The sequence below is a fragment of the Mesorhizobium sp. CA4 genome, assembly GCF_020165075.1.
Classification (GTDB): domain Bacteria; phylum Pseudomonadota; class Alphaproteobacteria; order Rhizobiales; family Rhizobiaceae; genus Mesorhizobium.
Window position 1 is genome coordinate 115,344 of the sequence record NZ_JAIUHK010000005.1, and the last position, 106,310, is coordinate 221,653.

125 protein-coding genes and 4 pseudogenes (2 of these 129 cut by a window edge) are annotated in these 106,310 nt (G+C 63.5%); 64 read left to right on the forward strand and 65 right to left on the reverse strand.

What is annotated here, in order from left to right; all coding sequences use genetic code 11:
- Positions 1-53: the 5' portion of a 16S rRNA (guanine(966)-N(2))-methyltransferase RsmD gene (gene rsmD / locus LB528_RS06070; RefSeq protein WP_224714190.1), read on the reverse strand. Its footprint begins 502 nt before the window's first position; 53 of the gene's 555 nt are visible here — the first part of the coding sequence; the start codon lies at positions 51-53; the stop codon falls past the left edge of the window.
- Complete coding sequence (locus LB528_RS06075) at positions 34-2,013, reverse strand: pseudouridine synthase (RefSeq protein WP_224714191.1); 1,980 nt, start codon at positions 2,011-2,013, stop codon at positions 34-36. Before LB528_RS06075 ends, rsmD begins: the two co-directional genes overlap by 20 nt.
- A gap of 181 nt (positions 2,014-2,194) precedes the next feature.
- Between LB528_RS06075 and LB528_RS06080 the strand changes: the two genes are divergently transcribed.
- Positions 2,195-2,650, forward strand: coding sequence for a nucleoside deaminase (locus LB528_RS06080; protein ID WP_224714192.1), 456 nt, complete (start codon positions 2,195-2,197; stop codon positions 2,648-2,650).
- Between the two features lie 47 nt (positions 2,651-2,697).
- Here the strand turns inward: LB528_RS06080 and LB528_RS06085 are convergent, their stop codons facing one another.
- The 6 genes from LB528_RS06085 to LB528_RS06110 form a co-directional block, all read right to left on the reverse strand.
- Positions 2,698-3,339, reverse strand: coding sequence for a hypothetical protein (locus tag LB528_RS06085; RefSeq protein ID WP_411962115.1), 642 nt, complete (start codon positions 3,337-3,339; stop codon positions 2,698-2,700).
- 282 nt (positions 3,340-3,621) lie between these two features.
- Positions 3,622-6,585, reverse strand: a complete 2,964-nt coding sequence (ileS, locus tag LB528_RS06090; RefSeq protein WP_224714193.1) for an isoleucine--tRNA ligase — start codon at positions 6,583-6,585, stop codon at positions 3,622-3,624.
- A gap of 301 nt (positions 6,586-6,886) precedes the next feature.
- Positions 6,887-7,684, reverse strand: a complete 798-nt coding sequence (locus LB528_RS06095; RefSeq protein WP_224714194.1) for a MipA/OmpV family protein — start codon at positions 7,682-7,684, stop codon at positions 6,887-6,889.
- 131 nt (positions 7,685-7,815) lie between these two features.
- A complete protein-coding gene (locus tag LB528_RS06100; RefSeq protein WP_224714195.1) occupies positions 7,816-8,028 on the reverse strand; it encodes a hypothetical protein in 213 nt (70 codons plus the stop codon).
- Positions 8,029-8,051: 23 nt separating this feature from the next.
- A complete protein-coding gene (locus LB528_RS06105; protein ID WP_411962105.1) occupies positions 8,052-9,602 on the reverse strand; it encodes an acid phosphatase in 1,551 nt (516 codons plus the stop codon).
- A 231-nt stretch (positions 9,603-9,833) separates the two neighbouring features.
- On the reverse strand, positions 9,834-10,952 hold the full coding sequence (locus LB528_RS06110; RefSeq protein WP_411962106.1) for a glycosyltransferase family 4 protein: 1,119 nt from the start codon (positions 10,950-10,952) through the stop codon (positions 9,834-9,836).
- A 154-nt stretch (positions 10,953-11,106) separates the two neighbouring features.
- Here LB528_RS06110 and LB528_RS06115 point away from each other — a divergent pair, with 154 nt between their 5' ends.
- The 4 genes from LB528_RS06115 to LB528_RS06130 all read left to right on the forward strand — a co-directional run bounded on the left by LB528_RS06115 (position 11,107) and on the right by LB528_RS06130 (position 15,298).
- A complete protein-coding gene (locus LB528_RS06115) occupies positions 11,107-12,108 on the forward strand; it encodes a hypothetical protein (protein WP_224714198.1) in 1,002 nt (333 codons plus the stop codon).
- Between the two features lie 125 nt (positions 12,109-12,233).
- Entirely contained in the window at positions 12,234-13,184 is a 951-nt protein-coding gene (locus LB528_RS06120; protein WP_224714199.1) for a glycosyltransferase, read from the forward strand.
- Positions 13,185-13,197: 13 nt separating this feature from the next.
- A complete protein-coding gene (locus LB528_RS06125; RefSeq protein ID WP_224714200.1) occupies positions 13,198-14,619 on the forward strand; it encodes a glycosyltransferase family 4 protein in 1,422 nt (473 codons plus the stop codon).
- Positions 14,620-14,743: 124 nt separating this feature from the next.
- Positions 14,744-15,298 (forward strand): HdeD family acid-resistance protein, encoded by a 555-nt coding sequence (locus LB528_RS06130; RefSeq protein ID WP_224714201.1) that lies wholly within the window; start codon positions 14,744-14,746, stop codon positions 15,296-15,298.
- Positions 15,299-15,313: 15 nt separating this feature from the next.
- On the opposite strand, the gene LB528_RS06135 is transcribed toward LB528_RS06130, so the two are convergent.
- Together LB528_RS06135 and LB528_RS06140 are read right to left on the reverse strand one after the other, a co-directional pair.
- Positions 15,314-16,297 (reverse strand): bifunctional riboflavin kinase/FAD synthetase, encoded by a 984-nt coding sequence (locus LB528_RS06135; protein ID WP_224714202.1) that lies wholly within the window; start codon positions 16,295-16,297, stop codon positions 15,314-15,316.
- A gap of 32 nt (positions 16,298-16,329) precedes the next feature.
- Positions 16,330-17,190 carry a TIGR01459 family HAD-type hydrolase gene (locus LB528_RS06140; RefSeq protein ID WP_224516504.1) on the reverse strand — a complete coding sequence of 287 codons (861 nt, stop codon included), beginning with the start codon at positions 17,188-17,190 and terminating at the stop codon, positions 16,330-16,332.
- Between the two features lie 280 nt (positions 17,191-17,470).
- On the opposite strand from LB528_RS06140, the gene LB528_RS06145 reads away from it, so the two are divergent.
- From LB528_RS06145 to LB528_RS06155, 3 genes are all read left to right on the forward strand, one after another.
- Positions 17,471-19,369 carry a pilus assembly protein TadG-related protein gene (locus tag LB528_RS06145; RefSeq protein ID WP_224714203.1) on the forward strand — a complete coding sequence of 633 codons (1,899 nt, stop codon included), beginning with the start codon at positions 17,471-17,473 and terminating at the stop codon, positions 19,367-19,369.
- Positions 19,370-19,523: 154 nt separating this feature from the next.
- The gene (locus LB528_RS06150) at positions 19,524-21,497 is read left to right on the forward strand and encodes a TadE/TadG family type IV pilus assembly protein (protein WP_224714204.1); all 1,974 of its coding nucleotides are present in this window, start codon (positions 19,524-19,526) and stop codon (positions 21,495-21,497) included.
- Between the two features lie 307 nt (positions 21,498-21,804).
- Positions 21,805-22,437 (forward strand): LysE family translocator, encoded by a 633-nt coding sequence (locus tag LB528_RS06155; protein ID WP_224714205.1) that lies wholly within the window; start codon positions 21,805-21,807, stop codon positions 22,435-22,437.
- Positions 22,438-22,440: 3 nt separating this feature from the next.
- Here the strand turns inward: LB528_RS06155 and LB528_RS06160 are convergent, their stop codons facing one another.
- Complete coding sequence (locus tag LB528_RS06160) at positions 22,441-23,265, reverse strand: DUF2189 domain-containing protein (protein ID WP_224714206.1); 825 nt, start codon at positions 23,263-23,265, stop codon at positions 22,441-22,443.
- Positions 23,266-23,501: 236 nt separating this feature from the next.
- Between LB528_RS06160 and LB528_RS06165 the strand changes: the two genes are divergently transcribed.
- Positions 23,502-24,008, forward strand: a complete 507-nt coding sequence (locus LB528_RS06165) for a CAP domain-containing protein (protein ID WP_224516499.1) — start codon at positions 23,502-23,504, stop codon at positions 24,006-24,008.
- 27 nt (positions 24,009-24,035) lie between these two features.
- On the opposite strand, the gene LB528_RS06170 is transcribed toward LB528_RS06165, so the two are convergent.
- Entirely contained in the window at positions 24,036-25,568 is a 1,533-nt protein-coding gene (locus LB528_RS06170) for a DHA2 family efflux MFS transporter permease subunit (protein WP_224714207.1), read from the reverse strand.
- Here LB528_RS06170 and LB528_RS06175 point away from each other — a divergent pair.
- A complete protein-coding gene (locus LB528_RS06175) occupies positions 25,567-25,722 on the forward strand; it encodes a hypothetical protein (RefSeq protein WP_224714208.1) in 156 nt (51 codons plus the stop codon). The two genes, LB528_RS06170 and LB528_RS06175, sit on opposite strands and share 2 nt — an antisense overlap.
- 255 nt (positions 25,723-25,977) lie before the next feature.
- Here LB528_RS06175 and LB528_RS06180 read toward each other — a convergent pair whose 3' ends face one another.
- From LB528_RS06180 to LB528_RS06190, 3 genes and pseudogenes are all read right to left on the reverse strand, one after another.
- On the reverse strand, positions 25,978-27,168 hold the full coding sequence (locus LB528_RS06180; protein WP_224714209.1) for an HlyD family secretion protein: 1,191 nt from the start codon (positions 27,166-27,168) through the stop codon (positions 25,978-25,980).
- Entirely contained in the window at positions 27,165-27,644 is a 480-nt protein-coding gene (locus LB528_RS06185) for a MarR family winged helix-turn-helix transcriptional regulator (RefSeq protein ID WP_059186480.1), read from the reverse strand. Before LB528_RS06185 ends, LB528_RS06180 begins: the two co-directional genes overlap by 4 nt.
- 142 nt (positions 27,645-27,786) lie before the next feature.
- A pseudogene (locus LB528_RS06190) lies at positions 27,787-27,894 on the reverse strand (iron ABC transporter permease); the annotation flags it as partial.
- A gap of 163 nt (positions 27,895-28,057) precedes the next feature.
- Here LB528_RS06190 and LB528_RS06195 point away from each other — a divergent pair.
- The 8 genes from LB528_RS06195 to LB528_RS06230 all read left to right on the forward strand — a co-directional run bounded on the left by LB528_RS06195 (position 28,058) and on the right by LB528_RS06230 (position 34,853).
- Positions 28,058-28,666: a CDP-alcohol phosphatidyltransferase family protein gene (locus LB528_RS06195; protein WP_224714210.1), complete on the forward strand. Its 609-nt coding sequence runs from the start codon at positions 28,058-28,060 to the stop codon at positions 28,664-28,666.
- Positions 28,667-28,703: 37 nt separating this feature from the next.
- Positions 28,704-30,509, forward strand: coding sequence for a bifunctional alpha/beta hydrolase/class I SAM-dependent methyltransferase (locus tag LB528_RS06200; protein ID WP_224714211.1), 1,806 nt, complete (start codon positions 28,704-28,706; stop codon positions 30,507-30,509).
- 13 nt (positions 30,510-30,522) lie between these two features.
- Positions 30,523-31,854, forward strand: a complete 1,332-nt coding sequence (locus tag LB528_RS06205) for a phosphatase PAP2/dual specificity phosphatase family protein (protein ID WP_224714212.1) — start codon at positions 30,523-30,525, stop codon at positions 31,852-31,854.
- Positions 31,851-32,090 carry a hypothetical protein gene (locus LB528_RS06210; protein WP_224714213.1) on the forward strand — a complete coding sequence of 80 codons (240 nt, stop codon included), beginning with the start codon at positions 31,851-31,853 and terminating at the stop codon, positions 32,088-32,090. The genes LB528_RS06205 and LB528_RS06210 overlap by 4 nt, the downstream gene beginning before the upstream one ends.
- Positions 32,090-32,293, forward strand: coding sequence for a hypothetical protein (locus tag LB528_RS06215; protein ID WP_224714214.1), 204 nt, complete (start codon positions 32,090-32,092; stop codon positions 32,291-32,293). The genes LB528_RS06210 and LB528_RS06215 overlap by 1 nt, the downstream gene beginning before the upstream one ends.
- Positions 32,290-32,949, forward strand: a complete 660-nt coding sequence (locus LB528_RS06220) for a lysophospholipid acyltransferase family protein (protein WP_224714215.1) — start codon at positions 32,290-32,292, stop codon at positions 32,947-32,949. Before LB528_RS06215 ends, LB528_RS06220 begins: the two co-directional genes overlap by 4 nt.
- Complete coding sequence (locus LB528_RS06225; RefSeq protein ID WP_224714216.1) at positions 32,949-33,884, forward strand: phosphatidate cytidylyltransferase; 936 nt, start codon at positions 32,949-32,951, stop codon at positions 33,882-33,884. The genes LB528_RS06220 and LB528_RS06225 overlap by 1 nt, the downstream gene beginning before the upstream one ends.
- 135 nt (positions 33,885-34,019) lie before the next feature.
- On the forward strand, positions 34,020-34,853 hold the full coding sequence (locus LB528_RS06230) for an AraC family transcriptional regulator (RefSeq protein ID WP_224714217.1): 834 nt from the start codon (positions 34,020-34,022) through the stop codon (positions 34,851-34,853).
- A gap of 29 nt (positions 34,854-34,882) precedes the next feature.
- On the opposite strand, the gene LB528_RS06235 is transcribed toward LB528_RS06230, so the two are convergent.
- The 4 genes from LB528_RS06235 to LB528_RS06250 all read right to left on the reverse strand — a co-directional run bounded on the left by LB528_RS06235 (position 34,883) and on the right by LB528_RS06250 (position 39,590).
- A complete protein-coding gene (locus LB528_RS06235) occupies positions 34,883-35,818 on the reverse strand; it encodes a helix-turn-helix domain-containing GNAT family N-acetyltransferase (protein ID WP_224714218.1) in 936 nt (311 codons plus the stop codon).
- Positions 35,819-35,976: 158 nt separating this feature from the next.
- Positions 35,977-37,113: an alanine racemase gene (locus LB528_RS06240; protein WP_224714219.1), complete on the reverse strand. Its 1,137-nt coding sequence runs from the start codon at positions 37,111-37,113 to the stop codon at positions 35,977-35,979.
- A complete protein-coding gene (locus LB528_RS06245) occupies positions 37,110-38,390 on the reverse strand; it encodes a D-arabinono-1,4-lactone oxidase (protein ID WP_224714220.1) in 1,281 nt (426 codons plus the stop codon). Before LB528_RS06245 ends, LB528_RS06240 begins: the two co-directional genes overlap by 4 nt.
- Before the next feature lie 15 nt (positions 38,391-38,405).
- The gene (locus LB528_RS06250; RefSeq protein WP_224714221.1) at positions 38,406-39,590 is read right to left on the reverse strand and encodes an MFS transporter; all 1,185 of its coding nucleotides are present in this window, start codon (positions 39,588-39,590) and stop codon (positions 38,406-38,408) included.
- A gap of 120 nt (positions 39,591-39,710) precedes the next feature.
- Between LB528_RS06250 and LB528_RS06255 the strand changes: the two genes are divergently transcribed.
- Positions 39,711-40,337 (forward strand): TetR/AcrR family transcriptional regulator, encoded by a 627-nt coding sequence (locus LB528_RS06255; RefSeq protein WP_224714222.1) that lies wholly within the window; start codon positions 39,711-39,713, stop codon positions 40,335-40,337.
- A gap of 6 nt (positions 40,338-40,343) precedes the next feature.
- On the opposite strand, the gene LB528_RS06260 is transcribed toward LB528_RS06255, so the two are convergent.
- Complete coding sequence (locus LB528_RS06260) at positions 40,344-41,240, reverse strand: LysR family transcriptional regulator (RefSeq protein ID WP_224714223.1); 897 nt, start codon at positions 41,238-41,240, stop codon at positions 40,344-40,346.
- 106 nt (positions 41,241-41,346) lie between these two features.
- Here LB528_RS06260 and LB528_RS06265 point away from each other — a divergent pair, with 106 nt between their 5' ends.
- From LB528_RS06265 to groL, 3 genes are all read left to right on the forward strand, one after another.
- The gene (locus LB528_RS06265) at positions 41,347-42,108 is read left to right on the forward strand and encodes an SDR family NAD(P)-dependent oxidoreductase (protein WP_224714224.1); all 762 of its coding nucleotides are present in this window, start codon (positions 41,347-41,349) and stop codon (positions 42,106-42,108) included.
- Between the two features lie 360 nt (positions 42,109-42,468).
- Complete coding sequence (groES, locus tag LB528_RS06270; protein WP_010915433.1) at positions 42,469-42,765, forward strand: co-chaperone GroES; 297 nt, start codon at positions 42,469-42,471, stop codon at positions 42,763-42,765.
- 63 nt (positions 42,766-42,828) lie between these two features.
- Complete coding sequence (gene groL, locus LB528_RS06275; protein WP_095768453.1) at positions 42,829-44,484, forward strand: chaperonin GroEL; 1,656 nt, start codon at positions 42,829-42,831, stop codon at positions 44,482-44,484.
- A 77-nt stretch (positions 44,485-44,561) separates the two neighbouring features.
- Here groL and LB528_RS06280 read toward each other — a convergent pair whose 3' ends face one another.
- On the reverse strand, positions 44,562-45,170 hold the full coding sequence (locus tag LB528_RS06280; RefSeq protein WP_224714225.1) for a TetR/AcrR family transcriptional regulator: 609 nt from the start codon (positions 45,168-45,170) through the stop codon (positions 44,562-44,564).
- A 113-nt stretch (positions 45,171-45,283) separates the two neighbouring features.
- Here LB528_RS06280 and LB528_RS06285 point away from each other — a divergent pair, with 113 nt between their 5' ends.
- The 3 genes from LB528_RS06285 to LB528_RS06295 are packed head-to-tail and all read left to right on the forward strand — an operon-like array spanning position 45,284 to position 47,173.
- Complete coding sequence (locus LB528_RS06285) at positions 45,284-46,294, forward strand: zinc-dependent alcohol dehydrogenase family protein (protein ID WP_224714226.1); 1,011 nt, start codon at positions 45,284-45,286, stop codon at positions 46,292-46,294.
- Positions 46,295-46,331: 37 nt separating this feature from the next.
- The gene (locus tag LB528_RS06290) at positions 46,332-46,766 is read left to right on the forward strand and encodes an OsmC family protein (protein WP_224714227.1); all 435 of its coding nucleotides are present in this window, start codon (positions 46,332-46,334) and stop codon (positions 46,764-46,766) included.
- A gap of 20 nt (positions 46,767-46,786) precedes the next feature.
- Positions 46,787-47,173: a nuclear transport factor 2 family protein gene (locus LB528_RS06295; protein WP_224714228.1), complete on the forward strand. Its 387-nt coding sequence runs from the start codon at positions 46,787-46,789 to the stop codon at positions 47,171-47,173.
- Positions 47,174-47,182: 9 nt separating this feature from the next.
- Here the strand turns inward: LB528_RS06295 and LB528_RS06300 are convergent, their stop codons facing one another.
- From LB528_RS06300 to LB528_RS06340, 9 genes are all read right to left on the reverse strand, one after another.
- Positions 47,183-47,794, reverse strand: a complete 612-nt coding sequence (locus tag LB528_RS06300; RefSeq protein ID WP_224714229.1) for a LysE family translocator — start codon at positions 47,792-47,794, stop codon at positions 47,183-47,185.
- A gap of 217 nt (positions 47,795-48,011) precedes the next feature.
- The gene (locus LB528_RS06305) at positions 48,012-48,377 is read right to left on the reverse strand and encodes a YkgJ family cysteine cluster protein (RefSeq protein WP_411962110.1); all 366 of its coding nucleotides are present in this window, start codon (positions 48,375-48,377) and stop codon (positions 48,012-48,014) included.
- A gap of 4 nt (positions 48,378-48,381) precedes the next feature.
- Positions 48,382-48,552, reverse strand: a complete 171-nt coding sequence (locus tag LB528_RS06310) for a hypothetical protein (RefSeq protein ID WP_224714230.1) — start codon at positions 48,550-48,552, stop codon at positions 48,382-48,384.
- Position 48,553: 1 nt separating this feature from the next.
- Positions 48,554-48,961 (reverse strand): hypothetical protein, encoded by a 408-nt coding sequence (locus LB528_RS06315; protein ID WP_224714231.1) that lies wholly within the window; start codon positions 48,959-48,961, stop codon positions 48,554-48,556.
- Positions 48,961-49,203: a hypothetical protein gene (locus tag LB528_RS06320; RefSeq protein WP_411962111.1), complete on the reverse strand. Its 243-nt coding sequence runs from the start codon at positions 49,201-49,203 to the stop codon at positions 48,961-48,963. The genes LB528_RS06315 and LB528_RS06320 overlap by 1 nt, the downstream gene beginning before the upstream one ends.
- A 266-nt stretch (positions 49,204-49,469) precedes the next feature.
- The gene (locus LB528_RS06325) at positions 49,470-50,249 is read right to left on the reverse strand and encodes an SRPBCC domain-containing protein (protein ID WP_224714233.1); all 780 of its coding nucleotides are present in this window, start codon (positions 50,247-50,249) and stop codon (positions 49,470-49,472) included.
- Complete coding sequence (locus LB528_RS06330; RefSeq protein WP_224516156.1) at positions 50,249-50,569, reverse strand: ArsR/SmtB family transcription factor; 321 nt, start codon at positions 50,567-50,569, stop codon at positions 50,249-50,251. The genes LB528_RS06325 and LB528_RS06330 overlap by 1 nt, the downstream gene beginning before the upstream one ends.
- A gap of 46 nt (positions 50,570-50,615) precedes the next feature.
- Positions 50,616-50,756 carry a hypothetical protein gene (locus tag LB528_RS06335; RefSeq protein ID WP_224714234.1) on the reverse strand — a complete coding sequence of 47 codons (141 nt, stop codon included), beginning with the start codon at positions 50,754-50,756 and terminating at the stop codon, positions 50,616-50,618.
- A gap of 105 nt (positions 50,757-50,861) precedes the next feature.
- Complete coding sequence (locus tag LB528_RS06340; protein ID WP_224714235.1) at positions 50,862-51,536, reverse strand: glutathione S-transferase family protein; 675 nt, start codon at positions 51,534-51,536, stop codon at positions 50,862-50,864.
- 152 nt (positions 51,537-51,688) lie between these two features.
- Between LB528_RS06340 and LB528_RS30390 the strand changes: the two are divergent.
- Positions 51,689-51,864 (forward strand): annotated as a pseudogene (locus tag LB528_RS30390) (CsbD family protein); the annotation flags it as partial.
- 37 nt (positions 51,865-51,901) lie between these two features.
- Here LB528_RS30390 and LB528_RS06345 read toward each other — a convergent pair.
- Positions 51,902-53,032 (reverse strand): metallophosphoesterase, encoded by a 1,131-nt coding sequence (locus LB528_RS06345; RefSeq protein WP_224714236.1) that lies wholly within the window; start codon positions 53,030-53,032, stop codon positions 51,902-51,904.
- Between the two features lie 66 nt (positions 53,033-53,098).
- Here LB528_RS06345 and LB528_RS06350 point away from each other — a divergent pair, with 66 nt between their 5' ends.
- On the forward strand, positions 53,099-53,770 hold the full coding sequence (locus LB528_RS06350; protein WP_224714237.1) for a hypothetical protein: 672 nt from the start codon (positions 53,099-53,101) through the stop codon (positions 53,768-53,770).
- A 53-nt stretch (positions 53,771-53,823) separates the two neighbouring features.
- On the opposite strand, the gene LB528_RS06355 is transcribed toward LB528_RS06350, so the two are convergent.
- Positions 53,824-54,444, reverse strand: coding sequence for a TetR/AcrR family transcriptional regulator (locus LB528_RS06355; RefSeq protein ID WP_224516165.1), 621 nt, complete (start codon positions 54,442-54,444; stop codon positions 53,824-53,826).
- Positions 54,445-54,724: 280 nt separating this feature from the next.
- Between LB528_RS06355 and LB528_RS06360 the strand changes: the two genes are divergently transcribed.
- On the forward strand, positions 54,725-55,483 hold the full coding sequence (locus tag LB528_RS06360) for an NIPSNAP family protein (RefSeq protein ID WP_224714238.1): 759 nt from the start codon (positions 54,725-54,727) through the stop codon (positions 55,481-55,483).
- Here LB528_RS06360 and LB528_RS06365 read toward each other — a convergent pair whose 3' ends face one another.
- Together LB528_RS06365 and choX are read right to left on the reverse strand one after the other, a co-directional pair.
- Complete coding sequence (locus LB528_RS06365) at positions 55,484-56,305, reverse strand: alpha/beta fold hydrolase (protein WP_224714239.1); 822 nt, start codon at positions 56,303-56,305, stop codon at positions 55,484-55,486.
- Between the two features lie 11 nt (positions 56,306-56,316).
- Complete coding sequence (gene choX, locus LB528_RS06370) at positions 56,317-57,255, reverse strand: choline ABC transporter substrate-binding protein (protein ID WP_224516150.1); 939 nt, start codon at positions 57,253-57,255, stop codon at positions 56,317-56,319.
- Positions 57,256-57,330: 75 nt separating this feature from the next.
- Here choX and betI point away from each other — a divergent pair, with 75 nt between their 5' ends.
- Positions 57,331-57,981, forward strand: a complete 651-nt coding sequence (gene betI / locus LB528_RS06375; protein ID WP_224714240.1) for a choline-responsive transcriptional repressor BetI — start codon at positions 57,331-57,333, stop codon at positions 57,979-57,981.
- Positions 57,982-58,054: 73 nt separating this feature from the next.
- Here the strand turns inward: betI and LB528_RS06380 are convergent, their stop codons facing one another.
- On the reverse strand, positions 58,055-59,026 hold the full coding sequence (locus tag LB528_RS06380) for a LysR family transcriptional regulator (RefSeq protein WP_224714241.1): 972 nt from the start codon (positions 59,024-59,026) through the stop codon (positions 58,055-58,057).
- 83 nt (positions 59,027-59,109) lie between these two features.
- On the opposite strand from LB528_RS06380, the gene LB528_RS06385 reads away from it, so the two are divergent.
- From LB528_RS06385 to LB528_RS06400, 4 genes are all read left to right on the forward strand, one after another.
- Positions 59,110-59,589 carry a cupin domain-containing protein gene (locus LB528_RS06385; protein WP_224714242.1) on the forward strand — a complete coding sequence of 160 codons (480 nt, stop codon included), beginning with the start codon at positions 59,110-59,112 and terminating at the stop codon, positions 59,587-59,589.
- Between the two features lie 106 nt (positions 59,590-59,695).
- Positions 59,696-61,093 (forward strand): class II fumarate hydratase, encoded by a 1,398-nt coding sequence (gene fumC, locus LB528_RS06390; RefSeq protein ID WP_224714243.1) that lies wholly within the window; start codon positions 59,696-59,698, stop codon positions 61,091-61,093.
- Positions 61,094-61,304: 211 nt separating this feature from the next.
- The gene (locus LB528_RS06395) at positions 61,305-61,724 is read left to right on the forward strand and encodes a DoxX family protein (protein ID WP_224714244.1); all 420 of its coding nucleotides are present in this window, start codon (positions 61,305-61,307) and stop codon (positions 61,722-61,724) included.
- A 140-nt stretch (positions 61,725-61,864) separates the two neighbouring features.
- Positions 61,865-62,287, forward strand: a complete 423-nt coding sequence (locus LB528_RS06400; RefSeq protein ID WP_224714245.1) for a DoxX family protein — start codon at positions 61,865-61,867, stop codon at positions 62,285-62,287.
- Positions 62,288-62,294: 7 nt separating this feature from the next.
- Here LB528_RS06400 and ppx read toward each other — a convergent pair whose 3' ends face one another.
- Together ppx and LB528_RS06410 are read right to left on the reverse strand one after the other, a co-directional pair.
- Positions 62,295-63,830 (reverse strand): exopolyphosphatase, encoded by a 1,536-nt coding sequence (ppx, locus tag LB528_RS06405; protein ID WP_224714246.1) that lies wholly within the window; start codon positions 63,828-63,830, stop codon positions 62,295-62,297.
- On the reverse strand, positions 63,827-66,022 hold the full coding sequence (locus LB528_RS06410) for an RNA degradosome polyphosphate kinase (RefSeq protein WP_224714247.1): 2,196 nt from the start codon (positions 66,020-66,022) through the stop codon (positions 63,827-63,829). The genes ppx and LB528_RS06410 overlap by 4 nt, the downstream gene beginning before the upstream one ends.
- A gap of 251 nt (positions 66,023-66,273) precedes the next feature.
- On the opposite strand from LB528_RS06410, the gene LB528_RS06415 reads away from it, so the two are divergent.
- Positions 66,274-66,519, forward strand: a complete 246-nt coding sequence (locus LB528_RS06415) for a zinc-finger domain-containing protein (protein ID WP_224516141.1) — start codon at positions 66,274-66,276, stop codon at positions 66,517-66,519.
- Positions 66,520-66,534: 15 nt separating this feature from the next.
- On the forward strand, positions 66,535-67,767 hold the full coding sequence (locus LB528_RS06420) for an FAD-dependent monooxygenase (RefSeq protein ID WP_224714248.1): 1,233 nt from the start codon (positions 66,535-66,537) through the stop codon (positions 67,765-67,767).
- 58 nt (positions 67,768-67,825) lie between these two features.
- Here LB528_RS06420 and LB528_RS06425 read toward each other — a convergent pair whose 3' ends face one another.
- The 5 genes from LB528_RS06425 to LB528_RS06445 all read right to left on the reverse strand — a co-directional run bounded on the left by LB528_RS06425 (position 67,826) and on the right by LB528_RS06445 (position 72,979).
- Complete coding sequence (locus LB528_RS06425) at positions 67,826-68,494, reverse strand: TIGR02117 family protein (protein ID WP_224516139.1); 669 nt, start codon at positions 68,492-68,494, stop codon at positions 67,826-67,828.
- A gap of 173 nt (positions 68,495-68,667) precedes the next feature.
- Positions 68,668-69,417 carry an amino acid ABC transporter ATP-binding protein gene (locus LB528_RS06430; RefSeq protein WP_176477089.1) on the reverse strand — a complete coding sequence of 250 codons (750 nt, stop codon included), beginning with the start codon at positions 69,415-69,417 and terminating at the stop codon, positions 68,668-68,670.
- A 127-nt stretch (positions 69,418-69,544) separates the two neighbouring features.
- A complete protein-coding gene (locus LB528_RS06435; RefSeq protein ID WP_224516138.1) occupies positions 69,545-70,702 on the reverse strand; it encodes an amino acid ABC transporter permease in 1,158 nt (385 codons plus the stop codon).
- A 4-nt stretch (positions 70,703-70,706) separates the two neighbouring features.
- Complete coding sequence (locus LB528_RS06440) at positions 70,707-71,888, reverse strand: amino acid ABC transporter permease (protein ID WP_224714249.1); 1,182 nt, start codon at positions 71,886-71,888, stop codon at positions 70,707-70,709.
- A gap of 62 nt (positions 71,889-71,950) precedes the next feature.
- Positions 71,951-72,979 (reverse strand): amino acid ABC transporter substrate-binding protein, encoded by a 1,029-nt coding sequence (locus LB528_RS06445; protein WP_224714250.1) that lies wholly within the window; start codon positions 72,977-72,979, stop codon positions 71,951-71,953.
- 463 nt (positions 72,980-73,442) lie between these two features.
- On the opposite strand from LB528_RS06445, the gene LB528_RS06450 reads away from it, so the two are divergent.
- From LB528_RS06450 to LB528_RS06470, 5 genes are all read left to right on the forward strand, one after another.
- Positions 73,443-74,615, forward strand: a complete 1,173-nt coding sequence (locus LB528_RS06450; RefSeq protein ID WP_224714251.1) for a cystathionine beta-lyase — start codon at positions 73,443-73,445, stop codon at positions 74,613-74,615.
- Between the two features lie 137 nt (positions 74,616-74,752).
- A complete protein-coding gene (locus tag LB528_RS06455) occupies positions 74,753-75,451 on the forward strand; it encodes an RNA polymerase sigma factor (RefSeq protein WP_224714252.1) in 699 nt (232 codons plus the stop codon).
- 109 nt (positions 75,452-75,560) lie between these two features.
- The gene (locus tag LB528_RS06460) at positions 75,561-76,085 is read left to right on the forward strand and encodes a DUF4142 domain-containing protein (RefSeq protein ID WP_224589230.1); all 525 of its coding nucleotides are present in this window, start codon (positions 75,561-75,563) and stop codon (positions 76,083-76,085) included.
- The gene (locus tag LB528_RS06465; protein WP_224516132.1) at positions 76,082-76,390 is read left to right on the forward strand and encodes a cupredoxin family copper-binding protein; all 309 of its coding nucleotides are present in this window, start codon (positions 76,082-76,084) and stop codon (positions 76,388-76,390) included. The genes LB528_RS06460 and LB528_RS06465 overlap by 4 nt, the downstream gene beginning before the upstream one ends.
- Positions 76,391-76,712: 322 nt before the next feature.
- Positions 76,713-77,792, forward strand: coding sequence for an HPP family protein (locus LB528_RS06470; protein ID WP_224516131.1), 1,080 nt, complete (start codon positions 76,713-76,715; stop codon positions 77,790-77,792).
- Positions 77,793-78,006: 214 nt separating this feature from the next.
- Here the strand turns inward: LB528_RS06470 and LB528_RS06475 are convergent, their stop codons facing one another.
- Together LB528_RS06475 and LB528_RS06480 are read right to left on the reverse strand one after the other, a co-directional pair.
- On the reverse strand, positions 78,007-79,230 hold the full coding sequence (locus tag LB528_RS06475) for an anion transporter (protein ID WP_224714253.1): 1,224 nt from the start codon (positions 79,228-79,230) through the stop codon (positions 78,007-78,009).
- A 527-nt stretch (positions 79,231-79,757) separates the two neighbouring features.
- Complete coding sequence (locus tag LB528_RS06480) at positions 79,758-79,922, reverse strand: DUF3309 family protein (protein ID WP_095768421.1); 165 nt, start codon at positions 79,920-79,922, stop codon at positions 79,758-79,760.
- 205 nt (positions 79,923-80,127) lie between these two features.
- Between LB528_RS06480 and LB528_RS06485 the strand changes: the two genes are divergently transcribed.
- The 3 genes from LB528_RS06485 to LB528_RS06495 all read left to right on the forward strand — a co-directional run bounded on the left by LB528_RS06485 (position 80,128) and on the right by LB528_RS06495 (position 81,204).
- Positions 80,128-80,295, forward strand: a complete 168-nt coding sequence (locus tag LB528_RS06485; RefSeq protein WP_095819989.1) for a Thivi_2564 family membrane protein — start codon at positions 80,128-80,130, stop codon at positions 80,293-80,295.
- 147 nt (positions 80,296-80,442) lie between these two features.
- Positions 80,443-80,646, forward strand: coding sequence for a hypothetical protein (locus tag LB528_RS06490; RefSeq protein ID WP_318012277.1), 204 nt, complete (start codon positions 80,443-80,445; stop codon positions 80,644-80,646).
- Between the two features lie 117 nt (positions 80,647-80,763).
- A complete protein-coding gene (locus LB528_RS06495; RefSeq protein WP_224714255.1) occupies positions 80,764-81,204 on the forward strand; it encodes a GFA family protein in 441 nt (146 codons plus the stop codon).
- A 242-nt stretch (positions 81,205-81,446) separates the two neighbouring features.
- On the opposite strand, the gene LB528_RS06500 is transcribed toward LB528_RS06495, so the two are convergent.
- A complete protein-coding gene (locus tag LB528_RS06500) occupies positions 81,447-81,632 on the reverse strand; it encodes a hypothetical protein (protein ID WP_224714256.1) in 186 nt (61 codons plus the stop codon).
- Positions 81,633-81,753: 121 nt separating this feature from the next.
- Between LB528_RS06500 and LB528_RS06505 the strand changes: the two genes are divergently transcribed.
- Positions 81,754-81,951 carry a hypothetical protein gene (locus LB528_RS06505; protein WP_224714257.1) on the forward strand — a complete coding sequence of 66 codons (198 nt, stop codon included), beginning with the start codon at positions 81,754-81,756 and terminating at the stop codon, positions 81,949-81,951.
- 130 nt (positions 81,952-82,081) lie between these two features.
- Here the strand turns inward: LB528_RS06505 and LB528_RS06510 are convergent, their stop codons facing one another.
- Entirely contained in the window at positions 82,082-82,300 is a 219-nt protein-coding gene (locus tag LB528_RS06510; protein ID WP_224516125.1) for a hypothetical protein, read from the reverse strand.
- Between the two features lie 228 nt (positions 82,301-82,528).
- Here LB528_RS06510 and LB528_RS06515 point away from each other — a divergent pair, with 228 nt between their 5' ends.
- Complete coding sequence (locus LB528_RS06515; protein ID WP_224714258.1) at positions 82,529-82,705, forward strand: hypothetical protein; 177 nt, start codon at positions 82,529-82,531, stop codon at positions 82,703-82,705.
- A gap of 104 nt (positions 82,706-82,809) precedes the next feature.
- On the opposite strand, the gene msrA is transcribed toward LB528_RS06515, so the two are convergent.
- From msrA to LB528_RS06530, 3 genes are all read right to left on the reverse strand, one after another.
- Positions 82,810-83,331, reverse strand: a complete 522-nt coding sequence (msrA, locus tag LB528_RS06520) for a peptide-methionine (S)-S-oxide reductase MsrA (protein ID WP_224714259.1) — start codon at positions 83,329-83,331, stop codon at positions 82,810-82,812.
- Positions 83,332-83,491: 160 nt separating this feature from the next.
- Entirely contained in the window at positions 83,492-83,848 is a 357-nt protein-coding gene (locus LB528_RS06525; protein WP_224714260.1) for a hypothetical protein, read from the reverse strand.
- Positions 83,841-84,209 carry a hypothetical protein gene (locus LB528_RS06530; protein WP_224516121.1) on the reverse strand — a complete coding sequence of 123 codons (369 nt, stop codon included), beginning with the start codon at positions 84,207-84,209 and terminating at the stop codon, positions 83,841-83,843. The genes LB528_RS06525 and LB528_RS06530 overlap by 8 nt, the downstream gene beginning before the upstream one ends.
- Positions 84,210-84,597: 388 nt before the next feature.
- On the opposite strand from LB528_RS06530, the gene LB528_RS06535 reads away from it, so the two are divergent.
- The 4 genes from LB528_RS06535 (at position 84,598) to LB528_RS06550 (ending at position 86,509) form a co-directional block, all read left to right on the forward strand.
- Positions 84,598-84,909, forward strand: coding sequence for a hypothetical protein (locus LB528_RS06535; protein ID WP_224516120.1), 312 nt, complete (start codon positions 84,598-84,600; stop codon positions 84,907-84,909).
- A gap of 157 nt (positions 84,910-85,066) precedes the next feature.
- The gene (locus LB528_RS06540; RefSeq protein ID WP_224516119.1) at positions 85,067-85,624 is read left to right on the forward strand and encodes a hypothetical protein; all 558 of its coding nucleotides are present in this window, start codon (positions 85,067-85,069) and stop codon (positions 85,622-85,624) included.
- A gap of 235 nt (positions 85,625-85,859) precedes the next feature.
- Complete coding sequence (locus tag LB528_RS06545; protein WP_224516118.1) at positions 85,860-86,129, forward strand: hypothetical protein; 270 nt, start codon at positions 85,860-85,862, stop codon at positions 86,127-86,129.
- 74 nt (positions 86,130-86,203) lie between these two features.
- Positions 86,204-86,509, forward strand: a complete 306-nt coding sequence (locus tag LB528_RS06550; RefSeq protein WP_224516117.1) for a hypothetical protein — start codon at positions 86,204-86,206, stop codon at positions 86,507-86,509.
- 80 nt (positions 86,510-86,589) lie between these two features.
- On the opposite strand, the gene LB528_RS06555 is transcribed toward LB528_RS06550, so the two are convergent.
- Together LB528_RS06555 and LB528_RS06560 are read right to left on the reverse strand one after the other, a co-directional pair.
- Complete coding sequence (locus LB528_RS06555) at positions 86,590-87,012, reverse strand: DoxX family protein (RefSeq protein WP_224516116.1); 423 nt, start codon at positions 87,010-87,012, stop codon at positions 86,590-86,592.
- Positions 87,013-87,142: 130 nt separating this feature from the next.
- Entirely contained in the window at positions 87,143-87,898 is a 756-nt protein-coding gene (locus tag LB528_RS06560; protein WP_224714261.1) for a tryptophan 2,3-dioxygenase family protein, read from the reverse strand.
- Between the two features lie 137 nt (positions 87,899-88,035).
- Between LB528_RS06560 and LB528_RS06565 the strand changes: the two genes are divergently transcribed.
- Together LB528_RS06565 and LB528_RS06570 are read left to right on the forward strand one after the other, a co-directional pair.
- Complete coding sequence (locus LB528_RS06565; RefSeq protein ID WP_224714262.1) at positions 88,036-88,509, forward strand: Lrp/AsnC family transcriptional regulator; 474 nt, start codon at positions 88,036-88,038, stop codon at positions 88,507-88,509.
- A 58-nt stretch (positions 88,510-88,567) separates the two neighbouring features.
- On the forward strand, positions 88,568-88,741 hold the full coding sequence (locus LB528_RS06570; protein ID WP_224516113.1) for a hypothetical protein: 174 nt from the start codon (positions 88,568-88,570) through the stop codon (positions 88,739-88,741).
- 196 nt (positions 88,742-88,937) lie between these two features.
- On the opposite strand, the gene LB528_RS06575 is transcribed toward LB528_RS06570, so the two are convergent.
- The 3 genes from LB528_RS06575 to LB528_RS06585 form a co-directional block, all read right to left on the reverse strand.
- The gene (locus LB528_RS06575; RefSeq protein ID WP_224516112.1) at positions 88,938-89,291 is read right to left on the reverse strand and encodes an SPW repeat protein; all 354 of its coding nucleotides are present in this window, start codon (positions 89,289-89,291) and stop codon (positions 88,938-88,940) included.
- Between the two features lie 120 nt (positions 89,292-89,411).
- Complete coding sequence (locus LB528_RS06580) at positions 89,412-90,485, reverse strand: sensor histidine kinase (RefSeq protein WP_224714263.1); 1,074 nt, start codon at positions 90,483-90,485, stop codon at positions 89,412-89,414.
- A gap of 51 nt (positions 90,486-90,536) precedes the next feature.
- A complete protein-coding gene (locus LB528_RS06585; protein WP_224714264.1) occupies positions 90,537-90,779 on the reverse strand; it encodes a hypothetical protein in 243 nt (80 codons plus the stop codon).
- Positions 90,780-91,046: 267 nt separating this feature from the next.
- Here LB528_RS06585 and LB528_RS06590 point away from each other — a divergent pair, with 267 nt between their 5' ends.
- On the forward strand, positions 91,047-91,385 hold the full coding sequence (locus LB528_RS06590) for a hypothetical protein (protein WP_224516109.1): 339 nt from the start codon (positions 91,047-91,049) through the stop codon (positions 91,383-91,385).
- 34 nt (positions 91,386-91,419) lie between these two features.
- On the opposite strand, the gene LB528_RS06595 is transcribed toward LB528_RS06590, so the two are convergent.
- The 3 genes from LB528_RS06595 to LB528_RS30520 all read right to left on the reverse strand — a co-directional run bounded on the left by LB528_RS06595 (position 91,420) and on the right by LB528_RS30520 (position 92,902).
- Positions 91,420-91,641 carry a hypothetical protein gene (locus LB528_RS06595; RefSeq protein ID WP_224516108.1) on the reverse strand — a complete coding sequence of 74 codons (222 nt, stop codon included), beginning with the start codon at positions 91,639-91,641 and terminating at the stop codon, positions 91,420-91,422.
- Between the two features lie 105 nt (positions 91,642-91,746).
- Complete coding sequence (locus LB528_RS06600) at positions 91,747-91,956, reverse strand: cold-shock protein (RefSeq protein ID WP_140752028.1); 210 nt, start codon at positions 91,954-91,956, stop codon at positions 91,747-91,749.
- A gap of 238 nt (positions 91,957-92,194) precedes the next feature.
- Positions 92,195-92,902, reverse strand: coding sequence for an HD domain-containing protein (locus tag LB528_RS30520; RefSeq protein WP_411962112.1), 708 nt, complete (start codon positions 92,900-92,902; stop codon positions 92,195-92,197).
- A 15-nt stretch (positions 92,903-92,917) separates the two neighbouring features.
- Here LB528_RS30520 and LB528_RS06610 point away from each other — a divergent pair, with 15 nt between their 5' ends.
- Positions 92,918-93,121: a CsbD family protein gene (locus tag LB528_RS06610; RefSeq protein ID WP_224714265.1), complete on the forward strand. Its 204-nt coding sequence runs from the start codon at positions 92,918-92,920 to the stop codon at positions 93,119-93,121.
- A 61-nt stretch (positions 93,122-93,182) separates the two neighbouring features.
- Here the strand turns inward: LB528_RS06610 and LB528_RS06615 are convergent, their stop codons facing one another.
- On the reverse strand, positions 93,183-94,433 hold the full coding sequence (locus LB528_RS06615; RefSeq protein ID WP_224714266.1) for a trimethylamine methyltransferase family protein: 1,251 nt from the start codon (positions 94,431-94,433) through the stop codon (positions 93,183-93,185).
- Between the two features lie 374 nt (positions 94,434-94,807).
- On the opposite strand from LB528_RS06615, the gene LB528_RS06620 reads away from it, so the two are divergent.
- From LB528_RS06620 to LB528_RS06630, 3 genes are all read left to right on the forward strand, one after another.
- Positions 94,808-95,005 (forward strand): hypothetical protein, encoded by a 198-nt coding sequence (locus tag LB528_RS06620; RefSeq protein ID WP_224516104.1) that lies wholly within the window; start codon positions 94,808-94,810, stop codon positions 95,003-95,005.
- A 731-nt stretch (positions 95,006-95,736) separates the two neighbouring features.
- Positions 95,737-97,047, forward strand: coding sequence for an NRAMP family divalent metal transporter (locus LB528_RS06625; protein ID WP_224714267.1), 1,311 nt, complete (start codon positions 95,737-95,739; stop codon positions 97,045-97,047).
- A 107-nt stretch (positions 97,048-97,154) separates the two neighbouring features.
- A complete protein-coding gene (locus tag LB528_RS06630) occupies positions 97,155-97,385 on the forward strand; it encodes a hypothetical protein (RefSeq protein ID WP_224714268.1) in 231 nt (76 codons plus the stop codon).
- A 129-nt stretch (positions 97,386-97,514) separates the two neighbouring features.
- On the opposite strand, the gene LB528_RS06635 is transcribed toward LB528_RS06630, so the two are convergent.
- Together LB528_RS06635 and LB528_RS06640 are read right to left on the reverse strand one after the other, a co-directional pair.
- Positions 97,515-98,423 (reverse strand): hypothetical protein, encoded by a 909-nt coding sequence (locus LB528_RS06635; protein WP_224714269.1) that lies wholly within the window; start codon positions 98,421-98,423, stop codon positions 97,515-97,517.
- 229 nt (positions 98,424-98,652) lie between these two features.
- Positions 98,653-99,780, reverse strand: coding sequence for a YihY/virulence factor BrkB family protein (locus LB528_RS06640; RefSeq protein ID WP_411962113.1), 1,128 nt, complete (start codon positions 99,778-99,780; stop codon positions 98,653-98,655).
- 275 nt (positions 99,781-100,055) lie between these two features.
- Between LB528_RS06640 and LB528_RS06645 the strand changes: the two genes are divergently transcribed.
- The gene (locus LB528_RS06645; protein ID WP_224714270.1) at positions 100,056-100,241 is read left to right on the forward strand and encodes a hypothetical protein; all 186 of its coding nucleotides are present in this window, start codon (positions 100,056-100,058) and stop codon (positions 100,239-100,241) included.
- Positions 100,242-100,274: 33 nt separating this feature from the next.
- On the opposite strand, the gene LB528_RS06650 is transcribed toward LB528_RS06645, so the two are convergent.
- Entirely contained in the window at positions 100,275-100,592 is a 318-nt protein-coding gene (locus LB528_RS06650) for a hypothetical protein (protein WP_224714271.1), read from the reverse strand.
- Positions 100,593-100,620: 28 nt separating this feature from the next.
- On the reverse strand, positions 100,621-101,640 hold the full coding sequence (locus tag LB528_RS06655; protein ID WP_224714272.1) for an SDR family oxidoreductase: 1,020 nt from the start codon (positions 101,638-101,640) through the stop codon (positions 100,621-100,623).
- A gap of 505 nt (positions 101,641-102,145) precedes the next feature.
- Between LB528_RS06655 and LB528_RS06660 the strand changes: the two genes are divergently transcribed.
- Entirely contained in the window at positions 102,146-102,445 is a 300-nt protein-coding gene (locus LB528_RS06660; protein ID WP_224516097.1) for a DUF982 domain-containing protein, read from the forward strand.
- A 4-nt stretch (positions 102,446-102,449) separates the two neighbouring features.
- On the opposite strand, the gene LB528_RS06665 is transcribed toward LB528_RS06660, so the two are convergent.
- A complete protein-coding gene (locus LB528_RS06665) occupies positions 102,450-103,169 on the reverse strand; it encodes a Crp/Fnr family transcriptional regulator (RefSeq protein ID WP_224516096.1) in 720 nt (239 codons plus the stop codon).
- A gap of 250 nt (positions 103,170-103,419) precedes the next feature.
- Here LB528_RS06665 and LB528_RS06670 point away from each other — a divergent pair, with 250 nt between their 5' ends.
- Together LB528_RS06670 and LB528_RS06675 are read left to right on the forward strand one after the other, a co-directional pair.
- Entirely contained in the window at positions 103,420-103,563 is a 144-nt protein-coding gene (locus tag LB528_RS06670; protein ID WP_224714273.1) for a DUF6894 family protein, read from the forward strand.
- A gap of 38 nt (positions 103,564-103,601) precedes the next feature.
- Positions 103,602-104,491: pseudogene (locus tag LB528_RS06675) on the forward strand (alpha/beta fold hydrolase).
- 71 nt (positions 104,492-104,562) lie between these two features.
- Here LB528_RS06675 and LB528_RS06680 read toward each other — a convergent pair.
- Entirely contained in the window at positions 104,563-104,787 is a 225-nt protein-coding gene (locus LB528_RS06680) for a hypothetical protein (protein ID WP_224714274.1), read from the reverse strand.
- Between the two features lie 288 nt (positions 104,788-105,075).
- Positions 105,076-105,255 carry a hypothetical protein gene (locus LB528_RS06685; RefSeq protein WP_224714284.1) on the reverse strand — a complete coding sequence of 60 codons (180 nt, stop codon included), beginning with the start codon at positions 105,253-105,255 and terminating at the stop codon, positions 105,076-105,078.
- Here LB528_RS06685 and LB528_RS06690 point away from each other — a divergent pair.
- The 4 genes and pseudogenes from LB528_RS06690 to LB528_RS06705 all read left to right on the forward strand — a co-directional run.
- A pseudogene (locus LB528_RS06690) lies at positions 105,229-105,324 on the forward strand (KGG domain-containing protein); the annotation flags it as partial. The gene LB528_RS06685 and the pseudogene LB528_RS06690 overlap by 27 nt on opposite strands.
- A 153-nt stretch (positions 105,325-105,477) precedes the next feature.
- Positions 105,478-105,972, forward strand: a complete 495-nt coding sequence (locus tag LB528_RS06695; protein ID WP_224714275.1) for a hypothetical protein — start codon at positions 105,478-105,480, stop codon at positions 105,970-105,972.
- A gap of 27 nt (positions 105,973-105,999) precedes the next feature.
- Positions 106,000-106,218 carry a hypothetical protein gene (locus LB528_RS06700; protein ID WP_224516167.1) on the forward strand — a complete coding sequence of 73 codons (219 nt, stop codon included), beginning with the start codon at positions 106,000-106,002 and terminating at the stop codon, positions 106,216-106,218.
- 50 nt (positions 106,219-106,268) lie between these two features.
- Positions 106,269-106,310: the 5' portion of a hypothetical protein gene (locus LB528_RS06705; protein WP_224516092.1), read on the forward strand. It continues 156 nt past the right edge of the window; only the first 42 of its 198 coding nucleotides appear in the window; the start codon lies at positions 106,269-106,271; its stop codon lies off the right edge, out of view.

Genomic DNA, 106,310 nt, shown 5'->3' on the forward strand with positions numbered 1-106,310 from the left:
CTTTTCGGCGTCGCCAGCGGACGCCCGCGAAACTCACCGCCGACGATCCGCATCGCCGCCCCTCTTCGGACCGCGCGGCCTGTCGCCGCCGTCGCCTGCAGGGCGCTCGCCGCGGGGCTTGCCGAACGGCTTTGCGCCTGGCTTACCCTTGCCGCCCGGTTTGAACGACGCCTTGCGCGCCTTGGCCTCGGCGGCCTTGGCGGCATCGGCTTCTGCCCTGCCCTTGCCGATCGGCCTGGCGCCCGGCGCCATCCAGACATTGGCCTTGCGCTGGCCCGGCGGCTCGATGGGCCGCTGCTCGCGCTCGGATTTCTTGCCCCCAAACCGCGGCTTGTCGCCGAAGCCGCCACGCGGCTTGTCGCCGAAACCGCCGCGGTCGGATTTCGGGCCGCGCTCGCCGAACGCCCTGTCCGGCCCAAATGCCCTGTTTGGCTTTGTCGAGAGCTTGCTCAGCGCCTCGTCGCGGCTGCCTTCGCGGCGCTTGCGCGCCTTGATCAGCCCGCCCTCGCCAATCGGCCGGCGGTCGCCGTCGCGCGTGAATTTCGGCCGGTCGGTCTCTTCACGGCGAGGCCCGCCGCCGCGCACCGGCTTGTTGGAAAACGGCTTTTGGATCTCGGCATCGAAATTGGCACCGGATTCCTCGATCAGCCGTTCGCCGAGCTGTTCGCGCAGCACGCGGCCCTTGATCTCGAGCACATGGCCCTCGGGAAGATCCTCGAGCTGGAACGGCCCGTAGGAGATGCGGATCAGCCGCGTCACATCGAGGCCGAGCGCGCCGAGGATGTTCTTCACCTCGCGGTTCTTGCCTTCGCGGAGCCCAATGGTCAGCCAGGCATTGGTGCCCTGCTCGCGGTCGAGCGAGGCTTCGATTGAGCCGTAGAAGACGCCGTCGACGGCGATGCCTTCGCGCAGGCCGACGAGCGCGCTCTCCTCGACCTTGCCGTGGACGCGCACGCGATAGCGCCGCAGCCAGCCGGTGGCCGGCAATTCGAGCACGCGCGACAGCCCGCCGTCATTGGTGAGCAGCAAAAGGCCCTCGGTGTTGATGTCGAGCCGGCCGATCGTCATCAGCCGCGGCAGGTCGGACGGCAGCACGTCGAAGACGGTCTTGCGGCCTTCCGGATCGCGGTTGGTGGTGACGACGCCCGCCGGCTTGTGGAACAGGAAGAGGCGCGTGCGCTCGATCGGCGGGATCTCGGTGCCGTCGAGATGGATGACGTCGTTGGCGCCGACATTGAAGGCCGGCGAGTCCAGCACCTTGCCGTTGACCTTGACGCGCCCGGCCGCGATCAATTCCTCGGCGTCGCGGCGCGAGGCGATGCCGGCGCGCGCCAGCCGCTTGGCGATGCGCTCGCCGCTCTCCGGCGCCGCTTCCGAGGGACGCGGCCGCGGCTTGAAGCCGCCTTCCGGATTCCTTGCGGTGCCGTCGCGCGGCGGGCGATCGCCGAATTCGCGCTTGGGACGGTCAAAACGTCTTTCTCCCCGCTCGCCGTCGGCGGCCATCGGCCGCTCGCCACGCGGTGTGTAAGGCTTGCGGCTCTTCTCGAAGGGCTTGCCGTCGCGCGGCGGACCTTTGCGGAACGGCCTGTCGCCACGCTCCCCGCCTTCACCCATTTCACGCGGCTTGTGGCTGCGCTTGAAATCCCGGGCTGGGCGCTCGCCGTCGGCAGCCGCCGGCCGGTCGCCGCGCGATGCGTATGGCTTGCGGCCCTCGCGTTTCTCGAACGGCTTGCCTTCCGGGCGCGGGCCTTGGCGGAAAGGCCTTTCGCCGCGCCCAGCGCCCTCGCCCGCTTCGCGTGGCTTATAGCTGCGCTTGACGTCGCGGCGTCCGCCGTCGACATCGCGGCGTTGGTTGTCGGCATCGCGGCGCTCGCCTTCGGCGGCCATAGGCCGCTCGCGCTTCACGAACGGTTTCTTGGGACCGAAGCCCGGCTTGCCGTCGCGGCCTCGCTGGCCCGCCGGTTTCGAGCCGGCTTTGCGCGGCCCGCGTGGAGATTTCCTGTCGTCGTTCATTATTTTGCTCGTCTTCGCCTGCTACGACGCCGCGCGCCCTTGCGGACGCCCAACGCAGGCAGTGTCATTCTTGAGTTTGCGCATCCAGCCGCGCGGCAAAAACCGATTCCGGTTTTCAGGGTCTCGCGCTAGATAACAGGATCACTCTCGGGTGGCGAGAAGTAATCGGAATGGAGACCGCGTGAAACGACCGGATTTCATGGCTCTGGCGCTTGAAGAGGCCGTGGCGGCCTCCGGCCGCGGCGAAGTCCCGGTGGGCGCCGTGATCGCCAATGGCGGCACGGTGATCGCGAAGGCCGGCAACCGCACGCGCGAACTCTCGGACCCGACCGCGCATGCCGAGATGCTGGCGATCCGCGAGGCCTGCCGGAAGCTCGCCAGCGAACGCCTCACAGGCCATGATCTCTATGTGACGCTGGAGCCCTGCGCGATGTGCGCCGGCGCGATCTCCTTCGCCCGCCTGCGGCGGCTCTATTTCGGCGCCGCCGACGAGAAAGGCGGTGCGGTGATCAACGGCGTGCGCTTCTTCGCTTCGCCCACCTGCCACCACACGCCGGACATCTATCCGGGAATGGGCGAGAGCGACGCCGCCCTCATCCTCAAGGATTTCTTCCGCGAGAAACGGAATGACGGGTGAAGTGAGTAGTGAAGCAGGTGACTAACTGACTACCGACTACTGACTATTCACAGGCCGAGCCAGTCGAACCAGCCGCCCTTTTTGCCTTCGGCCTGCGCCTTGAGACGGCGCTCCTTCTTGTACTCGTCTTCGCCGAGCTCGTTTTGCGGCGCGGTGGCTGCCGCCTGGCGATAAGCAAGCGGCGGCTCGCTCAGATATTTGCGAGTGGTCGGATCGCCCTGCTTCTGTTCGGCCAGCCGGCGCTGAACCTCGGCGCGGCGCGTGGCGCTGGAGTCATCCGGCGACCAGCGCGGCGGATGGCTGGAACCCGACTCCGCCATCGCCTTCTTCACCGCTTCGGGATCAGTCTGCACGTCCTCGGCCGCTTCAGGCTGGTAATTCGGATCGTTCTGATGCGCGGTTGCGTCGGCGCGGATGCGGGCGCGGCGCGCCTCCGGCGATTCGGGCCAGTCGGCGCTCGCCGTCTGGATGCTCTGCTGCGGCGCCGGCAGGCTTTCCTTCTGCCCCGGAGCGGGCTTCACCAGTTCAGGACGCGGCTTGTAGTCGATCGGATCGCGACGCTTCGGCGTGATCGCGGCAGCGCCGGAAACATCGTCGAACAGCTGCGCGGCCGCGGTCTTGCCGGTCCCGTAGGTGGGCGAGCTCACGCAGCCGGACATTGCGATGGCCGATACCACAAGCGGCGCCATCAGCGCGGCGCGCGCAAACGTTCTGTCGGTCATGCCAAAAAGTCCCACTCTAACAGCCTTTCGGTCGCCACCGGCCAACGGCACGGTCCCCTTGTTCCCCGCACTTGCGACGGAAATCCGGCGACAATTTGTCTGCCGGATTGTCGCGTGTTTACCTCAACCACTTATTAAGGGCAACGCGCGGGCGGCGATTGGCCGCCCGGCGTGGTACTTTTGCACTGGATCCCAAAACCGCTGCGCACGCTCGGGACAAGCCCGAGCGCATGCTTTGGGCGACATGCGCTAAACCCGCCCAAGCGCCTTCAGCTCGTGCAGCACGGCCGCATCGCGGGCCGAAACGTCCGGGAATTCCGGGTCCTGGCCGACATCGGCGGTGTAGCGCCAGGAGCGCGCGCATTTGACCAGACCGCGATCCTCGGCTTTCTCCACCACCACCGCCACGCCCTTGACCTCGTCGAGCGTGAAGGCGCCTTCCGGCGCCTTGCCGCGGCTGATGACGAGGTCGCTGGTGATCGCCATCTCGGCCATGTCGACATCGGCGATCGCCGCCTCCAACGCGGCGTCGTCGATGGTGACCACCGGCACGGCCTCGAGCGAAGAACCGATCAGCTTCTCGGCGCGCGCGATCTCCAGCGCGCCGGTGACGACGCGGCGCACCTGTCTCACCTTGCGCCATTTCTCGGCCAGCGCCTCGTCGCGCCAGTTCTGCGGGATCACCGGGAACTGATCGAGATGCACCGAGGCGGCTTCCGGATGGCGGTCAAGCCAGGCTTCCTCGGTGGTGAAGGGCAGCATCGGCGCGAGCCATTTCACCAGGCATTCGAAGAGGTGGCGCACCACCTGCACGGCCGCCCTGCGGCGCAGGCTCGACGGTCCGTCGCAGTAAAGCGCGTCCTTGCGGATGTCGAAATAGAATGCCGAAAGCTCCACCACCATGAAGTCGAGCAGCGTGCGGGTGATGCGCTTGAACTCGAACGCGTCGTAACCCTGGCGCACCACCTCGTCCAGCTCCGACAGCCGGTGCAGCATCAGCCGCTCCAGTTCCGGCATGGCCTCGACCGGCACATCCTGGCCGTCGTCATGGGCAAGCGTGCCCAGCATCCAGCGGATCGTGTTCCTGAGCTTGCGGTAGGCGTCGATATTGGTCTGCAGCACGTTCTTGCCGAGGCGCTGGTCCTCCCAATAGTCGGTCGTCACCACCCAGAGCCGCAGAATATCGGCGCCGGACTGCTTGATGACATCCTGCGGCACGACGGTGTTGCCGAGCGACTTCGACATCTTGCGGCCTTCCTCGTCCATGGTGAAGCCATGGGTGATGACCGTGTCGTAAGGCGCCCTGCCCCTGGTGCCGCAGCTTTCGAGCAGCGAGGAATGGAACCAGCCGCGATGCTGGTCCGAGCCTTCGAGATAGACGTCGGCCGGCCATTTGAGGTCCGGACGGTCTTCCAGCGTGAAGACATGCGTCGAGCCAGAATCGAACCAGACGTCGAGGATGTCCATCACCTGGTGCCATTTCGAGGCATCGTGATTGCCGAGGAAGCGCGCCTTGGCGCCCTCGGCGAACCAGGCGTCGGCGCCTTCCTTCTCGAAAGCGTCCATGATGCGCCGGTTGACGGCCTCGTCCTTGAGCACATTGCCGTCCTCGTCGGCGAAGACGGCGATCGGCACGCCCCAGGCGCGCTGGCGCGACAGCACCCAGTCTGGGCGCTCCTCGATCATGGCGCGGATGCGGTTCTGGCCCGCCGCCGGCACGAAGCGCGTGTCGTCGATTGCCTTCAGCGCGCGGCTGCGCAGCGTCGTGCCGTCGCCCAGGTCCTTGTCCATATAGACGAACCATTGCGGCGTGTTGCGGAAGATGACCGGCTTCTTGGAGCGCCAGGAGTGCGGATAACTGTGCTTCAGCCGGCCGCGCGCGAAGAGCGCGTTGCGCTTGATCAACTCGTCGATGACCGCCTGGTTGGCGTTGCCCTTCTTGCCGTTGTCGTCGATGACGCGCGCCGCACCGCCCTCGCGCCCAGGGCCGAAGCCCGGCGCGTCCTTAGTGAAGAAGCCGGCATCGTCCACCGTGAAGGGGATGGCGGTGTCGACGCCGCGCGCCCGAAGGTCAGCGGCCGCCTCCATCCAGGCATCGAAGTCCTCGCGGCCATGGCCGGGCGCGGTGTGCACGAAGCCGGTGCCGGCATCGTCGGTGACATGCTCGCCCGCAACCATCGGCACCGGGAATTCATAACCGCCGCCGAGCCCCTTGAAAGGATGCGAAAGCGTAAGCTTCCCAAGCTGTTCGGCCGAGACGCTGTGAAGCCGGTTCAGTGCGACCTTGGCCTTGGCGGCGCATTCCTCGGCCAAGGCGTCGGCAAAGATCAGCTTCTCGCCGGGCTGCGGGCCGAAGGCGTTCTCGGCCGCCGTCACCTCATAAACGCCATAGGCGATGCGCGGCGAATAGCTCACGGCGCGGTTGCCGGGGATGGTCCAGGGCGTGGTCGTCCAGATGACGACATGCGCCTCGACCAGATCGAGCGCGGTTCCATCCAGCGCCGGCGCGGCGCCGGCGACCGGCTGGGCGAGGCTCGCGACCGGAAACTTCACCCAGACCGTGTCGCTCTCATAGTCCTGATATTCGACCTCGGCCTCGGCGAGCGCGGTGCGCTCGACCACGCTCCACATCACCGGCTTCGAACCGCGGTAGAGCTGGCCGGACATGGCGAATTTCAACAGCTCGCCGGCGATGCGCGACTCGGCATGGTAAGCCATGGTCGTATAGGGATTGTCGAAATCGCCGATGACGCCGAGGCGCTGGAACTCGCCGCCCTGGACCTTGATCCAATGAGCCGCGAAGTCGCGGCATTCCTTGCGGAACTCGTTGACCGGCACCTCGTCCTTGTTCTTGCCCTTGGCGCGGTACTGCTCCTCGATCTTCCATTCGATCGGCAGGCCGTGACAGTCCCAGCCCGGTACGTAGTTGGCGTCGTAGCCGCGCATCTGGAAGGAGCGGTTGATGACGTCCTTGAGGATCTTGTTCAGCGCATGGCCGATATGGATGTTGCCGTTGGCGTAGGGCGGACCGTCATGCAGCACGAATTTCTGTCGGCCGGCGGCCTCCTCGCGCAGCTTTTTGTAAAGATCCATGTCCTGCCAGCGCTTGACCAGGCCTGGTTCCTTCTCGGGCAGCCCGGCGCGCATGGGGAAATCCGTCTGCGGCAAATAGAGCGTTTTGGAATAGTCGATCGTTTCAACGGTGTCGGTCATTGATCTGCCATCTCAGGGTCCCGACGACAAAAGCCGGGCGTCAAGTCTTGCTTTGACGCATATCGTTTTCCCGAAACCGAAGCCACCTTCGGGCGATATGCGTTGATGTTCATGAAAAAACGCGAGGGGCGCGCGAAAACTCCCGGCGGCTCCAGCGGCGCTCAGGCCGCCCGGAACACCGGGCCCGTAATTCGTATCGCGATCGCGAAAAGGCGCGAAAAGCTCGTCATGGCGTGGCTTTTAGCGGATGGCGCGGCAGGAATAAAGCGCGGATTTGAAGGCATGAGGCCGCTTTCGCGACCTACATCGTGAAATTGAAGCGGTAAGAGGTCGAGACACCGAAGGTCCACTGGTTGCGGTCGCCCCGTTCCTTGACCAGGCTGGAATCGGCAGCCGGCCCCATCAGGCGCGAATATTCGGTGAAGACGCTCGCCGTCATCGGCTCGGTCACCTTCCAGGTGATCGTGCCGCCGAGGCCTGTCGACTTCACGCCGCCGCCCGGATGATACTCGCTCAAGCCCGAAGCTGCCGCTTCCTTGGCGTTGACGCCGTAATAAGCATCGAAATAGTCGGACGAGGCGAAGGAGACGCGCGGGCCGCCGGAAATGCGGATGGTCGGCGTGACGTCGTAGAAGGCGTCGGCCGCGATGTCCGCGACGAAACCGTTATGGGCGCGAATGCCGTGCCGCAGCTCCGCCCGTGCCCTCACCCAATCCAGCGGATAGAATTCGAAGAACCCACCCGCCTCGCCGCCCCAGCGCACCGGATCGAGGCCTTTCAGTTCGTCGTCGCTCTCGCGCGCGAATAGGAACTTACCGGTCAAGCCGGCGCGAACGGAACCGTCATCGATCAGCGCCAGCGAGATGTTGTCGTTGCGCGAGGCAAAGCGCGCCTCGGGGCCGACCTTTCCGAGCGAGATGATCGGCTGGGCGCTGAGCATGTATTTCTTGCCGCCCTCGAAGTTCGGCGCGACGAGCCCCGTGGCGCCGAGTGTGAGATACCAGTCGCCGGATATCCAGCCGCCTTCGCCCGCCTGAGCGACAGTCGCGGTGAGCAGGCTCATGGCGACGGCCAGAGGAATCTTCCCGACAATACGCATCGTCACCCCTTACGCGGAACGCGCCGGCAGCACCACTCGCCAGCGCTCAAGCCATGCCGTGCGTTCGGTAAAATTTGACTTAAAATCCGCAACGTGGACGGCAGCTGCGAGATATGAGAACGGCTACCGGATCAGGTGCTGCGCGGCGCGACCGGAAGGTCCAGCAGCCCCGCCACGGCCTTGGTGCCTTTTCCGCCAATACGCGCATTGCCGTCGTCGCCCACCTCCACCGTGGCACCGTTGGCGAAGCTCAGTAACCAGCCGTCGTTCCTGACGTTGCGCCGGCGGTCGGTGAGTTCGATGCCGCCGGCGGTGACCAGCGCGACAATCCTGTCAGCGTCCATCCTCGACCTCCGGATGCGGGCCATCAATTCAGCTCGAGCCCGCCGGTAAGGTCGCCGAGCGTTGGCTCGCCATGCGCCGCAACGGCTCGGTCGCGAACCACTATGCCGTGCAGCACGGGCAATTCGAAGCGCTCGGTAATGAAGCGAAGGATCGAGGTCGTGTCATAGGGCGTATGATCGACATAGCCGTGTTTGGCGAAGGGCGAAACGATGATTGCCGGGATGCGCGTGCCCGGGCCCCAGCGATCGCCCTTGGGCGGCGCGACATGGTCCCAGATGCCGCCATTCTCGTCATACGTGACGACGACCAGCATATGCGGCCATTGCGGGCTCTTCTCCAGATGCGCGATGACATCGGCGATATGGCGGTCGCCGGCCTGGATGTCGGCATAGCCGGAATGCTCGTTGAGATTGCCCTGGGGCTTGTAGAAAGAAACCTGCGGCAGGACGCCATCGTCGATCGCCTGGATGAAGCTCACGCCGCCCAGTCCGGCATCGCGCAGATGTTCACGCCTGGCTTCAGTGCCCGGCGCGAAGTTGGCGTAATAGTTGAACGGCTGGTGGTGGTACTGAAAATTCGGGATCGGCGTGTGGTTGCCGTGTTCAAGCGTGTATTGCCAGGCACCCGAATACCAGGCCCAGCTGACGTGCTTGAGGCTCAGCATGTCGCCGATGGTCGGCTCGGTCTGCGGTGGCAGGGTCGTCGGCTTGGCCGGATCCGCCAGGCGCGGATCGCCGCCCGGCGCCGGATCGTTGCCGCTGGGCTGGTAAGGCGGCTGCATCGTGTTCACCGCGTAGAAATCCGGCGTCAGATTGCCATCGGAAACGAATTTCGGGATGCCGTCGCGCGCCGATTTCGGTGAATTGTCGGCGAGCTTCAGCGCCGTGCCGCTATCGTCCGTCACCGCGATCGATGGCTTGGCCGTGCTTTTGTCGGCATTTGCGTAGTAAGGCGCGCAGGCGCAGATCAGCCACTGATGGTTGAAAAAAGAGCCGCCGAAGCCACCCATGAAGAAATGATCGGCCAGAACGTACTTCTGCGCAACGGCCCACATATCCCCCTTGGAGATGTCCCAATTGCTCATCGGCATGGCGCCTGAATCGCCCCAGGCGACGAACATGTCATTCTTGCCGCCGTTGATCTGCATCTGGTTCTGGTAATAGCGGTGCCAGAGATCGTGCGTTGTGGCGTTGAGCGGGACGTTGAAACCTTTCGCGTCGTTCACGGTGAACGGCGCGTTCGGAAGGTGCTCCGTCATCGCCTGCGTCACCGGCGGCGTGACGCCCTTGGCAGTCAGCCCGTCCCATACCGGCGGAAGCTCGGAGAGCACCGAACCGTCACGGTCACGCTGCTCAAGACTTTCCTTGCTAGCCTTGTCGATGCCCTCGGCACCGGGAAAATGGCCGTAAAGATTGTCGAAGGCGCGGTTCTCCGCGAAGATGACAACCACCGTTTCTATTTTTGGCATGCCGTCCGGGGGATCGCCGGGCTGGGCTGCGGAAGCGGACGCTGAAGCGGCAGCGCACAGAACGAAAGTTGAGGAAAACAGGGCAATCCCAGAGGAGCGCGTCATCACCGTACCTCACAGTCGTGCAAAACAGGATGACACCAGCTTCGGCGTATCTTTGCAATAGCAGCGAAGGATCGCGGTGCCATTTGGGGTACCTTCGGAACGACAGGATGCGCCGGCCACATGTGGAGAGAAGTCCGACACGGCGGGGCCATGACGGGCGGCGATCGTCCTTACGTGATGATGCTCTTCAGCGGCAGGGCCTTTGGCAAACGGTAACCGCTTGCCTAGATTTCATGCTACGGCGCGCCGGTTGTGGCGCGACGTCTCTATCAGGTCGCAGGCCGTTTCCAGTCCGCCGGTAAGCGGGTTTGACGCGCCGTAGGCAATGGCCGCCTCGCGCCATTGCGCGCGGACCGCCGGATCGCCGGCTTTCCGGATCGCCTGCTGCCAGATTTCGGGATCGTCGCGATTGGCCACGACCAGTCCCGCCCCGCTGGCCTCGACATATTTTGCATATCCGCAAGCGTCCGAGGCAATGACTGGCAGGCCATTCGCGAGCGCCTCGAGGATCACCGTGCCGGTATTTTCCAAGCGAGCCGCATGGAGCATGAAATCGCTCACAACCACGATCGCCGGAATATCTTCCTGGATACCCAAGAGCGTAACCCGTTCCGACATGCCGGATTTGGCAATCAGGCCGCGAAGCCGCGTCTCTTCCTCGCTGTTCTTTCGAAGGCCGGCAATCAGCCAATGGATGCCCGGAAACGGCTGAAGAGCCTTTGCCGCCCGGTCGAGACCCTTCACCTTCAATCGATTGGCGATGGTCAAGGCGATGACCGCCTTGCGGGGAAGCCCGAAACGATCGCGGATCTCATTGCGGTCGACAGTCAGCAGGTCCGGCCTGCGGCGTTTCGGATCGAGCGTCGGCCCAACGACGTGAACGCGCGATTCCTCGGTTCGCCAGAAGCCGCGGTAAAGCGCTGCCTGCTGTTCGCTGAGCGCTATGATCTGCGCGGCCTTGCCGGGGGCAAAGATCATTGATTCCAGGTTCTGCTGGCGAATGAAGCGGGGGGAAAACGGCCGCCACCATCCGAGCTTCGACGCAAAATAAGGCGGGTCGCCGGCATAGTAGATATCCAAGCCGGCCATTTTGTTGAAACCGACCACGCAGTCGAAGTCGCGCCTGGCCGCCAACACGGTCCTTCCCAGCGCATATTCGGTGCCGGGGTTTGAGAGAACCCGTACCGCATGGACTTTTATGGTCGCCGAACTCTCGACATGACCGACCTGGCGTGTCGTCAGGATCGTCACGCTATGGCCGCGCTCCACCAGTCGGTCACTGATATTCAGACAATCTCTCTGCAGACCCCCGTTCATAAAGAGGGCAGAGATTGCACAACAGATTCTCATCACATTTTCCGGAGCGCCGCCTTACCCCCAAGATCGACCGAGAGAGACTCCGGGTGCGCCCCAGACTTCTCCATTCAAACAAACACGGCCGGCGCTCAAATGTTGGTCGTGTTGAAATCACGAATATGCTGTATATAGCCGGTTATCAAGAGACTTGGATGCTTTCGGGTTCAAGCTTTTTCCCAAAAGAACCCTGCTGGAGCGCGCCCATGAAAATTCCACAGGGCGATCGCGGCTGCCAAGCCGGCCCCGACGGAAAGCCGCGATAGCCGTGCCGAAGGCCCTACGCGAATATGACTGGCGGCAGTGGCTGAGGCTGCAGCCGCTGCTGCATGCCATCAAAACTGCCCGTTACCGGAGAATCGACCGGAGCTTTGTGCGTCAACCGGCCAAGGGTGGCGACATCCATGATATCCGTGCCGCCGCCCGGGGCCGCCTTGTCCTGCTGACCGTCGCCTTCGGCGATGCCCAGTGCCTGGATTTGCAATTGCGGCTGACGGGAGAACTTGTTCGCCACGATCTCCACATCGTCGCCGACAACAGCATCAGCGATGCTTCCGCAGACGACAACAGGCGGGTTTGCGCGGACCATGGCGCCGCCTATGTTAGGCTGCCAGCCAATCCGTGGACTGTGAAAAACCCGAGCCGGTCGCACAGCGCGGCGCTCAACTGGATGTGGCACAATGTCCTGAAGCCTGCCGCACCGGCCGCGTTCGGATTCCTGGACCAGGATCTTTTCCCAACGCAGGCATGCGACCCCTTCGAACCTCTTGAAGCCACGGCTTTTTACGGCGATCTGCGCTGGGCAGGCGCGCGATGGTATTTGTGGGCCGGCTATTGCTTCTTTCGATTTGACGCCGTCGGCCACGAGCCGCTCGACTTCGGGCTCGACTGGTTCGCCGGCCTCGACACCGGCGGAGCCAATTGGGAGGTGCTCTATCGAGATGCGGACCCGAACACGGTGCCGCAACGGCCGATAACCGCATTCGCCCCCTTGCCGGGGATTGAGCTCAGACGGGCCTATTGCGAATGGCGGGGTAGCTGGCTTCATGAAGTCGGCCTCGACGGCGACCGGTCATTGAAGGCGAAAAAGCGTGAAGCTGTCCTGCGGCTGCTCGTCTCCGTCCTTGAGGTCTCGCCCAGACAAAGAAATTGACAGTCGACAGATCAAGGGAACTTTGGAATTGGAATTTTGAGATCGGGCTGCCGACATTCGGCAATTTAACAGCCATCCGATCCCGGCCGGTTATCGCAAGGACCATTCTATTGCCGACAGTAAGCGTGATCATTCCGGTGCGAGACGGCGCACAATATGTCGGCGAGGCCCTGCAAAGCATCCTGGAGCAGGACCTGGCTGATATTGAGATCATCGTCGTTGACGATGGATCTTGCGATGACAGCGCCGCGATCGCGACGTCGATCGGCGACCGTGATGGCCGCGTGAAAGTTGTCGCCAACCGCGGCAAAGGGATCGTCGATGCGCTGAACATGGGGATTTCGCTCGCACGGGCCCCTCTTGTGGCGCGCATGGATTGCGACGACGTCTCGCTGCCCGACAGGTTGCGCCTGCAGGTGGCGTGTTTCGAGGCGGATCCCGATTTGCAGTTGCTCGGTACGGCGGGACTGCAGATCGACCGGGACGGAAAGCTGCTGAGGCCGATCGACGTCCCCACCGGCAAGGGCCCGTTGCGGGACGCGCTTGCCAGGTATAATCCCATGCTTCATCCGACGGTGATGTTCCGGACCGAGGCGGTCCGGCGCGCGGGAGGCTACCGTCACGCCTTCACCTATGCCGAAGACTACGATCTATGGCTGCGGCTTTCCGAGACGGGAAAACTGGCCAATATGGAAGTGCCGCTGGTGAAGCTGAGATCGCATCCGGGACAAGTATCGCGCATGAAGCAGGACCAGCAAAAGGCGGCCGCGGCACTGGCCAGGCAGTCGGCGCTGTTGCGTCGCCATCGTTCCGAGCCGTTCGACGCGAACGGCCAGCCCGCGCAGGCCATTGCAGGTTTTCTGGCATGGCGGGCCGCCACGGGGGTCGGCGTCTCCAGCCTGGAAAGACGCGACATCGAGTTGCTGTTGCGAACCGCGGGCATACCCATGGCCGTCACGTGCAAGCTGCTGTTCCTCGCGGCTGTCGGCGCCCCCTCTTTCAGGACGCTCGCACTCGGACCTCGACTGGCCTGGCGCAGGATGATCGCGCGCCCTGCAAAGATGCGGCCGAACTGATGCGGCCCGGCTGATGCGGCTTGTCGTCGATCTCACGAGCATGGCGCGCTGGCTCGGCCCTCCGGTCGGCCTGGTCCGCGTGCAGCGGCACTACACCGCGGCCGCGTTCAAGGCCGCCGAGGTGGCGTTCACCGTGTTCGACCCGATCGAGCGGGTCCTCAGGCAGGTTTCGCCGCAGATGGCGGCAGAAATCATCGCCGGCGACATCTCGTGCGACATGAGTTTCTATCCCGACCCGGCGCGCATCAAGATGCGGTTTTACGATCGCTGGCCGAACTGGGCGCGGCGATTGCTGATGGCGATCATAAAACCGCGCCGTGTCCTGATAACGGAAATCGGCGCGTTCGGCCGGCGCAATCCCGGCAGCCCTTTTCTTGGTTTCCTTAAGAGGATCGAAAACCGGCTGATGAAGGAAAACGAGCGGCGGCAAGTCGCTCGCGAGGACGGTTCGCGCACCCGGATCGTCCCACTCCAGACGGTGGCCGGCGACAAATACAATCTTTCGCCCGGCGACCATCTGCTCCTGATGAACAGCGACTGGGTGCATACCGATGTCGCAGTCATATCGCGCGAGGCGCGCTCCGCCGGGGCAAAGCTCATCGTGCTCTTGAACGACATCATTCCGATCCAGTTTCCCGAATGGTACAAGCCGCACGACGTCAAGAGATTCACGGACTATGTGAAGCTGGCGATCAGGCTGGCAGACCGCTTCATCCTGACTTCGAGGCGCGTCACTACCGATGTCGAGGAATATGCCGCCAAGCTCGGCATCCACCTGCCGGAACTGAGACTTGTCCCTCTCGGCTGCGACAGCGCCCGCAAGTCGAAGGCGGACGGCCGCCTGCCGGACGGGCTCGAGACGGATCGCTATATCCTCTTTGTTTCCACCATCGAACCGCGCAAGAACCATTCGCTGCTCATGGATGTCTGGCGGCGCCTGGTCCTTGACGGAACGGTTGCGCGCAGCGGCATGAAGCTGGCTTTCGTCGGCCGCAGCGGCTGGATGGTCGATGAGGTCCTGGCGAAGCTTCACGGCCATCCCGACTACGGCAGTAGCCTTGTCCATCTCGACAATGTCGATGACGCAACATTGTCCCTTCTATACCGCAACAGCGCGTTCTGCGTGTACCCCTCGTTCTATGAAGGATACGGGCTGCCGCCCGTCGAGGCGCTGGCCTTCGGAAAGGCGCTGATCGCCTCTACGGGCGGAGCCATCGCCGAAGTCGTCGGCTCGTCGGGTCTCTGTCTTGATCCGTTCGACGTCGAAGGATGGGAAAACGCCATGCGGGGATGGATCATCTCGCCCGCGGCCCGTGCTCCGTACGAGGCGAAGGCCGCAGAGTTCGTGGCGCGAAGCTGGGAGCAGGCCGGCCGGGAGACGCTGGAGGCAACGCTTGCGCCATTCGCAGACGAAGCCCGGCCGCCGCGAGAATGACTGCCTTGCGGTCGGGGACGGCCGGCCGCCCGCGGTTCGGCTCGTGTTGCTGGACGGACAATACCATTGGGTTTAGCTTCCTCTCGCCGCACAACCGGTGGTGAATTTCGAGGGAGATGAAACCATGACTCTGCCAAGCGATGCACTCAGAGACGCGATCGGCCAGACGCGGGACAAATGGGGATGGTTCGTGGCGCTCGGCGTGCTGCTGCTCATCTTCGGCGGCATCGCCTTCGGCAATCTGTTCATCGCTACCGTCGCTTCGGTCTACGTGGTCGGCTGGCTGATGCTGATGGCCGGCATCATTGAGATCATCCATGCCTTCGGGGTCAAGACCTGGGGACGTTTCTTCTACTGGCTGCTGAGCGGGCTGCTCTACGCCGTCGCCGGCTTTTTCGCCTTCGACAATCCGTTGCTCGCCTCGGCGGTGCTGACGCTGCTACTGGCCATCGCGCTCGTCGCTTCGGGGCTTCTGCGGTCCTGGGTGGCCTTCAGTCACCGGCCGCATCAAGGCTGGGGATGGCTGCTCGCGGCCGGCATCATCACCATTCTGCTCGGCCTGATGATCGCCATGGGCTGGCCGGTAAACAGCCTCTGGGTGCTGGGCCTATTCCTGGCGATCGACCTGGTGTTCCAGGGCTGGAGCTTCATCGCCATCGGCCTCGCCTTGAAGCGCTAGAAGCAACAGTGCGATCTAGAAAGCGATTTCGGCGTCGAGTTGCGAGAGCGGGCGCACGCCCTTGAGCAGCGCCCTCGCCTCCGCCTCGTCGTTTTTCATCTGCGCCACCAGCGCGTCGAGGCCATCGAATTTGAGCTCCGGCCGCAGGAAGCCGAAGAACGAGACCTGGCAGGTCTGGCCATAGAGATCGCCGGAAAAATCGAAGACGTATGTTTCGAGCAGCGGTGCGCCATTGTCATCGACGGTGGGCCGCCGGCCGAAGCTGGCGACACCGTCATGAAGCGTTCCATCGGCGCGGCGGAAGCGGACGGCATAAATCCCTTCCTTCAAGGCCGCTTCCGGCGAAAGCCGCATATTGGCGGTCGGGAAGCCGAGGGTTCGACCAAGCCGCTGGCCGCCGATCACCTCCCCCTCGACGGTGAAACGGTAGCCGAGCAGGCCGGCGGCTTCCTCCACCTTGCCCTCGGCGAGCAGTTCGCGGATGCGGCTCGACGAAACCACCTCCGCGCCTTCGTCGCGGAAGGCGTCGACCAGCGTCACGCCGAAGCCGTGCCGTTCTCCGGCCGCCATCAGAAAGGCCGGACCGCCCTGGCGGTCCTTGCCGAAATGAAAGTCGAAACCGGTGACGGCGTGGCGGATGCCGAGGTTCTTCTCCAGCACATCGGTCACGAAAGCCTCGGGCGAGAGCGAGGCAAAATCGCGTGTGAACGGCTGCTCGACCAAAGCGGCAAAGCCAAGTCCGGCGAGCAGCCGCGCCTTCATCGGCGGCGGCGTCAGCACGAAGAGCGGCGCCTGTGGCCGGAACACCTTGCGCGGATGCGGCTCGAAGGTGAGCACCAAAGCGGGCGCGCCGTTGCGGCGGGCTTCGCTCAGCGCGCGCTCCAGGACGGATTGGTGGCCGCGATGGACACCGTCGAAATTACCGATCGCCACGACGCCGCCGCGCAGATGCGCGGGCAATGGCGAGACCGCCGAAAGATGTTCGAAGGCTTGCTTCATGTCGAGGCGTCCGTCATGGCCAGACCACCAACCTATTGCAGACGCGCAATGACGGCGACCGGCCGGTATCCGTGCTTTTCAAGGAAGCCAGCCAGCCTTTCCGGATCGGGCCGCAGCGGATCGCCATAGTCGCGAGCGTGAATGCCGCCGGAGACATAGAGCACGTCGAAGCCGTTGTCGGCCGCGCCCTTGACGTCGGTCATCATGCCGTCGCCGATGGCGAGAACCTCGCTCCGCTCGACGGCGCGGCCAAGAAGGCCGGCGACTTCCTTCATGGCGACATCGTAGATCGGCGCAAATGGCTTGCCGGCAATCAACGTGCGGCCGCCCAGTTGCGCATAGTCTCGCGCGAGCGCGCCGGCGCACCAGATGGTGCGCTCGCCGCGCTCCACCAATATATCCGGATTGGCGCAAATGAACGGCAGATTGCGGGCACGCAGCCGCTGCAGCAGCTCGGCATAGTCGGCGGGCTTCTCGACCTCGTCATCATAGAGGCCGGTACAGACGATGCCAGAGGCCTCGAATTCCTCGACGATGTCGATATCAAGTCCGTCATAGAGCGTGAAATCCCGCTCGGGACCGATATGGAAGATCTTCCTGGGTCCTTCGACGATCAGGTCGCGGGTCACATCGCCGGACGTTACGACCCGGTCGCAGGCATCGGCGGGAACCCCGATGATCTTCATCTGGGCGACGACGTCGGCGCTGCGACGCGGCGAATTGGTGATGAGCACGACAGGCATCTTGGCCGCGCGCGCCCTTGCAAGCGCCGCGGCGGCGGCTGGAAAATGCCATTCGCCATTGTGCACGACGCCCCAAACGTCGCACAAGATGGCGGCGTAGCGCCCCGCAAGATCGTCGAGCGAAGCGATGATGTCAGGCGAATCCGCCATGCCGTGTCCCTGATTTTTGATCCGTGGCAAGGCCGCGACAGCCGAGCCGCCGCGGCCGGTCCCGCATAACGGAAGCGCTTCATCCTGTCACGAGCTTTCCCCGTCGCCACCCCTAGGCGATGCCCAAAGCCCGCGAGCACAGGGTTAACGCGCCGTCAAAAAGGTGATGCGTGGTTGATTGTTTCGCGCAAGCTGAAATTTAACGATTTTTGACCATGGTATCACACCGACTACGACCATGGTCGTATTCCAATATGGGGTCCTTGGCGGGGGTAGCACAATGATTCGCGATTTTTTTCGCGACAGGCGGGGAAACTACGCCTTAATGACGGCCATCACCATGATACCGCTGATGGGCGGCGTGGCGTTGGCGGTTGACTATACCGAACTGGTGCGGGAGCGCCAGGAGACGCTTAACGCGCTGGATGCCGCCGGCATCGCGACGGCACAGCAGATCGTCGCCGGCGCCAGCGACACCGAAGCCAAGGCCTATGCCAAAACCTTCTTCGAGGCCAATCTCAGGCACGTCCTTCCGGCGAACACGACGCTGACGGTAACCCTGCCGAACAACAATGCGGGCGGCGGCACGCTGGTGCTCGAAGCCGCCCTGAAGTACCAGCCCTATTTCCTGCCGGCAGCGGTCGCGCTGCTCGGCGGAACACCCGGCCAGACCACTATCAACTTCTCGGCGCGGTCCGAAATCCGCCTCAAGAACACGCTGGAAGTGGCGCTGGTGCTCGACAATTCGGGCTCGATGAGCCTGAACGGCTCAGGCACCGGCCAACAACGAATCGAACTCCTCAAGACCGCCGCTACCGAATTGGTGACCATGCTGGCCGGACAGGCCGATTTGATGCGGCAGGTCAGTAAGCCCGTGCAATTCTCGCTGGTCCCGTTCTCTGCCTCGGTCAATGTCGGGCCATCCAACAAAGACCAGGATTGGCTGGACCAGGATGGCGTTTCGCCCATCCATCATGAAGATTTCGATTGGTCACAGATGTACAAGAACGCGCCCGGCTATGATCCAAACAAGTACATCGAGAAAGTCGGCGATGCCTATTACAAGCGTGGCGCCAGCTGGGGCGCAAGCCAAAACACGAAGGCGACCCGCTTCAGTCTGTACGACGATATCATGGCCACCACCCGAACCTGCTCCAAGAAGTACAGTAACGGCTCATGCCAGACCTATACTTATACGACAGCCCCGTATGAGGCTTGGCGAGGCTGCGTAGAGGCACGGCCCTACCCCTACAATGTCGACGACACGACCCCGACGTCAGGCACTCCCGCTACGCTGTTCGTTCCCATGTTCGCGCCCGACGAGGCGGGTAATCTGTGGACCGACAGCACGCGGACCAGCACGAGCTCATGGGGTTACAGCAACAATTGGTGGATAGATTCTAGCGACGCTCTAACGGTGACCAAACGCCAAGCGGACATGCGGAAATATTTTCTGGTCAAGCCGTACAACGCTGCGACCGTGTCCGCAGACGATGGCCCCAATGCCGGTTGCACGACGAGCCCGATCACGCCGTTGCAGGATGTAGCGACGACCGCCGGTAAGCAGACAATCCTCAACGCCATAAATGCGATGACGCCTACCGGCAACACCAACGTGCCAGAGGGACTCGCATGGGGCTGGAGGACTCTCTCCAGTAATGAGCCTTTCACCGAGGGCCGCGACAATAACGAAAGAGGCAACGATAAGGTTGTCATCGTGCTCACCGATGGCGCCAACACCTATAGTTCCGTCAACGACGGCAATTACGCCAAGAATAGATCAACCTATGCCGCTTATGGATATACAGGACTGGCATATCCCGGTTCGGGCTCGGTGACCCGCCTGTTCATGAGCACCAGTTCAGCCGTCGGCAAAAGCACCTATACGGACGCCAACTATACCGCCGCTCTCGACGAGCAGATGCAAACGCTGTGCGCTAACGCCAAGGCCAACAATATTATCGTCATGACGGTTTCCCTTGATCTCAGCAATCAGAAAACTGCCGAGAAGAAGGCGATCTCGGCGCTTACGGCCTGCGCATCGGACTCGCGCTTCCGCAAAGATCCGATCGATCCGAGCAAGCCGGCGAAGCTGTTCTGGAATTCGACCGGCGCCACTTTGTCGGACGACTTCAAGGCGATCGGCAGCGAATTGTCGAACCTGCGCATCGTCAGTTGAGCGGCACAACAAACCATCGGCGCCCGCCTCTCGCGGGCGTTTTTTGAGCACGACATGGTGCAGCCAGTTGGTTTGGTTTGCCAAACCGGTCTTTCAGCGTTTTGTGGAAGTGTGGCTCGACAAGAAATCCGCGGGCCGGGGGGCCGCTCTAGCAATGCGCAAATTCTGGCGTCACTTCTGCCGTGACCGCCGCGGCAACTATGCGCTCATGACAGCGATCGCCATGGTGCCGCTGATGGGAGCGGTGGCGATGGCCGTCGATTTCAGCGAGCTCAACCGCCAGAAGCAGATGGTGCTGAACGCGCTCGACGCCGCCAATTTCGCCGCCGCGCGGCGGCTTGCCGAAGGCGCCACGGACGACCAGATCAGAGCCTACGCAGTCGACTTCTTCAACGCCAACCTCAACAACATCGACCCTGCCAACATCTCCCTCAACATCGCGCTGCCGACCAACCAAGCCGGTGGCGGCCTGCTTAAAATGAGCGCGACGCTGAACTACCATCCTTACTTCTATCCATCCTCCTCGCTGCTCGTCGGCGCATCCACGGTCGATGCGAACAAATCGATCAACCTCGCCATGGACTCCCAGGTGCGGCTAAAGAACACGCTGGAAGTGGCGATGGTGCTCGACAATTCGGGCTCGATGACAACGCCCGGCACAGGCTCGGGACAGAAGCGCATCGACCTGCTCAAGCAGGCCGCCAAGCAACTTGTCGATACGCTGGCGCAGCAGGCAGCGCAGATCAAGCAGATCGACAAGCCGGTCCAGTTCAGCCTCGTGCCGTTCGCGGCTTCGGTCAATGTCGGGCCGAACAACGACAACGCCTCCTGGATGGACACCTACGGGCTGTCGCCAATCGCCAACGAGAATTTCGGTTGGTCGACGCTGAATGCTCCCACCAAATACGCTCAGAAAATCAATGGTATCTGGTATAAAAAAGGTACCGGTTGGGGCGCGGAGGAAGGGCAGATACTGACCCGTTTCGAGCTTTATCGGGATATGAAGGTCGTTACCAGCCACGAACGCGTCGCCGGCAGCAAACGCGTCGTCTGTGACGAATATCGCGACAACCACACTTGCAAGCGCAGCCACGACGAATACGACTATATCGACACCTACGGCCCGTTCGCCAGTTGGCAGGGTTGCGTGGAAGTGCGGCCCTATCCCTACAATGTCGACGACACGCCGGCTTCCGGCGGGCCCAACAACACGGGCATCGGAGTCGGCGATCCGGCGACCATGTTCGTGCCGATGTTCGCCCCGGACGAACCGGGGAATCACTGGTACGTGACCCAGGACCCGGACGAGCCGAGGCCGGTGACCTACGGCGCCGCCAACAGTTGGTGGAACGACGATCCGTCGAGCACCACCGGCAAGACCAGGCAGTCCAATATGGCCAAATACTTCATGCCACGGCCGATCAATGCTCCGGTATTGAGCTCGGGCGCCGGGCCGAATTACAGCTGCACCACCACACCGATCACGCCGCTCACCGACGTCACCCAAACGGATGGGCTTGCGGCCATCAAGGCGGCGATCGACCTGATGCAGCCCAACGGCAACACCAATGTGCCCGAAGGCATGGCCTGGGGCTGGCGCACCGTGTCGAGCAGCCCGCCCTTCACCGAGGGGCGGCCGGAAACGGAACGCGGCAACGACAAGGTCGTCATCGTGCTCACCGACGGCGAGAACACCTATTCGACGGTCAATTCCGATCCGGCCGGCAACAAGTCGACCTATGCGGCCTATGGCTATACCGGCGTCGGCTACAACGGCACCTCGGTCACCCGCCTGTTCGGCGGCACGTCGAGCGCCGTCGGCCAGTTCAACTATTCGTCGAGCAACTACACCGCGGCGATGAACGAGCAGATGGCGAAGCTGTGCGACAACGCCAAGGCCGCCAACATCATGGTGATGACGGTGGCGCTGGACATGTCGTCTACCAGTTCAAGCGACCAGAAGGCGATGGCCGCACTGAAGGCCTGCTCTTCCGATTCCCGCTTCCGCAAGGATCCGACCGACCCCAGCAAACCGGCCAAGCTGTTCTGGAACGCCACTGGGGCCACGCTCTCCGACAACTTCAAGGAGATTGCCAACGAGTTGTCGAATTTGCGCGTGGTCGGGTAGCGGGAGCCAGCGCTGAAGCTGCCAATCTCTCCCCTTGCGGGGGAGATGCCTGGCAAGGCAGAGGGGGGTGCTGTCCCGCCGGCCTCTCCAGCCAGCCTATACATCGTCTATGCCTTGGCCCAGTTGGCAAGGGGTAGGCGTTCCTTCGCACCCCCCTCTGTCCTGCCGGACATCTCCCCCGCAAGGGGGGAGATCAGCAGCTGCGGCGCTTTCGCCGATTTTCGAGCACTGGCGCAAAAGCCCGGGCGATCATGCTCTTGCCGTTGGCGGACGTCGGTGGTCAGTGTCTTCGCTCTTGGAGACTCCGATGCCCGACGCCGCCAATCACCTCACCTTTGCGCTGATCTGCCTCGGCATGGTGCTCACGCCAGGCCCGAACATGATCTACCTGATCTCGCGCTCGCTGTCGCAAGGGCCGAAAGCCGGGCTGATCTCGCTCGGCGGCGTGGCGCTGGGCTTCCTGTTCTATGTGGTGTCGGCAGCCCTCGGCATCACCGCGCTCATCTTCGCCGTGCCTTACGCCTATGATGCGCTTCGCTTCGCCGGCGCGCTCTATCTGTTGTGGCTCGCCTGGCAGGCGCTGAAGCCCGGCGGGCGCTCACCCTTCCAGGTCCGCGAGTTGCCAAGAGACCGACCATACAAGCTTTTCGTCATGGGCCTGATGACCAACCTGCTCAATCCGAAAGTGGCCGTGCTCTACCTGTCGCTCTTGCCGCAATTCATCAATCCGGCCAAGGGCCATGTTCTTTCGCAGCTTCTGGTGCTCGGCGTGACGCAGATTTCGATCAGCCTCACCGTCAACGCGATCATTGCGGTGACAGCCGGTTCGATCGCGAATTTCCTCGCCGGACGGCCGTTCTGGCTGGTCGTGCAGCGCTGGATGATGGGCACGGTGCTGACGGCTCTCGCCTTAAAAATGGCGACAGAGGCGCAGCGCTGACGCCTACCTCGGCCGACGTACAGGCCGGATCTGCTCCGGCTCGACTACCTTGCGATAGAGATGCCAGGTTGCATGGCCAAGGATCGGCATGACGACGGCGAGGCCGGCAAACAGCGGGATCGAGCCGATCACCAGCAACACGGCGACCGTCAAACCCCAGAGCGCCATCGTCAGCGGATTTGCCATCACCGCGCGGGCCGAGGTTTCGATCGCCGAGACGGCGCCGACGTCGCGGTCAAGCAGCAGCGGGAACGCAATGACCGTGGTGGCCAAAACGACGGCCGCGAAAACGAAGCCGACGGCGTTGCCGACGAGGATCAGCGTCCAGCCCTTGCCGGTCGTCAGCACGTCACGCAAAAAACCGCCGACGGAAGCGGGTGGCTCGGCGCCGAACAGGCTGGTGTAGAGCGACTGCGCGGCGAACAACCACAAAAGGAACAGCGCGAAGAGCAGGATGCCGATGACCGCAATCGACGGCAGCGCCGGCGAATGGCGCACGTCGAGCGCATGATGCCAGCGGCTGCTCATGCCGAGCTCGCGCCGGCGGCTGATCTCATAGAGGCCGATGGCCGCGAAGGGTCCGATCAGCGCGAAGCCCGACATCAGCGGATAGACGAGCTGGATGGCGTTGGAGCCGGAGCTCCACCGCGTCAGGATCAGGCCGACGATCGGATAGATCAGGCACAGGAACACATAATGCGACGGCTTGGCCCAGAAATCCTCAGCGCCGAGCCTCAACGCATCCCAGAGATCCGACGTGGTGATGTGGCGCAACGCGGGCTGCACATGCATCCCGTGCGCGTCCGTCATGACATGAAAACCGGCCATAACCGTCCTCCGTTTGTCAACGTATGAGCCCGAGAACCGGAAGGTTCTCGTCAAGCAATCATGCGCCAGATCAACGCGGGTCGGTCACCGCCTGCGGTGGCCGCCCGTGGCTGCCACTTCAAGAACGGCCGCATCATAACCGATATTCCGGGGAAAGTCGCCGCTTCACGCGATTTTCATCCCTAGCCTTTCATCCCTGCCCGGCAAAAGCCACGATCGGCGGTATCAGAGGCCGGATGAGCATCTCGATCACAGCCCTCCCCGATCTCAACCGCCGCACGCTGCTCAAGGCCGCCGGCCTTACAGCGCTTGCCGGCATCGCCGCCTGCAGCACCGTCTCCGTGCCGACCGGCGAAGGCGCCGGCGTCTCCTCCTCCGCCACGGCGACCCTGGCCGGTATCCGCAGCTCCGCCGGTCTGCCCACGCTGACGCCGGACGCGCAGCTCGAACAGGCGGCGCTGCAGCAGGCCGGCTACATGGCCTCGCGCGAGCGCATGAGCCACACCACCGGCTGGGGCAAGGATTTTGCCTCGCGTATGAAGGACAATGACGTGCGGGGTGCGGCGGCCGAAAACATCGCCGAGGGCCGCTTCGACCTCGAGAAACTGTTCGACATCTGGATGCATTCGGACGGACACCGCCGCAACATGCTCGATCCGGATTTCAGCCGCTTTGGCCTGGCCTATGTGCGCGACGGCCGCGATCCGGCGCTGCGCTATTGGGCGCTGGTGCTGGGCCGTTGAAAAGGCGGTCGGCTGAGTCAGCGACTATCAATCCATATGCGCCGCTGGCGCCCCGCCTACGGGCGCGGCCCTGGGCTTGCGCAGCAGAACGACGAACGGGATCGCGGCCAACGTCATCACCATCAGGATTTTGAAGTCGTTGATGTAGGAAATCATCATCGCCTGGGCATTCACCGCGCGGTCGACCTGCGAAAGTGCTAGGGGATTGCCGGCGGCGGCCGCCGGAGAAGCGGCCCACAGATTCGGGTTGTACGGATTGATGAAGGCCGATAGCTCGGTGTGGTTGATCTGGGTGTTGCGCACCATCAGCGCCGCGACCACCGATACGCCGATGGAGGAGCCCAGATTGCGCACCAGGCTGAACAGCGAGGTGGCGTCGGTGCGGTAGCGCGCGTCCAGCGTGGCGAAGGCGACCGTCGACAGCGGCACGAACACCATGCCCATGCCGAGGCCCTGGATGACGCCCGAGGAGATGATCAGCCAATTGTCCATCTGCGGCGTGAAGCTCGCCATCGTATAGAGCGACTGCGCGGTGAGCAGGAAGCCGATGGCGACGAGGATCCTGGCATCGATCCTGTGCATGATGCGGCCGACGACGAGCATGGAAATCATCGTGCCGATGCCGCGCGGCCCCAGCACGACGCCGATCGTCACGGTCGGATAGCCGAAGATGTTGGCAAGCATCGGCGGCAGCAGCGACATCGAGGCCAGGATCAGCACGCCCATGACGAAGATGAACCCCAGCCCGGTCACGAAATTGCGGTCGAGGAATATCTTCGGATCGATGAAGGAGTGCTCGGCCGTCACCGTGTGGATGATGAACACCCAGAAGCCGGTGAGCGACAGGGCGAGTTCGATCCAGATCTCGGCCGAGTTGAACCAGTCGACCTCGCCGCCGCGATCGAGCAGAAGCTGCAGCGCGCCGACGCCGAGCGAGAGCATGGCGAAGCCGAAAAAGTCGAAGCCGCGCACGCGCTTGGCGATGACGGGGAGATAGGCGGCCATGCCGAGGAAGGCGAGGATGCCGACCGGCAGGTTGATGAAGAACACCCAGCGCCAGTTGAAGTTTTCCGTCAGCCAGCCGCCGAGCGTCGGGCCAAGGATCGGCCCCAGCATGATGCCGGCGCCCCAGATGGCCATCGCCTGGCCATGGCGCTCCTTCGGGTTGATGTCGAGCAGGAAGGTCTGCGACAGCGGCACGATGGCCGCGCCGAACACGCCCTGCAGCAGGCGGAAGAGCACTATGGTCTCGAGGCTCCAGGCGAGACCGCAGAGCATCGAAAAGATGGTGAAGCCGACGACGGCGGTGAGGAACAGCTCCTTGCGGCCGAGCCTGTCGGCCAGCCAGCCGGTAACCGGCGTCATGATTGCCGCGGCCACGATATAGGAGGTCAGCACCCAGTTGATGTTGTCGGGCGACGCGCCCAGGTCGCCGGTCATGGTCGGCAGCGCGACATTGGCGATCGTGGTGTCGAGCGCCTGCATGATCGTCGCCAGCATCAGCGCGACCGTGATCAGTCCGCGGTGCGGCACTTCCTTGAAGGCTTCGGGCGTGCTCATGATGCTGAACTTCCAGCAGGTAACAAAAACATGTACGTTAGAGCATGATGCCAAAAACTATGAAGCGGCTTTCGGGCGCCATCATGCTCTTCTCTTTGATTTAGACGCGGATTCAGATTTCAGCTCGAACAAGCCTGAAATCATCCGGCTCTAGGTTTCCGGGCGGCAAAGCCTTCCGTTGAGAGACTTTCATCGCGGTGGGACGCGACGATCGATGTGGGGGTTACATCGACCGAAAGTCTCTGTTGGAGCGGATGCCTGCCGCCCGGAAACCTGAGGACCGACGGGTCCGTGGCCAGGCCTCAGCTTTCGAACGAGCCGCCATGCGGCTTGCCTTGCTGGTCCTTGCCACGTCTCCACCAGACCAATCCCCTCAATGCCCGCCGGATCGCGACGGGCTTCGCTGTCTTTACTGCGCCTGCTCCCCTGCCGTGGCGTGACCGAAGATCGACGGCAGGCCGCGCGCCACACCGGTATCGACCGTGACGGTCGCGCTCATGCCGGTGCGCAGCGCCATCTTGACGTCGGGATCGGTTATTTCCAGGCGCACGGGAATGCGCTGCGTGACCTTGACCCAGTTGCCGGTAGCGTTTTGCGCGGGCAGCAACGAGAACTCCGCGCCCGTTCCGGCGCCGATCGCCTTGACGGTTGCCTCGAAGGTGCGGCCCGGATAGGTGTCGACGACGATCTCGGCCTTTTGGCCCGGCTTCATATTGGTGAGCTGGGTCTCCTTGAAATTGGCGTCGATCCAGGTGTCGCCGGTCTCGACGAGCGCGAACAGCGGTGTGCCGACCGAAACGTACTGGCCGACCTTGAACGAGGCGGCCTGGTAGACGACGCCGTCCGCCGGCGCCTTGACCGTCGTCTGCGCCAGATCGTAGGCGGCCTTGTCGCGCGCGGCGAGCGCCGCCATCACGGTCGGATGCTTGTCGGTCTCGATGTCCGGATTGCCGCCGAGTGCTGCCTTGGCGCTGACGATGCCCTGCTGGGCGACGGCCAACTGCTGCTTGGCCTTGTCCAGATCGTTGCGGGCCTCGTCGAGCGAGGACTTGGCGTTGATGCCTTTCTGCGCAAGATCGGCAGCGCGGTCATATTGCGACTGCGCATAATCGACCTCGCTGCTCGCCGATCTTTCCTGCGCCATCGCCTGGCTGTAGGCGGCGCGCAGCTGCTCGACATTGAGGCGCGCGGCGGCGACCGCCGCGTCGGCCTGGGCGAGCGCGATCTTGTAAGGCTCGGGATCTATGACGAAGAGAAGGTCGCCCTGCTTGACCAGCTGGTTATCGGCGATGCCGACCTGGACGATACGGCCGGCCGTGTCGGAGGCGACCGAAATCCTGGCCTGCTGCAGGTTGGCGTTCTCGGTTTCCTGGTAGCGGCCACCCGTCACCCAGACATAGGAGCCGCCGGCAAGCAGGGCCAGCGGCAGGGCAACCATCAGCAGGAAGCGGCCGAGGCGGCGCTTCTTCTTCGGCGCCGGCTGCGGCTCGGGAACCGCCGCGACCGGAGCGGCCGCCGGCTGCGCCGGGGCTTCTGCAACCGGCTGCGCCGGCGCAAGCTTGGTGACGTTGTCGTCTTCTATCTTGGCTGCCGCATTCATGCTGCTGCCCCTTCCGTATTCTTGATCTTTTCCAGGGACGACGTCTCGCCATCCGTCAGATTCTGCACGATGGTATCCAGCACGCGGATCAGGACGCGGCGCTCTTCCGCCGACACGCCGGTCAGCGATTCCTCATAGACCTCGCCGGCCAGGCTCTTGACGTCGGCATAGGCCGCGTTCGCCTTCTCGGTCGGGAAGATCATGCGCACGCGCCGGTCAGTCGCGTCCTGGCGACGCTCGATCCAGCCGCCCTCCTCCATGCGGTCGACAAGGCGGGAGACGCTGATCGGCTCGATTTCGAGGAGCTCGGCAAGCCGCGCCTGCGCGACGCCCGCCTCCTTGGCAACGCGCACGAGCAGGCGCCACTGCGCCGAGGAAAGACCCAACCCACTGGCGCGCGCCTCGAAACGCTTGCGCATCAGGCGCTGCACGTCGTGGATCAAAAATCCCAGTCTGTCGATACCATCTGAAACCATGAGCGATACATATAATAAGCGTGCTCACTATTCAAGAGGCAGCTTTGTTCCAGAAGCTGGCAAATCGACATGGTAGCAGACAAAGCCCGTTACGGTTAGCGATCGATGAAAGTGCGGTGCGAGGTGCCATGCGGCCAAGAGATCATCGCCGTTGGCGCATCAGCATGGTGACGACGAAGAAGGCGCCAAGCGAGCTCGTGATGATGCCGATCGGCAGTTCCTGCGGCGGCAAAAGCGTGCGGGCAACTCGTTTCGACTTCGCTCGAAGCGCAATTTCGATCAAACTGGCCGGCGGCACAGGGCCTGGTGTCCCCCGCCAAACTGCGAGGAGCCATGAACCCGGGTTCTGCGCACGCTAGCGCCTTTCGGCTCGCTCATGGTAAAGGTTGCGCCGTGGATCGGGGGATCACGCAATGCCGACGCTCTATGCGCTTAAGCCGGCCTTCCAGGACAGGCTGCGGCCGCTTGTCGACCGGCTGGCGGCAATGGGCGTGACCGCCAATTCCATCACCATGCTGGCAGCCGCCCTCTCGATCGCGGCCGGCATGGCGATCGCGGTGGCGCCCGGCTCGCGCCTTCTTCTGCTGCTCGTACCCCTGGTGCTGTTCATGCGCATGGCGCTCAACGCCATGGACGGCATGCTGGCGCGTGAGCATGGCCAGGCCTCGACGCTTGGCATGTATCTCAACGAAATCTGCGATGTCGTGTCCGACCTCGCGCTGATCCTGCCGTTTGCGGCTTTCCCGCAGTTTGGCGCCTGGGCCGTCGTTGCCTTTGCCGTTGCAGCGATGCTCGCCGAATTCGCCGGCGTGCTCGGCGTCGCTGCCGGGACGGGGCGCAACTATGCCGGGCCGTTCGGCAAGAGCGACAGGGCGCTGGGGCTCGGCGCGGTCGCAGCTTTGTGCGCCATAGGTTTCTGGCCGGCCTCGATCGCGCCTTTTGTGTTTCCGGCCATGGCTACGCTTTCGCTGCTGACCGCCATCAATCGGATACGCACCAGCCTTACTGGCAACACCGCCTAAGCATCAAGGGCTCGCCATGCCATCCGGGGGAAACGCCATGCTTCACGAAGAGATTGCAGCCGCGCCCGCGGAAGAACTTGCGCGGCAGGCGCAGGAACGCAGCTTCCGCAGCCATGACGGCACGGAGATCTTTTACCGTTACTGGCCGCCTGTATCGCCCCGGACAGAAGTATCGACCGAGGCAAAGGGCGCGGTCGTGCTCTTCCATCGTGGCCATGAGCATGGCGGCCGCATGGCGCATCTGGTCGACGAATTGCGCATGCCGGACCACGCCTTCTATGCCTGGGATGCGCGCGGCAACGGGCGCTCTGCCGGCGAGCGCGGCTACGCGCCGTCTTTCGCGGCGCTTGTGCGCGATATCGACTGTTTCATGCGCGAGATAGCCGCCAAAGACAGTTTTGGCACACAGGACATCGCGCTCATCGCGCAGTCGTTCGGCGCTGTGCTCGCCGCCGCCTGGGTGCACGACTATGCGCCGAAACTGCGCGCCATGGTGCTCGCGTCGCCCGCCTTCTCGGTCAAACTCTACGTGCCCTTCGCCAAGGAAGGCATCGCACTCTGGCAAAAGATCAAGGGACGCTTCTTCGTCAATTCTTACGTCAAGGCGAGCCTGCTCACCCATGACCCGGCGCGCATCGCCTCCTTCGAGAACGATCCGCTGATCACCAGGCCGATCGCCTCCAACATCCTGGTCGAGCTCTACCAGCATGCGGCGCGCATCGTCGTCGACGCCCGGGCCATCACCGTACCGACGCAGCTTCTTTTGTCGGGCAGCGACTGGGTGGTGCGGCACGGTCCTCAGCACGAATTCTTCGTCAATCTCGGCAGCCGCGTCAAAGAGCGGCATGTGCTGCCGGGCTTCTTCCACGACACGCTGGGCGAGCGCGACCGCGCCAAGGCGCTCGACCTGATCCGGCCTTTCCTCAAAGGGCAGTTCGCTTCGCCGGCCGAAGCTGTCGACCTGAAGCAGGCGGATCTCGCCGGTTATACGCGCGACGAGGCCGACTGGCTTGCCTCGCCGCTCGATCTCCTCTCGCCCAAGGGCCTCTACTGGGGCTTGAGCCGCGCCTTCATTCGTATCGGCAGCTGGTTTTCGCGCGGCATGAAGATCGGCGTCAGCACGGGCTTCGATTCCGGCTCGACGCTGGACTATGTCTACGAGAATGAAGCGCGCGGCATCGGGCCGATCGGCCGCATGGTCGACAGGACTTTCCTCGATGCCATCGGCTGGCGCGGCATCCGCCAGCGCAAGCTCCACCTCGAAGAGCTGATCGGCCAGGCGCTGGCAACGCTGAAGGCGTCCGGACGGCCAGGCCACATCCTCGACATCGCCGCCGGTCACGGCCGCTATGTGCTCGATGCGATCAGCAAGAGCTCGGAGCAGCCGGCCAGCGTGCGCCTGCAGGACTATTCCGACATCAATGTCGAGCTCGGCCGCAAACTGATCACCGAACGGCATATGCCGGCAGATGTCTCGTTCCGGCGTGCCGACGCGTTCGACGGCGACGGGCTGGCAGCGCTCGATCCGGCGCCGGATCTTGCGATCGTCTCCGGCCTCTACGAGCTCTTCTCGGACAATGCTCTGGTTACCCGCTCGCTGGGAGGCCTCGCCCGCGCCATGCGACCCGGCAGTCTGCTCATCTACACCAACCAGCCGTGGCATCCGCAGCTTGAAATGATCGCGCGCAGCCTGACCTCGCATCGCGGCGGCCAGGCCTGGGTGATGCGGCGGCGCACACAAGGCGAGATGGACCAGTTGGTGGAAGCAGCCGGCTTCGAGAAGCTCGACCGGCGCATCGACCAGTGGGGCATCTTCACCGTCTCGCTGGCAAGGCGGCTCTAGGAACCGTCCACGCATGCCCGCCAGCGCCGTGCCCCCGCCACTTTCAGCCATCGCCGAGCCCTATGGACCTGTCGTCCTGCGGGCAGCGCTTTGGCTCGCGTTTCTCGCGCCATTCTTCTATTCGACCTACGGCTTCGCCAACTGGCTGGCCTCGAAGCGCTTATACGTTGGCAGCATCGTTTTCCCCTGGGAGCACTACGTTCCGTTCATTGCCTGGACGATCGTGCCCTACTGGTCGATCAACCTGTTCTACGGTCTGTCGCTTCTGCTCAATGACACCCGGCAGGGCGTCGATCGGCTGGCCGGCCGCTACCTCACCGCCCAGGTCGTCGCCGTCTCCTGCTTCATCCTGTTTCCGCTGACCGCCACTTTCGTGCGGCCGGCAACGACCGGCCTGCCCGGCTTCCTGTTTGCCGTGCTCGGCGGATTCGACAAGCCGTTCAACCAGGCTCCTTCCCTGCATATCGCGCTTCTGGTGATCATCTGGGATCACTGGCGCCAACGCCTTTCCGGTCCCGTGCTCGCGCTCTGGCATTTTTGGTCCTTCCTGATCGGCGCCTCGGTGCTGACGACCTGGCAACACCATTTCATCGACATCCCGACCGGTGCGTTGCTCGGCTTCCTTGCGCTGTGGCTCTTTCCGGCTGAAGGAGAATTGCCCTTCACCGGTTTCCGCCTGACCGCCGACGTCAAGGCGCGGAGGCTTGCGCTCTCCTACGCGCTGGGCGCCGCTCTGGCGCTTGCCGGTGCAGTTGCCGGCGCCTTCTTCTCGGCTATAGCGCTTGTGCTTTTGTGGCCTTCGCTGGCACTGGCCATCGTCGCCTTTGGCTATGCCGGGGCCGGGCCAAAAGTGTTCCAAAAGACGGCTAACGGCCGTGTCTCGCTGGCAAGCCGCGTCCTGCTCTGGCCGTATCGGTTGGGCGCCAGGGCCAATGTCTGGGCCTGGACCCGCAAACTGCCGCCGGTCGTTGCTGTCGCCGACGGCGTCTTCCTCGGGCGTTTTCCCGATGCTGCCGAAGCCGATAGCTTCGGCACGGTGATCGACCTTGCAGCCGAGCTGGAGCGGCCGCGCGATGCTATGGGACGATGGACGAGCTTGGCCATGCTCGATCTCCTTTCGCCCCCCGCCGATACACTCGACAAAGCGGTAGCGGCGATCGAGCCGGCGCGCAGGCAGGGCACGGTTCTGGTCTGCTGCGCGCTCGGCTTCCAGCGCAGCGCCACCGTCGTCGCCCAATGGCTGGTCACCAGCGGCCGCTCGCACACTCCAGCACAGGCGCGCAAGCAGCTCGCCGCATCCGGCCGGCCGGTGCATCTTCAGGTCGGCCTGGACGAGCCGGCATGAGCGACGACGCCTATCAGCGCGATACTGCCGCCTTCGCCGCGATGCTGGTCAAGCAGGCGGCATGGCCGGCCGCGCTCGTGATCGCCGGCGACAGCGTCGCGCCGCTCGTCGCTTCGGCGCGCGGCGCGCTCTACGCGCCCCTCGCGGTGCTGGCGCTAGTGGTCGCGGCGGCGAGCGCCGTCGCAGTGCTTGGACTTTCCACGCTCTCCTTTTCGACGCACTGCTGTTTCGTTTGATGGTGAGCCATGGCGACGAAGTGTCGGGCGGCAGCGCAGTGGACGACATGCTGACGCGCATGCGGCTGAAGCCCGCTTCGCCAACGCCGCGTCCGCTGGACGAGCGGGTCGCGGGAACGCGAAAACTGCTCACCCGCCAGCGCATCGCCTTCGCAATCTTCGTCGTCGCGTTCCTCACCGCCGGTTTCTGGATGCCCAGATGAGCAAGCTTGCGCTGCGCACCTACACCTTGCTGCAGACGTCGACTTCGGTCGGGCTGTCGGCGCTGGCCTGGGCGGTCACCGGCGTGCGGCCGATCTGGAACGGCAGCCAGCCGTCCGACCGTCAGCGCATCTATTTCGCCAACCACACCAGCCATGGCGATTTCATCCTTCTGTCGGCCTGCCTGAGCGAAACGGAGCGCGCCAAGACGCACGCCATCGCCGCTGCCGAATATTGGGGCAAGTCGCGGCTGCGCCGTTTCATCGCCGAGGACATGCTGTCTTCCGTGCTGATCAGCCGGCAATGGACAAGCGAGGCGGAGCACCCGATCTCGATCATGCTCTCCGTGCTCGACCAGGGCCATTCGCTGATTATCTTCCCGGAAGGCACCCGGAACACCAGCGATGAACTGCTGCCCTTCCGCTCCGGGCTCTACAATCTGTCGATGGCGCGGCCAAACGTCGAGCTGATCCCCTGCTGGATCGAGAACATGTCGCGCGTGCTGCCCAAAGGACAGTTCCTTCCGGTGCCGCTGCTTTGCCGCGTGGTCTTCGGCGCCCCTGTGGCCGTGGCGCCCGGCGAGGAACGCCGCGCTTTTCTGCAGCGCGCCCGCGCCGAGCTTATGGCGCTCAACCCGCGCCCCGACCGAGACGATTGATGCGCCACGAAATCAGCATTTTGATCATCGGCCTTTTCGTGGTGCTGAGCACCGCCAGCGTCACCGCCGGCATCCTTTCGATGCGCGCACCGAAGCCGCTGAGCGCGACGCTGGTCAACCTTACCCAGCGCATCAACGCCTGGTGGGTGATGGTGGCGCTGATGACGGTCGCCTTCTTCTTCGGCCGCTACGGCATGACCATCCTGTTCGCGTTGATCTCGTTCGCGGCGCTGCGCGAATTCGTGACGCTGACGCATAGCCGGCGCAGCGACCACTGGGTGCTGCTCGGCATGTTCGGCATCGTTATCCCGTTCCAATACTGGCTGGTGTGGACTGCCTGGTACGGTCTCTTCGTGATCTTCATCCCGGTTTACTGCTTCCTGCTGATGCCGGCGATCACGGCGCTGCACGGCGACACAGAACGTTTTCTCGAGCGCGTCTCGGCCCAGCAATGGGCGATCATGATCTCGGTCTATTGCGTCAGTCACGTGCCCGCTTTGCTGACGCTCAACGTGCCGGGTTTCGAAGACCGCAACCTGCTTCTCATCGCCTTCCTGATCATCGTCGTGCAAGGCAGCGACGTGCTGCAGTATATTTTCGGCAAGCTGTTCGGAAAGCACCGCTTCTCGCCGACCGTCTCGCCGTCGAAGACCTGGGAAGGCCTGATTGGCGGGCTGGTGGCGTCGAGCCTGCTTGGCGCGCTCTTGTCCTTCATCACGCCGTTCTCGCCGCTGCAGGCCTCGGCCGTCGCCTTCGTCGCCTGCACGATGGGATTCCTCGGAGGACTCGTCGCCTCGGCGATCAAGCGCGACCAGGGCGTCAAGGATTGGGGGCACCTGATCGAGGGCCATGGCGGCATGCTCGACCGCACCGACAGCCTGGTCTTCGCCGCGCCGATCTTCTTTCACATCGTGCGCTATTTCTGGACCGTGTGATCGCCTGCCGGCAATGCACCGATCGGCAGTTCCTGCGCGGCAGCGTGCGGGCAGACTTCGCGCCGAGCGCAATTTCGATCAAACTGGCTGGCGGCGCAGGGGCTAGTGTCGCCCCGCCAAAAAATGCGAGGAGCCATGAACCCGACCGAGAAAGCGCTGTGGTTCGTCGAAAGCCATCTGCCCGACGCCATCAGCCTCGACGAGATAGCGGCAAGCAGCGGCGTGTCGCGCTTCCACGTGACGCGCGCCTTCGGCGCGGCCACGGGACGGTCCGTGATGGGTTATATGCGAGCGCGTCGCTTGAGCGAAGCGGCGCGCAAGCTGGCCGGCGGCGCGCGCGACATTCTTTCGGTCGCGCTCGATGCCGGCTACAGCTCGCATGAGGCGTTCACGCGGGCTTTTCGCGAGCAATTCGGCACCACGCCGGAGCTGGTGCGCGCGCAAGGCTCGACCGAAAACCTGGACTTTGTGGAGCCCATTCTGATGGACAGTTCGCTTCTCACCACACTCGAGCCGCCGCGCTTCGAGACCAGCCGCCCTTTCCTCGTCGCCGGCCTCGGCGAGCGCTACAGCTGCGAGACCAGCGCCGGCATTCCGATGCAGTGGCAGCGCTTCGCCCCCTATATCGGCAACATTCCGGGCGAAGTGCCCGGCGTCTTCTACGGCGTGTGCACGAATGGCGACGATGCCGGCAGTTTCGACTATGTCGTCGGCGTCGAGGTGACGGATTTCTCCGACCTGCCGAAGGATTTCTACCGCGTGCGGGTGCCGGCGCAGAAATATGCGGTGTTCTCGCATCGCGAGCACATCTCGACCATCCGCCGGACCGTCAACACGATCTGGAACAGCTGGCTGCCGTCCTCCGGCCACGAGATCGCCGATGCGCCCGAGTTCGAGCTCTACGGGCCCGAATTCGACGCGCGCACCGGCAATGGCGGGCTGGAGATCTGGGTGCCGGTCAAGGGGTGAGTGCGGATTCCCTCGTGGGAGAAGGAGGACTATAGCTCCAGGTTCCACGTTTGCCCGACAAGATCCTTGCCGAAGGAATGGTGGCGTTCCTCGTCGACCAGCTTGAAGCCCGCGGCCTGATAGATGCGGCGGGCCGAGCCAAGGATGTCGTTGGTCCACAGCGTCAGCGTCTTGTAGCCCTTGGCGCGCGCGAAGGTGATGCATTCGTCGACCAGCCGCCGGCCAATGCCAAGGCCGCGCGCCGACGGTTCGACATAGAGCAGCCTGAGCTTGGCGACCTTGGGCGATTTGCGCATGACGAAGACCGAGCCGACCACCTCGCCTTCGCGCTCGGCGATCCAGCTGCGCTCCCATTGCGGGACGAAATTCTTGACGAACTCACCGAGGATCTCAGCGACCAGCGCCTCGTAGGTTTCGTCCCAGCCATAGTCCTGCGCGTAGATGAGGCCCTGGCGGTGTGTGATCCAGCCGATGTCGCCAACCTGCAGCGGCCGCAGGATATAAGGCACCTTGGGTTCGGGCCTGTCGCCGAGCAGGTCCTGCACGGTGCGCATGGCCTTGACCAGCCGGTCCTGTTCGGCCGGGGCCAGCCGATCGAGCAGCGCGCGCACCTGGTCGTGCGAATCCTGGTTGAGCGGCGCGAAGGCCTCTCTGCCGGCCTGCGTCAGCGCGATCGAGGCGCGGCGCGCGTCGGTCTCACTGGCTTCGCGTCCGACCAGGCCGCGCTCCTCGAATTTCTTCAAGAGCCGGCTGACATAGCCGGGGTCGAGGCCCAGGTCGCGCACCAGGTCGCTTGCGACTAACCCATCGCGATGGGCGAGCTCGTAAAGCACCCGCGCCTCGGTCAGGGAGAACGAACTTTTCAGCAGGCCCTCGTCGAGCAGGCCGAGCTGGCGGGTATAGAAGCGGTTGAAGGCGCGCACCGCATCGATACGGTCCTTGCCGGGGTGATTGTGGATGGTCATGGGAAATCCTCCTGTCATGGACAGGATCAACCATTTAGTTGACTGAGTCAATAAATATGGGGAGCGGGACACTACACAACTTCGTCATTCCAGGGCGGAGCAAGGAGCGAAGCGACGCCCAGTTGCGGAGGCTAATGCCAATCGCGACCGCAGCGGCCTCACCCCATTGGCAGCACTGGCCAGAACTCCACGATGCGGCCACCGGAAAACACAGCGATCGAGCCGAAATGTTGCAGCACCGCCTCGCTCTGCGTCGGCCGCAGGAAGGCATAGTCGCCGGGCTTCACATCGGCGCCTGCCGGCAGGCCCATGAATTGCTGGTTGGACGATAGGCCGATCAGTCCGTTCGGCTTCACGCCTTCGGGAAACACCGGCTCGGCCATCCACTTGCCGCCATAGAGATAGCAGCCCTTGCGCGGGAAGAGGCCGAGCGCCTGGAGCACCCTGGAAACCGCCGGCGGACCGGGCAGCATGGGATCGAGCGCCTTGAGGATCGGGGTGGCGATAAAGGCCGCCGGCTGGAAGCCATCCAGCCCGGGCGTGTCGAAATCCTTGGGCAGCACGAAGGCCGAGCCGATCGACACTTCGTTGGCGACGCCGCCGCCATGCAGCAGAGCCGTCTTGGAGCCGCCGATATTGAGGATGCGGCGCTGGTCCGGATCGAGGGCAGCGGCGAACTCCGCGGCCTTGGCGGATGCCTGCTTCAGCGCCTTGGCCGCGCCGCCGAACAAACCCGGGATTTCCGGCGCATGCGCCTCATAGGCCATGAAGCCTTCGCAGTGCAGACCTTTTGGAATGGGGAGCGCGTTAGTCTCGGCGGGATCGCGAAAGCCGCCGCGATGCAGGCCGACATCCACCTCGAAAGCGAAGCGCAGTTCGGTGTCGAGCGCAGCGGCCAAGGCGCCGTAGTCGGCCAGCCGCTCCGGCGTGTCGATCAGCCAGCAGACGCGCGACCACCAGCCGGCGCCGCCTCTGGTCAGCGCGGCCCTGGCGGCGCCGACCGGCACCGGCTTGCCGTAGAGCAGGTCGCCGTCGGGAAAGGCGTCGAGCACGGCCTGCGTCACCGGCGGATGGAAGGTCATGAAGCGGTTGGTTTCGAGTGCTCGCGCGATATGCGAGAGCAGCGGCATGCAAGGCAGCGATTTGTCGACCAGCCGCACCGCAAGGCCCGGCGCCAGCCTTTCCTTCACCAGCGCGATGTTGCCGTCCAGCCGGTCGCGGTCGAGGACAAGGCAGGGCCGGAAAATCTCGGCGGCCCTCAATGCATCGGACAGGGCAGCGAAATAGGCGCTCATTGTCGGATGCCGAATAGGTCGGCCATGTAGGGCGAGACGAAGCGGTTTTGCGGATCGATGTCGCGCCGCACCGCCATCGCGTCGTCCCAACGCGGATAAAGCTTCTTGAATTCCGCCGCCTTCAGGTTGTGCATCTTTCCCCAGTGCGGCCTGCCGCCATACTTGCGGAAAATGGGTTCGGCGGCGCGCATGAAAGGCAGCGGATCATTCGCCGCATCATGGTGGACGGCGATCGAGCAGGTCAGCCTTTTGTAGAAAGGCGAAAGCCAGAACTCGTCGGGGGCCACGGAACGCACCTCCATCGGGAAATAGACTTCCGGAAAGTGCTTTTCCGTCAGCGCGATGATTTCGGCCAACGCCTTGGGACCTTCCTCGTAAGGCAGGTGGTACTCCATCTCGTTGAATTTGGTGCGACGGTCGCTGGCGTAGACGTTGAGCCAGTCCTGAACATAGTCTTCCGCCGGCACTTTCCTCACCGCGCCCTTGATCAGTGCCCGGCGCAGCGACGGCAGCCAGCGCAACGCGGTGCGCAGCTTGCGCAAGGTCGCCAGCCCTTCCTCGTCGTCCTCGGTCGGCCGCGTCGTCGGCGCCGCGTCGCTGAGATCGCTGGCGATGAACTGGGCGTAGCCGGAGAACGGGATGTAGTAGAACTCGGCCGAGCGATGCGCGGCCATCATCGTCTCGAAGTTTTTGAGCATGTCGCCGATCGGCAGCACCCATTTGCGGCGGCGCAGCCGATAGGTCGCGATGTTGTTCATCGTCACTTCGGTCAGCACGCCGAAGCTGCCCAGCGCGACGCCGGTGGCGTGGATCATGTCCAGGCCACCCGCCCGGCTGAACTCGCGCAGCTCGCCTTGTCCATCGATGAGCTGCACCGCCTCCAACCGCGTGTGATAGGCGCCGAGCGTCGGGCCGGAGCCATGCGTTGCCGTGCCTAACGCGCCGCCGATCGCCTGCTTGTCGATGTCGCCCATATTGGGCAGGCCCTGGCCGATATCCTGCAGGATGCGCATCAGCGCTCCGAGCTTGGTTCCCGCCCTCACCCGCGCCCGGTTGTTCGCGGCATCGTGCGAGACCAGGCCCTCGATCTTCTCCAGCGAGACGATGGTGCCCTCGGACTGCACCAGCGGCGTGAAGGAATGGCCGGCACCGGCGACGCGCAGCGGACCAGGCGCCGAGCGCACCAGTTCGGCCAGCTCGCCGGCATCGGCCGGCGTCGCGATCAATTTCGGGGAAGCCGTGACGAAGCCGGACCAGTTGCTCCAGGCGGTTGCCATCTTGATCCCTCCGGCTCAGGCCCGGCCGCGCCGCCGCGCGATCAGCACGAAGATGCCGAGCAAAAGCACGCTGGCCAAAGCGGTGGCGGCGGCGAATTCCGGCACGGGCCGGAAGTTCGTGCCGTCAATCAGTAGCGAGGCGGCGATCGGACCGATGGCGAGGCCGAAGAGCTGGGCGGCCGGCACCAGCAATACGGCGTTGCGCGTCTCGTCAGCGGTGATCGCCAGCCGGATCTGGTAAGGCACGATGAAGAGCAGGATGAAGCCCATTACCAGCGCCACCGCCCAGAACACCGAAAGACCCGGACCGGACGCAAGCAGCAGCGAGCTGATCGCCGCGACGATCCCGATGACGGTGATGGCGAAACGATAGTCGATGCGCGCCTCGAAGATTGTCGCGGTCATCGCGCCGATCACTTGCGCGGCAAGGCTCGCCGAAACCATCAGGCCGACGGTGCGGCCATCAATGCCGAACTGCGCGCCGATGGGCTCGAGAAAGGCCCAGACGGCGCCGAAGAACATGAAATAGCAGAAGATAGACAGCAGCGCGGTGATCGCCGGCACAGTCGCCACATTGGTGAACTGCTCTTCCTTGGGCAGGTCAGCATAGTCGTCCGGCACGGTCCAGGCGACGGCGAGCGAAAGCAGGCAGACGATGCCGAGCGCGATGAAGCCGCCGGCCGAGCCCGCTCGCGGCACGGCAAAGAGCGCGAGGATCAGCGCCAGCGCGCATTGCGCCAGGGTCTGCAGCGTAACGAAATAGCCGCCGATGCGCTCGGCTCGGCGCGAGCGGGCGATCAGCTCCGTCGCGACGGCGACCAGCCCGCCCTCCGCGAGGCCGGCCAGCGTGCGCGCGCCGATCAGCGCATTGGGGCTGCCGGCATAAGCGGTCCAGGCATTGGCGAGTGCCAGCAGCATGAGCAGCGCCGCGCTCTTCCAACGCATGTTGCGCGCCGGCAAGAGCATCGCCACTACGCCCGAGCCGATGGCGATGGCAATCATCTCGGCGGTGGCGACCAGCGCCAGCTCGTCGCCGGTGACGTGACCTTCGCTGTAGAGCGCGCCGAGCAGCACCGGCTGCAAGCCGAGGATGAGCAGGCCGACCGAGCCGATCCAAAGCGCCGAGGCCAGCTGCAGGCCGGTCGGATTGCCGACAAGCCAATCGGCATTTTCCGCCTGCACGGCTTGCGATGCGGTCACGAGGCGCCCTCCGTTGCAGCTCGATCGGAAAACTGACAAGTTGTCAGCATTTAGCGAAACTGATACTTGATCATGTTTCTTGTCAACCGCGAATTCGCACTCTCGTGAGAGATTTGGCGCATGACGCAGATAAAGCGAAAAGCGACCGAACCGCGGCGCAGGCCCAAACAGGAGCGCAGCCGCGAGCGCATCGACGCGATCCTGGCCACGACCATGCGGCTGATCGGTGAGAAAGGCATCGACGCGGTGACGATGAAGGAAGTCGGTGCGCTGGCCGGCGGGCCGATCGCCACCGTCTATCATTACTTCCCCAGCAAGTCGGCAATTCTGGCAATGCTCTATGAGCGGTTTTCCGAGGAAAGCCGCGCACGCTTCGGCGCGATCATCGCCGAGATAGGCCGGCTGGACGACGTGACCGCCGCGGCCGACCGCCTGCTCGACGACTATCATGCCCGTGTCGCCGCAGACCCGGCCATCCAGGACCTGCAGAACGCCATCCAGGCCGACAAGGCGCTGCAGCACCTCGACATCGCCGAGACGAGGCAACAGGCGAAGATGTTCTGTGATCATGTCGCGCCGATGTTGAAGTCTGAACAGCGCGAGGCGTTCGGACGCGTCGTGTTCCTGATCTTCCAGCTCGCCGGCGGCGTCGTGCGGCTGGCGCTGACACAGGACAAGGAAGAAGGCCGGCGCACGATCGACGATTACCGCTCGATCATCCACACCCAGTTGCGACTGTTTCTCTGAGCGCGATCAGGAATCCAGCTTCGGTCCCAGAATCTCCACCAGCCAATCGACGAACACCCTTACCCTTGGCGAAAGCTGGCGGCTCGGCGGATAGAGCACCGAGATCGGTGTCGGCGTCGGAGGATTGCCGGGCAGCACCTCGACCAGCCGGCCGGCATCAATGTCGGCGGCGAAGCGGCGGCGCGGCGCCTGATAGAGGCCAAAACCCTGGCGCACCAGCGTGGCGGCGGTGTCGGAATTGGAGACCGTAACGCGCGACGGCAGGACGACCTCGCGGATCTTTCCATCGACGGTGAACTCCAGCGGCATCACCTGGCCGGTGCGGGACGAGACGAAGCCGATCATGATGTGCCCGGCAAGTTCGTCCAGTGAGCGCGGCAGGCCGTGGCGCTCGACATAGGCCGCGCTGGCGACCGTCGCCTCGCGCGCCATGCCGATGCGACGCGCGATCATGTCGCTGTCGGGGAGCGTGCCGGCGCGGACCACGCAGTCGACGCCCTCGCGCACTAGGTCGACGAAGCGGTCGCCCTCGCCGATATGCACGCTCAGCCCGGGATAGCGGGCGAGCAACGCCGGCAGTTCCGGGATGACCAAGGTTCGGGCCATGTTGCCGTTGATGTCGATGCTCAGCCGCCCGCGCACCTCATGCGCGCCGAAGCCGCCTTCGGCATCCTCGATGTCGGCGAGGATGCCGATGCAGCGCTCGTAGTAGGCTTCGCCGTCGAGCGTCGTGGTGACATGGCGCGTGGTGCGGCGAAGCAACTGCACGCCGAGCCGCTCTTCGAGCTGCTTGATCGCGGCGGTGGCGCTGGAGCGCGGCAGGCTAAGATCGGCGGCGGCCGCAGTGAAGCTGCGCCGTTCCACGACGCGGGTGAAGAGCCGCATGCTGTCGAACCGGTCCATCGCTGATTGTTTGCACATACTGAATAGTGTTGGCAATCCATGGCCGATTATATTGGCCGATCGGGCGAGTATATGCATCTCCATCCATACAGAAGGAGATTTCGTCGTGACTACTCGTCCTATCGCTCTCATCACCGGCGGCAGCCGCGGCCTCGGCCGCAACACCGCCATCCACCTCGCCCGCCGGGGCGTCGACGTCATCGTCACCTATCGCTCGCGCGCCGACGAGGCGCAGGCGGCAATCGCCGAGATCGAAGCTGCCGGCGGCCGCGCGGCCGCGCTTGAGCTCGACGCCGGCGCCGTTGCCAGCTTCCCGGCTTTCGTTGAAGCGTTGAAGAAGACGCTTCACGAGACTTGGCAGCGCGACCGCTTCGCCTATCTCGTCAACAATGCCGGCACCGGCCTGCGCAAGCCGATCGCCGAGACAACGGAAGAGGAATTCGACACGCTGATGAACATACACCTCAAGGGCGTGTTCTTCCTCACCCAGGCGCTGCTGCCGCTGATCAATGATGGCGGCCGCCTCATCAACATCTCGAGCGGGCTCGCCCGCTTCGCGGCTCCCGGCTCATCCGCCTATGCGATGATGAAGGGCGGCATCGAGGTGTTCACGCGCTACCTTGCCAAGGAGCTCGGCCAGCGCGGCATCACCGCCAACACCGTGGCGCCCGGCGCGATCGCCACGGACTTCAATGGCGGCCATGTGCGCGACAATGCCGAGATCAACCGCATGGTGGCCGGCGTCACCGCGCTCGGCCGCGTCGGCGTCGCCGACGATATCGGGCCGATGATCGCTTCGCTGCTCTCCGACGACAATCGCTGGGTCAACGCCCAGCGCATCGAAGTCTCGGGCGGCATGAATATCTGAGCCCCGCGTGGACAATGAGGAAGCGCGCAGCTTCCTGTCGTCCCATGAAAACCAGCAGTCAGGGCGGCTCAACGAGAGCTGGACCGCCCTAACGCATGTCGCATCAGGTCCTCGAAGCCGTCGGGCCGCCCCGAAGTTGACGGGCCTCGCCGATCCACCCCCAACCGGCGCACTCCCAACCGGGAGATCATGCGAGAAAAATTTCGCGCCGCCGCCCCATCGCGCGCGCCTTGACTCTCGCAATTCGCCAGCCTATTTCAGCGCGACGTTAGCACTCGTCTATAGTGAGTGCTAACCGATGTCCGGCGGCCTCGCCGGATGGAGGAACAGTTCTCACCGTTCTCACTCGAGGAAGACAACATGGCAAAGTCCAAGTTCCGCCCGCTTCATGACCGCGTGGTCGTTCGCCGGGTCGAATCCGAATCCAAGACCGCCGGCGGGATCATCATCCCGGATACGGCGAAGGAGAAGCCGCAGGAAGGCGAGATCATCGCCGTCGGCTCCGGCGCCCGCGACGAAAGCGGCAAGCTCGTCCCGCTGGACGTCAAGGCCGGCGACCGCATCCTGTTCGGCAAGTGGTCGGGCACTGAAGTCAAGCTCAATGGCGAAGACCTTCTGATCATGAAGGAATCCGACATCATGGGCATCATCGGCTGATCATCGGCCTCACCTGAATCTTCATCTTCGGGCTCTTCCCGAGCCCCTGCCAGGAGCTAAAACATGGCTGCAAAAGACGTAAAATTCTCCCGCGATGCCCGTGAGCGCATGCTGCGCGGTGTCAACATCCTCGCCGACGCGGTGAAGGTGACCCTCGGCCCGAAGGGCCGCAATGTCGTGATCGATAAGTCGTTCGGCGCCCCGCGCATCACCAAGGACGGCGTCACTGTCGCCAAGGAAATCGAGCTTGAGGACAAGTTCGAGAACATGGGCGCTCAGATGGTCCGCGAAGTCGCTTCGAAGACGAACGACATCGCCGGCGACGGCACCACGACCGCAACGGTTCTGGCGCAGTCGATCGTCCAGGAAGGCCACAAGGCGGTCGCCGCCGGCATGAACCCGATGGACCTCAAGCGCGGCATCGACCTCGCCGTCACCGAAGTCGTCACGGCGCTCGGCAAGGCCGCCAAGAAGATCAAGACTTCCGAGGAAGTCGCCCAGGTCGGCACGATCTCGGCCAATGGCGACGAGTCGGTCGGCAAGATGATCGCGGAAGCGATGCAGAAGGTCGGCAACGAAGGCGTCATCACCGTCGAGGAAGCCAAGACCGCCGAGACAGAGCTGGAAGTCGTCGAAGGCATGCAGTTCGACCGCGGCTACCTGTCGCCCTACTTCGTGACCAACGCCGACAAGATGGTCGCCGATCTGGAAGACGCCTACATCCTGCTGCACGAGAAGAAGCTGTCCAACCTGCAGGCCATGCTGCCGGTCCTGGAAGCCGTCGTCCAGACCTCGAAGCCGCTGCTCATCATCTCGGAAGACGTCGAAGGCGAGGCTCTGGCCACGCTGGTCGTCAACAAGCTGCGCGGTGGCCTGAAGATCGCCGCCGTCAAGGCGCCGGGCTTCGGTGACCGCCGCAAGGCCATGCTGGAAGACATCGCCATCCTCACCGGTGGCCAGGTCATCTCGGAAGACCTCGGCATCAAGCTCGAGAATGTCGGCCTCAACATGCTCGGCCGCGCCAAGAAGGTGTCGATCTCCAAGGAGAACACCACCATCGTCGACGGCGCCGGCAAGAAGGCCGAGATCCAGGGCCGCGTCGCCCAGATCAAGCAGCAGATCGAGGAGACCACCTCGGACTACGACAAGGAGAAGCTGCAGGAACGTCTGGCGAAGCTCGCCGGCGGCGTTGCCGTGATCCGCGTCGGCGGTGCGACCGAAGTGGAAGTCAAGGAAAAGAAGGACCGCGTCGATGACGCCCTGAACGCGACCCGCGCGGCCGTGGAAGAAGGCATCGTCGCCGGCGGCGGCGTTGCGCTCCTGCGCGCTTCGGGCAACCTCAAGGCCACCGGCGCCAACTCCGACCAGGCCGCCGGCATCAACATCGTGCGTCGCGCGCTGCAGGCTCCGGCCCGCCAGATCGCGGCCAACGCCGGTGCGGAAGCCTCGATCGTCGCTGGCAAGATCCTCGACAACAAGGGCGCGACCTTCGGCTACAATGCCCAGACCGGCGAATATGGCGACATGATCGCCATGGGCATCGTCGACCCGGTCAAGGTCGTGCGCACGGCTCTCCAGGACGCGGCCTCGGTCGCCGGCCTGCTCGTCACCACCGAAGCCATGATCGCCGAAGCTCCGAAGAAGGAGTCGGCTGGCGGCGGCATGCCTGGCGGCATGGGCGGCGGCGGCATGGGCGGCATGGGCGGCATGGATTTCTAAATCCAGGCTACCAAGCCAATGCATACGAAAGGGCGCCGAAAGGCGCCCTTTTTGTTTGCATTTGGAGATCCGAGTCCTCAGGCGGCACTTTCCGCCTGCCGTGCCACCTTGCCAGCCAGCACCGCTTGCTCGACCAGAGCCGCCACCTCGTCGGCCACCGCCTGGACCGGGCTACGGTCGCGGGTGGCGCGGGCGATCACCATCAGGCCTTCGAGCGAGGATTCGACCAGCAGCGCCAACGCCTGCGCACGTCGCTCCGGCACCCCTGCCCGCATGAAAGCCTGGCGCAGCAGCCCGATCCACTGCTCGAAGGCTGAGCGGCAGATTTCAACCAGGTCCGAAACATCGTTCGGCGCGTCGAGCACCACCGGCGCGACCGGGCAGCCGAGCGAGAACTCGTTCTCCTCCAGCATGCGGGCGACCGACTGATAGATGTGGTGGACGGCAACGGCGGGATCGCTTTCCTCCAACAGCGCCGCGCCCAGCCGCTCCGTCACATCGGCGACGCTGGCGCGCGTCACCTCGATGACAAGCTGGTCCTTGCCGCCCGGGAAATGAAAGTAGAGCGAGCCGCGGGGTGCCGCGCTGGCGCTCAAGATATCGTTCAGCGACGTGCCGTGATAGCCGCGCTTTCGGATGAGCAGCGCCGTCGCCTCGATCATGCGGGTACGTGTGTCCGTCGCCACGTCGACCTCTCGAATGTCAGCCTCTGTCAGGAGTTCGCATTATAGGGGTTGCTTCGAATATGACAATCGGTCTACATAATATGTAAATCGGTCTACATATTTCGGAGGCGGCAATGCGAACCTATCGGCTCGAGCAATTCGGCGAAATCGAGAAGCTGGCACTGCGCGAGGTGCCAATGCCCGAGCCGGGGAGAAACCAGATCCTGGTGCGTGTGCGGGCAACCTCGCTCAACCGCCGCGACACGATGATCCTCAACGGCACCTATCCGCTCCCGCCGCGCGCCGGCATCGTGCCGCTGAGCGACGGCGCCGGCGAAGTCGTCGCGATCGGCGGCGACGTGACCCGCTTTGCCGTTGGCGATCGCGTCACCGGCAGCTATTTCGCGCGCTGGATTGACGGCCACATGCATCCGGGCGTCGTCGACCAGCTTGGCTGCACGCTGGATGGCATGCTCTCAGAATATGCGCTGCTCGACGAGCAATGGGCAGTACGGCTGCCCGACCATCTCTCATGGCAGGAAGCGGCGACCTTCGCCTGCGCCGGGCTGACCGCCTGGAGCGCGCTGACGGGCGCCGAGATTCCGAAGCCCGGACAATGGGTCCTGGTGATCGGCTCAGGCGGTGTTGCGCTGTTTGCCTTGCAGTTCGCCAAGCTCATGGGCTGCCGCGTGGCCGCTGTCACCTCGCGCGCCGAGAAGGCCGACAGGCTGCGGGCTCTCGGTGCCGACCCCGTCATCGCGGCGGCCGAAACGCCGGAATGGGGCATGAAGCTGCGCGAGGCGACCGGCGGCATCGATCTGGTCGTCGAGACCGGCGGCCCGGCCACCTTCGCGCAGTCGCTGATCGCCAGTTCGCTCTACGGCCGTATCGTGCTGCTGACCGTTCAGGACCAGAAGGGCAAGCCGGTCGAGATCCCGGGCGCCGTCTATCAGCGCAGCCTCGCCACCATCGGCCGACTGTTCGTCGGCAGCCGCAACGGACTGGAGGCAATGCTCGCCGCTGTCGCCACGCACCGGCTGAAGCCCATCATCGACAAGGTCTTCCCATTCGCCGAGGCGCGCGAGGCCTACCGCCATTTCCAGCAGGGCGACGTCTTCGGCAAGGTCGTCATCGACGGCGCGTGACCACCACGCTTTCCCGCAAACAGAGAGGAGATCAGTCATGACAATTCGAGAAGCCTCGGCCCAATGGCAGGGCACGCTCAAGGAAGGGTCCGGCCGGCTGCGGCTGGGCAGCGGCGTGTTCGAAGGCGCCTATTCCTTCCCGTCGCGCTTCGAGAGCGGTCCGGGCACCAATCCGGAAGAACTGATCGCGGCCGCCCATGCCGGCTGCTACTCGATGGCGCTCACCGCCATACTCGGCGCCGAAGGCCATACGGCCGAGAACATCCATGCGATCGCCAAGGTGCATCTCGGCGCCACTACGGCCGGGCCGACGCTCACCCGCATCGAGCTCGAAACTCAGGCCCGCGTTGCCGGCATCTCGGCGGAGGATTTCGAGCGGCTGGCGCAAAAGGCCAAGGCGGCCTGCCTGGTCTCACGGGCGCTCGCCGGCGTCGCAACCATCACGCTCAAGGCGAGCCTCGTAGCTCAATGAAACGACAGGGAGAATATCCAATGACCCAGGAATTGATCATCGACATCGCCACGGCCAAGCGCTCCGCCGAGACGGCGGAAATCATGCGGCGCTACAACGACGTCTTCCAGCGTCACGATCCGGCGGCACTGGACGAATTGGTGGCGCAGGACTGCGTGATCGAGAACACCACGCCGGCGCCCGACGGTGCCCGCCGCACCGGCAAGACGGCTTGCGTCGAATTGTGGTCGGCGATCGCCACCGGACCCGGAACGCGCTTCGATATCGAAGAAACATTCGTCGCCGGCGACCGCGCCACGATCCGCTGGCACTTCTGGATGGCCGATGGCAGGTCGCTTCGCGGCGTCAATCTGATGCGTGTCTCGGACGGCAAAATCGTCGAGGCGATGGGCTATGTGAAAGGATAGGTGGCTCGCTTATCTGTCCGCCAATGCCAGCTTCGCCCCGAGCATGACGAAGGCGCCGGCGAAGGTGCGGCGCATCCAGGTCAGCACCTTCGGCCGCGACACGATGTGGCTGCGCACCGAGGCCGCGAACACGCCGTAGATGGCGAAGACGATGAAGGTCATCAGCATGAAGACGCCGGAGAGCTCCAGCATCTTGGGCAGCGCGTGCGGCTCGGTGGTGCTGACGAATTGCGGCAGGAAGGCGAAGAAGAAGATCGACAGTTTGGGGTTCAGGATGTTGACCAGGACGCCGGATGTGATGGTCCTTGCGGTCGAGCGCGGCACGGCATCCTCATCGATACTCAAGCCGCCCTTTTCCTTCAACGTGTTCCAGGCCATGTGGAGCAGATAGGCGACGCCGAGATATTTCAGCGTCTCGAAAGCGAGGGCGCTTGTGTGCAGCACAGCGGCGAGGCCGGTGATGGCGGCGGCCATATGCGGGATGATGCCCAGCGTGCAGGCGAAGGCGGCGATGATCGAAGCGCGCGCGCCACGCGAAAGGCCGGCGCTCAACGTATAAAGGACGCCGGTGCCGGGCGAAGCCACGATGATCAGCGACGTCAACAGGAATTCGATGCTCATGGATTTCGTCCGCAGCCCTGCCCGGCGCGAAGGTACCGACAGACGTGCGACCCGGCAAGCGGGTGGAGAGCGTGATTTTCGGTCTTGAGGGGGAGATGTCGCCGGAGGCGGCAGAGGGGGGGCGCAGCGCACGGGGCGTCAACCTCTTGCGCGACAAGACGATGTCGGCGCTCTATGCGAGACGACCCCCTCTGACCCCTTCGCGGCCATCTTCCCCTCAAGGGGGGAGATAGCTCACCGCCAGCCCATGCGCTGCCCTCGCCATCAGGCAGTCGTCGCCGCCGGGCATGCAGGCGCGGCAGACATCGGGGCGCAGGTCGTAGATGCCACAGGCCGTATGTTTCCCCACCTCGCCGGTGAGCGCCGAACATCGGTCGTCCTGACAGCGCATGCCGGACTGGTCGGCGGCTATCAGCCCGGCCGGGATACGATCGAGCTGCTCATCCTCCTCGGTCGAAAAGCGTGGCCATTCAGCCGAATAGGCGCAGCAGGCGCCGCAGCTCCGGCAGTCGAAGGCGGCAGTTGCCTTGGCCGCCGCATCCGGCAGCCAAGGCAAGCGGCTGTGGCCGGAGTCGTGCGGCAAGGCGCTATTTCTTCTTGCCCGTCTTGCGCGGCGGCGCTTCCGCCGATGTCTCGAACAGATCTGTCGCGACCGGTCCATCGGCTTTCGGAGCTGCGGCCGGCTGGCCCGGCTTTACGGCAGACGGCTTGGTCGGCTTTTCGGCAGGCTGACCCTTGGCGGAATATCTTATGGCCATATCAGTTCTCTTCAGCGACATGCGGTGACGGCGCACGCGGATTGCGCAGGCGGCCGATCAGTGCCGAAACCGCCGTAATGTTCATTTCCTCCGGTGACCAGTTCCTGGCCTCCTCGACGTGATGCGGCGCCAGTTCGCGATGCGTGCTGCCACTATAGGCGGCATCGCAATGGGCCACGCGTTCGTGGGTCTTGCGATCCTCTCGCACATACTCGATCAGATAGTTCGGGCATTCGGCACGGCTGCGCACACCAAGCCGCACCTGGGCATCGCCATGGATGCGCCTGCAGCGCTCCAGCTTCTCCAAAACGCGCCGGACATATTCGACTGGTCTGTCCAGAACATCGACCATATCGGCTATGGTCGAGTCGGCGGCGATCGGCCTTGGCGGGATGCGTTTGGTGGCCATCAGGCTTTGCTTGCGCGTTTCGAGGCGGGGGCAGCGAGGGCAGCCGCCTCCGCTTCCTTCTCCAGCCGCAGTTCGCGCAGGCGCGCGGTCTTGGCCTCCCTGGCCTGGCTGACGGCATCCCGTTCGGACATGATGCGGTTGAGCGACATCGACTGGGTCCGGGACTTGCTGAAAAGGGACTCGGCCTGATCGCGGGATGTTTTCGGAATTAGGGACAAAATCTTCTTCCTGGTTCGGAGCATTCACATTTGCGGGTGCGGGCTGCTTAGCACATCGCAATCGAGCCGTGACGAACAATCCACTCCTGGAAACGAAAAAGTCGGATATCGGCCCGACCTTCTTCGCATTCAGCGATCCCAAAAAAAGGACGGTCAGCTTCCGAAAAATTCGCGAACTGCGGGAACCAATCCAGCACCCGCACATTGCAATGTCGTCAGCAATCTCACGAGAGCTGACAAAGACGCCTCCCGCACCGTAAAAAGCGCGAGAGGCTTTTTTTGTGTCAGCGTCACATGATCGTGCTCATCATAGGCAGGATTTCATAGCGAAAACCGCGGCCTGCGCGCACTGTCGGGTCGGCATCCGTAAGAGCCTTGACTTCGGCCTCGTCTCTGGCGCGGACAATCCCGAGTCCCCAGGGGCCTGTCGGATCGGCGACAGGACCGAACAGGATCACCGCGCCTTCCTTGAGCTTGCCACGCAGATAGTCGGCATGCGCTGCCATCAGCGCCCGCTCCTCTTCCGTCAAGGTGAAAGCGAAATCCGGACGCGGCGGGATCAGCCGGCAATGAAAGACCGAAAGCGGCTTGGCACCGGTCTCCTTGGCGAGGAAGTCGCCAAGCCAGTCCAGTACCCGCTCCCAGCCCGAGCCGTGATCGCGGCAGGAGTCGTGGCGCTGGCCGAAGCCTTCGTGGCGCAATGTAAGCCGCGTGCCGTTTTCGACCGCCTCCAGCGTATAGCTGACAGTTGTGATGTTGTTGCCGTCCCAGGGCGCCTTCCAGGTCATGACGAGCCGTTGCGGCGGCTCAACCTCGAGATACTCGCCATCGACGTGAAATTCCTGGCCGTCGGAGCCCTTGCCCTCGGAGCGCCAAGCGCCGCCCGGCCGGACATCAGCCACGTGCTTCGTTGTCCGATACATGTTGTCGGCGCCCCACCAGAGGGGGATCTGATCCTCGGCGGTGATGGCACGGAATACGCGCTGCGGCGGCGCTGCAATCGTCACCGTAGCAAGGATGGTGCCTGTGGAAATGTCGGCGATTGCGCGCGGTCTGTCGCTGACGGCCATCAGTCGTTCTCCAGATAGGATTTCAGGTTGCCGAGGCTCTGCTGCCAGAAATCGCGGTAAGGCAGAATCCAGTCCGCGACGTCCTTCAACTCCGCCGGTTCCAGTCGGTAGACACGTTCGCGGCCCTGCCGCCGCTCGGACACCACACTGAGTTCACGCAGGATTCTCAAATGCTTGGAAATGGCAGGCCTGCTCTGGGCGAAGGCGGACGCCAGCTCGTTGACCGGCGCCGGGCCTTTTCGCAGGCGGTCGAGGATGGCGCGCCGCGTTGGATCGGCGATGGCGCGGAAGACGGAACGGTCTTGCTCAGCTTGCGGCATAATGCGTATCCATTCGGTTACATATTATGCCGAACGACGGCTCCGGTCAATTTCTCCTGATTGACGGACGCCGCAGCGTTCCTGATCGGTCGGGGCGGATCAGGATCTCGTTGACGTTGACGCGCGGCGGTTGGCTGACGGCATAGAGGATAGCGTTGGCGATATCCTCGGCGGTCAGTGCTTCCATCGTGGCGAGGCGGTGTTCGAGTCCGGCCTTGGATTGCGCGTTGGTCCGCTAAGGCTTGAAGTCCCCATCAGAGCAGTTGACGCAATTTGCGGACAGGGCTCGCGCTCAATCCTGTTCGTGCGGCCCGGGTTCGGGCCAAGGCTCTCCGGCCGCTTCCGCATACCAGTGAAGCATCGCCGGCGTCGCCAACACCGCGTTGACATAGGCGCGGGTGACGGGCGCCAGTTTGCCGCCATAAGTGTCGAAGCGCGTGACCACAGGCGCATACATGGCATCGGCCGCGGTGAAATGGCCGAACAGGAACGGGCCGCCTTCGCCATATTGCTCGCGGCACTGGCGCCAGATCGCTTCGATCCTGGCCCGCTGCGCCTCGCCCTCGGCATCGAGCGGCTTGTGCGATTTCGGCCGGCGCAGATTCATCGGCCAGCCGTAACGGACCTCGCGGAAGCCGGAGTGCATCTCGGTCGCCACCGAACGCGCCAGCGCTCGGGCGCCGAGCTCTTCCGGCCAGAGCCTTTTTTCTGGATAGAGATCGGCCAGATATTCCAGGATGGCAAGCGTTTCCCAGACGATCCTGCCCCCTCCCTTCGGCAGTTTATGATCCAGGACCGGCACCAGGCCGGTCGGCGAGACCTTGGCGAGGTTGGCGGCGGTCTCCGGCGTGCGCAGGCGCACGAAACCCTCCTCGAATGGTATCTCCAGGTGCTTCATCGCCACCCAGGGCCGCAACGACCAGGAGGAAAAGCACTTGTTGCCGACATAGAGTGTGAATTCAGTCAAGACCGACTCTCCTCATGCAGGTTGCGGCCCAACCTAGCCGCTTCACCTTCGAGCCGAAAGTCACCGGCTTGCGGGCCAAAATCTCTTCGTCCGTTTGGCTGCCGGATGCGGCTCTCGCATCCAGCTCCCATGCAGACCCAGGAGATGCGCGCATAGCGAACAGGGATCAGGTCGCCGGCATCACCAAGCAATGAAGAGCTCGGTCAAGCAGGCGGCCGGCAAGGCCGCCGGCAACCGGCGAACCCAGATCTGAAGCGCCGCCGACAAGCTCGCTGGCAAGGTGCAGAAGACCTGTGGCGACGTGAAGGATAAGGTCCGCAAAGTCTTCCGGTTTTGGTCGCAAGAGGCAGCCACGAGGCGGCCTTTCATGTCTGGAATTGCTTGGCCAAGGCGTTGGTGAAGACGATCTCGCCGTGATCGCCGACCGCCTCCCCCAATACCACATCCATGTTGCCGGCCGTGACCCGCGCCAGGGCGAAGCCCCCTAAATAGGCGGCCTTCGGCTTGACGATATCGAGCCCGTCGCGCTGATAGATCATCGGCACTTCGTGCTGATGACCGTGGAAGACTGCGATGACATTGTAGCCCTTGATTGCGGCCAGCAGCGCCTGACGGTCGGCCTCGCCCCACCAATGCGGACGGCCGGCGCCCTCGTCGTCATAGGTGCGTTTCACCGGGTCCCAGCGCTCGGTTGAGAAAGCGTCCCAGCCATAATGCTGGAACAGGACGACTGGACGACCGTCGCCGGCATAGGTGGCGAGGTCCTGCTTCAGCCAGGGCAGGCTGCTCGGTACGCCGTGCCCGGTGTCCCCGGCGAAGCGGTGCATCTGGATGAGGTGCAAGCCGCCCCAGTCCCAGGAATAGCAGTCGGTGTCGACATCGTATTCGGTTGCCGGCACCGGCGGCTTGAAGAACACGCCCGGGCGATGATTGACCTCGACATAGTCGCGCAATTCGCGGCGATACCACTCGACATGCGGCGGTGAGCCGTTCTGGTCGAGATCGTGATTGCCGAGCCCGACATAGACCGGGATATGGACGCGGTCGGGCCCGATGCCTTCCTGATAGCGCTGGGAGAACTGCAGAAGCTGCGTACCTTCGCTGGGCTCGGTGACCTGGCCGCCGCCGTCGTCGGTGATGTCGCCCCCGGTGACGAGGCCGAGCGGCCTGCCGATGCGGGTGCCGGCCGAATGGAGACCGGTGGAGACGCCGTTGATCTCGGCCGGCCATTTCTTGTCGGCAATCGCATTCAAGGCCGCGACGTTGCGCAGAAGTGCTGCATCGGTCTTGCCTTCCTGCAGGCAGTTCGGGCTGAGTCCGCTCGCCATGCGGCAGGCATGGATATCGGCGATGAAGAGGAAGGTGGCGTCGATCGGCTGGATGCGCTTGCCGGTCTGGCCGAAGGCCGCGCGAGGCAAGGCGCAGGCGGCAGCGAGACCTCCCATCCTGGCGATGAAGATGCGGCGCGAGACGGTTGCTGGCGAAGAGCGATTCATCGTCACCCGATTAAACGCCCTCGACCCGCCTCGTCCAGTTGCCCGGCATCGCGCTGGAGACTTTTCATGCCAAGGCATGAAAAGCTCTTGGGTCGACAGCGCGGCGAGGGTCTGCCATTGCTTTGGAACATGCATCCAGGGGAGGAAGGCCTGAAGACCCTCACAATCGGCATGACGTTCGCTATGCTTGCCGGCGCCGTGCAGGCTGCCGATTGCGTCGACGGCAAATCCGCGAAAGCCGGTTTCGTGCTCGAAAAGCCCGGTATCCGCAGCGAATTCCGCCCAGCGCCCGGCGGCATGGTCGCGGTCACCAACAGATATGAGTCAGACTCACCGCAGACGCAGTATCTCTATGCCGGGCTGATCGAAGTGTTCCGCGACAGCGAGACCGGGCGGCTCTCGACGGTCCCGCTCGGCGACTTGAAGAAGCTGTTCCCGCTGAAGGCGGGCGCCAAGAGCAAGACCGAATTCGTGCGGCTGTCTTCAAAAAAGGCGCCGAATGGCACCGAGATTCTGGCTTTAGTCGTCAAGGGCACGGACATCTATAAGCTCGGCGACTGCAAATACAACGTGCTCGTGGCCGGCGAAACGATCACCGGCGATAATGGCAATGTCATCGACACCTTCATCGCGCTCTATTCGCCCGACCTGCAGGCGGTGCTGGCGCGGCGGTATGATGAGGGGACGAGCGCACAGCGCGAGGTGGGGTTTGAGACGATCAAGCCGTTGAGGGAGTGAGGCGTCATTGTCGTCGACGCGATCTTTCACGCCTCCTCCGCCCCGCAGGCATATTATCCGATCTTTGGCCGTGGCAACACGCGACGCCGCCGCTTCAACCTACCCCGCGATGGCGATAGCTCGAAATTTTCGAACCCTTTCAAACACTCCCGCAACACTCCGGCGTTTTGCGATGCCTTGGCCATCGACATAGCGCCGGAATAGGCGGCCACGGTCAGCGCCGCAAAACGCTCCGGATCGATTGCGCCCTCCCCGCCGTCCAGCTGGTCGGCCCGGATCTTATCAGCGATCGCCTGCCGCCAATCGGCAAAGATCCTGGCCAGCGCCAGGCGGAACTCGTCGTCGGCCAGCGACAGTTCATGCGCCAAGTTGTTGAGCGGGCAGCCGCGCACATAGCCCTGTTGCTCGAGCTCTTCGGCCACGGCCTCGAACACGGCCCGCACGCCTTCGCGAGCCGAGGGCGCCGCCAGCACCGGGTCGATCCAGGTTTCCCGGACCGCTGCCGCTACCCGTTCCTCGATCACCGCCAGCGCCAGCGCTTTCTTGGTCGGGAAATGATGGTGCAGCGCGCCGCCGGTGACGCCGGCCGCCGCCATCAGATCGCCGAGGCTCGACGCGTGATAGCCGCGCGCCTGGAAGGTGTCTTCCGCAACGTCGAGGACGCGTCGGCGCATGCCTTCCGGATCGTTGGTCCGCTTTTTGCGCATGACCATGTCGGTCTCCCCTTTTCCCCTTTGTCGGAGAAGGTACCTGAGCGAAGCGAGGGCGGATAAGGGTGCCCCGGAGATGCCAGCGTCTCGCTCCGCTGGAACACCCCTCATCCGTCTCGGCGCTGCGCGCCGATCCACCTTCTCCCACAAGCGGAGAAGGGGAAAATCACGATAGCAGATTGACAAAACAGGACAACCGGTCTGTTTATAAACAGGACGATCACCCTGTTTTGAGATTCTGGCCATGAACCCACCTTCCCGCCGTGCCTCACCCGTCGTCGAGCTTCGGCAATACACGCTGAAGCCCGGGCAGCGCGAAACGCTGATCGCACTGTTCGACGGGGAGTTCGTCGAAACGCAGGAAGCCACCGGTATGACCGTCATAGGCCAGTTCCGCGATCTCGACCGCCCCGACATGTTCGTCTGGCTGCGCGGCTTCGAGGATATGCAGACAAGGAAGGACGCGCTGAGCGCCTTCTATGGCGGGCCGGTCTGGGCCGCGCATCGCGGTGCCGCCAATTCGACGATGATCGATTCCGACGACGTGCTGTTGCTGAAGCCGGCCTGGCCTGATGCGGCGTTTGATCTCTCAGGGTTGCTTCGGCCGACAGTTGCCGAGGACGAAACTGTGAGCGATCGGAGCCGCTTGTCCGGCTTTGTTGAGATCTCGATTCATCATTTGCAGCCAGGCGCCGAGGCCGGTTTTGCCGAGCGTTTCCAGGCGGCGGCGGTTCCTCAGCTTGCGGCAAAAAGTGCCCGGCTGCTCGGCGCCTTCATCAGCGAGCATGCCGAAAACACGTTTCCGCGTTTGCCTGTGCGTGCCGCCGACAACGTCTTCATCGCAGCCCTCGGTTTCGACGATGGCGACGTCCATGCGGGCTATCGGGCCGCCCTCGCCGCTTCGCCGGCATGGCAAGCGGTTCGTGAAACCATGCAAGCTGTTTCGATGAAACCGGCAGAGACGTTGCGCTTGACGCCGACGACCCGGTCGCTGTTGAGATAGTCAGCCGCTCGGCAACATGCCCGCTATGGCCTTGGCGACAAAGGCAGGGTCTTCCCAATGCGGGTTGTGGCCGCAGTCCTGCGCCCACACCAGATGGGATCCGGAAAGCGCCTGGGCCATCGACTGCTGGTGCCCTTCGCCGAAAAGCGGATCGAGCCCGCCGGCGATGATCAGCGTCGGCGCTTGCACGGCCCGTGCCGCGGCGGTCAGATCGGTGCGGCGGATTTCTTCGAGGATGGCGTGCCAGCGCGCTGCGGGAATCGCGGACGCGTCTTGCGCGAGGCCGGCGAGAAAAGCCCGCGGCACGCCCGGTCCGCAGGCATGCCACCACTCATAGAACGGATCCGATGGCGAGATCGGATCGCGCAAGGCGGCGACGCCGTCGACCAGCGGGTGACCCGGTTCGAAATCGGGCTTCAGCGTGCCGGCCAGGATCACCAACCCGCCGATCCTTTCCGGATGCCGCGCGGCGAGTGCAATGGACACCATGCCGCCCAGCGAATGCCCAACGACGATCGGCCGGCTCAGCTGCAGGCGCTGCATCAGCCCGGCAATGTCGCCGGCGAAATCGGCGACGCCGCAGCCCTCGCTCGCCTGCGAGGCGCCGTGGCCACGCAAGTCCGGCACGATCAGCCGGCGGCCCGAGAGATGCGGTGCCAGCAGCGAAAAGCTGCGGCTGGTGTCGGTGAAGCCGTGAATCAGGAGCAGCGGCGGCTCCGCACCGGCGATCTCGACATAGGCTAGGTCGAGGCCGCCGACATCGATGATCCGCTTGCGCCCGGCCCGGGCGGCCTGTCCGGCCTCCTGGTCACGAAGGTCCAATTGCGCCAGCCTCACAGTCCGAGCTTTTCCTTGACCGCGGCTAGGCCGGGTTTGCCGTCGAAAGTGGTGACGCCGGCGAGCCACGCGTCGAGGCGATCCTTGTGCAAGGTGATCGACTTCAGCGCCCCATCCTCCGGCTTCATCCCGTCGTTGATGAGGTAACCCATGCCGACATTTTCCATGTCGATGTCAAAGGCGAGATTCTTCAGGAACTGCGCCACGTTCGGGCACTCCAGCAGATATCCCTTGCGCACCTGGGTGGTCACGGTGGCGGCGCCGAAATTCGGGCCGAAGAACTTGTCGCCGCCGGTCAGGTACTTGAAGTCGTACATCGTGTTCATCGGATGCGGCGCCCAGCCCTGGAACACGATGAACTGCTTCTCCTTGATCTCGTAGCCGACTTCCGAGAGCATGCCGGCTTCGCTCGACTCTACCACCTGCCAGCCGCCGAGCCCGTATTGCGGGTCAGCTATGGCGTCCATCATGAGCTGGTTCGAGCCGGGCTCGATGCCGTACATCTTCTTGCCGAACTTGTCGGCGAATTTGTGCAGGTCGGACAGGTCCTTGACGCCGGCATCCCAGACATAGGTCGGCACGGCGAAGGTGTATTTGGCGCCAACCAGATTGACGCGCACATTCTCGATCGAGCCGTCTTTTTTGTAGGGCTCGTAATAGGTGACCATGGCTGGGTCCCAGTAGCCCAGGAACAGGTCGAGGTCTTTGTTCTTCATCCCCTCGTAGATGACGTTGATGCCGAGCACCTCGCTCTGCGGCTCGTAGCCGAGCGCCTGGAGCAGTACCTTGGCCACGCCGGTGGTGAAGGCGAGATCGTTCCAGCCGGGCTCGGCCATGCGGACAGTCTTGCAGCCGTCAGCCTCGGCGGCCCGGGCCGCCGGGGAAGCCATAATCAACGCCGCGACACAGACGCCATTCGCAAGCATGCGCAACATAATTCCGGTTCTCCTCATTGACCTTTCGGTCTATTTATTGTCCCATTGGTCAATGATTGATCTGGACGGACGAAAATGTCAACGTTGATTCGTCATGCAGGGATCGATCCGGTGAAACTCACGCGCCTCAGCGACATTCGCCGCAGGGAGTTGCGGCAGGCGGCCTTCACTGTTCTGGAGCGCGAAGGCATCGCCGGCGCGACGCTGGAAAAGGTGGCGGCCCAGGCCGGCGCCTCGAAGGGCATCGTGCTGCATTATTTCCGCAACAAGCAGGAGCTGTTCGAGCACGCTATGCGCGAGGCCAATGCCGTGCTCTGTCACGCCGTCGTCGCCCGGCTTCAGCGGGCGCGGACGCCAATGGAGCGGGTGGACGCCGTGATCGAGGGCAATTTCGAGGAGCACCTGTTCCTGCCGCCGCTCTGCCACGCCTGGCTGTCGCTCTGCGCCGAGGTGCCGCGCGACGAGAAGCTGGCGCGCATCCAGAAGGTCATCCACGCCCGCATGCGCTCGAACCTCTTGTCCGGCCTGCGCGGCCTCGCTTCGGCGGAAGTGGCCGACGAGATCGTGCTCGGCGTCACCGCCTTGATCGACGGACTGTGGCTCAGGCTTGGCCTGCAGCCAGGCAGCGTCACGCGCGAGCAGGCCGTGCGCCAGGTCAAGGATTTCGTCGCGGGGCGGCTGGCGCTGCGCCAGTCCGCGCCGGTCGGGCTAGCTTCGGCCGGATAAAGTTCATACCCGGCGACAGCTCCCGCGCTTGACCGCCCGCGTTGCCGGCGCTGCATTTTCGCTTCAACGGCGGCTATATCGCCGGATGAGCACTCGCGGTACCGTCCCAGTCCTTGAACCCGAGCTTTCCCACCTCATCGAGTATCTGCTCGCGGATCCAGCGATGCGGTGGCTCATCGTCGCGGCGCGCGTGCCAGTACATTCTGACGGCCGGCGACGGGATCGAGATCGGTGCTCGATAGATACCAATCGGCAAGGATTTTGCAGCTTGAACCGCGAACTGCGTTGGAACGGCCGCCAGATAGGGCCCGCTCGCCGCCGCCAGCGCAACGGCCTGGAAATGCGGCAAGGCAAGCGTGACGCGGCGCGCCCGGCCCATTCTGCCCAACGCATCGTCGGTGAAACCCGACATCGAGCCATCGATGGAGCGCAGCGCGTGCGGCAGGGCACAAAAGAGGTCTATCGGCACCTCTTCGCCCTCGGCGATGCCCGCCTGGCCGAGAGCGGCATTGTCTTTCGCCGCGATGACGGCGAAGGGCGAGCCGAACAGCGCCACGCTCGATACCCACTCCGCGACCTCCAGCGGGCGCTCCAGCGCGAGGTCGATCCGATCCTCCTGCAGCAGCTTCGAGACGTCACCTATAGCACTGTCGAGGAAGCGGAACGAGACACCAGGCGCCACCGCCGCGATGCGAGCGGCAAAGGGCGGCATCAGGAGCATGGAGAAGAAATCGGCGCCCATGAAGGTGAAGGTTCGTTCCAACCTTGCCGGATCGAAATCGGTCGCGGGCTGAAAGGCGCGCTCGATCTCGCGCAGCGCTGCGCGCACCGGCTCCGCCAGGCTTTCGGCGCGCGGTGTCGGCACCATGTCGTTGCCGCGCCGCACGAAGAGCTGGTCGTTCAACGCATGGCGCAGTCGGTTGAGCGCCGCACTCACTGCAGGCTGGCTGAGGCCGATCTGCTCGCCCGCGCGCGTCACGCTTTTCTCGCGCAGGAGCGCGTCTAGCACTCTCACCAAATTGAGGTCGAGCGCGTTCAAATTCATCGCGTCAATCCGCCCCATACGATCATTCGATTTCCATCACCGGCTCGTCCTTGCTTAGGTCACCGTCGAAAAGGAGAGCAATGATGACAATGATCAACGCGACGATCGCAGGCAAGGAACTCCTCTGGTTCAACAACACGCTCGTCACCATCCGGGTTTCGTCGGCCGATGGCGAGGACGGCATCTGTGTCATCGAACACCGCCAGCCCTACGGCGATTCCGTACCGCTGCACGTGCATTACAATGAGGACGAGGTGTTTCACATCCTCGAAGGCCGGATACGTTTCGTCCTTGACGGCCGCGAGCGGATTGCCGACGCTGGCGAAACGGTGCTCGCGCCAAAAGGCCTGCCGCACACTTACCGGGTGGAGTCTCCGGAAGGCGCGCGCACGCTCACAGTGACGCGCGGTTCGGACTTCGAGACGATGGTGCGAAAGGCTGGCCGCCCGGCCGAACAGCCGGACCTGCCGCCGGCGGCGGTGCCGACGCCAGAGATGATTGAGGCGCTGACGAGACTGTGCGCCGAGAACGGCATCGACATTGTCGGGCCGCCGATGGGGTGAGCTTCCCTTCAACCGATTTGCATCTTTCCCGCCCTCAATCTCCGCTTGATGCCGTTTGTCCAACGCGATACGCCGTTGCCCAAATCGACAGACCGGAGAGTTCCCCGTGAGCGCTGAAAAGACCAGAACCGAAACCGATACGTTCGGCCCTGTAGAGGTGGCGGCCGACCGCTATTGGGGCGCGCAGGCGCAGCGTTCGCTGGGCAATTTCAAGATCGGCTGGGAAAAACAGCCGGCTTCTATCGTGCGCGCGCTCGGCATCGTCAAGCGCGCCGCCGCCGAAGTGAACATGGAGATGAAACGGCTCGATCCGGTCATCGGCAAAGCGATCGTCGAGGCGGCGCAGGAAGTGATCGACGGCAAGCTTAACGATCATTTCCCGCTGGTGGTTTGGCAGACGGGCTCGGGCACGCAGTCCAACATGAATGCCAACGAGGTGATCTCCAACCGGGCGATCGAGATGCTCGGCGGGGTGATGGGCTCGAAGAAGCCGGTGCACCCGAACGACCACGTCAATATGAGCCAGTCGTCCAACGACACCTATCCGACGGCCATGCATATCGCCTGCGCCGAGCGGGTCGCGCATCACCTGATCCCTGCCCTGCACCACCTGCACAAGGCGCTCGACGCCAAGGCCCGCGCCTTCAACCACATCATCAAGATTGGCCGCACGCATACGCAGGACGCCACGCCGCTGACGCTCGGCCAGGAATTTTCCGGCTATGCCGCGCAGGTCGCCTCGTCGATCAAGCGCATCGAGCTGACGCTGCCCGGCCTGCAGGAACTAGCCCAAGGGGGCACCGCCGTCGGCACGGGCCTCAACGCGCCGGTCGGCTTCGCGGAAAAGGTGGCGGACCGCATCGCCGCCATCACCGGCATCGCCTTCGTCACCGCGCCGAACAAGTTCGAGGCGCTCGCTGCGCACGATTCCATGGTGTTCTCGCATGGGGCGATCAACGCGGCGGCCGCGGCGCTGTTCAAGATCGCCAACGACATCCGCCTGCTCGGCTCCGGCCCGCGCTCGGGCCTCGGCGAGCTCTCGCTGCCGGAAAACGAGCCGGGCTCCTCGATCATGCCCGGCAAGGTCAACCCGACCCAGTGCGAGGCGCTGACGCAGGTCTGCGTGCAGGTGTTCGGCAACAATGCAGCACTTGGCTTCGCCGGCAGCCAGGGCCATTTCGAGCTCAATGTCTACAACCCGCTGATGGCCTATAATTTCCTGCAGTCGGTGCAGCTGCTTGCCGATGCTTCCGTTTCCTTCACAGACAATTGCGTGGTCGGCATCGAGGCGCGCGAGGACAACATCAAGGCCGCGCTGGAGCGTTCGCTGATGCTGGTGACGGCGCTGGCCCCCACCATCGGCTACGACAACGCCGCCAAGATCGCCAAGACCGCGCACAAGAACGGCACGACTTTGCGCGAGGAGGCTTTGGCCACCGGGCTGGTCAGCGAAGCCGATTACGATCGGCTGGTGCGGCCCGAGGATATGACGCATCCGGGCTGACGATTGCGTCTCTTCTTAGGACGAAGCGGACGAGCCATTTTGCAGTGGGAGAATTTGCTCCCACTGCCGATTCTCGCGACATGAATTTCGCGCCCGCCACGTGATCTAAGAATGAAGATTCTGTGAACAATGTGTCGCCACATAGGCGGCTTCTGGTGAACAGTCTCTATCGTTTATCTGACGGACCATTCAACCCGTTCGGAGAACCGCCATGTCCATCAACTCTTCCGTCGCCGGCAACGGCGCAACATCCAGCTCCACGACGATCCTCCTGGGTCGTATCCTGCTCGCCGTCATCTTCCTGCTTTCCGGCTTCGGCAAGCTCACAGCCATTTCCGGCACCGCCGGCTATTTCGGCGCTCTCGGCCTGCCGGTGCCGACAGTAACCGCCGTCGTTGTTGGGTTGATCGAGCTGCTTGGCGGCCTTGCGATTCTCGTCGGCTTCCAAACCCGGACCGCTGCCTGGGTGCTCGCCATCTTCACGATCGCCACCGGGCTGGTCGCTCACACCGGCTGGGCCGACCAGATGCAGATGATCCAGTTCCTCAAGAACCTCGCCATCACCGGCGGCTTCATCCTGCTCGCCTCCTCCGGCGCCGGCGCCTACTCGATCGACGCCAAGCGGGGCTGATCTTTTTCCTCCCATACTGAAGCATTCCTCCCAAATTGAAACGAACGCGGTGCGGAATTTTCCGCACCGCTTTTTCGTTTCCCGGTTGTAGGCGTAGACTGCGCCGGCAGCCGGCCTGATGCCGGCAAGGGAGATGACCAATGCCCCGCAACGCATTGCTTCTCGTCTCGCGGCTCCTGCTCGCCGCGTTGTTCGTGCCCTCCGGTATCCAGGCGCTCACCAACATCGCCGGCACGACCAGCTATTTCGCCGGCCTCGGCCTGCCGCTTCCGACTCTTGCAGCCTGGGGCACCGGCCTCTTCGAGCTGATCGCCGGATTGCTGATCCTGGTCGGCTTCCAGACGCGGATCGTGGCGCTCTTGCTAGCCGCCTTCTCGATCGTCGCCGGCTTCATCGGTCACTACGGCCAGGGCGCCGACGATGCGACCCTCGCCTTCCTGCACCAGCAGATGCTGATGAAGGACATCGCCGTTGCCGGCGGCTTCCTGGCGCTCGCCATGGCTGGCGCCGGCGCATGGTCGGCTGACGGGCGCGGTTTCGGCCTCGGCGCCGAAGTGACCTGAGCCGGCCCTATTTCACCGACACACTTGGTCCGCCCTCGACCGCCAGCACTAGGCGCCGGTTGGTGATGCGCGCGAGCTGCGCCAGCCGGCCGGCAGGACGCTCGCCATAGAGGTCGGCGAGCGAGGCCGGCAGCACCAGCGCCAGCGCGCCATTGCCGCGGCTCTCCCACTTCAGCCTTGGCATGACGCCCGGCATTGCCGCTGTGAGGAGATAGACCACACGCATCATCGCCGCCAGCACGCGGGCGCGCTCGAGCAGGCGCGGCGGCGCCAGCGCTTTGATCTCGGGAGCGATGCCGTCGTTGAAGATGCCGTCATGGCGATAGGCGTTGGCCAGGGCCAGATAGGCGCGGCCGGGATGATCGACGCCGATGAAGGAGGCATGCGCGATGATGTTGAGCGACTGCCTGCCGCGATATTCAGGGTGCGCGCGCCAGCCGATATCGGCGAGCAGGCAGGCGGCATGACGGTAGCGCGCCTCGTCTTCGGTCTCGTCAATGCCGAAGGCCTTGAACGCCCTCCCGGTCCATTCGACCAGATCATGTGCGTGGTGCACCGAGCGCGAGCGCAACAGCGCCAGTTCCTCGGCCGCCGATATCAGCGGATCGGCCTTCTTCTCCTCGGCGTCGAGCAGCGAATAGAGGAAGCCCTCGCGCACGCCCTGCGCCGAGACGACGATTTTTGAGGGCTGCATCGCCGACATGATCTCCTGCAGGACGACCGCGCCGTAAGGCAGCAGCGAGCGGCGATTCTTGGAAACGCCCTCGATGCCGCGCACCTTCTCGACCTCGCCCCGGGCCACCTGCTTGAGGAAGGCCTGCGCGCTGTCGGCCGAAATCTCGTAGTGATGCATGACGCCGAGCGGATAGTTGGTCATCTCCATATGCAGCCGGGCGAGGTTTCGCCAAGTGCCGCCGACGGCATAGAAGACCCTGCCCTGCCCGCCTTTGAGCAGTTTTGCGCGCGCCAGCTCCTGGCGCGCGATCTTCTGCGCCTGGACAAGGGAGTTCTTCGCCATGTCCTGCAGACGCAGGCCGCCGAGCGGCAGCGTGATGCCGTCGCCGATCGCCTCGCGATTGATGTCGATCAGCTCAAGGCTGCCGCCGCCAAGGTCGCCGGCGATGCCGTTGGCCGGATGAAAGCCTGAAATGACGCCGAGCGCCGAATAATGGGCCTCCTGGCGACCGGTGAGCACGCGGATCTCGGTCTTCAGCACGTCCTCGGCGCGGTGGATGAAATCGGGGCCGTTGCCGGCCTCGCGCGCCGCGGCGGTAGCCAGCACATACATGTGCTCGGCGCCCGCCTGGTCCGACAGCGCGCGGAACCGGCGGAATTCCTCCATCGAGCGCGTCACCGCCTCGGGGTCGAGCTTGCCCGTCGAAACGATGCCGCGGCCGAGGCCCGCCAGCATCTTCTCGTTGAACAGGAGCGTGGGCGAGCGCGCCAGCCCCTCATAGATGACAAGGCGGATCGAGTTCGATCCGATGTCGATGATCGACAGCGGCCGTCGGTCCTGAAGCCGGCCCTGGGAAACTGCAATCACGCGGCGGCGTTCTTCTTGCGGCGCTTGAACTGGGCAATGCGCTTGGGCGCATGCGATTTCAGGGCGTCGCCCCGTCCGGAGAGGCTCGGATTGGTCATGAAATATTCCTGCGCGTTGAACGGCTCCTCGCCCTCCTCCAGCACAACGCGCCGGGAGGTGCCGTCAGCCAATACGTCGAAACTTTGCTGGTTGTCCATGACATTGCCCAGCATGATCTGGCCAAGCACCTGTTCATGCACAGTTGGATTGGTGATGGGCACCAGGGTTTCGACGCGGCGGTCGAGATTACGCGGCATCATGTCGGCGGACGAGATGTAGACGATCGCCTCGTCCGACGGCAGGCCGTATCCGTTGCCGAAGCAGAAGATGCGGCTGTGCTCGAGGAAACGGCCGACGATCGATTTGACCCTTATATTCTCCGAAAGGCCCGGCACCTGCGGCCTCAGGCAGCAGATGCCTCGCACGACGAGGTCGACCTCGACGCCGGCGCGGCTGGCGTCGTAAAGCGCGTCGATGACGGTCGGATCGACCAGCGCGTTCATCTTCATCCAGATGCGCGCCGGCCGGCCTTCGCGGGCATGGACGATCTCGTCGGAGATGTGTTTCAGGATGCGCTTGCGCAGCGTGAAGGGCGATACGGCAAGGCGCATCTCCTCGGCGGGCTCGGCGTAGCCGGTGATGAAATTAAAGAGCTGCGCGACATCGCGCGCGATCGTCGGATCGGTGGTGAAGAACGACAGGTCGGTGTAGATGCGGGCGGTAACCGGGTGATAGTTGCCGGTGCCGAGATGCACATAGTTGCGCAGCCGGCCATCCTCGCGGCGCACGATCAAAGACATCTTGGCGTGGGTCTTCAGCTCCAGGAAGCCGAACACGACCTGCACGCCGGCGCGTTCGAGGTCGCGCGCCCAGCGGATGTTGGCTTCCTCGTCGAAGCGCGCCTTGAGCTCGACAAGCGCCGTGACCGACTTGCCGGCCTCGGCGGCGTCGATCAGCGCGCGTACGATCGGGCTGTCGTTGGAGGTGCGGTAGAGCGTCTGCTTGATCGCCACCACTTCCGGGTCGGCGGCGGCCTGACGCAGGAACTGCACCACCACGTCGAACGACTCGTAGGGGTGATGGACGACGATGTCTTTCTCTCGGATGGCGGCGAAGCAGTCGCCGCCATGCTCGCGGATACGCTCCGGAAAGCGCGGATTGTAGGGCGTGAATTTGAGGTCGTCGCGCGGAATGGCGACAATCTCGGATATCTGGTTGAGCGCCAGCGGACCGGTGAGCACGCTGATCCGGCTCGACGAGACGCCGAGCTCGCCGGCGACGAAGTCCCGCAACGCGGCCGGCATCAGCGTGTCGAATTCGATGCGGATCACCGAGCCGCGGCGGCGCCGCTTCAGCGCCGTTTCGAACAGGCGCACCAGGTCTTCCGACTCTTCCTCGACCTCGATGTCGCTGTCGCGGATGATGCGGAACGTGCCGGAGCCCTTGACCTCGTAGCCGGGGAATAGCTTGCCGATATAGATGCCGACCACTTCCTCCAGCGGGATGAAGCGCACATGGTGCTTGCGGTCGGGCAAGCGGATGAAACGCCTGAGCGCCACCGGCAGGCGCAGCAGCGCGCTCATCTCCTCACCGTTTTTGCGATGGCGCAGTTGCAGGGCGATCGAGAAGCCGAGATTGGGGATGAAGGGGAACGGATGCGCCGGGTCGATCGACAGCGGCGTCAGCACCGGGAAAACCTGCTCCTGGAAATGTTCCTCCAGCCAGGCCTTCTCATCCTTGGTGAGCGCGTCACGGGTGATGCTTTCGATGCCTTCCTTGTTGAGCAACGTCATCAGCGCCGAGAGGCTCTTCTGCTGGTCCTCCTGCAGGCGCTCGACCTCGCGCAGCAATTGCTCGAGCTGCTGCTCGGGCGTGCGGCCGTCCGGGCTTTTCAAGGCGATGCCCTCGCGCACCTGGCCGGCAAGGCCGGCGACGCGCACCATGAAGAACTCGTCGAGATTGGCGGCTGAGATGGACAGGAAGCGCACGCGTTCGAGCAGCGGATGATGCTCGTTCAGCGATTCTTCCAGCACGCGGCGGTTGAACTGCAGCCAGGAGAATTCGCGGTTGACGAAACGGTCGGGATTGCCGCCCTCCGGGCTGGCCGCCTCGACGGTGATGAACTCGCTCTGCACTGGCTTCAGTTCGTTCATGGTTTCCCGCTCTTGCCCGCAACCGTCCTTGGGAGCGCCGCATATTGCCGTTCGGCGACGCTCTAACATGTCTTTGTGACGCATGATCGTCACGGAATCGCTCCGACGCCGGCCTCACGCGCTTAACCGGCTCAACTTATCCTCTGCCAGGCTTTTGCGACAGTTTGATTTCATCGATCTTGCAAACTGGGCTGTTATGCTCCAGATGCAGGCTGGTCACACCCACTGGCCGAACCCAATTGGAGACGACGATGGCAGGCGGCAGCATTCCCCATTTCCAGAACGACGCGGGCCATCCGGTTATCGAGATCGGCGTCAAGGAATTCATGTGCACCGGCGCCAACCCGCCTTTCGACCATCCGCATGTGTTCCTCGACATGGGCGACGACGATGAGAAGGTCTGCCCCTACTGCTCGACGCTCTACCGCTATTCGCCATCGCTGAAAGCGACGGAAACGCAGCCGGCCGGCTGCCTCTATGTCGATCAGGCCGCCTGATCGCCCCTTTCGACCATGACTGAAACACCGTCCCGGCAGATCGTTATCGCCGGGGCTGGTCTTGCCGGGCTGACGGCGGCGCTTGCCTTTGCCGAACGTGGCTTCCCGGTAAGACTGTTCGAGCAGGCCAGGCAACTCGAAGCGGCCGGCGCCGGCCTCCAGCTTTCCCCCAACGCAACCCGCATCCTGCGCCGGCTCGGCGTGCTCGATCGCCTGCTGCCCAATGCGATCCGGCCGCAAGCGGTAGTGCTGAAGGATGCAAGAAGCCTGCGGGAGCTGGCGCGCGTGCCGCTTGGGGAAGCGGCAGAAAAGCGCTGGGGCGGGCCTTATCTCGTGGCGCACCGCGCCGACTTGCAGGCGGCGCTGATGGCGGCGGTGGCGCTGCGGCCGGACATCGAGCTTATCACCGGCGCGCGCGTTACCGGCATTGCCATCGACCCGCAAAGCGTCACCGCGACGGTCGAAATCGACGGCAAAGCGACGGATGTCGCGTGCGGTTTGCTGGTCGCAGCCGACGGCGTCTGGTCGTCGGTTCGGGCCCAGCTTGCCCGAACGACCGGCTTTGCGGCAAGCCGCTTTTCGGGCGAGCTCGCTTGGCGCGCGACGGTCACGGCGGAAAGCGCCGCCGCCCAGGCCTTTATGCAAATCGGCGCTGCCGACTGCGTCACCACCTTCCTGCATCCCGGCTTCCACATGGTCACCTATCCGGTGAGCAAGGGCAGCGCCTTCAACCTTGCCGCCTTCACCAAGGGCGAGCGCATCGCCGAAGGCTGGTCCGGGCATGCCGATCCCGCCATACTTTCAGCAGCCATGCGGGGCACGGCGGCAACGCTGGCGAAGCTGGCGGCGCTTGCCGGGCCGTGGACGGCCTTCCCCATCCACACGGTCACGCAACGGCGCTGGACCATGTCGGAGGGAGTGGCACTGATCGGCGATGCCGCGCACGCCATGACGCCCTTCGCGGCGCAGGGCGCGGCGATGGGGATCGAGGACGCCTCGATGCTCGCCAATCTCGTTGCCGACTTCCCTGGCGATGCAGCTCAGGGCCTTGCCATTTGGGAAAATCTCAGACGCCCGCGCGTCGAAAAGGTGCTGAAACGCGGCGCTCTCAATCGGCTGGCCTGGCACGCATGGGGACCGGTGGCGATCGCGCGCAACCTGGTGCTCACGGCGCGGCCGGCGGACAAGCTCGCCGCGGACCTGGACTGGCTCTATGGCTGGGAAGAGCGGAAGGTTGTGAGGCGGTAGCACGCCCGACGGCCAGATAGGCTGGCAGGACAGAGGGAGGCGAAGGAATGAGGCGCCTCTAGTTATACAGGCTCAGCGACCAACCCAATGACACCGGCAGCGGGTTCCACAAACCTGTCCGGATGCCGGCAGTGCGCAATGCCGCCGCCGTCCAGGTGTTGCAGCCGACCAGCGCGTTGAAGTGGCCGTTGGCCTCGTAGAAACGGTCGTAAGTTGAATAGCCCGCATTTTCGATCGGTATCAGTCCGCCAGGCCCCTGCCGGAAGCCTGCCGCGATATAGTCGAGCAGCGCCGAGAAATGTTCCCCGTCGACGTCAAAGCCGGCGACATCCGGATGCGCCTCAAGGATAGCGCCCGCGACATCGACATGCATCACCGCGGCGTCGAGCGTAAGCGCCTTCAGCACCGGCATGGCCTTCAGTTGCGACCAGGTCGGCGTCTCCAGATAGAAGGCGCGGCCGCCCCAGCCGAAGATGAAATACCGCGCCTCCGACGCGTCGGTCGGCAGGCCGGCATCGACCAGAAAGGCAAATCGCCGGCGCACGTCATCATCGACCGGTATCGCAATGTCGGTGTGAATCGGATTCCTCAACAACAATATGTGCCGCGTCCCCTCGCCTTCGGCCCGTGCGGCCGGCCAGAGCGGACGTGGCACCAGCGTGCCGAGCGCGGCGGCAAGCACTACCGCTCCCAAGAGCATCACCAGATATCGCAGGACTCGTCTCATCGGATGCGGTGGTTCCGTCTTGTCTGGGGCAACTCCAGGAAATCCTGGACGATCAGGCTCGAAGATTCCGGAGCGTCAACCAAATGAGCCGGTCCTTGTCCGATCGCCCGAATGCAAAAAAAGCCCGGCTGTTTCCAGCCGGGCTTTTCCGAAAATTTGGCGATTGCGCCCGCTCAGTGCAGGATCTGCGACAGGAAAAGTTTTGTGCGTTCATGGCGCGGATGGTCGAAGAACTCGGCCGGCGTGTTCTGCTCGACGATCTGGCCCTGATCCATGAAGATCACGCGGTTGGCGACTTTGCGGGCAAAGCCCATCTCGTGGGTGACGCAGAGCATCGTCATGCCCTCCTCTGCCAGTCCCACCATCGTCTCCAGGACTTCCTTGATCATTTCCGGATCGAGCGCCGATGTCGGCTCGTCGAACAGCATGATGCGCGGATTCATGCACAGCGAGCGCGCGATCGCCACGCGCTGCTGCTGCCCGCCGGAGAGCTGGCCCGGATATTTGTTGGCCTGTTCCGGTATCTTGACGCGCTTGAGGAAATGCATGGCGATTTCCTCGGCCTGCTTCTTCGGCATCTTGCGCACCCAGATCGGCGCCAGCGTGCAGTTTTCCAGGATGGTGAGATGCGGGAACAGGTTGAAGTGCTGGAACACCATGCCGACCTCGCGGCGCACCTCGTCGATCTTCTTCAGATCGTTGGTGAGTTCCTTGCCGTCGACGATGATCTTGCCCTTCTGGTGCTCCTCCAGACGGTTGATGCAGCGGATCATGGTCGACTTGCCGGAACCGGAGGGACCGCAAATGACGATGCGCTCGCCGCGCATCACCTTCAGGTTGATGTCCTTAAGCACATGGAACTCGCCATACCATTTGTGCATGCCGACGATGTCGATGGCGACATCGGTGGTGGAGATGTGCATCTTGGCGGCGTTGACCTTGATCTCTTCCGCGCTGACGGCGTTTTCGGTGGCCATGGCTGGTTCCCCTTTTATCGTTTGATTTGATGCATTCGTTACCCCAAAACCGCTACACTTTGGGCGACATGCATCAGCGTTTGTAACCGGTGTCGAGCCGGCGTTCGGTGTACATTGAATAGCGCGACATGCCGAAGCAGAACAGCCAGAATACGAAGGCGGCAAAGATTAGGCCGGACCTCGCGGTCTGCGGCGTCGCCCAGTTGGCATCGGCAAAATTCTGCTTCACCACGCCGAGCAGGTCGAACATCGAGATGATGAGCACCAAGCTGGTGTCCTTGAACATGCCGATGAAGGTGTTGACGATGCCGGGGATGACCAGCTTCAGCGCCTGCGGCAGCACGATCAGGCCCATTTTCTGCCAGTAGCCGAGGCCGAGCGAGTCGGCGCCCTCATATTGCCCTTTCGGGATTGCCTGGAGGCCGCCGCGGATCACCTCGGCCATATAGGCGGCGGCAAACAGCGACACGCCGATCAAGGCCCGCAGATATTTGTCGAAGGTGACGCCTTCCGGCAGGAACAGCGGCAGCATGACGCTGGCGAAGAACAGCACGGTGATCAATGGAATGCCGCGCACCATCTCGATGAAGACGATGCACAGCCATTTGACGATCGGCATCTTCGAACGGCGGCCGAGCGCCAGCACGATGCCCAGTGGCAGCGATACGGCAATGCCGACGAAGGAGAGGCTGAGGGTAATCAACAGGCCGCCCCAGCGCGCGGTCTCGACATACGGCAGGCCGAACACGCCACCGATCAGCAGGAAGAAGGAGACGATCGGCAGCGCCACGAAGAGCAGGACGGCGTTCAGCCCTTTGCGCGGCACGCGCGGGATTAGCATCGGGACCAGCAGCGCCACGAACAGGATGGCGACCAGGATCGGCCGCCAGCGCTCTTCAATGGGATAAGTGCCGAACATGAACTGGCCGAATTTGGCGTTGACGAAGGCCCAGCAGGCGCCGGTCCAGCCATCGGGCTGGATGCCGCCTTGCGCGGCCGTGGTGCAGACCGTGCGGTCCGGTCCGCTCCATTGGGCGTTGATGAAGGCCCAGTTGATAACCTGCGGCACGATCCACAGCACGATGGCGATGCCCAGCACGGTGAGGATGGTGTCGCCGACGGAGCCGATCAGGTTCTTGCGCACCCAGGCATAGGCGCCGCGTTCTTCGGGCGGCGCCGGCTGCGCCAGCACCATCTCGGTGCGCACCCAGGACATGTCGTGTTCCTGCATGGCCCTACCTCTCCACCAGCGCCATTCTGGCGTTGACGATATTCATGACAAGGGACGTCACGAGGCTCAGCACCAGATAGGCGATCATCATGATGAACACGCCCTCCACCGCCTGTCCGGTCTGGTTCAGCACCGTGCCGGCGGTCGCGGTGAGATCGGGATAGCCGATGGCGATCGCCAGCGAGGAGTTCTTTGTCAGGTTGAGATACTGGCTGGTCAGCGGCGGAATGACGATGCGCATCGCCTGCGGGATAACCACCAGCCGCAGAATCGGGCCGGAACGCAGGCCGAGCGCCGCCGCCGCCTCGGTCTGTCCTTTGCTGACACCCCGGATGCCGGCGCGTACGATCTCGGCGATGAAGGCCGCCGTGTAGAAGGAAAGCGCCAGCAGCAGCGACAGGAATTCCGGCTTGATCCAGAAGCCGCCGGTCAGGTTGAAGGTCGATTGCTTCGGGAAATCGAAGGTCAGGGGCATGCCGCCGAAGGCGAGCACCGGCAGGCCGACGATAAGAGCGAGCGACGTCCAGAAGACCGGGAATTGCTGACCGGTTGCCTTCTGCCGCTGCCGCGCCCTGTGGGCAACGAACCAAGCCATTGCGATGGCCAGCAGCAATGCGACGCCGATCAGCCAGGAGCCGTCTCCCCAGACAGCTCGCGGCAAGTAGAAGCCACGCTGGTTGAGAAAGGAACCGAAGGGCAGATGGATGCTTTCGCGCGGCGGCGGCAGCACGGCGAGCACGCCGGAATACCAGAAGAAGATGACCAGGAGCGGCGGGATGTTGCGGAAGATCTCGACATAGACCGTGCAGATCTTGCGGATCAGCCAGTTCTGCGACAGGCGGCCGATGCCGATGGTGAAGCCGACGATCGTGGCCAGCACGATGCCGGCGACGGCAACGATGATCGTGTTGAGCAAGCCGACGACGAGTGCCCGGAAATAGGTCGAGTCGGACGTATAGGCGATTGGCGTGTCGGAAATGTCGAAGCCGGCCCTGCTCCTGAGGAAACCGAAGCCTGACGCGATGTGCAGACGCTGCAGGTTTTCGATGACGTTGTGGACGATCCACCAGATCGAACTGAACAGTAAGACTACAACCAGCGTCTGAAAGAACAGGCTGCGTATTCTCGGGTCATTGATGAAGGAGCCGCGGCTCGGCTCCTCGCGAAGTATTTCCTGCGAAGCCATGGACCGTCCCCTGGAAAGAGAAACCGGGAGGCAGACGACCTGCCTCCCGGATCACGTTTCAATCAGCGGATCGGCGGACCGTATTGCAGGCCGCCCTTGGTCCATAGCGCGTTGATGCCGCGCGCGATCTTGAGCGGGCTTCCCGCGCCGACGTTGCGCTCGAACATTTCGCCGTAGTTGCCCACAGCCTTGACGATGTTGACGACCCAGTCGTTGGAGAGGCCGAGATCGGCACCGTACTTGCCGTCGGGCTCGGTGCCGAGGATACGCTGAATGTTCGGGTCGGTCGACGTCTTCATCTCATCGACATTCGCCTGGGTGATGCCGGCTTCTTCGGCGTTGAGCAGCGCAAAATATGTCCAGCGCGCGATATGCGCCCACTGGTCGTCGCCCTGACGCACGGCCGGGCCGAGCGGCTCCTTGGAGATGATCTCGGGCAGCACGACGTGGTCGGCCGGCGACGACAGCGTCAGGCGGATGCCGTAAAGGCCGGACTGGTCAGTGGTGTAAGCATCGCAGCGGCCTGCGTCATAGGCGGCGTTGACCTCTTCCAGCTTCTCGAACACGACGGGGTTGTATTCCATCTTGTTCTTCTTGAAGTAGTCGGCGAGGTTGAGCTCGGTGGTGGTGCCGCTCTGCACGCAGACCGCGGCGCCAGAAAGCTGCAGCGCGGAGTTCACGCCCGGCAGTTTCTTGGCGTTGATCATGAAGCCTTGGCCGTCATAGTAGGTGATGCCGACAAAATCGAGGCCGAGCGCGCTGTCGCGGTTGCTGGTCCAGGTGGTGTTGCGCGACAGGATGTCGATCTCGCCCGACTGCAGGGCGGTGAACCGCTCCTTGGCGCTGAGCGGCGTGAACTTAACCTTGGAGCCATCACCGAAGACGGCGGCCGCGACGGCGCGACAGAAATCGGCATCGATGCCCTTCCATTCACCCTTGTCGTCCGGCGCCGAGAAGCCGGCCAGGCCCGTCGAGACGCCGCACTGGATAAAGCCCTTCTGCTTCACGGTGTCGAGCGTGCCGGCCGAAGCGGCGGACGCCATGAACCCGAGCGCGGCGACGCCAAGGATGCCGATTGCAATATTTTTCATGACCCACAGACCCTTTTCTGTCATAGGCGCCCCTGCTGCCAGGCGACGCTTGATCTTTTTCGTTTGTGAACGCAGCTCCCACTTTGAGGCCCACTCCCGGACCCGCATCGGTAACGATGCGCTGCCTCCCATTCACGAAACGCATCGAAGGCGATTATTCCTGTGAGGTCAAGGGAAATGACCGAATCCCGGGAGGTTTGAAAGCAATTGCCGCGAATGCCTGAATTGCGCACAGGAGCGCCATGAAACCGGCCGGCCATGCAAACAAATCAGTCAAGTTGCATCGCCGCGAATCCACGGCCGGCCAGTAAAATCCGCTTCGGCAATAGCGGCGCTTATTGGACGCGCACGCCGTCGGATTGGCCCAGCGGAAGACCGGCTTTTGGCGGCCCTAGCGCGGTTGCGCCGGCTTTGCCACCGCTTTATGGCTGGTCCCCAGACATCATTCGACAGGCGACGAACCATGGCTAGAGACGGCATCGAAATGGGCATCAACACGCTGCTTGCTCATTCCGGCAACAATCCGCGCGATTATTTCGGCTTCGTCAATCCGCCGGTCGTGCACGCATCGACGGTGCTTTATCCAGACGCCGCCTCGATGGCAGGGCGTAGCCAGAAATACACTTACGGCACGCGCGGCACGCCGACGATGGATGCGCTCACGCTCGCCGTCGATGCGCTGGAAGGCTCGGCCGGCACGATCGCGGTGCCTTCGGGGCTGGCAGCGGTGACGGTGCCGCTGCTCGCCTTCCTTGCCGCAGGCGATCACCTGTTGATCGTCGACAGCATCTATCACCCGACGCGCCACTTCGCCGATACGATGCTGAAACGGCTCGGCATCGAGGTCGAATATTACGAGCCGCGCATCGGCGCCGGCATCGCATCGCTGATCAAGCCCAAGACCAAGGTGGTGTTCACCGAATCGCCGGGATCGAACACCTATGAGGTGCAGGACATCCCGGCGATCGCCAAGGCGGCGCATGCCGCGGGCGCTATCGTTATGATGGACAACACCTGGGCGACGCCACTCTACTTCAAGCCGCTCGACCATGGCGTCGACATTTCGATCCACGCGGCGACCAAGTATCCGGCCGGCCATTCCGATGTGTTGCTCGGCCTGGTCTCTGCCAACGAGACCTATTGGAGGCAGCTCTACGAGAGTTTCTGCACGCTGGGCTGCTGTTCGGGACCCGACGACATCTATCAGGTGCTGCGGGGCCTGCGCACCATGGGGGTGCGGCTCGAGCATCACCGCAAGAGCGCGCTCGATATCGCGCGGTGGCTTGAGGAGCAGCCGGGCGTCGCGCAAGTGCTGCACCCGGCGCTGGAAAGCCATCCCGACCATGCACTCTGGAAACGCGATTTCTGCGGCTCGAGCGGCGTCTTCTCGGTCGTGCTCAAGGGCGGCGGACAGAAGGCGCAGCACGCTTTTCTCGATGCCCTTAAGATTTTCGGGCTCGGCTATTCCTGGGGCGGCTATGAGAGTCTCGCCGTTCCGGTCTTCCTTGGCGACCGCACGCTTGCCGAAGGTTCGTATGCCGGCCCGCTGATACGGCTGCAGGTCGGGCTGGAGGATGTCGAGGACCTGAAGACCGACATTCTCCGCGGCCTTGCCGCGGCGGCTGCCGCCGAGTGACGGCCTGATCAGCGGAAGATTCCGACCAGACAAAGCCTCTGCCCAAGCGTAGCATGGCCGGTGCAAGCCGTTCGGGAACCTTTTGTCGGCAGGCGCATCCAATCGCGCATGTGACGTTGCCGGGAGATCGGGGCGAGATGAGACAGCCTGCTATTGAAGCCGCCGAAATCGGTGCGGTCGAGGCCGGCGACATGGCATTGGTCAGCCGGGCGCTTGCGCGCGATCCTGGTGCGTTCCGCGCCATCATCAAGACGCACAACCAGCGGCTCTACCGCATCGCACGCGGCGTGGTGCGCAATGACGCCGAGGCCGAGGACATCGTACAGGAGGCCTATATGCGCGCCTTCGCCAGTCTCAGCAGCTTTCGCGGCGAGGCTTCGCTTTCCACGTGGCTGTCGCGCATCGTCATCAACGAAGCGCTCGGACGGCTGCGCAAGCGCAGGCGCACCGTGGCGATGCCCGGAAGTCCGGAGGCGCAGATCATCCGGTTTCCCTCGACACAAAACGACTTGAATCCAGGCGACGATCCGGAGCGGACGATGGCGCAGCGGCAGATCCTCGGGCTTGTCGAACGGGCGACCGACAGCCTTCCCGATGTCTATCGTACCGTTTTCGTGGCCCGTGTCATCGAGGGCCTCAGCATAGAGGAAACCGCCGACCTGCTGGGCGTGAAACCCGAGACGGTGAAGACCAGGCTGCACCGGGCGCGAGCGCTGGTGCGGAAGGCGCTGGACGACGAGATCGGCCCGGTTTTGCTCGACGCCTTCCCCTTCGCCGGTCGTCGCTGCGAGCGGCTGACGCAGGCGGTGATGAAAAGGCTGGGATTCGAGCCCTAATTTCGATCTCCCGCTCTTTTCCCGGGAACGTTTCGTTCTTGCCCGCATCCAATGGCAGTTCAACACCAGATGAAGCCCGAGGCCAGCGCCGCCGGGCGAAGGAGATGCTATGCTTATGCGACCGACCGCCGCCCTCGCCGCCCTTTTCTTCGTGAGCACGTCCCCGCTGGCGCTAGCCGCCGAAAAGCCCACCGACCCGCAGATCGCCCACATCGCCTATACCGCTGGCACGATCGACATCGAAGCGGCCAAGCTGGCGATCAAGAAGTCCAAGAACAAGGAAGTCGTGGACTTCGCCAAGGACATGGAGCGCGACCATGAGGCGGTGAACAAGCAGGCGCTCGACCTGGTGAAGAAGCTGAAGGTCACACCCGAGGACAACGACACCAGCAAGGCGCTGGCCAAGGCCGCGAAGGAAGAACGCGCCAAGCTGGCGAAGCTGAAAGGGGCTGCCTTCGACAAGGCCTATATCGACAACGAGGTGGCCTATCACAAGCAAGTCGACGGCGCGCTCGAAACCCTACTCATCCCTTCGGCGAGCAATGCCGAGTTGAAGAGCCTGCTGGAGACCGGTCTCAAGATCTTCCAGGGACATGAGCAGCATGCCGAACATGTCGCCGGCATGCTGAAATGAGGCCGCTGCTTCTTGCGCCGATGCTGGCGACCGTGCTCATCGCGTCGCCAGCGCTCGCGGCGACGATAGAGGTGACGATCGACAAGCTGGTCTTTTCGCCGGCAAGCGTCCAGGCCAAGATCGGCGACACGATCGAGTGGACAAACCAAGATATTCTCGCCCACACCGCCACGGTCAAAGGCGGCTGGGATGTGATGATCCCGGCAAAGTCGAAGGGCAAGGTCACGCTCAAAGCGGCGGGGACAGTGGACTACTTCTGCCGCTTCCACCCCAACATGAAGGGACGTGTCGAGGTGACCCCCTGATCAGCCGGTCCCTTTGATCAGTCTCCCCCGAGGGCGAGGCGCGCGCAGCGCCTCGCAATCGTCATGCCCGATTGCGGCACGCCGCAGAGGCACACTCCTTGCCGAAGCCAGGACATTCGGGTGAATTGCGAACCGATTCCGCAAATTTCGTAAGGCCTTGACGCGATTGACAAATTGGAGGCCGTTGGCGGCACGCCACTGGCTCCGCGCCGAGCAATAATATTCCCCTCAGCGCCGACGAAACGGATTGGTTTGGCTTTCCAGTTTACGCCGTTGGCGGCATTGCCGATCGCACAAGATTTCCCGTTTGACAGGGCCTGCCATGGCGTTTCGCCTTTTCGTTCCGATCCTTGCCGGCGCGACCCTTCGCGAACGGCTGCTTGCCTGCATCGGCGCGACCATCGGCATCGCGCTCACCGGCATGATTAGCGGACTTGCAATGGGCAGCGGCCCGCTTGTGGCTATGCTGGTGGCGCCCATGGGCGCTTCCGCCGTGCTCCTCTTTGCCGTTCCGTCGAGCCCGCTGGCGCAGCCCTGGTCGATCGTCGGCGGCAACACGATTTCGGCGTTGGTCGGCGTGACGGTCGCGCATTTCGTGCATGACGCGGTGATAGCCTCCGGCCTTGCGGTGGCGCTGGCGATCGCCGCCATGTCGTTCACACGCTCATTGCATCCGCCGGGCGGCGCCGCGGCCCTTACCGGCGTGCTCGGCGGGCCGGCCGTTGCAGCCGCCGGCTTCCTGTTTCCCTTTGTGCCGGTGGCGCTGAACTCGACGATCCTGGTGGCGCTCGGCTTCCTCTTCCATAAGTTGTCGCGACGCAACTATCCGCATGCGCATGTGCCCGCCGCCAGCGGGCACGGAACCGCCGACCGGCCGCCGGCAGAGCGCGTCGGCTTCAGGCCCGAGGATGTCGACGCCGCGCTGTCGGCGCTCGACGAAACCTTCGACATCGACCGTGACGACCTTGAGCGCCTGCTGCGCCAGGTCGAACTGCAGGCGGTGGTGCGCTCGCAGCGCACGCTGCTTTGCCGGGACATCATGTCCCGCGATGTGATCTCGGTGACGGAAACGGCCTCCGCCGACGAGGCGCGCAAACAACTCATCGACCACAACATCCGCACCCTGCCGGTGCTCGACACGAACGGCCGTCTCACCGGCGCGGTCGGCTTGCGCGAGCTGACACGAGCGACCGACACCGTGAAAGGGGTGATGTCGAAAGCCGGCACAGCCTCGCCCGACACGCCGGCGATGAGCCTGCTGCCGGTGCTGACCGACGGCCGCAGCCATGCCGTGGTGATCGTCGATAGCGAGCGGCATATCCTCGGACTGATCACCCAGACCGACCTGCTGGCGGCGGCCGCGCGCGTGCAGGCATCGGCGCCGCTCAAAGCGGTGGCATAGAGCTGGACCGATCACCCAGGATGTCCCCGCTCGCCATTCGATCGAGCCGCCGCGCCGCTCGTTTGTCTCGGCCGGCCGGGTGACATGCGTCCATGTGCCGTCATAGATCGGCTTGCGCCGCCGCAACTCCGGTGCGGGCACGGATGGCGGGCAAAGACGGTGCTTAGACCTGCACGTTACCGATCAATGCTGTCCGCGGCCGGGACTGCGCCTTTCAGGACCAGGCCAGCCAAGCGGTGCCGGCGAGAAGCGTCACCAGCGTCAGCGGCAGGCCCACCTTGAAGAAGGCTGAAAAGGAAAGTTCCTTGCCGGCCGCTTTTGCCTGCTCGGCGACGATCAGATTGGCGACCGAGCCGAGCAGCGTGAAGTTACCGGCAAGCGTCGAGCTCATCGCGACGATCAGCCAGGCGCGCTCCGGATTTTCCAAGCCGGGGATGAAGGGCCGGAGCGCCAGCACCGCCGGCACATTGCTCATGATGTTGGAAAGCACCGCGGTGAAGCCGGAGAGCCGCCAGACATCGTCGAGGCCGATATTCTTCGCCCAGGCGATCATATCGGGCGTGAGCAGCGTGCGCTCGGCGCCAGCCACCACCACGAACAGGCCGGCGAACATGAAGAGCAACGGCCCGTCGATCTCGCGGTAGATGCGCTGCGGCTTGATTGCCCGGGTGACCAGCAGGAAGGCGCCGGCAATCAGCGCCGCCTTGGCAACGGGAAAGCCGGCAAAGAAGGCGAGCGCCAGCAACACGCAGACGATGGTGGCCTTCAGCACCTGCCCGGGCAACATGCGGCCGCGATAGACTTCCGGGCTGAGCTCTGCAGGGCGAGAGAATTCGGCGCGGTAGACGATCCGCACGATGACGATGACGCAGAGTAGGCCGAACAGCGCCACCGGCGCGAGCGCCAGCGTGAAAGCCGGATAGGAAATGCCCGACAGCGCGCCGATCACCATATTTTGCGGATTGCCGGTGATGGTGGCGACGCTGCCGCAGTTCGAGGCCGTGCAGGTGGCGATGAGGTAAGGCACCGGGTTGCGATTGATGACCCGTGTGACATGGACGACGATCGGCGCCATCACCAGGCAGATCGCGTCATTGACCAGGAAGGCAGAGAGCACGCCCGTCAACAGCGTCACCATCACCAAAAGCATGAAAGGCGCATGGGCATGCTCGATGGCAAAGCCGCCAAGCGCGCGAAACGCGCCTGAAACTTTCAGATGCGCGACCACGATCATCATGCCGAGCAGCAGCGTGATGGTGTCGAAATTGATGGCTTTGTAGGCGTCGTCGATGCCGATCGCGCCGATGGCGATCATGGCCGCGCCACCCAGCAGCGCGATGCCGGCGCGGTCGAGCCGCAGGCCCGGGATGCGGCCGACGGCGACGCCGGCATAGGTGGCTACCAGGATGAAAAGCGCGCCCGCGCCTGTCCATGTCATTGCTAAGAAAGATCCCGTTGCCTGCCCTGCCGGCAGAATCTGCCGTTGCGTGGAGTGGCCCCACATTTAGCAAGGGCAGCGCAAAGGGAAAGCGCGCAAGCACATGAAGTGCGATAACGCTTTCGTGGGTTTCACATTCATAAACCCTAATGTAAAGAATGGTGAATTAACATATCTGACCGATAATCCAGGGCGTTGGGGACTAAACGGATGAACACGGTCGTTGAAGCGGAACATCGCATTCCGTCAAAGGAGGAATTGGTGCGTCCGCAGGAATGCTCCCGCTGTCACGGGGCGAAGAAGGTTTTCGTTTGCGCACGCTGGCTGAGCTCGAACGGCCATTGCTGCCCGGAAGGCACGCACAGGCTGAATTGTCCTGGACACAGCATTGTCTGCCTCGAATGCAGCGGTCGTCAGGGCTAGTGAGATCCTGGAGTGCCGGTCGACCGCCAAATTGCGGAAACTTTCATTAAATTCTGACGTAGCCAGACTGGCGATACCCTGAGATCCGCTCGCGCGGTGGGGTGTCAGATCCGACCGAGCAGCACCAGGATGATCACGATAACCAGGACAAGCCCGAGGCCGCCGCCACCGTAATAACCGGTTCCGTAGAAAGGTCCGCCGCCAAGGCCGCTGAAGCCGCCAAGCAAGGCGAGAATGAGAATGATGATGAGAATCGTGCCGAGGCCCATGATCTCTTCCTCTTTCTGACTGTGCGGTCCCCGCGCTTCGTTATTGAGGAAGTGAACTCGCGAACCGCGCGCATGTTCCGCCCGGCGCTGCAACCGCCCGCTGCTTGCGGCCGACGCGTCCGGCGGGCCTAAGCCGCGTGGAACGATTTCGCAGCTTGCAACGTTGGGGCCTGCCCATCCGGGCATATGGGAAGGAAGCAGGCATATGGGCGCATCCGTTCTTATCGGCATATTGATCACCTTCCTGGTGGTGATCCTGGTGCTCTATCTCGTGCAACGCCTGCCACTCGACGCCCGCGCGCGCCAGATCGCGCAAATCATCGTCATCATCATCGGCATCATTTCGCTGCTCAAATATCTTGCGGTGTTCTAGCCGCGATCCATATTCGACACCCGGAACTTCAAAAGCCGGTGTCCCATGAGAACCCCGTCAATCGCATCTACCGCAGCTAAAATCTTGTGGGCCGGCGCAACGTTGTGCAACGTGGGCGCCGCCTATGCCCGGCCAGACACGCGCGCGATGACTTGCGCGCAGACGCAGGCGCTGATCAAAAGCGATCATGCCGCGGTCTTGACCACGGGTCCGAACACCTATGACCGGTTCGTTCGGCAGTTCGGCAACGAGTGCGACTGGCCGGAAGTGCCAGTCTCGACGACGGTTCCGACCAAGGACGGCGAGTGCCGCCCCTATCGGTGCGAGGAGCCGATCAACGTTCCCGACTGACCCTTGCTCCTTGCTCCGGCGCGGAACCATTACAAGCTCTTGCGGGTTTTAGCAGCCGGCAGCGGGCCCGGGCGCGAGAGAAACTTGGCTCTGCGCGTAACCGCAGGAGGAACGGCAATGCCCGAAATCGCGCGCAGCGGCAGTTGCCTGTGTGGCGGCGTGAAGTTCCGCGTCACTGGCGAGCCGCTCCGGGTCGGCCTCTGTCACTGCAAGGACTGCCGCAAGACAAGCGGATCGGCCTTTCATGCCTACGCCGTATGGCCGCTACGAGCGTTCGAAACCACCGGCATCACCAGCAGCTATGGCACTCGAAGCTTTTGCCCCACCTGCGGAAGCCGCGTTCCGTTCGTCAGCGATGACGAGGCCGAGGTCACGATCGGCAGTCTGGACATTGCGCCAACCGAAGGGTTGCTGCCCAGCTACGAACTTTGGATCGGACGCCGCGAGCCCTGGTTGCAACCCCTGCCTGCGGCGCGTCAGTTCGAGCATGACCGGTCCGCCGATGATTCGGCTGCAAGTGATGAACCCGGCGTGGATCCACAGCAAAGGTCAGCCTAGGTTAGGCTCTTGGCGGACTTTGGTCGGAACGACAACGACTTCGGTCTAGCGGCCGCCACCAGGCAATCCGGAAAAGCGCTCGGCTGTGGATTGATATGCTCGGACTTTCCTCGAAGCTTTGCTTTTTCAACCAGCGGTCGGTTTGACGGCCAATCAGCTGCCGCCAGCGTTCGCAGTGCGGCAGAACATTAGGCCATGGGCTGGATGGGTCCAGGCACTCCACGCAAAAAGTTTCATTCGTTTTACAAAATATAAGAAATTTTCAACCATGCTTCTTGCGGCAATACAACTTCTGGGCTTTTTTCGCCAGCCCGGCCGTCGCGTTTATCACGTGAGTACCAAGCAGCGGTTGCAATACCAAGTGAAAATTCTTTCGGCTCAAGAAATTCCCTTCTCGCTCTCTTTTCTGGCCCTATCAAATAGGACATCCTGAATTTTCACCCGCAGCAAGCCTTATGACTTCCCACCTTGTACAAAAGGCCATCTTTGTTTCTTCCCTTTTTTGCTACATAATACTGGCGAATCTTGAAACCGGACGGGGCGGTTTTCGTGAAGTCGGCGCCTGAACACGGCCGCAGCATGCATATGCGGTATTCATCGATCGGGTTCTGGACCTGGGACATCAGACGTGGCCGTGTCTATGGCGACGCCAATCTTTCAGACTATTCCGGTTTTACGCTCGACGAATTCTCGCACGGCGCGCCGCTGGAGCGATGCATGCAAAGCATCGGCAGGCCATGGACATAGCGCGATCGATCGGACACGACCTGGTGTCCTATCTTCTGGATAATATCGAGGAAGAGGTCGAGCAACGGCTTGGCCCAAGGCTGGGGAGGCAAAGATGGTCCTGAAGCCACTTTCGCCGATTGTTTCAAGGCTAGCTTCGCTTGACGCGCCTGCCGACTTCAGCCGTGACCATGCGCGCGAAATGCGACTGGGGCGATCGGCGTTCGATGAGCTTAGCCCGCTCCAGGGCCGCATCGCCGTAAAATTCGATCAGCACGCCGGCGGCCTTGGCGGCATCGGCCCTCAACCGACCAAAATCGGGCTGCCCGCTCTCGGTCGAGGGCCCGCTCCTGGCAATCACGTCAGGCATGACTTGCAACTTTCAGGAGTGCTGCCCTCGTCTTCGTGCATGGTCGCTATCCGATTGGGCGCGTAAAATATCGACATTTCCGCCCAATGTCCAACAGGTCCGTTGATCGGGCATCGGTGCAACCGCGTACAGCTTCGCCGCGAGCGGGGCCACAATCTTCATACAAGCATAATGAGCCAAACTTACCGCGCATACATTTGGGGGGCAGCCATGGACCAGCCTAGCAAAATGGAAAACCTGCAGTTTGCGCAGGGGATTTTGCGAGAACTTCGCCAGAAGGCTGAGGCTGATGGCGAAAAGCTTCTGACCTACCTGATCGACATGGCTTACCTCGAAGCAAGCGACCGCATCCGCGCCCACTGGATCGGCAGCCACGAACAGGAAGGCCGCCGCGCCAAGGGCTGAGCCTGCCCGTTGCGCGCCGCAGGCCGGAACGCAAAAAAGCCCGCCATGCCTTGCGGCACGGCGGGCTGATCAAAGCGCGTAAGGGCTATATCAAACAGCCCTGATTATGACGCGACCGCCTGTTGGCGGACCGGAAGCTTCCAGCCCGGCCGCGCGAAATGACAGGTGTAGCCGTTGGGATAGCGCTCGAGATAGTCCTGATGCTCGGGCTCCGCTTCCCAGAAGGGCCCGACCGGGGCGAGCTCGGTGACGACCTTGCCTGGCCACAGGCCGGACGCGTCGACGTCGGCTATCGTGTCCTCGGCGATCCGCTTCTGTTCATCGCTGGTGTAGAAAATCGCCGAACGATAGCTCGCACCGATATCGTTGCCCTGGCGGTTCTTCGTCGTCGGATCGTGGATTTGGAAGAAGAATTCAAGAAGCGTGCGGAAATTGGTCATAGCCGGGTCGAAGATGATCTCGATCGCCTCGGCGTGGGTGCCGTGGTTGCGGTAGGTGGCGTTGGGGACATCGCCGCCGCTGTAGCCCACTCGCGTCGAGATCACGCCGGGCAAGCGTCGGATCAGATCCTGCATGCCCCAGAAGCAGCCGCCGGCAAGGACCGCGCGCTCGGTGGAAGAAGCCATGTCATACCTCCTTTGGATTGCTCCATAGATAAGCGCTGCGCCTGGATTCTTCCAGCGGCTCGAACGGGCGAACGCCGACACCGGGATCGAAGTGTTGTCGTATCCGGCGTCGACGATCTGCCGGTCAACGCCTGCGCGGCTCGCCTCCGCCGCGCTTAGGCTAGGAATCCGGTGCTTGTTTGAATCTTCGCACCACCACCTCGAAAACGATGTCCGATAACTGCTCGAGACTGGTTTTATTATCGGCATCGATACGTTGCGAAAAATCCTTGGGCAGCAGCGTCAGCACGACCTTCAGATACTGGTCGGGCTTTTCCGCCCTGACCGCGGCGATGACACCGGCGCCATGGGCGCGGAAGTCGGCGCGAAGGGCGGTCGCGAAGTCGTCGACGAGCGTCTTTCGCGAGCGCTTCGGGCGGCTGGGCAAAGTGGCATCGACGCGGGGAGCCTGGGGCTTTCGCCCTGCCCGCTTCGCGCCAGCGGGCTTGCGCCGCACGGCCTTGTTTTCATCAGCCATGGGCTACCGCGCCGGATGGCGCGACCTTTGCCGCCTTCGCCTTGCGGACCTTGCGCGCAGGTTTCCTGCGCGGCTTGGCACGTGTCAGCTTGGCGGGCTCGCCGTCGGCCGCCGGAGCGCCCATAGCCTTCAATGTCGCGATGGCGGCGCGGGCTGCCGAGGGGCCAAGGCCCTGGGGCGGAAAGCCGAAACCGGCGACGGCATCGACCGTGCCGCCACGCACCATGCCGATGCGCACGCCGGGCGCGACCTGCTCGATACGGCCTGAGCCGTAAGGCAGGCTTGCGCTCTCGAATTCGCCGATTGCGCTGACAATCTCGGCGCCGTCATCGGCGATAATCATGATGGCATAGCGTGGCATGGAGGGCCTCAAGGTGAAACCACCCCGGCTGTCGGAAGCACCGCGTTGCTTTCGCGCGCGCTCCACTTTCCTGCCAGAGTTTCGAAAGGCTAGAAAACGAAAACCCGCCGGGCCGGCGGGTCGTCGGCGCAAATCAGCACCATGGACAAAATAGTAGCATAGCTGCCCTCACCGGGCAATAGCTAATAGGCAAATTTTCCTATCATTTGAAAACACCTCCCTCAAGACGCGCCCTCCTCCCACCAACGACGGCGCCGCGTCCCACGGCCCTAGATTGAGCCGCCAGCCGAAAGCGTGGCGAAATTTCGTCGGAACCAACCTTGGTCCGATGGGTTCCACCCTTGGTCGCAACGCGACAGACGAACCGTCTCGCACAGAGGAGAAGATCATGCTTACGAAGATCCTTGCAGCTTCGGCCCTGACGATCGGTCTCGCCACCGCGGCGATGGCCCAGACCGCCGGCACTACCAGCGGCAATGACAGCACGGGCGGCAGCGGCCAGACCATCACCGTCGACCCGAAGACGCCGGCCACGCCGTCGCCTGACCAGATGGCGCCGCCGGATACGGGCACGACCGGCAGCATCAGCGGCGGCGACAAGAACTGTCCGAACAGTCCGCAGGGCTCGATGGGCGACGCCAGCAGCTCCACCGCGGGCACGATGCAGCCGAACGTGAACGACAAGACCTGCGGCAAGTAGGACTGCAGCTCGACAACTACGTTCCGTTGCTCCAGTGGCCGTGGAAGCAAGCTCCACGGCCATTGCCTCGTGAACGGCTCCTTCGCTTGAGGCGTGGGAATCCCGGCGGGGAACCATGCAGCTTCCCGACCGTTGCAAAGGCACAAAGGAGAAACCCATGGCAGACAACGAAAGCACCAGCGGCGGCGCGGCAAACGGCACCGGCACCCCGAGCACCAGCCCGGCCAGCGCGGCCCGTCCCCGTAACGCCGCATCGCGCAGCAGCGGTGCCTCACGCAGCGGCGCGTCGCGCAGCGGGGGCGGATCGCGCAGCAGCGCGGCTTCCTCCAGGGCGTCCGAAGGCACGATGAAGCGGCAAATCGCCGAATTGAAGCGGGAGGTCAGCCGATTGAACCGCGCGTTGGCCGACAAAGCCGAGGAGCAAGCGGAGGCCGCGAATGGCTGGTATGAGAGCGCGGCCGAACGCGCGTCAAATGTCTATAGCGGCGCCTCCAACCGCGCCTCCAACCTTTACAGCGGCGCATCGGATCGCGCCTCCCGCGCGGCTCGGCAATTGCGCAGCCAGGCGCAGAGCATTTCGGAAACAGTGCAGCAGAACCCCGGCACCTTCTCGACGGCGATGCTGATCGGCGGCCTGGTCGGACTGCTGGCCGGCATGGCGATCAGCCGAACCGACGACCCCGAGCCGTACTGGCTGCGCCGCTGGCACGGGTAGACATTTCCGGTCCGGCTGCAGTGGCCGAACCGATCAACGGTGCTAACGCAGGCTGAGTTGCGGAGGCCGCGCGGAAGGAAAGGCCAGGCCATCGCGTCCGGCCTTCTTTTTTTCGTGGCAGGCCTTTCCACTTCAAAGTTGTGCTGTTCCATGCCTCCGGCTGTGGCCGGTTGTCCCGGGCTGGTCATTAGCCGGAGCTTATGGGATCATTCCTAAGGGAATCGCGGAGAGCAGCATGGACAAACCTGCCATGGCATCCGTCTTTCGGATGCGGCATGTGCCTGCAAGCATTTCGGGCGTTCGCAGCCTGGGCCGGGGCCAGGCCGATCCGATCTTCCATTCGAGACCACTCGGCGAAGCAATCCGTTTCATCGCCCAGGCCGAGGGCCAGTACGATCACAGCGCCGTCGCCGTTTTCTATGGCGACCGCCAGACGCCGCCGCTCGGCAATCGCGAGATCAGGCAGCTCTGGAAGGAGTATGGCCAGCGGTGGATGGAGGTTTAGCCGGCGCCGGCGTCCCCGCTCGGATCGGAAACGCCGCTCATGCGTTCTTGAGGCGAGGTCAATGGGAGAACGCCATGAACGTCGCCAATCTCCAACTCGAGGGCCTGCTGATGGCCGTCGCCGCGGTCAACCATGTGCTCGTCAAGAAAGGCGTGCTCACGGTCGAGGAAATCGACATCGCGCTGCGCAAGGCCGAAGCAGGCGAGACCGGCGAGGAGCGTTCGGAGGCGATCTCGGCTTCGAACCGCGACGCCATCAATTTCCCGATCCGGCTGCTTGAGCTCGCCAACCAGTGCCAGCCGGAAGCGGACATGCCGTCCTTCTCCAAGCTGGCGCGCATGGTCGGGCAGATGAAGGAGCCGTATAACGATCAGATGTGAGGCGGGCGCGTCGAGATGTCGGCGCCGCCCCTCATCCGACCTTGGGGCACCTCCTCCCCGTGAATGGGGAGAAGGAAGGTTCAGGCCCGGTCCGGCCAGCCCTGGCGCAGCGCGAGCACGTTGCCCGGGCCGTGGACGGCGGCGTAGAGCAGGCCGGCGGCGAACGGGAAATGCGACATGAAGGCGCCGAACTCGGCCTGGTTTCCGGCCCAATGCGACGGACCGTGGAAGGCAAAGCCCAGGAAGGTGACGTAGACGGCGCCGATCAGCGCCAACGGCATCAGATAAGCGCCGGTGAGGAAGGATATCACCAGCAGCGTCTCGAGGATCGCCGCGCACCAGGCCAGAAACAGCGGGAATGGAAAGCCCGCGGCGGCGATGTAGCCGGCGGTAGCGCCCATGTCCATGAGCTTGAAGGCGAGGCCCATGGCAAACATGGCGGCGAAGATCAGGCGGGCGATAAGAATGGCGACGGTCTGCCAGGTCGATTGAGTATTTTCCACGGGTGTCCCTCCGGATGGTTGAAGTGGTCGATGCCCCAAGGACGGGCGTAGGGAGAAGATTCCGACAGGGGTGGGAAAATTATGCGGGGCACCCTTTCCTCGCCCCGCAACTCGAGGCGAGGAAGAAAGCTCAGCCAACCTTCGCCTGCGGCGGATGGCTGATCGACTCCCGCACGGTGCCGTATTCGGCGCCCCAGCGGTCGGTCATGTCGCTGCGGATATCCCAGAGCTCGGGGAAGAAGCGATGGCGGGCGCCGCCTTCGAGGATTTCCACCGGCCGTCCCTTCAGCGACTTGGCGCTCAGCCCGATCGAGCGGTGGATGAGATAGAGGTGATTGGCGCGGAATTTCTGGAACAGCTCGTCGAATTCGATCAGCGCCTCGGCCACGACATAGGAATCACCGTGGTCGTAGTGCTCGTCATAGATATCCTCCACGGTCAGCCCGCGGCCGTCGAGATAGGCGTGCTTGAAGGCCCGCCAAAGATCCGGTGGCAGGCGCAGCAAGAGCTTGAAGCCCGGCGATTCCTGGCCGCTGCCATTGCCGAGCTGCAGGCGGATCTGCTGGTACTCTTTGGGCGACATCGTCTCCAGGAGGTCGAGCTGCGCCGTCATCATGCGCATCAGCCGGTGCACGCGGCCCATCAGCGTGATGATGCGGTGGGTGTCCTGCCTCTCCAGATGGTCGAGCACATCGACCAGCGTATAGGCGATGAGCTTCATCCAAAGTTCCTCGACCTGGTGCACGATCTGGAACTGCAATTCGTCGGCATTGACCATCTCGGCGAGCGGCTTCTGACAGTCGAGCAACTGGTCGCATTTCAAATAGACGCCGTAGTCGCGCATCTCGGGCGCCTCTATGCGGGCGTGATAGTCCGTCTTGTCCATGTCTTATCCTCCTCGCGGCAGGTTTTCGACCTGGCGACAAGGATAGCGCTTTCGGCTTGAACATTGTTCCTTTCTGTTATTCAAATGACGTGAAACGAAGGACGATCGCCGACATCTTCTGTCATATTGGAGAACGAATGGCGCTGGGCGGTGTTGACCGCAGAATAGTCGCCGCGCTTGAGCGTGACGCACGCATCTCCTTCGGAGAACTCGCCGAGGAGGTCGGCTTGAGCAAGACGCCTTGCTGGAAACGGGTGAAGGCTTTGGAAGAGGCCGGCGTTATCCGCGGATATTCGACCCGCATCGACCCGGCCAGGATCGGCTTCGGCATCGAGGCCTTCATTCAGGTGTCGATCGATTTCGAAGTGTCGGACGCCTTCGAAGCGGCGGTGAAGAAGCACCCGCTGATCCGCCGCTGCTACGCCACCACGGGCGAAGCCGACTATCTGCTCCAGATCGTCACCATCGACATGATGGCGCTCGACCGGATGCTGCGCGAGGAACTCAGCCGCCTGCCCGGCGTGCGCCGCACGGTGACTTCGATGGCGATGCGCGAGATCAAGGGCGATATCTCGTTCGCCGAGGCGGCGGCACGTGCGCTGAAGGGATAAGGCGAGCGCCAAATTGAGACGTCGGCTCGACGGTACCCTGTCTGTGATCGAGCCGTCGATGCCGGTCGCGCAGGCCCGCGCCGCATCGTTTCTTAATGGCGACGAGGCGATCTACTGGTTGGAGGACGCGGGACGAGAATATGGGAACCTGACCACGGCCGGCTCAGGCTCCCGCTCCACCTTTTCCTTCTCGGCGTCGGCCTTGCGTTTCGGGCACTCCTCGAAATCATGATCGCGGCCGCCGCAATAGGAGCAGCATTTGGCGGGGGTGTCGGGGTGGAGCATCGAGGCCATTCCCAAGAATGCACGAAAAAGTTTCCGGTTGCAGCAATTGCGTGAAGCCGCCGCAACAGCCGCCTTGCCCCATGCCCAAGAGATCAAAATCCAAGGAGCCGCCGCTCGCGCGGCGGCTCCCGTTCAGTCACCGCTCACGCATGCGCGTGGGGATGACGGAAGTCCCAGACGGCCCAGGCCGATGCCGCGACCACGAGCACGCCGAGGACGACATGCGTGGCCATGACATGCGTGTCAGCCGCGAAGCGCAGCAACCAAGGTGACACGATCAGCCAGAGCCCGAGGATCGCACTTAGCCATTCTTCCCACTCGGCGAACACCGAAAGCGTCGCCAGCGCCAGCGCGCCGAGGAGAACGCCGACAATCCAGGCGTTCCACGCGGGCACCACCGCCGCGGTGAATCCGATGACCCAGGGTGAGATGAACAGGCAGATCGCGAGGACCAGAGTGATCCAGTCCAGGGTCTTTCTTGCTTCCATCATTGCCATGACAACCTCCATGGATGAAGCTTGACCAAAGCAACTGTATCCGCGTGGACATTGCACGCTCTGTTACATAATGTAATGCATCTTTACAGACCTGCAAGGGAGGGCCGGCCGGCCGGCGCCTCAGCCCTTGAAATCGCTTTCGTCTTCGACGCCGAGCTGCGGCACTACGATTGCCTCGAGCGGTGCGTCAAGCGTCCATTTAAGGCCGTCGGGCGAGCGCTCCAGGCTGGAGGAACCGCTCAGCGACTGTGGCGCCACCCGCTGCAGCACCACGGTGCCGAACCCCTTGCGCTCGCCTAAGCCCTTGCGCTCTGGCGCCTTGCGCGCGGTTGCGCCCGTGCCGGATGTCTCATGCCAGACAAGATGAAAGCGGCGCTGCGCCTCCGGGCCGGTCTCGACCTTCCAGGTGATTTCGATACGACCGCCCCCCGAGGCCAAAGCGCCATATTTGGACGAGTTGGTGCCGAGCTCGTGGAAGGCCATGCCGAGATTCTGAACGGCATTCGACTGCAGCGTCAGAAGCGGCCCGGAAAGCGAGATGCGGTCTTCATGGCCGAAGGGCTTTAAATGCTCCTGGACAAGGTCGAACAGGCTGGCGCCGGCCCATTCCGTGGTGACCAGAAGGTCATGCGAGCGCGACAGCGCCATGATGCGGGCGCGGATCAATTCCTCGAACTCGCCTGGATCGGTCGAGCGCTTGCTGGTTTCCCTGACCATCGACAGGATCACCGCGAACTGGTTCTTCACGCGGTGATTGACCTCGCGCATCAAAAGCCGGATACGGCGCTCGCTTTCCTTGGCGGGCGTGATGTCGCGGGCGATCTGCGAGGCGCCGATGATCTCGCCCGCGCTGTTCCTGATCGGCGACACGGTGATCGACACGGCGATCAGTGAGCCATCCTTGCGCTTGCGTGTCGTCTCATGGCTCCCCACGCCCTCGCCCCGGCGGATGCGGCCGATGATCTCGGCCTCCTCATTGTGCATATGCTCGGGGAGCAGCATCAGGATAGACTGGCCCACGGCTTCCTCGGCGGTATAGCCGAACATGCGCTCGGCCGCCTGGTTCCAGTCGGTGATGATGCTGTTTAGGTTCTTGCCGATAATGGCGTCATAGGACGAATCGACGATCGCCGCGAGGCGCGCGTCGGCATTGGCGTTCTGTCGGAATATCCCCCCATAGCTTGTCATGTTCATTAATTAGGGCCGACGGAGAGGCACGGCAACGCGTCGGGGGATCGCATCTGCTTACCGGTTGGAGTCGCTGGGGCCATTACCCGCCCTCTCTGTTAATATCACGCCAAAATCCTGCGACTTCGCGCCTGCGTCGGCGGTCAGAAACCCATCCGACGAAAGCCCACGGCGCAACAGTTCGCGCACCGCGGCCGATCGGCTCGGCATGCGCTTTTCGAAACGCCAGTTCTCCAGCGCCGCCAGTTCCTCGTCGGTCAGCATGATCTGCAACCTTTGCGGCCGTTCGAGATCAGCCATGCCTGCCTCCTTCACAGACAAAAATGCTACGAATGAGTAAGTGCCTCATTGTAAGTAGAAGTAGGATTCGCCCCATAGGGCGTCAAGGACGCTTGCGCTGTAAAAGGCGGGACAGACTAACGAAACCAATGATGCACCGAAACCACATTTGTTGGTCTATGCTAACCAATTGATTTGTCTATTCCTTTAGCTTTTTTGCTTGCCATCCGGGATGGTCCGGCGCATGATGGCGATTGAGGGATAACCTCCAGGGAAAGGAGGCATTCCATGTTCCACCGATTTTCCATCCGGTTGCGCGACGACGCTCACCACAGGGTCCAGTGGGCCTTGCGGATCAAGGGTATCGTCAACATCATTCGGCTTTCGGAAGAGATCAGGCTGAGCAATCTGACCGAGAACATCGCCCGTGAAGACATCGAAGATCTGGTGATGCAGGTCGCCCAGCTCTACGGTGCGCCGATCGAGTTCGACGACGATGCCCGGACGGCGATTGATCTGCCCAGCGACTTCGGCCAAGACAACCGCAACGATCTCGAGAAGATGTTGGATGGCCGCACGTGCGGCGGCGATATCACCAGCGATCTGCTGCAGTTGAGGCGGGATTAGCGCTGAACCGTCCAGGCAGGCGCCGGACTCGTGCTCACGCCTTCTTGTTACGCTTCGAAACGGATTTCTTCGGCGGGGGCGCGGGAGCGTCCGCTTCCTGTGCCAGCCTGGCGGCGCGCAATCGCTTCGTCTTGGCCTCCCTGGCAGTTGCTTCCAGATCCACGATCTGCCGCGCGACACGAGACGTCGTGTCGGTTTTGGCTTCCGTTCGAGACGGAACCGGCTTGAACAGACTGGTATCCGATAGGGACTTCATTTCTTCTCCTTAATCAAAAAAGGCCGGGCAAAGCCCGACCTTCTCCAACGCACCTCCGAGGCCGATGCCAGTACATCCGTGGTCATGGACCCGGAGGCGCTGTGATCAGGCGGCTTGCAGGTTTTCGGCAGAACTTTTGCCGTTGCGGGCATCCTTCACGATGTCGAAGCTGACCTTCTGGCCTTCGACCAGCGAGCGCAGTCCGGCGCGCTCAACGGCCGAGATATGAACGAACACATCCGGCTGGCCATTGCCGACTTCGATAAAGCCGAAGCCTTTGGTGGAATTGAAAAACTTTACGGTTCCAGAGCTCATTGCGATTTCCTTTCAAATCGACGTAAATTATCGCCGCTTGGCCACCTGACCAAACGCCGGGTTCTTCGAAATTGAGAGGGAATATCGTTGGGCGCTGAAGCGCGAAAACAACGTTCGTTCAACAAGATCGATTGGCGGTATGTAGCGCTTAATTCTCACTTTTGCAAGAGAGGCCGAAATAATACTCGGGCCATGTCCGGACCGGATGGAAGGCGGATTCGGCCTCTCGCCAGCGCGCCTAAGCGCTGGCGTTCAATCCGTGGAGCACCACAAGGCCGGTTTCATATCTGGCTGGAGAAAGCCCTGCCTGATGTGCCTGCCACAGATTATCTTTCAGATCAGCTTCCTTGACCGACCTGGCGAGCGCGTTCGAGGCGGCGCGGCAGATGAACCCCTGCTCGCTTTCATCCATCCGTTTCGTCAGCGCATCGACGGCCGCAACAACGGATGAACTGAAGCCAGCCTGCTCAAGCCGCTCAAGGGTCCAGCCCTCGCCTTTCTCTACGACGTCATGCAAATAGGCGACGGTCTTTTCATCCAGCGTCTCGACCGCATCTGCGACGCGCCTCAGATGTTCGATATAGGGTCGTCCGGTTTTGTCTTTCTGGCCACCATGGGCCTGCTCGGCGATCTTGGCTGCCCGGTGAAGCATGGTCCTTCCAATCATCAAAAATGAAGCCCGCCCCGGCGAGGGACGGCCGAAGCGGGCTGCTCGGGTCTGAACCCGGTCGGTGGCGCGCCTTTCGCGGGGGGAGCGGGGCTGCGCGCCGCCTGCATTCAAGAACATCGACGCCGGGCGAATGTTCCCGCCGCATCCTGCGAATGTTGAGATGGGACGTTTGGCGCGTTTCCCTATGACGCGGACGCCCTCAAGCCGAATGGCGGATACCAGAAAGCCTTGCGACAGGAACCTCGCGACCGCGCCGCCGTTAGCCTGCGTGTGCAACAGGAGGTCCCGGCAATGGATTGGAACCGCGTCGAAGGCAATTGGAAGCAGGTGAAGGGCAAGGTCAAGGAGCAGTGGGGCAAGCTCACCGACGATGACCTCGACCGCATCGCGGGAAAACGCGACCAGCTCGAAGGCAAGATCCAGGAACGCTACGGCCTTGAGAAGGATCGCGTGCGCCGCGACATCGATGAATGGTACAGCCGCCAAGGCTGGTAGCAGCCGATTGCCTAGCCAGGAAGGGCGCTGTCTCGCGACAACGCCCTTTTCGTATGGCAGGTCAAGGCCGCGGAGGGCACACGCCGATTTCCATCTCGATCGCCCGGTCGAGCGGCACGGGCGGCTCGGTCGGCCTGCCATGGCCGAGTTCCCCAAGAGCGGCGGCATCGCGGCGGAATTTTGCGAACGACACCGTGCGGCCTTGCTCCAGCCAACCGGAGGCGTGGAGGATGAAACTCGCTCCGGAGGCCACCGCGGCCGAGAGCACCCTGCCCCCTTCGGCACCGGATTGCGCGTCGTCGATTTTGGCCGAGGTGATCGCGCCGTCGCCCCGCACCGGCACGCCGAGCCGCCTGCCTAGTTCGGCCGCGTAGAACTGGACGAGCTGTGAGGCCGAATCACCAAAATTGGGCAGCATCCTTCGCATGTCGAAAGGATAGGCGAGGATACCCATCACCACCGGGGCACCCGGACGCCAGAGCTGCGCCAGCGCAAGCCCGGCAAGTACCTCAGCATAGCCCTGGATAAGCGCGCCGGCCACCGTGACGGGCGACGTCGCGCCCATCATCATGTAGGACGAGACCATGCTCGCCTCGCCCTTCAGCGCGATTGCCCGCAGGCACTTCAACGGATTCGGCCAATAGGTGAGCGGCGGCGTGGCGTTGATCAGGTGGAGAAGGTTGCACTCGCCGGCAGACGCCGGCCGCCCGACCGCAGCGGCGGTCAGGTCGATCACCGTCTCGGCGGCCGCCGGCGAAGCGATGCTGCCCATGAACGGCTTGTCGGAGCGGCTGAGATGCGCAAGCAGCATCTCCAGCGGCCGCCGATCTTCAGGGACGTCCTCCATGACGCAGATCATCTGCCCGGTGTTGGTGAGCCCCGGCGCGGCATGCGCGGCGGCAACAAGCTCGCCGTAGATCTGCCGGCTGCCGGCCACCCTCGCCCCGTTGTCGAGCACGACATTGGGCGCGCCGTAGATCGGCGCGAAGGTCGGCGGCGCGCCACCGCCGACCGGCGTATCCCGTGCGGGATTCCTGCCGCGCAGCAGGAACTTTGCGGGCGCATACCCGCGTATGATGCGACGCAGCTCGGCCCCGTCCAGGCGCACGACATTCGCGGTCGCCACGCCACCGGCCTGCTTGAGAATGTCAATTGTCTGCGGATCGTCCAGGAAGCGGATGCCGGTTTCCTCGAGAACCCGGTCGGCCGCTTTCTCGATCGTCTCCAGCCCGGCTTCGTCGTGTTCGAGACGATAGTCCGCGCAAACAAAATCCACCGCCGCGCGATATTCCTTTGGCCATGAAGCCGGCATGCAACTCCTCGGCCGGCGCAAAGTTCGATGGGGCCGGCATGCCGGAGTATCCAGATTCGGCTTGCCTTCGCGACGCTCCCGGCGCGCCACATTCCGTCGCTTCCAGAAAGGCGCGGCGGCCGGGCGATCCGGCGACACCGGCCGTTCGCCCGTGTTCGTCAGCATTTCGCGAGAGAAAAGCGGCGAGTTATCAAATGTTAGCGCACTGTGTCTAACACCCCCAACCCCACAGCACGCTCATCCTCGACGGGGGCTCGCCGAGCCACGTTAGCGTCAAACCGCACGGCCTCCGCTGGCGAGACGCCGTCAAAGTTAATTGCCGGGATGTATGAAACAAGCAGCCGCCTCGGCAGTTCGTATCGAGGAGGTGGCATATGGCTGGCCAAAACGACGGCAAAGAAGCCCAAACCGGAGACGGCAAAGCGGCGCGGGACGATATTGAATTGCTTGCTCGTCGCCTAGCCAAGGATACGGACATCTCGGAGAACGAAGCTCGCGAACTGATCAGGCTCATCGGCACCGATTGGACTTCATTGGTACGCGAGGCCAGATTCCTTAAGGGCCGGCACTGATCAAGGCTCTTCTGTTTTTCTCCTGCCCTTGCAGCTGCTGATCAGGCGTTGTTGTCTGCCATGCCGGTCTCTTCCGGCTAAAGAAAATTCTGCCCCCATAGAGAAGCCCGTCCGGAGGGGGAGCGGACGGGCTTCTATCGGGAGTGAGGGACCCCGATGGCGACAGGGATGCCGCCACGCACCGAACCCGCCGCCGGTGCTTATGTTCCGTTGCGGGAGCGAAACTGCCGAATTTCCGGCGGGGCTGGGACACCCGCGCGACAGCCAATTCGAAGAGCGAACGCATCGCCAGATGGCGAGACCGCCCTTGCAGCCATGCTGTAGAGGCGATGGCGTCCGACGCAGGATCTTCGCCGGGAGATAGAGCAGTTCTTCCTTTCGTCGGCGTTGGGCACCGGCAAGAAGATCAAGCTTAAGGGCTGGCAGAATGCCGCCGAGGCCAGGGCCTCGCTGGCGGACGGGATAAAATCCTTCAAACGAAAATTCTCGCGTTGAGCGGACTGTGGATGTCTGCCCCGCGCGGTTTTCGCATCGTCGGCTGGAAGACGGCCGCCAATGGATGTGGATGAGAACCTCGGCCCGCCGTGTGAGGTGACGCTCACTGGAACCGATCGTCCATCCGCCGGTTACTCTATGCCTTCGTTGGCTGGTGCTTATGCAATGCGGAACAGCCGTCCCAAATCCATGGCGCACGTCGCACTGACCGCCGACCCCGCGCCGGTGGCCTTTCCATGACCGAAATCGGTTCCCAAATCGACACAGAACAAAGCAGCACGTTGGCGAGGGGTCCTTTCCAGCGGTTTCTCCGCACGATCGGGCCAGGCTTCATCACCGGCGCCTCCGACGACGATCCCTCCGGCATTGGGACCTATAGCCAGGCTGGCGCCCAGCTTGGTTTCAACATCGGCTGGGTGATGCTGTTCACCTTCCCGTTGATGGCGGCGATCCAGGAGATCGCCGCCCGCATCGGGCGCACCACGGGCAAGGGAATTTCAGGCAACCTCAGCCGGTACTATCCGGCTTCGCTGCTATATGTCGTGGTGGGGCTGCTCTTTGCCGCCAACGTCATCAACATCGGCGCCGACCTCAGCGCCATGGCGGATGCATTGAAACTGCTGGTGGGCGGGCCCAGCTCGCTCTACGTGGTCGCTTTCGCAATCGTTTGTGTCTGGGCAATCGTCTTCCTCGATTACACACGCTACGTGAAGGTCCTCAAATGGACGACACTGAGCTTGTTCGCCTATGTCGTCGCGATGTTCGCGGCCAATATCAGCTGGATCGATGCTGCCAAGGGCCTGTTCATCCCGCACATCGAACGGAGCGGCACCTTCTTCACCACTCTGCTCGCCATACTCGGCACAACGATCTCGCCCTACCTGTTTTTCTGGCAAGCTTCGCAGGAGGTCGAAGAGGAGGAACTCAAGCCGACAACCAGGCCGCTGCGGCGGGCGCCGTGGCAGGCATCCAGAGCGTTCAGCCGGATACGCGCCGACACACTGGTTGGAATGGCTTTTTCGAACCTGATCGGCGCCGCGATCATCTTCACCACGGCCGCCACGCTCCACAAGGCAGGGGTGACGGATATTGCTTCGTCCACCGACGCGGCAAAGGCGCTGGAGCCGGCGGCCGGAAAGTTCGCCTTCATCGTCTTCTCGGCGGGCATCATAGGCACGGGCCTTCTGGCGGTGCCGGTGCTGGCGGGTTCAGCGGCTTTCGCCGTCGGCGAAGCGCTGCGCTGGCCGGTCGGCCTTCAGCGCAAGCCGAAGGCAGCAGTGGCCTTTTACGCCACGCTCGCCGCGGCAACTGCTCTTGGCACCGGGATCATGTTTACCCCGATCGACCCGATCAAGGCGCTTTACTGGAGCGCCGTGATAAACGGCATGTGCGCCGTGCCGGTCATGGTCGTGATGATGCTGATGGCTGCCCGTACGGACATCATGGGAGAATTCCCGGTCCAAGGCTGGCTGCGCGCGCTGGGCTGGCTATCGACATTGGCCATGGGCATGTCGTCGGTCGGCCTGATCGCTCAATGGTTCTTATGAGTGCCGCGACGAAGGACGCCTGAGCCGCAGCCCACCAGTCCCCTGGAGGGGGAACTGCGCGAACGGAACCTCGGCCAGAATTGAATGTCGATCTCGAAGGGCGGACCATGACCAAATCGTCGCTTCACCTGCTCAAGGGTACAGGCTATCTGATCTCCGCCGTGAGCGTGATCCTGCTGGGGATCGTCAGTTGGGACAGCGCATTGAAAAGTCCTTTGCTGACGGCCTGTCTGCTCGGGGGGGCCGCCACCTCGATCATCGGCATGTTCTGCCGCTGGCTTTCCTACGAAGTCGAGAAACGGCAGGAAGAGCGGCGGGAGCGCCACAAGGCGCCGTGAGGCCGTCGCAGCGGCGTTTGTCGAAGGCAGCGGGCGTACGCTGGTCGACGTAGTCGTCAACAATAAACGCCCGCCGGCGAAGCCAGCGGGCGCAATTAATGATGGATGCCGAAGGCAGCCCGGGCTGTGTCAGCCGCGAACGAAAAGCGCTTCGTCTTCGTCGCGCTGCCTGCCGCCGAGCGCGCCGGCAACGCTGGCAATGAAAGCCCCAACGATCATCGACAAGGCGCCGACGAGCGCGAAGGTAGCACTTGCCTTTCTGGCCGTGTCGGCGGCCGCCTTCGCCTTGTTCTTGGCGTCTTCGATGCCGGCAAGCACGGTGTCGACGCGCTTGGCGGCATCGGCCTGCGAAAGCCCGGTGCGGGAGGCTACCAGCTTCGCAAGATAGGTTTTGTCGTCGGCCGACACCTCGCCCTTGGCGGCGCTCGCCACCAGGATGCGTGTTGTCTGCGCCGTCGTGCCGGCGTCATTCTGGCCACCCGGGGCCACGGTGCCGGTGTCGGCCGGGCGGAACAGTTGATCGACGAAATAGCCCAGGGTGTTGTTGTCGGTTGAGCCGGCGCTATTCGCGGCCGCCGACGACGCGCCCGCGGCCGCGCCCGCCGCGACGTTGGACGCAGCCTGCACCCCCGCGCCGATGGTTGCGGACAAGGCGGAGCCGAACACGCCGGCAACCAGCAGCGTCGCCAGCGCCCAGGCCAGGAAGCCGTGCGCCGTATCGCGGAAGTAGACCTCGTTGTCGTGAATGCCGACCCACTTCGTCCGTAGCCGGCCGGTCAAGTAACCGCCGAGCCCGGCCGAAAGCCATTGTACGACGATCAGCCAGACGGCGGCCGAGACTGCAAAGGTGGTGATCGAGGTGCTGGCGCCGGTCCATGGCGAAACCATGGTCAGCCCCAGCCCCGAGCCGATGAGCATCAGGACCACTGTGAGCGTCGCCGCGGCGAAGGCTCCGGCGATGATAGGGCCCCAACTCACGGCGGTCGATGAAGATTCGGCAGCGCCGGAAAGCTCAACGTCAGATAGGGCGGAATTCATCACACATCTCCTACCGCGCAAACAGCATAAGCAGGATGATGATCGGGATTGGGACACCCAGCAGCCACAGCAATATACCTCGTCCCATAGTAACCTCCTGTTGCTCTTGAGACGAAATACCAATTCGCAGCACTGGCTTTCGTTCCAAAGGTTAGTGACGGGACCGACGGGCCTCTGTCGACTTTGGAGCCTGCTGATTTTCTTGCGGGAATTGACCTCGATGGATGCTTCAGCCTCTTGGGCGCAAGATCCAGGTGACGAGCAGCGTGATCAGGCTACTGATGACAATCCACATGCCGATCCCGTCGCCGAACGCCCTTGCTCGAGGCGTCGCGGTGCCAATCCGGCCGGCATTGGCCCGCGTCGTTTCCAGCGGTTTGGCTGCTTGCCTGGTTTGACCCGAGCCAGCCCGCTCTTTTGCATCCGCGATGACCGGCGCGAGGTCGCGCCGGCTGCCGCGCCGCACCGAGTAGGCGCGGGTTATCTCGGCGCCGAACAGGAAAATTTGTGCCGAGTAGTAGACCCAGACCAGCACCACCATCAGCGCGCCCGCCGCTCCGTAGGACGTCGCTATGGCGCTGGTGCCGATGTACCAGCCGATCAGCGATTTGCCGATGGTGAAGAGCAGCGCCGTGACCAGCGCGCCGACGCCGACGTCGCGCCATTTGAGCTCCCGGTCCGGCAGGACCTTGTAGATGGCGGCGAAGAGCAGCGCGATCAGTGCGAAGGAGACGACCGTGTTGATGCCGCTGACGATCAGCGTTCCAAACGGCAGGCTGCGGTTGATGACTTCGCCAAGCGCGGCGATTGCCGTGCTGGCTGCAAGCGACACCAGCAGCAGGAAGCCGAGCGCCCCCACTAGGCCGAGGCTCACCGCCCTCGCCCGCACCAGGCGCGAAAACGACACGCTGGTGGGCTTGACCTTCCAGATCTCGTTCAACGACTGCTGCATCTCGCCGAAAACGCCGGAGGCGGTGATCAAAAGCGTGACCAGCCCGATCAAGGTGGCCAAAGTGCCCGACCCGCGCTGCGAGGCGGTCTCGACCGTTGCCTTGAGAAGGTCAGCGCTCTGCGGTCCCATGACGCCCGATATCTGTGCCGAGAGCGCCAGTTGCGCAGCATCGTTGCCGATGACGAACCCGGCGATCGCGACCACGATCAGCAGGATCGGCGCCAGCGAGGTGGTGGCGTAGAAGGCCATCGCCGCGCCGTGGCTCAGCGCATTGTCGGCAATATAGCCGGAGACGCTTTCCTTCAGCAGTATCCAACCTTCATCTATCCAGCGCGGCATCGTCGCCTTCCCATCTTCGGGCGCCACATGCACGGTGGTTTCGGTGGATTTAGTCTGCTCTGCCATGTGCTGCCCACGCTCGGGTACGGAGCGGGCCGGGTGGGACAAGAGCTCGACTGCCTTTTCGTTGGCCAGGGCGGGAAGCCGGAGAAACCAGCCCTGTTCTCTCTGCCACCAGGTCCGGCTGACGCGGCCCGCAAGTCACAATTCTGTGCCAGTGCAATGGTTCCCCCAATGGCGCAGGCCAGCCCAGCGGGATCGCCAAAAGCAGCGGCGAATTTGCAATGAGGAACAACGAGCATATAATTAGCTGACTAAGTGATTCATGGCACGACAAACCGATGGCCAAGAAGAAAGACAGACGGTCCTCTTCCGGCGGTGCGGCAGCCTCTCGGGCCGAAATCCATGAGGCCGCTTATTACGCCCGCAGATGCGGTCTCACCCGCGACGAGGCATTGCGCATGATGCGCGAGGCGAACGCCTCGCCGGCCTTGAAGACCGCCGATGCCGAAAAGCGCAAACGCTGACTTTCCATCGTTGAAGATTACGGCCGGTCTGCGTCATTGGCCGGTCTGCGGCTGAACCTGACCCGGCTTGATCACGGGCATATCGCTGCCGGTGGGCGGCGGAGTCTTGGCATTCTGGTCGCCGGTCGGCGGCGGCTTCAGCACGCCGCCGCAATTGCCGAGCTGTTTCCACAGCTCGTCCGTATCGGCCTCTTGCTTCTGCTTTTGCTGCTGGTCGTTCGCGTCGGGCTTGGCCTGGCAGTTCTGCGTCGGCTGATCCTTCGATTGCGCGGCAGTCTGCGCCGTCGCCGGCAACGCCGGAATCAGAGCGAAGGCCGCGATGAGAAGCGCTTTGTTCATGGGATCTTTCATGGGATCCTCCTCATGTCAGTGCTCGGGGTCAGTAACCCCCGATGATCGGCAGGATCTCGCCGGTGATGTAGCTCGAGCATTGCGGCGAGGCCAGGAACACATAGGCCGGCGCGATCTCCTCCGGCTGGGCCGGCCGCTTCATCGGCGTCTTGGCACCGAACTGCGAGACGTCTTCCGCTTCCTTCTCCGATGGGTTGAGCGGCGTCCAGACCGGACCGGGTGCCACCGCGTTGACACGGATGCCCTTCGCGATGAGGTTGCCGGAAAGCGCGCGGGTGAAGGCGTGAATGCCGCCCTTGGTCATCGAGTAGTCGACCAGTTCCTTCGAACCCTCGATGCCGGTGACCGAACCGGTGTTGATGATCGCCGAGCCCGGCTTCATGTGGGGCACGGCCTCCTGCGCCATGTGGAAATAGCCGTATAGATTGGTCTTCAGTGTGGTGTCGAAATGCTCCTCCGTCAGATCGGCGAAATCGGCGGAGTGGATCTGGAAGGCGGCGTTGTTGACCAGCACGTCGAGTCTGCCGAAGGCCTTGACTGTCTCAGCCACTGCCTTGCGGCAGAAGGCGCGTTTGGCCACGTCGCCGCGCAAGGTGATGCAGCGCCTCCCCTCCGCCTCGACCGCCTGCTTCGTCGCCTTGGCGTCACGATCTTCGCTGAGATAGACGATCGCGATATCGGCACCCTCGCGCGCGAACAGCACGGCGACCGCACGGCCAATGCCGGAATCGCCGCCAGTGATCAGCGCAACCTTGTCCTTGAGCTTGCCCGACCCCTGCCAGAACGGCGCGTCGTAAAGCGGCGCGGGCTCGATAGCCCATTCCTCGCCGGGTTTCGGGTGGTGCTGCTTGGGAAAAGGCGGTACCGGGTACGGGCGCGCTCCGGCCTGCATGGCGCCCGGCGATTTGGATTTCGGCTTGCTGCGGTCCGTGGCATCGACCTTGCGCTGCACGCCGCGCTGCCTGCGCGTCGTTTCGGCGGTGTCTGCCTTCTTGGTGGCCCCCGATTTCTGGGCTGCGTCGGATTTCGTTCGGCTGCTGATCGGCATGGCTGTCTCCTTCTGTTCGAAGGACAACGCATGCCGACTGAAAAGGTTGGCTCGGGTCGTCCCACGTTGCCGAGACGCTCGGGCATGCATCAAAGTTAAATGCGCGGCACGGGCGGGAGTGCTAACCCGCTCGCCATTGGGGGACTCTTCAGGAGGAGACCCATGGACGTTCGAACTCTCATCGGCGGTCTCTCGGCCGCATTGCTGCGCCGGCGTGCCGTCGCACCACCGATCCCCGTCAGGGTGATTCGCGCCTCGCTCGCGGATGTGCCGCTCAGGCCGCGTCCCAGGCCACCGCATCGGCCGGCCCCGCCGATCCGGCCCGCGAGCAGCATCTAGCTCCGAACCGCCGGGCGAATGCAACCGACTGACCAAGTCATCGTTTACGGCCACCCCCAATCTTGTGGTGCACCATGAAATCCAGTCCGCTTTTTCTCCTCGTTGCTGCCGTGATGACCGCCGCGCCCTTCGTCGGCCTTGCCTGGCGCGCAATGGTGACGAGCCGATGAGCCGTTTCCTGCCGCTCACCATCCGCTTCGTCAGCGGCGGCACGATGGTGGTCACCACCGTCGCCGAGGCTAAGAAGGCGCTTGCTGGACATTGGAAGAACAAAGAAGCACCGGCCTACCTGGAAGCGGCCCGGCTGGTGGATGACGCGATCGCGGGCACCTGCCGGCCGGCCGTCGCCTTTGCCGCCTTTAAGAAGGTCGCTGTGCAACAGGGCCTGCTGAAGCCTGCCAAGCCAAGCGCTGCGCTGACCATGCTCGACACGCTCTGGTCGCGCTATAAGGCGCCGCCCCGCTAGAGGCTTATCTCGGCTCGCGCGCCATGCTGAGATAGGTCGGATCGAACTCGGCGATCGTGACCAGCCGCTCCCAGTCGAGGATCGTGATCATATGGTTCGTCCAGCTGATGACGTTCATGCGTCGCAACGTGCCGATCACCCGGTTCATGTGGACGACGGACAGGCCGAGCACATCGGCCAGTTGAGCCTGCGACAGCGGCAGGTAAAAACTCATGTCGCGCGTCTTCTTCACCACCTGCAGCCTGACGAACAGCTCGCATATCAGATGCGCGAGGTGGGAGTGCTTGGAGCGGCGTCCCATGGCCACGATCCATTCGCGATGGATGGCGCCGTCGACGAGCGTGTCGAGCCACAACAGCCGGGTGAGGTGCGGCGCCTGCTCGGTAATCGTCTTGAGCTTGCTATGCTCCGCTGCGGCCACATGGCAGGGAGATAGCGCCACGATGCCATGGTCCATCGTCTTCAGCAAAAACGCATGGAGGTCGACGAAATCGCCCGCGATCTGCAGCGAGGTGAACTGGCGGCCGCCATCCTCCAACACCCTGTAGCGGGCGGCAAACCCGTCGACGATGAGCGTGCTGTAGGTCGGCCTGGTTCCTTCCGAGACGATGTCCTCGCCGACGCCGACATATTTCTCTATCGACAGGGTGGCGGTGAGCAGCGCCTTCTCTTCCTCCGAGAGGGCGTCGTGCTGGCCGAGATTGAGATAAAGCGACTCCAGCATCCGGCGTCCTCCGTGGCATCAGCTAACGCCGCAGACAGAGGCTGGTTGCAGGCCGCGTTCGCCAAGAGCCGGCGCGGCGCTGATTTTCTCTCAGGATCAGCCCTTTGGAACCATGGCCAAGCTCGTGGATTGACCTCGAAGTTTCCGGGGCAGACTTGCCGATGCAGCGCTTCTATTTCGACCTTTACAACAGCGAGCACAGCAGGAAGACACCGAGGGGCAGCTCTTTGCCAGCCGTGAGCGCGCCGGCATGGAGGCACTGCGCATCCTGCACGACGTCGCCCGGGACGAGATGCCGGGCGGCAAGCATCTGACCATCACCGTCAAAGTTCTGGACGAAAAACGCGACCAGATTTTCGAAGCGTCGCTGACACTGGATTCCGCCTGGACGTGAGGCGGTCGACGCTGTCGGCGCCAGCGGGGAGGCAAGCAATGTTTCCGGATTTCGACAGCCGTGAGGTCGACACCGGCGAAGCGAGGACCTTCGCTGCGCCGGCAATGGACCCGGCCTGCTCCTGCTGCATGGCTTTCCCGAATCCCATGTGATGTGGCGCGAGGTGGCTCCCGGCCTGGCACGGGATTTCACAGTCGTCTGCGCCGATTTGCGCGGCTATGGGCAAAGCTCCTGCCCGCCCTCGGCCGCCGACCATGCACCCTATGCCAAGCGCGCCATGGCCGCCGACATGGTCGTGCTGATGGAGACATTCGGCTTTCGGCGCTTCATGGTCGCGGGTCATGATCGAGGCGGGCGCGTTGCCTACCGGCTGGCACTCGACCACCCGGACCGCGTCGAGAAGCTCGCCGTGCTCGACATCATCCCCACCGCCGAGGTGTGGGACCGGGCTGATGCGAGGCTGGCGCTCGGCTATTGGCCCTGGTCGTTGCTGGCACAGCCGGAGCCGCTGCCGGAGAGAATGCTGGCGGCCGGCGCGGAAGCGGTCGTCGACAACGCGCTTTCCGGCTGGGGATCGGCGCCTGATGCATTCCCGCCCGGGGTGCGGCAGGCTTATGTCGATGCGCTGCGCGATCCGGCGCATATCCACGCCATCTGTGAAGAGTATCGCGCGGCGGCCGCGCTCGACCGCCGGCATGATCGAGAGGACCAGGCAACGGGTCGTCGCATCGCCTGTCCGTTGCTGGCGCTGTGGAGCGAGCACGGGGCGCTTGCCGAGTGGTATCGGGATGAAGACGGACCACTGGGCATATGGCGGCGCTGGGCCGACGATGTCAGCGGCGGAGCGATGCCTGGCGGTCACTTCTTTCCGGAGGAGTCGCCGATCGAAACGGCGGCCACGCTGGACGCGTTCTTTTCCGGAAGATAGAAGCGCACTTTTCTCGGAAATTGTGCCGGCCGGCCAAGCCTCCTTCTGGCCTGGCGTCCTGCCGGCCTGGCTCAGGCCAGGATCAAATAGAGCAACGGAACCGCTGCCAGGCCGATTGCCATTGCAACGAGCGTGGCGTGGCCGAGACGCTCCGCGCGCCTGGCAATGTTGGCGACCTCATCCTCGTCATTGATGATATCGAGGAACGAAAGATCGGCACGGGTCGCACGCTGGTTGTCGTTGGCAGGCAGGCTGTCAGCGTCCTGCCGGGCGGGCTTTGCAGAGATGTGGGTCAAAACGTCGTCTCGCTCCGAAGCCGGTCATGCGGCCTTTTTTGTTCATGGATAGTGGTGCCCGCCGGAATTGCGCGGGGCGACCGGCGAGCACCAGAACGGCCGGCGATGGAGGGGGCTTTCTCGACGGCCGCTCCCCAAGTCGCAGAAAGCGGATTGGTTGCATAAGCCAGCCCAATGCGCCGGCCGCATGGGACTTCAGTCCGATCCGGGTCACGAAATGTTTCGAGCGGAACATTGGTTGCCGGCACCTGTTCCCCTTACTCAGGGATGCCGAACGTGTCCTTGAATTCACCCCAAAGAAAAATCCGAACCAACGGAGAATTCGATATGCCCAACCAAGGCGGAACCCACGAACAGCACGTCAAAGCCGGCCAGCAGAGCCACAAGAACCGTGACGACCAGCATCGCGGCAGCGGACAGCAGCAGGCCGAGGACCGGAATATGGGTCAGCAGGGCGCGGGCCAGCATCGGGGCGGCAGCGGCAACTTCGCCGAAGACCGGCAGCGTGCCTCGGAAGCTGGCCGCAAGGGCGGTCAGCGCTGATTCAAATGGCGTCCGTGTCCTTCACGGACGCCATTTTCATTTCCATCGAGGGCTCGACCCCGCGATGGAACTTCTGCCCCGCCCTCCAGTTCCTCTTCAGTCGGTTGCCCAGGGCCGCCGCCGCAGGATGTTTGAACGGAGGCATCAATGTCGCTGCAAACGCTTCATCCCGAACAGGTTGACGAGACCCGCATGCAAGCCTACTCGACCTTCGGTCCTTTGCTGATCCAAGCTCTGGCGCAGAAACTTGGGCATTGCCAGGGCATGCGCGAGTTGGACAAGCTCGAACAATCGCTTGTTCGCCTGGTCGAGGAGACCGACGTTGCCGCTCCGCAGGCCGACGCCATGAAGGAGTTCGCGATCGAGCTCGTCGTGTCGACGCTGCGCAACGTGCGCGAGCATCCGGACGCCAAGCATGATTTGGAGCAGATCGACGAACGGCGCACCGAGGGGCGCTCGGAGGATCCCAACACGCTGGAAGAACAATTGCAGTCGGGTCTCGAGGACAGTTTTCCGGCGAGCGACCCGCCAGCCGTGGTCTCGACCGCGATCACCGGCGGCGCGAAGGACATCGTCGGCACCGACGAGGTGCTGCGGCGCAAGAAGGAAGCGCGCCGCCGGCAGTCGGAGACGGCCGGCTGACGCCAAGGAAATCCAAGGAGGCCTGCGATGACCCAGGCAAAAGACAACATCCCCCATCGTCCGGGCGGGGCCCATGCGCCACAAACGGGCAGCCTGCCGACCAAGGGCGGCGACGATCCCGACGTGCGCTTCCTGGCGGAGAACACCGATCTGTCGCCGAAGCAGGCGCGCGAACTGATCCGGGAGCACGGGCACGACCGCGACAAACTCTTGAAGATCGCACGGACCATGAAAGCGGAAGGCTGACGGCTCTCCAAAGTCGGAGGGCAAACGGCCTTCTCGAAAGCGAGGTTAGCATGAGCAATTCCCCCAGAACCGGACGTCCCGGAACCTCCGAT

What these genes read in the sequence shown, in the direction of transcription:
- LB528_RS06075 (WP_224714191.1), bottom strand. Translation starts at nt 2,013, where the DNA reads ATGAACGACGACAGGAAATCTCCACGCGGGCCGCGCAAAGCCGGCTCG.
- LB528_RS06085 (WP_411962115.1), bottom strand. Translation starts at nt 3,339, where the DNA reads ATGGCGCCGCTTGTGGTATCGGCCATCGCAATGTCCGGCTGCGTGAGC.
- ileS (WP_224714193.1), bottom strand. Translation starts at nt 6,585, where the DNA reads ATGACCGACACCGTTGAAACGATCGACTATTCCAAAACGCTCTATTTG.
- LB528_RS06095 (WP_224714194.1), bottom strand. Translation starts at nt 7,684, where the DNA reads ATGCGTATTGTCGGGAAGATTCCTCTGGCCGTCGCCATGAGCCTGCTC.
- LB528_RS06100 (WP_224714195.1), bottom strand. Translation starts at nt 8,028, where the DNA reads ATGGACGCTGACAGGATTGTCGCGCTGGTCACCGCCGGCGGCATCGAA.
- LB528_RS06105 (WP_411962105.1), bottom strand. Translation starts at nt 9,602, where the DNA reads ATGACGCGCTCCTCTGGGATTGCCCTGTTTTCCTCAACTTTCGTTCTG.
- LB528_RS06110 (WP_411962106.1), bottom strand. Translation starts at nt 10,952, where the DNA reads ATGAGAATCTGTTGTGCAATCTCTGCCCTCTTTATGAACGGGGGTCTG.
- LB528_RS06125 (WP_224714200.1), top strand. Translation starts at nt 13,198, where the DNA reads ATGCGGCTTGTCGTCGATCTCACGAGCATGGCGCGCTGGCTCGGCCCT.
- LB528_RS06130 (WP_224714201.1), top strand. Translation starts at nt 14,744, where the DNA reads ATGACTCTGCCAAGCGATGCACTCAGAGACGCGATCGGCCAGACGCGG.
- LB528_RS06135 (WP_224714202.1), bottom strand. Translation starts at nt 16,297, where the DNA reads ATGAAGCAAGCCTTCGAACATCTTTCGGCGGTCTCGCCATTGCCCGCG.
- LB528_RS06140 (WP_224516504.1), bottom strand. Translation starts at nt 17,190, where the DNA reads ATGGCGGATTCGCCTGACATCATCGCTTCGCTCGACGATCTTGCGGGG.
- LB528_RS06145 (WP_224714203.1), top strand. Translation starts at nt 17,471, where the DNA reads ATGATTCGCGATTTTTTTCGCGACAGGCGGGGAAACTACGCCTTAATG.
- LB528_RS06150 (WP_224714204.1), top strand. Translation starts at nt 19,524, where the DNA reads ATGCGCAAATTCTGGCGTCACTTCTGCCGTGACCGCCGCGGCAACTAT.
- LB528_RS06155 (WP_224714205.1), top strand. Translation starts at nt 21,805, where the DNA reads ATGCCCGACGCCGCCAATCACCTCACCTTTGCGCTGATCTGCCTCGGC.
- LB528_RS06160 (WP_224714206.1), bottom strand. Translation starts at nt 23,265, where the DNA reads ATGGCCGGTTTTCATGTCATGACGGACGCGCACGGGATGCATGTGCAG.
- LB528_RS06165 (WP_224516499.1), top strand. Translation starts at nt 23,502, where the DNA reads ATGAGCATCTCGATCACAGCCCTCCCCGATCTCAACCGCCGCACGCTG.
- LB528_RS06175 (WP_224714208.1), top strand. Translation starts at nt 25,567, where the DNA reads ATGATGCTGAACTTCCAGCAGGTAACAAAAACATGTACGTTAGAGCAT.
- LB528_RS06170 (WP_224714207.1), bottom strand. Translation starts at nt 25,568, where the DNA reads ATGAGCACGCCCGAAGCCTTCAAGGAAGTGCCGCACCGCGGACTGATC.
- LB528_RS06180 (WP_224714209.1), bottom strand. Translation starts at nt 27,168, where the DNA reads ATGAATGCGGCAGCCAAGATAGAAGACGACAACGTCACCAAGCTTGCG.
- LB528_RS06185 (WP_059186480.1), bottom strand. Translation starts at nt 27,644, where the DNA reads ATGGTTTCAGATGGTATCGACAGACTGGGATTTTTGATCCACGACGTG.
- LB528_RS06195 (WP_224714210.1), top strand. Translation starts at nt 28,058, where the DNA reads ATGCCGACGCTCTATGCGCTTAAGCCGGCCTTCCAGGACAGGCTGCGG.
- LB528_RS06200 (WP_224714211.1), top strand. Translation starts at nt 28,704, where the DNA reads ATGCTTCACGAAGAGATTGCAGCCGCGCCCGCGGAAGAACTTGCGCGG.
- LB528_RS06205 (WP_224714212.1), top strand. Translation starts at nt 30,523, where the DNA reads ATGCCCGCCAGCGCCGTGCCCCCGCCACTTTCAGCCATCGCCGAGCCC.
- LB528_RS06210 (WP_224714213.1), top strand. Translation starts at nt 31,851, where the DNA reads ATGAGCGACGACGCCTATCAGCGCGATACTGCCGCCTTCGCCGCGATG.
- LB528_RS06215 (WP_224714214.1), top strand. Translation starts at nt 32,090, where the DNA reads ATGGTGAGCCATGGCGACGAAGTGTCGGGCGGCAGCGCAGTGGACGAC.
- LB528_RS06220 (WP_224714215.1), top strand. Translation starts at nt 32,290, where the DNA reads ATGAGCAAGCTTGCGCTGCGCACCTACACCTTGCTGCAGACGTCGACT.
- LB528_RS06225 (WP_224714216.1), top strand. Translation starts at nt 32,949, where the DNA reads ATGCGCCACGAAATCAGCATTTTGATCATCGGCCTTTTCGTGGTGCTG.
- LB528_RS06230 (WP_224714217.1), top strand. Translation starts at nt 34,020, where the DNA reads ATGAACCCGACCGAGAAAGCGCTGTGGTTCGTCGAAAGCCATCTGCCC.
- LB528_RS06235 (WP_224714218.1), bottom strand. Translation starts at nt 35,818, where the DNA reads ATGACCATCCACAATCACCCCGGCAAGGACCGTATCGATGCGGTGCGC.
- LB528_RS06240 (WP_224714219.1), bottom strand. Translation starts at nt 37,113, where the DNA reads ATGAGCGCCTATTTCGCTGCCCTGTCCGATGCATTGAGGGCCGCCGAG.
- LB528_RS06245 (WP_224714220.1), bottom strand. Translation starts at nt 38,390, where the DNA reads ATGGCAACCGCCTGGAGCAACTGGTCCGGCTTCGTCACGGCTTCCCCG.
- LB528_RS06255 (WP_224714222.1), top strand. Translation starts at nt 39,711, where the DNA reads ATGACGCAGATAAAGCGAAAAGCGACCGAACCGCGGCGCAGGCCCAAA.
- LB528_RS06260 (WP_224714223.1), bottom strand. Translation starts at nt 41,240, where the DNA reads ATGGACCGGTTCGACAGCATGCGGCTCTTCACCCGCGTCGTGGAACGG.
- groES (WP_010915433.1), top strand. Translation starts at nt 42,469, where the DNA reads ATGGCAAAGTCCAAGTTCCGCCCGCTTCATGACCGCGTGGTCGTTCGC.
- groL (WP_095768453.1), top strand. Translation starts at nt 42,829, where the DNA reads ATGGCTGCAAAAGACGTAAAATTCTCCCGCGATGCCCGTGAGCGCATG.
- LB528_RS06285 (WP_224714226.1), top strand. Translation starts at nt 45,284, where the DNA reads ATGCGAACCTATCGGCTCGAGCAATTCGGCGAAATCGAGAAGCTGGCA.
- LB528_RS06290 (WP_224714227.1), top strand. Translation starts at nt 46,332, where the DNA reads ATGACAATTCGAGAAGCCTCGGCCCAATGGCAGGGCACGCTCAAGGAA.
- LB528_RS06295 (WP_224714228.1), top strand. Translation starts at nt 46,787, where the DNA reads ATGACCCAGGAATTGATCATCGACATCGCCACGGCCAAGCGCTCCGCC.
- LB528_RS06300 (WP_224714229.1), bottom strand. Translation starts at nt 47,794, where the DNA reads ATGAGCATCGAATTCCTGTTGACGTCGCTGATCATCGTGGCTTCGCCC.
- LB528_RS06310 (WP_224714230.1), bottom strand. Translation starts at nt 48,552, where the DNA reads ATGGCCATAAGATATTCCGCCAAGGGTCAGCCTGCCGAAAAGCCGACC.
- LB528_RS06315 (WP_224714231.1), bottom strand. Translation starts at nt 48,961, where the DNA reads ATGGCCACCAAACGCATCCCGCCAAGGCCGATCGCCGCCGACTCGACC.
- LB528_RS06320 (WP_411962111.1), bottom strand. Translation starts at nt 49,203, where the DNA reads ATGCTCCGAACCAGGAAGAAGATTTTGTCCCTAATTCCGAAAACATCC.
- LB528_RS06325 (WP_224714233.1), bottom strand. Translation starts at nt 50,249, where the DNA reads ATGGCCGTCAGCGACAGACCGCGCGCAATCGCCGACATTTCCACAGGC.
- LB528_RS06330 (WP_224516156.1), bottom strand. Translation starts at nt 50,569, where the DNA reads ATGCCGCAAGCTGAGCAAGACCGTTCCGTCTTCCGCGCCATCGCCGAT.
- LB528_RS06335 (WP_224714234.1), bottom strand. Translation starts at nt 50,756, where the DNA reads ATGGAAGCACTGACCGCCGAGGATATCGCCAACGCTATCCTCTATGCC.
- LB528_RS06345 (WP_224714236.1), bottom strand. Translation starts at nt 53,032, where the DNA reads ATGAATCGCTCTTCGCCAGCAACCGTCTCGCGCCGCATCTTCATCGCC.
- LB528_RS06350 (WP_224714237.1), top strand. Translation starts at nt 53,099, where the DNA reads ATGCCAAGGCATGAAAAGCTCTTGGGTCGACAGCGCGGCGAGGGTCTG.
- LB528_RS06355 (WP_224516165.1), bottom strand. Translation starts at nt 54,444, where the DNA reads ATGCGCCGACGCGTCCTCGACGTTGCGGAAGACACCTTCCAGGCGCGC.
- LB528_RS06360 (WP_224714238.1), top strand. Translation starts at nt 54,725, where the DNA reads ATGAACCCACCTTCCCGCCGTGCCTCACCCGTCGTCGAGCTTCGGCAA.
- choX (WP_224516150.1), bottom strand. Translation starts at nt 57,255, where the DNA reads ATGTTGCGCATGCTTGCGAATGGCGTCTGTGTCGCGGCGTTGATTATG.
- betI (WP_224714240.1), top strand. Translation starts at nt 57,331, where the DNA reads ATGTCAACGTTGATTCGTCATGCAGGGATCGATCCGGTGAAACTCACG.
- LB528_RS06380 (WP_224714241.1), bottom strand. Translation starts at nt 59,026, where the DNA reads ATGAATTTGAACGCGCTCGACCTCAATTTGGTGAGAGTGCTAGACGCG.
- LB528_RS06385 (WP_224714242.1), top strand. Translation starts at nt 59,110, where the DNA reads ATGACAATGATCAACGCGACGATCGCAGGCAAGGAACTCCTCTGGTTC.
- LB528_RS06395 (WP_224714244.1), top strand. Translation starts at nt 61,305, where the DNA reads ATGTCCATCAACTCTTCCGTCGCCGGCAACGGCGCAACATCCAGCTCC.
- LB528_RS06400 (WP_224714245.1), top strand. Translation starts at nt 61,865, where the DNA reads ATGCCCCGCAACGCATTGCTTCTCGTCTCGCGGCTCCTGCTCGCCGCG.
- LB528_RS06410 (WP_224714247.1), bottom strand. Translation starts at nt 66,022, where the DNA reads ATGAACGAACTGAAGCCAGTGCAGAGCGAGTTCATCACCGTCGAGGCG.
- LB528_RS06415 (WP_224516141.1), top strand. Translation starts at nt 66,274, where the DNA reads ATGGCAGGCGGCAGCATTCCCCATTTCCAGAACGACGCGGGCCATCCG.
- LB528_RS06420 (WP_224714248.1), top strand. Translation starts at nt 66,535, where the DNA reads ATGACTGAAACACCGTCCCGGCAGATCGTTATCGCCGGGGCTGGTCTT.
- LB528_RS06425 (WP_224516139.1), bottom strand. Translation starts at nt 68,494, where the DNA reads ATGAGACGAGTCCTGCGATATCTGGTGATGCTCTTGGGAGCGGTAGTG.
- LB528_RS06430 (WP_176477089.1), bottom strand. Translation starts at nt 69,417, where the DNA reads ATGCACATCTCCACCACCGATGTCGCCATCGACATCGTCGGCATGCAC.
- LB528_RS06435 (WP_224516138.1), bottom strand. Translation starts at nt 70,702, where the DNA reads ATGCAGGAACACGACATGTCCTGGGTGCGCACCGAGATGGTGCTGGCG.
- LB528_RS06440 (WP_224714249.1), bottom strand. Translation starts at nt 71,888, where the DNA reads ATGGCTTCGCAGGAAATACTTCGCGAGGAGCCGAGCCGCGGCTCCTTC.
- LB528_RS06445 (WP_224714250.1), bottom strand. Translation starts at nt 72,979, where the DNA reads ATGAAAAATATTGCAATCGGCATCCTTGGCGTCGCCGCGCTCGGGTTC.
- LB528_RS06450 (WP_224714251.1), top strand. Translation starts at nt 73,443, where the DNA reads ATGGCTAGAGACGGCATCGAAATGGGCATCAACACGCTGCTTGCTCAT.
- LB528_RS06455 (WP_224714252.1), top strand. Translation starts at nt 74,753, where the DNA reads ATGAGACAGCCTGCTATTGAAGCCGCCGAAATCGGTGCGGTCGAGGCC.
- LB528_RS06460 (WP_224589230.1), top strand. Translation starts at nt 75,561, where the DNA reads ATGCTTATGCGACCGACCGCCGCCCTCGCCGCCCTTTTCTTCGTGAGC.
- LB528_RS06465 (WP_224516132.1), top strand. Translation starts at nt 76,082, where the DNA reads ATGAGGCCGCTGCTTCTTGCGCCGATGCTGGCGACCGTGCTCATCGCG.
- LB528_RS06470 (WP_224516131.1), top strand. Translation starts at nt 76,713, where the DNA reads ATGGCGTTTCGCCTTTTCGTTCCGATCCTTGCCGGCGCGACCCTTCGC.
- LB528_RS06475 (WP_224714253.1), bottom strand. Translation starts at nt 79,230, where the DNA reads ATGACATGGACAGGCGCGGGCGCGCTTTTCATCCTGGTAGCCACCTAT.
- LB528_RS06480 (WP_095768421.1), bottom strand. Translation starts at nt 79,922, where the DNA reads ATGGGCCTCGGCACGATTCTCATCATCATTCTCATTCTCGCCTTGCTT.
- LB528_RS06485 (WP_095819989.1), top strand. Translation starts at nt 80,128, where the DNA reads ATGGGCGCATCCGTTCTTATCGGCATATTGATCACCTTCCTGGTGGTG.
- LB528_RS06490 (WP_318012277.1), top strand. Translation starts at nt 80,443, where the DNA reads ATGACTTGCGCGCAGACGCAGGCGCTGATCAAAAGCGATCATGCCGCG.
- LB528_RS06495 (WP_224714255.1), top strand. Translation starts at nt 80,764, where the DNA reads ATGCCCGAAATCGCGCGCAGCGGCAGTTGCCTGTGTGGCGGCGTGAAG.
- LB528_RS06500 (WP_224714256.1), bottom strand. Translation starts at nt 81,632, where the DNA reads ATGTCCTATTTGATAGGGCCAGAAAAGAGAGCGAGAAGGGAATTTCTT.
- LB528_RS06510 (WP_224516125.1), bottom strand. Translation starts at nt 82,300, where the DNA reads ATGCCTGACGTGATTGCCAGGAGCGGGCCCTCGACCGAGAGCGGGCAG.
- LB528_RS06515 (WP_224714258.1), top strand. Translation starts at nt 82,529, where the DNA reads ATGGAAAACCTGCAGTTTGCGCAGGGGATTTTGCGAGAACTTCGCCAG.
- msrA (WP_224714259.1), bottom strand. Translation starts at nt 83,331, where the DNA reads ATGGCTTCTTCCACCGAGCGCGCGGTCCTTGCCGGCGGCTGCTTCTGG.
- LB528_RS06525 (WP_224714260.1), bottom strand. Translation starts at nt 83,848, where the DNA reads ATGGCTGATGAAAACAAGGCCGTGCGGCGCAAGCCCGCTGGCGCGAAG.
- LB528_RS06530 (WP_224516121.1), bottom strand. Translation starts at nt 84,209, where the DNA reads ATGCCACGCTATGCCATCATGATTATCGCCGATGACGGCGCCGAGATT.
- LB528_RS06535 (WP_224516120.1), top strand. Translation starts at nt 84,598, where the DNA reads ATGCTTACGAAGATCCTTGCAGCTTCGGCCCTGACGATCGGTCTCGCC.
- LB528_RS06540 (WP_224516119.1), top strand. Translation starts at nt 85,067, where the DNA reads ATGGCAGACAACGAAAGCACCAGCGGCGGCGCGGCAAACGGCACCGGC.
- LB528_RS06545 (WP_224516118.1), top strand. Translation starts at nt 85,860, where the DNA reads ATGGACAAACCTGCCATGGCATCCGTCTTTCGGATGCGGCATGTGCCT.
- LB528_RS06550 (WP_224516117.1), top strand. Translation starts at nt 86,204, where the DNA reads ATGAACGTCGCCAATCTCCAACTCGAGGGCCTGCTGATGGCCGTCGCC.
- LB528_RS06560 (WP_224714261.1), bottom strand. Translation starts at nt 87,898, where the DNA reads ATGGACAAGACGGACTATCACGCCCGCATAGAGGCGCCCGAGATGCGC.
- LB528_RS06565 (WP_224714262.1), top strand. Translation starts at nt 88,036, where the DNA reads ATGGCGCTGGGCGGTGTTGACCGCAGAATAGTCGCCGCGCTTGAGCGT.
- LB528_RS06570 (WP_224516113.1), top strand. Translation starts at nt 88,568, where the DNA reads ATGCCGGTCGCGCAGGCCCGCGCCGCATCGTTTCTTAATGGCGACGAG.
- LB528_RS06575 (WP_224516112.1), bottom strand. Translation starts at nt 89,291, where the DNA reads ATGGCAATGATGGAAGCAAGAAAGACCCTGGACTGGATCACTCTGGTC.
- LB528_RS06580 (WP_224714263.1), bottom strand. Translation starts at nt 90,485, where the DNA reads ATGAACATGACAAGCTATGGGGGGATATTCCGACAGAACGCCAATGCC.
- LB528_RS06585 (WP_224714264.1), bottom strand. Translation starts at nt 90,779, where the DNA reads ATGGCTGATCTCGAACGGCCGCAAAGGTTGCAGATCATGCTGACCGAC.
- LB528_RS06590 (WP_224516109.1), top strand. Translation starts at nt 91,047, where the DNA reads ATGTTCCACCGATTTTCCATCCGGTTGCGCGACGACGCTCACCACAGG.
- LB528_RS06595 (WP_224516108.1), bottom strand. Translation starts at nt 91,641, where the DNA reads ATGAAGTCCCTATCGGATACCAGTCTGTTCAAGCCGGTTCCGTCTCGA.
- LB528_RS06600 (WP_140752028.1), bottom strand. Translation starts at nt 91,956, where the DNA reads ATGAGCTCTGGAACCGTAAAGTTTTTCAATTCCACCAAAGGCTTCGGC.
- LB528_RS06610 (WP_224714265.1), top strand. Translation starts at nt 92,918, where the DNA reads ATGGATTGGAACCGCGTCGAAGGCAATTGGAAGCAGGTGAAGGGCAAG.
- LB528_RS06615 (WP_224714266.1), bottom strand. Translation starts at nt 94,433, where the DNA reads ATGCCGGCTTCATGGCCAAAGGAATATCGCGCGGCGGTGGATTTTGTT.
- LB528_RS06620 (WP_224516104.1), top strand. Translation starts at nt 94,808, where the DNA reads ATGGCTGGCCAAAACGACGGCAAAGAAGCCCAAACCGGAGACGGCAAA.
- LB528_RS06625 (WP_224714267.1), top strand. Translation starts at nt 95,737, where the DNA reads ATGACCGAAATCGGTTCCCAAATCGACACAGAACAAAGCAGCACGTTG.
- LB528_RS06630 (WP_224714268.1), top strand. Translation starts at nt 97,155, where the DNA reads ATGACCAAATCGTCGCTTCACCTGCTCAAGGGTACAGGCTATCTGATC.
- LB528_RS06635 (WP_224714269.1), bottom strand. Translation starts at nt 98,423, where the DNA reads ATGAATTCCGCCCTATCTGACGTTGAGCTTTCCGGCGCTGCCGAATCT.
- LB528_RS06640 (WP_411962113.1), bottom strand. Translation starts at nt 99,780, where the DNA reads ATGGCAGAGCAGACTAAATCCACCGAAACCACCGTGCATGTGGCGCCC.
- LB528_RS06645 (WP_224714270.1), top strand. Translation starts at nt 100,056, where the DNA reads ATGGCCAAGAAGAAAGACAGACGGTCCTCTTCCGGCGGTGCGGCAGCC.
- LB528_RS06650 (WP_224714271.1), bottom strand. Translation starts at nt 100,592, where the DNA reads ATGAAAGATCCCATGAACAAAGCGCTTCTCATCGCGGCCTTCGCTCTG.
- LB528_RS06655 (WP_224714272.1), bottom strand. Translation starts at nt 101,640, where the DNA reads ATGCCGATCAGCAGCCGAACGAAATCCGACGCAGCCCAGAAATCGGGG.
- LB528_RS06660 (WP_224516097.1), top strand. Translation starts at nt 102,146, where the DNA reads ATGAGCCGTTTCCTGCCGCTCACCATCCGCTTCGTCAGCGGCGGCACG.
- LB528_RS06665 (WP_224516096.1), bottom strand. Translation starts at nt 103,169, where the DNA reads ATGCTGGAGTCGCTTTATCTCAATCTCGGCCAGCACGACGCCCTCTCG.
- LB528_RS06670 (WP_224714273.1), top strand. Translation starts at nt 103,420, where the DNA reads ATGGAGGCACTGCGCATCCTGCACGACGTCGCCCGGGACGAGATGCCG.
- LB528_RS06685 (WP_224714284.1), bottom strand. Translation starts at nt 105,255, where the DNA reads ATGCTGGCCCGCGCCCTGCTGACCCATATTCCGGTCCTCGGCCTGCTG.
- LB528_RS06695 (WP_224714275.1), top strand. Translation starts at nt 105,478, where the DNA reads ATGTCGCTGCAAACGCTTCATCCCGAACAGGTTGACGAGACCCGCATG.
- LB528_RS06700 (WP_224516167.1), top strand. Translation starts at nt 106,000, where the DNA reads ATGACCCAGGCAAAAGACAACATCCCCCATCGTCCGGGCGGGGCCCAT.